Raw genomic sequence first — 114,199 nt, 5'->3', positions numbered from 1 at the left:
GGCCACCACATTGGTCAGCGCGGCCGGAGAGCCGAAGAACATGGTGGCCTTTCCCGCTGCGGCTGCCGCCGCCACTGCCTGTGCGGTGAGTGTGGCCGGTTTGGTCACGGTCATATCCGGTGTCACCGAGGTGGCTCCGATGGCAGGACCCAGCAGAGCGAACGGCGCGAATCCGGCAATCAACGAGGAACCGGGGGTGAGGCTGAAGGTGCGGCGCAGCAGTGCCACTAGCGCACCCAGCCGCCCATGGGTGTAGACCACGCCCTTGGCCGGGCCGGTCGATCCTGAGGTGAACAGCACTGCCGCATCAGCCTGCGCTGAGGGCATCGGCACCGTCTCCAGGGCGGTTGATCCGCCTCGGCGCAGCAGACGCTCCACCGAGGCCTCCACGCCGGCCAGGCGTGCTGCTCGTGGGGACAGTGCCTCCACGCTGATCCGGCGGCCGGGCCAGCCCAGTGCACTGGCCAGCGTCAGACCCGGGCGTTCACCGATCACCCATTCGGGCCAGGCGCTGCGCACAGCCCGGGTCATTCCCTTGATGCCCAGCCCGGCATCGGCGACCACCGCCACAGCTCCCAGCCGGAGGCAGGCGTAGAGGATTACGGTGAGCTGGTTGCCCGGCTGCACCAGCAGGCTCACCCGTTGCCCGGGCCGCATGCCTTGTGCGTAGAGTGCTGCGGCCAGAGCCTCGACTTGGGACTTCAGCTCCTCCCAGGTCATGGAGGCCGTTTCTTGGCCAGCCAGCTGGACTACGGCGGGGGAGTCCCGCCGCCAAGACAGTGCCATGTGGTCCAGCTGCTCGTGCAGTCCGAGGACGCCGTCGGCCGGCGGGGGAGACCACGGCGCGCTGCGGTGCTCTGGTCCAGCAGGTTGCCCGCCCAAGGTGTCAGCGAGCCAGGTGAAGAGGACCTCGGCCACGTCCCGGTCCTCGGCCACCAGGTGCCCTGCTCCTTCAAAGCGGTGCAGATCCGCATGGGGAAGCCGGTCAAGCAGATCCTGAAGATAGCGGTCCCGGAACACCGGGTCCTTGGGGCCCCAGATCAGCAGGGCGGGGGAGTCCCATTCCCGCAGCGCAGCCGAGGCCCTCTCCAGCGCCGGACGGGAAGGATGCTCTGCCAGCGCCGGAATATCGGCCACGAAGCCGCCGATGCCGCCGCGTCCTATCCGGGAGACATACGGGGCACGGTAGGCGGCCGCGACCTGCTCAGGGAGGTTATCCTCGGCCAGGGAAAGGGTCACGCGCAGAAAAGCATCAGTCAGCACTGTCGACGACGCCAGCACCCCCGGTGCCATGGCTGCGCGCAGCGCCTGTGGCACCGGCCTGTTCGCAGGATGGTCCACCGCGGTATTGAGCACAGCTGCGGCATCGACGATCTCACGGCGCCGGGCGGCCCATGCCAGGGAGATGATCCCACCCCAGTCGTGGCCCAGGGTCACCAGTGGTCTGCCGGTGTCGACGCCGAGCGCTTCGATGAGCCCGTCCACGTCGTCGAGCCGCTGCTCCAGGCGGCGGTAGCTGGTGGCCCCGGCTGCCGGCGGCTCAGGATGGGCCAACCGGTCGGAGAACCCCATGTCCAGCTGGTCGGCGGCGATCACCCGCCAGGCGCTTGTCGGTGTGGCGCGCTGGACCGAGGCTGCCAGCACGCCTCGCCACAGGTAGGCCCAGGTGGGATTGCCATGAAGGGCCAGGATGGTCCCCGTAGGGGTGATGCCGCGCGCCTGCAGCTGCGGGCCGGTGTCCAGCACATGAAAGGTGTGCGGCCCGTCGGAAGAACGCGCCTGCACCAGGTGCGACCACTGCGGATCAACCCCGGGCAGCGGGGTGTTGGTCAGCACGTCGAAGGGACGGCGCGCCGCATTGGCCGGGATCGGCCGCCACCAGCTCACCATTGCAGCTCCACCATTGCCGTGTTCAGCCCTGAACCGACACCCATGCAGAGAACCCTGGAACCGGAGATCAGGCTGGCGGCTTCACGGGCAAGGGTGATCGGCAAGGAAGCTGGCCCCACATTGCCCAGCTCCGGATAGGTCACCGGCACCTTCTTCTTGTCCAGCTTGGCGGCCTTGATGATGGACGAGGTGTGCAGCTGCGAGACCTGGTGGGTCACATAGGAATCCATCTGCTGCCAGTCGAAGTGCGCTTTGGCATCCTCCCAGGCATCCATGACCAGGTCGAGCCCGCCGTCCAGAAGTCCGCGGGCATCGGTGAACATGCCGCGGTGGTCGCCCACGCAGAGCTCATGGTGCTGGGTTGCGGCACGGGTGACCCCGCCGATGATCCGGTGGCCCTCCGGGTGCGCGTCGGCGGGTCCGATGACCGCGGCTGCGGCCCCGCAGCCCAGGGTCAGTGAGGCGAATTCACTCATAAAATCCTCGCGGGAGAGGCTCTGCTCCAGTGAGTTGATGCGCTCGACGGTGGCGTCCTGCACCTTGCGGGCGTCCTCGCCGTTGACGATCAGCACATAGCGGGCCTGACCTGCGTCGATGAGGCTGCTGGCCAGAGTCATGGCGTTGACGAATCCCAGGCAGGCATTGGTGATGTCAAAGTTCATCGCTGAGCTGGGCAGTCCCAGCTCATGATGCACCCCGACCGCCACCGAGGGCTCGAGGTGTTCCCGGGTCACCGAGGTGTTGATCATCATCGAGACCTCGGCCGGCTCGATTCCAGCCGCGCTCAGTGCCCTGCGCCCGGCCTCCACAGTCCCAGTGCGCACATCGCCGTCGGACCGCCAGTTCCGCCGGGACCGGACACCGGCAACCCGCTGGAGCAGCCCACTGGGCAGCCGCAGCCGCTTCAGAGCGTCGGAGAGCCGCCGGTCCAGATCCTTCGAGGTGAGGACATCAGGGGCTTCGACCTCAACCACAGAGAGCAGCGTGGCATTGCGGTGGTGGAATGTGGCATTTCCGTCGCCCTGGTTTTGCAGCACCGGTCCATTATCCAGAATCAGCAAGCCGCCCGCGAATCGGCCCGCAGTGTCTCGAAAATCTGCCGCCAGCACCGGGGATAACATGGTGAACTATGGGCACATCCACTCTCACCCTCAAAGAGGCCATCAACCGGGGCGGGTTCTACCCGACCCTGGTTCACCACACTGTGACTGATGCGCTGGACGGCCGGGAGGCAGAGCACCAGATCGTCCACGTGGACACGCACTTCGACTTCGAGGAAGTTCACCGGCACATCACCGTGCTGGTGCTGGCCGAAGACATCATGGTCGTTGCGCACCTGGACGACCACGATGCTGAGGAGGACAGCCCCATCCAGCATGAGGATTCGGCACCCTCCGCCTCCACCGAGGTCGTGGCCAGAATCTCCACCGAAGTCGTCCCGGTGGGCCGTATCCGTTCGCTGATTCTCTCCGAGGTGCACCGCAGTCCGGATAAGTTCAGAGCTGACCGGGGCCTGGCGGAGGTCTCCCTCAACATCAACTGGACCGGTGGCGCACGGTTCGACTCGATGCCCGCCGACTGCGGCAATCCTGAGTGCATGGCCGACCACGGTGATACCGGAACGGTGGTCCCGGAGGACATCACCCTGCGCATCGCTGCCACCGCTGAGGGCGACACCGCCGTGGATGAGGCCAGGAGTTTTGTCCGCGCACTGCGTCGAGCCACGATCAAGTATTTCCGCTGAGCCCCATGGGCCCGCTCCCGGCACCGCCGAACAGTCAGGCGCATCTGCAGCATGTGCTGACCTCAGCAGCATCAGCCCTGGGTCTGGAGGGCTTCACCAACCGGCTTCGGCTGCCTGAGGCAGAGATCGCCGTGGTCATTCTCGCCGATGGTCTGGGAGACAAGCAGCTGGCCGCTCATACCGGTCATGCGCGATTCCTCGCCTCAGCCTGGCGCAGCACCGCCGCAGCACAGGTGCTCGACAGCGGCGCCCCGACGACCACAGCATCCTCCCTGGCCAGCCTCGGCACAGGGCTCGCCGCCGGGCAGCACGGACTGGTGGGCTATGACGTTCTCTCCCCGGAGCTCAGCAGAGTGGTCAATATGCTCGGTCAGTGGGACAGCGACGTCGCCCCCAGGCAGTGGCAGCCTCATCGCACCGTGTTCGAGTCCGCAGAGCACGGCGGCGCGAAGGTGCTGACCTGCTCGCGTCCCAAGTTCCGCAGTTCCCCGCTGACCCAGGCTGTACTGCGCGGAGGGCAGTTCAGCGGAGCCGACACCATTGAACGGCGGTTCGACGCCGCCGCAGACTGGATCGGTGCACACCGGCCAGCAACCGGGACGCTGCACCGCGGACGACCGGCACCTGTGCTGGTGTACCTCTACGTCGATGAGCTGGATAAGACCGGGCACAGAACAGGGGTTGGGTCAGCCAGATGGCTCCAGATGCTTGAGACCCTCGACTCGGCTGCCCGGCGGCTGTGCCGGGGTCTCACCGAGTCCTACGGGAGTCTGGCCCGGGTTGTGCTGACTGCCGATCATGGCATGATCAACCTGGCTCAGGAGCAGCGAATCGACATCAGCGGCCGGCCGGACCTGCTGGCCGGCGTCGCGCACACTGGTGGAGAGCCCCGGTTCCTGCATCTGTACACCGAGGCTGCGGGCCAGGCGAAAGATGTCGCAGAGCGCTGGCACCAGGCTTATGGAGACCAGGCCTGGGTGCTGACTCGCGAAGAGGCGGTGGCTGAGGGCTGGTTCGGGACCGTGGAGGACCGGGTCCTGCCGCGGATCGGCGACGTACTGGTGGCAGCGCAGGCGGATATCGCCTTCTTCCACACCGAGCGCACCGGGAAGGACGTGCTGAAGATGGTCGGTCAGCACGGCTCACTGACCGAGGCTGAGCGCCGCGTACCCCTGCTGCAGCTAGCCTGACCGGCTCACTCTTTGCCGCCGAAGAGAATGTCATCCCAGCGCGGCATCGTCGGGCGGCGGGAGCCGCTTCGCTTCTTCGACTGCGGTGCCGGCTCCTGGGCGTCCTCGTCTGGTTCAGCTGAATCCTCACTGGACTCCTCGTAGCTGAACCCCCAAGCATCGGTCTGGCCCAGCGAGTCCGCCTCAGTCTCGTGCTCAGCCTCTTCCTCGGCCAGTTCCTCCCCTAACCCGGGAAGTGTGTCGGTAGTCTGCTCCTGGGCTGGACCAGGAGGCGGCTGCTCGTCGCGGGTCAGCAGGGTGGCAAGTTTGTCGTCGCCGGTCTCATCGGTCCCCAAACGCTGCCCCCTGCGGGCCCGCAGAATCTCCAGCAGATCCTCATGCCCGGATCCACTCTGTTCAGCCGGGGAGTCCGATTGCTCATCTACGTTGAAAGGTTCGTCCACCGCTGTCAGCCGCCGGCCAACGGTGCGGCTGGGCGCCGCCGGTAAGGAGCTCAAAGACTCAGCCCATTCGTTCTCCGCCTGCACCGAGCGTGCTCTGGAGTCGAAGGCCCACTCAGCAGGCGGCCGCTGCCCGATGCCGGCCGCATGGGTCGTGGAACTCGCGGCGTCGAAGTCACACGTCACCGCCCACAGCCCGTCCTCACGGCGCCAGGCGTCCCAGCTCAGGGAGTTGAGATCCACGCCGATGGTCCGCAGCCGGACCTTCACCATCGCCTCCAGAGTCGCCGGAGCATCGCCGAAGGCCAGGCGGTGCTGTTCGGCCGTCGAGGGTCTGGCCACCACGGTCTCCCGGGCACGCGCGGCGAAGAATGCCCGCTCATCGGCGACCGGCCCGGCATAGCGCAGCACATGGTCGCGGGTCAGACCGGAGTCGGCCACGACCTGTTCCACGGTGGCCCCGCTGCGAAGCCGTGCCTGAATATCGCGGGGAGAAAGCGGAGAGGCACTCTGGCTCTGCGCTGTCGAGGAGGTGGCACCGGCCACCGCTGAATGCAATGCTTGGTCCACAGGCAACGCGTACTCCGCACCGGATGAGTCGGAGAGCAGCAGCCGTGGAGCCGGTCCTTCAGCGTCGACCCCCACGATCCGCAGATCCTGCATCGGCAGTGTCCTCCGTGTGATCAGTCAGCAGTTGTCCTTTCCGGCAACTGTATCGCGGGGCACCGGCAGCGCGGAGGGCGCTCTCAACCCCTCCTAGAAGGATCAGTGCTGTAACCTATTGTCTCGGATTTGTCAGAAAGCACCTGATACGACACAATCTGTGCGACCTTGATTTCGTCTGCCCGGCCCGCACCGACCTGGGTGAAGACGCACGAAACCACCATTGGAGCACTGCCATGGCTACTGACTATGACGCCCCCCGGAAGAGTGACGATGACGTCAGCGAAGACTCCATTGAGGAGCTGAAGAACCGCTCGACCAACCGCCAGTCGGCTGTTGTCGACGAAGACGAGACGGAGGCCGCCGAAGGCTTCGAACTCCCCGGTGCCGATCTTTCCGACGAGGAGCTGCAGGTCCGGGTGCTCCCGGCCCAGTCCGACGAGTTCACCTGTACCTCCTGCTTCCTGGTCCGGCACCGTTCGCAGGCTGTGGAGGGACCCAGCGGACTGGTCTGCAAGGACTGCACAGACTAGTTCCGCCGGCGGGCAAAGCCCGCTCGGCTCTCGGCTGGCTTGCGCCAGCCTTCACGCCTGAAGGTTCCGCCGGCCGGGCAGACCCCGCTCGTGCCTCAAGCAGTGTGCAGACCACCTGCGGTGGGAAATCTGCGCCTGGCCTCAGTTCTCTGACATTGAGACTCCGCTGACACGCACCTGCTCCTGCGAGCCCAATGCGGCCAGGAGCCTCTCCGGGTGACGGGTAGAGATCAGCCAGTAAGGGGTGGCATCCCGCGGATCGGTGATCTCTGCGGTGAGCACTGGGCTGATCCAGCCCCTAACGCATTGATAGCTGCGAGCGTCGAAGCCCGGGCCCAGCTGCTCCCTGGCAGCGGCCCCGCGGTGGGCGACCACATGTCCGAGGTGCTCGCGCTCAATCTGAGCCCGGCCGGCCCTCAGCCACTGATCGGTGACTTCCACGCGCGGGGTGATCGCCATCAGCGCCACCACGGCGAGAACGGCGCCGACGATCAGCGCGATCACGCCGTAGGTGACCCCGATCGGGAAGAAGATCGTAGAGAACGAGCTGCCGATGATCACCACCGACAGCCAGATCCACCATGCCGGCCACAGTCTTTCGGCATACCGCACTGAATCATTCATGGTCTCTATGTTCGCACGTGAACCCGCCGTGGGGCTGGCCCGGTAGACTCGTCACCTGTGAACCGGATTCAGATTCCCCTCCAGCAGCTTGACCCGGAGCTGCCGCTGCCACGCTATGCCCATGACGACGACGCCGGGGCCGACCTGGTCACCGCAGAGGACTTCACACTCGCCCCTGGTGAGCGCCGGATGGTCCCCACAGGTACGGCCATCGCCATCCCTGAGGGCTGGGTCGGTCTGGTGCATCCACGCAGCGGTTTGGCCGCCAAGCACGGGGTGAGCATGGTCAATGCCCCGGGGACCGTGGACGCCGGGTATCGCGGGGAGCTTAAAGTCCTGCTGATCAACACCGATCTCGACGAACCGGTGAGCTTTCAGCGGGGGGACCGGATCGCCCAGATCATCTTCCAAGAAGTCGCCCAGGCCGTTTTCACGCCCGTTGCGGCACTGCCGGAAACCGTCCGCGGCGCTGGAGGGTTCGGCTCCAGCGGACTGACCACAAACGCCTGACTCACTACGCACAACAGCTTTAAGGAGTTGCATGCTCTTCGGCAAAAAGAAAAAGGAACAGGCTCAGAACCCCTCCACCATCAAGGAGGCCCTGGCCGCTGAGGTGGCCGGGGAATCCGACGAGGTCGAAATCACTGAGGCGGAGGTCTCCGAAGACGAGGGCGCAGTCGCCGATGATCAGGAGCCGGTGACCGAACCAGTGCCGGAGGAGGAGGCTGCCAGCACTCCTACACCGGCGGTGGGGCGCGGCCCAGGACCACGTGATGGGAAGGATGTGGAGTCCACCAAGGGCTACCTCGACTTCGGTGCGCTGCTGATCCCCGCCGCCAAGGGGCAGAAGATCCGTATGGACATCGACCAGAAGTCCAAGCGGGTGGTGTCCCTGACCATCACCATCGGGCAGGCCAGCATCCAGCTTCAGGCTTTTTCCGCTCCCAAATCTGGCGGCATCTGGGCCGACGTTCTCGAACAGATTCAGGAGTCGGTCACCAAGCAGAAAGGCCGGGTGCGGATTCTGGAGGGGCGCTTCGGCAAGGAGCTGCACGCCCGGGTGCCGACTGTCCTGAAGGACGGTCGGCAGGGCTGGCGGGCTGCCCGGTTCATCGGTTTCGAGGGCAACCGGTGGTTCCTGCGCGGCGTCGTCGGTGGTCGCGGAGCCATTGACCGGAAAGCCTCAGCAGGTGTGGAGGAGCTGTTCTCCCGCATCATTGTGGTCCGTGGGGACGATCCGCTGCCGCCGCGGGAACTGCTGAAGCTGAAGCCTCCGGCCGGTGCCAAGCGCGTTGTCGTGCCGAAGAACCAGACCAATGGAGTCCCCGACGCTGCCCAGCGAGGCGACTCAGACGACTCAAGCACCACTGGCTAGGGTCATGAGCTCAGCAGATCAATTCAGTCAGCAGCTTTCCGGGTCCGCAGCCAAGCGAATCTCCACCAAGGACGACGGATCCCTGGATGTCCTGGGCTCGGTGGGTGGCGTCCGGGGAATCGTGGAGGCGGCCCTTCCTGCCACAGTATTTCTTGCGACCTACCTGATCGCCGATGAGCTTGCTGTGGCCATTGGCGTGGCTGTTGCCATCGGAGCGCTCTTCACGGTGGTCCGGCTGGCCCAGCGCGGGCCGCTGGTGCAGTCCTTCTCAGGCCTGGCCGGTGTGCTGATCTGTGCGGGTTTCGCACATTTCTCCGGTGAGGCTCGCGGCTTCTACGTCCCGGGGTTCTTCGTCAATGCCGGCTATATCATCGCCCTGAGCGTGTCTGTGGCGGTGAAGTGGCCGGTGATGGGCATCCTCTTCGGCGTGATTCGCGGTCAGGGATTCGACTGGCGGCGTGACAGGATTCAGCGCCGTCGCTATGCGCTGGCCACCTGGATCATCACCGCGGTGCTGGCCTCCCGGCTCATCGTGCAGGTCCCGCTCTACTTCGCCGAGAATGAGACCGCTCTGGGGGTGACGCGCGTGGTGATGGGGGTCCCGCTCTACGCCTTCGCTCTCTGGCTGGGGTGGATGATCACCAGGGATCGTCAGCAGAGCACCTCGCCATGACTTCGGCCCACATGCTGACGCTGACGGTGGGACCGATGTCCCACGGCGGTCACTGTGTGGCGCGGCATGAAGGGCGAGTCATCTTCCTGCGGCATGCGATTCCGGGGGAAACGGTCCGCGCGGTGGTCACCGACGGCGGCAGCTCCTCGCGGTTCTGGCGGGCTGATGTGGTTGACGTCATCGACGCCTCCGACCACCGGCGCCGCCATCCCTGGAAGCAGGCTGATGCGCTGCGTGCCTACGATCACGAACAGATCCCGGTCGGCGGTGCCGACTACGGACACATCACCGATGCCCACCAGCGGCGGCTGAAGTCGCAGGTGTTCCGGGACACGATGCAGCGGATCGGCGGCATCGACGTTTCCACCTTGGACATTCCTGGCCAGGGACCCGACGGCGAGCTTCCGGTCGAGCAGCTTCCGGGGTCCGACGCCTCCGGCATGCATTGGCGCACCAGGGTCAGCTTCGGAGTCGCCGGCGGTTCGCTGGCGATGAAACCGAATCGGTCCCATGACCTCATCGCGCTGCGGTCTATGCCGCTGGCTGTCGAGGCAGTGGGTGCTTCCGGTATCTTCTCCTGGGACTTCAGCGGGGCAGAGACCGTCGATGTGGTCGCGCCCGCAGGCGAGGGGCCCATCACCCTGATGGTGCGGACAGCGGGTACAGAGAATGCCTCCGACCAGGCTCAGCTGCGGAAAAAGCTAGCTGACTACGCCGGATCCTCACCCGAGATAGGCGGTGTCATCATCGCCGCGACCACTGAGCGCAGGCGGCGGCGAGGCCGGCGGTACAGTCAGCTGCAGCCGACAACGGTGGACTATCAGGTAGTCACCGGGCAGCGCACGGTCCGCGAGCCCCTCCCGACTCCTGTGGCCGGACGGGACAGCGTGGCTCTTCCCGCTGAAGGCTTCTGGCAGATCCATCGCAGTGCGCCCCATGCGCTGGTGGACGCCGTCGACGTCATGGCATCACTGGAGCCGGGAGGCTCCGCCATTGACCTCTACGCCGGGGCCGGACTGTTCACCGCCTGGGCCGCGTCCCGGGTCGGTGCTGCCGGCCAGGTGCTCTCCGTGGAGGCAGCCGCCGGGACTTCTGCTGCGGCTCAGCGGCTCTTCGACGGCCTCGACGGTGTCGAGGTGGTCAACGCTCCGGCAGAGAAGGTCGCCTCCCGGCTGGAGGCCAGTGACGTCGTCCTGCTGGACCCGCCTCGTGCCGGTGCCGCAGAGCGTGTCCTGGCCGGGATCGGCGCTTCCGGCCCGCACAGGATCATCTATGTCTCCTGTGACCCCGCCTCTTTTGCCAGAGACGCCAGAGCGCTGGGGGAACTTGGCTGGGGGATTCAGGATCTGTCCCTACTGGACCTCTATCCGAATACCCATCACATGGAATCTGTCGCGCTGTTTGAACGCATATGAGCATGCGACCATCCGGTGAGTCTCACCTAAGCTGAGTGACTCAGCAGTATGAGTAGGATAGTTGGTGATGAGCGCGTACCCAAGCGCTGTGTCAGCCCGCCAACCAGACTAAGGAGTCTCAGCGTGAGCACAGTGGACAGTTTCGGATCACAAGGCGTTCTCAACGTCGATGGCGCCGACTACGAGATTTTCCGACTCAATGCGGTCGAGGGATACGACACCCTCCCGTACAGCCTCAAGGTCCTGCTGGAGAATCTCCTCCGCACCGAAGATGGCGAAAACGTCACCGCAGACCACATCAAGGCCCTCGGAGGCTGGGATGAGAACGCCCAGCCGAGCAAAGAGATTCAGTTCACCCCTGCTCGGGTGCTAATGCAGGACTTCACCGGGGTTCCCTGTGTAGTGGACCTCGCCACAATGCGTGAGGCAGTGGCCGAGCTGGGCGGAGATGCCGCCAAGATCAACCCGCTGGCACCAGCCGAGATGGTCATCGACCACTCGGTGCAGATCGACTCCTTCGGCAACTCCGATGCGATCGAGCGCAATATGGACATCGAGTACCAGCGCAACGGCGAGCGGTACCAGTTCCTGCGGTGGGGGCAGACCGCCTTTGATGATTTCAAGGTCGTTCCCCCGGGGATGGGCATCGTCCACCAGGTCAATATCGAGTCGTTGGCGCGGGTGGTGATGACCCGTGAGGTCGGTGGTGTGCTACGGGCTTACCCGGATACCTGTGTGGGCACTGATTCGCATACCACTATGGAAAATGGCCTGGGTGTGCTGGGCTGGGGTGTGGGCGGTATTGAGGCGGAGGCGGCAATGCTTGGCCAGCCGATCTCGATGCTGATCCCGCGTGTTGTCGGCTTCAAACTCTCTGGTGAGATCCCCGCCGGTGCTACCGCCACCGATGTGGTGCTGACCATCACTCAGATGCTGCGTGAGCACGGTGTGGTCGGCAAGTTCGTGGAGTTCTACGGTGAAGGCGTGGCAGAGGTGCCATTGGCCAACCGGGCGACCATCGGCAATATGTCCCCGGAGTTCGGCTCCACTGCGGCGATGTTCCCGATCGATGATGTCACCATTGAGTACCTGCGCCTGACCGGCCGCACTGAGGAGCAGCTTGCCCTGGTCGAGGCCTATGCCAAGGAGCAGGGCATGTGGCATGATCCCTCCCGGGAGCTGCGGTTCTCCGAGAACATTGAGCTGGACCTCTCCAGCGTGGTTCCCTCAATCGCCGGCCCGAAGCGGCCGCAGGACCGGATCGAGCTCACTGATGCCAAGGAGCAGTTCCGCAAGGACATCCACAACTACGTGGCCGAGGAGACTGCCGCGGTCAACGGCGCGGTCAACGGCAAGGCAGATGAGGCCTCCGCGGAGTCCTTCCCGAGTTCTGATGCCCCCGCCCACAGCGCTGCTGAGTCCCAGGATCCGGCTGATAAGCCGCGGACCATGGACCCGAATGCTGAGCCGGTGGTCGGTCGGCCCTCTAAGCCGGTGCCGGTGACGATGCCTGATGGTCGTGAGTTCAATCTGGACCACGGTGCGGTCTCGATCGCCTCGATCACCTCGTGCACCAACACCTCGAACCCGAATGTGATGCTGGCTGCTGGTGTGCTGGCCCGCAACGCGGTGGACAAGGGCCTGGTGCAGAAGCCCTGGGTGAAGACCTCGATCGCCCCGGGCTCGAAAGTGGTCACCGACTACTACGAGAAGTCCGGGCTCATTGAGTACCTGGAGAAGATCGGCTTCTTCGTGGTCGGCTACGGCTGCACCACCTGCATCGGCAACTCCGGGCCGTTGGAGGAGGAGATCTCCAAGACGGTCCTGGATCAGGATCTCGCGGTAACCTCGGTGCTCTCGGGGAATCGCAATTTCGAGGGCCGCATCAACCCGGATGTGAAGATGAACTATCTGGCCTCCCCACCGCTGGTGGTGGCCTACGCCTTGGCCGGGACCATGGACTTCGACTTCGAGAACGACCCGTTGGGCCAGGACTCGAAAGGTCATGATGTCTACCTTCGTGACATCTGGCCCGACCCGGTGGAGGTGGACAAGATCATCTCCGAGTCCATCGACACCAGCATGTTCACCTCCAAGTACGGCACCATCTTCGACGGCGACCACCGGTGGCAGTCTCTGGATACTCCCGAAGGGGCGACCTTCACCTGGGATGAGAGCTCCACCTATGTGCGCAAGGCCCCCTACTTTGAAGGGATGGATCTTGAGCCGGAGCCGGTCTCTGACATCGAGGGTGCCCGGGTGCTGCTGAAGCTGGGGGATTCGGTCACCACTGACCACATCTCCCCAGCGGGCTCCTTCAAGTCCGATACCCCGGCGGGCAAGTACCTGCTGGAAAACGGCGTGGAGCGTAAGGACTTCAACTCCTACGGCTCCCGCCGGGGCAACCACGAGGTGATGATCCGCGGCACCTTCGCCAATATCCGGATCAAGAACGAGCTGCTCGATGGCGTGGAGGGTGGGTTCACCCGCGACTTCACCAAGGATGGGGAGCAGGCCTACGTCTACGACGCCGCGGTGAACTACCAGCAGGCCGGCATCCCGCTGGTGGTGTTGGGCGGTAAGGAGTACGGCTCCGGCTCCTCACGGGACTGGGCGGCCAAAGGCACCAGTCTGCTGGGGGTTCGTGCAGTGATCACCGAGTCCTTCGAGCGCATCCACCGCTCCAACCTGATCGGCATGGGCGTGCTTCCCCTGCAGTTCCCCGAGGGCGAGTCGGCTCAGACTCTGGGCCTGACCGGCTTTGAGACCTTCAGCATCACCGGCATCACCGCTCTCAACGATGGCCAGATCCCTGAAACGGTGAAGGTCACCGCCACCGCCGAAGACGGCTCCACCACCGGGTTCGACGCCGTGGTCCGCATCGACACCCCCGGCGAGGCCAACTACTACCGCAACGGAGGCATCCTGCAATACGTCCTCCGCTCCCTGGTGAAGTAACCAGGATGAAGTAGTCAGCACAGCTGCTCAAGAGAAGTGGGCCGAGTCAAAGAGACCGGCCCACTTCTGCGTTTAACGAGAGACGTCGTCCATATCCCAGGCGCGGGTGGCCTGGACAGTCACTGCACGGGGGCCGGTGCGGCGGATGGTTCCCTCTGCCATGATCATCCTGGCAGTGAAGAGGATTTCACCGGTATTGGCCTGGCCCTCCTCGAAGAAGGAGAGGTCCACCAGGCCGGTACCATCGTCCAGCGAAATGAACACCACCCTTTTGCCGGAGACCATCGGTGGAGTCTGAGTGGCCACCCGGATGCCAGCCACCCTGACCAGCGCCCCACTGCGCTGCTGCAGCAGTTTTTCAGCATAAGTCAACCCCGCAGCATCCAGCTGCTCGCGGTAGAGGCTCATCACATGACCGGAGGAGTCAACTGTGGTCAGTGCCATCTCGGTGGAGATCACCTCGGTATCAGTGGGCCCGGGCAGTACGGCAGGAAGCTGACTGATCTCAGTGTCAGCCAGCGGCAGCGCGAGCTGCCCGTGCACCTGAGGGGGCGGTGGTTGTTTGGCGCGCAGTCGCCCGCTGCGTTCGATCCAGGCGTACAGATCATGACGGCGGTGACGGCCTGTGCCCTCGGGCAAGAAGGAGTCCAGCGCACCAACCTGGGCCAGTGCCTTCAGCGTAGAGCTGCGCGGTGTGGCCCGGTCCCGCACATCGGCCAGGGAGTCAAAAGGCTGCTCACGTTCGATCCGCCGGATCTCTGCAGCAGATATTTTTTTCAGAGTGGTCAGGGCCATACGGATCCCCCAAGCCGGTTGTCCCGCCTGAGGCGTCGTCGTCAACTCTTCCAGCCGGTAGTGACCGGTGGAGCGGTTGACGTCCATCGGCAGCACCGGGATACCCAGCCGGCGTGCCTCGGCCACCAGAAGACGCAGCGGGTACATTCCCGGATCATGCTCGAACAGACCGGCCATGAAAGCTGCAGGGTGGTGGGCCTTCAGCCACGCAGACTGATAGGTCGGCACCGCAAATGCCACCGCATGCGCTTTGCAGAAGCCGAAGGAGCCGAAGCTGACCAGCTGCCGCCAGATCTCATCGATCACCTCCTGGGAATAGCCGTGCTCGGCGGCTTCGGCACGGAAAAACCTCTCGATGCCGGCTATGCGGTCCCCTTCCGACAGACCCCGGCGAAGCCCATCGGCCTCATCGAGCCCGCAGCCGGTCATGGTGCAGAAGATCCGCAGCACCTGTTCGTGATAGATCACCACACCCAGGGTCTCCTCAAGGATGGGTGTGAGGCTGGGATGCAGGTACCGGACCGGTTCGAACTCATGCCGACGCTCCAAATAGGGGCGCACCATGCCCGCACCCATCGGGCCGGGGCGGAAGAGCGAGATGTCTACGATCAGGTCTTCAAAGGTCTGGGGCACCAGCTTGCCGACCAGCTCGCGTTGGCCGGGCGACTCGATCTGGAAGCACCCCAGGGTGTTGGTGGATCGGATGAGGTCGAAAGTGGGCTTGTCCTCATCGTCAATCGCATCTAAGTCAATACGCTGCCCGGTGGTGCGCTCGACCTCTTCGAGGCAGTGCGCGATGGCCGACTGCATCCGGACTCCGAGGATGTCCAGCTTGATGAATCCTGCAGGGTCCATGTCATCTTTGCCGAATTGGCTCATCGGCAGTCCGGTGACCCCGCTGGGCTGGACCGGGGTCAGGTTGAGCAGGTTCTTATCACCCAGGATCACTCCGCAGGGGTGGGTGGCGATGTGCCGGGGGAGCCGGTCGAGCCGTTCAGTGAGATCCACCAGCAGATCAAGCTGGGCGCGGCCGGAGAGGCGCTCAGCGTTGAGACGCTCCGCCAGCTGCTTGAGCTCAGGCTTGCTCTCCAGAGCCTGGCGAAATTCGCAGGCCGGGAAACGCCACATGATGTCAGCAAGCTGGTCGATTTCCTCGGCAGGCATCCCCAGCGCCATCCCGGCGTCGCGGAGCGCTCCGCGGATGCGGTAGGCATTCTGCATACTCATCAGAGTCACCCGCTGGGCACCGAAGCGTTCAAAGATCTTCCGGTAGATCTCGTGGCGGCGGGCTGACTCGACGTCAAGGTCGATATCCGGCAGAGTGGTCCGCTGCCGGGAGAGAAACCGCTCGAAGATCAGCCCATGGGCCAGCGGGTCGATGGGGCTGATCCCCAGTGCGTGCACCACCAGCGAGGACACCCCTGAACCACGGGCCGCGCAGCGTACGCCAAGCCCTGTGATCAGATCAGCGACTTCAGCGACAGTGAGGAAATACCCGGCGAAGCCCAGGTCAGCGATGATGGCCAGCTCATGTTCCAGCCGCCTGTGCACCTCAGGCTCCTCCAGCCTTTCGCCCAACCCCTGTTCACAGCGCAGGCGCAGCTCCGCCTCGGCCGAGCCCTGGACTCCGATCACGCTGGCCTCGGGGATCTTCGGTGATCCATAGCTCATATGCTGTGCCGGGTTCAGCCGGCATGCTGCGGCCAGTTCCGCGGTGGCGGTCAGGATCTGGGCAGCATTCGCTGAGGAGGTGCTGACCGCACTGATCTCCTCGGCGATACGCCTCATCTGATCAGGAGGTTTCAGCCACCCCTGGTCATTGGGCTGCAGCGGAGCCGAGTTCAGGTCGCTGAGCACTCGTACGGCGTCGAGCACATCCGCGGTGGCCGCCTGCTCCGCCGCGCACAGCCGTACGGCGTTGGTCAGCACTGAAGGTGTCCGGCAGGTCTCGGCCACCGAGAGCATCCGTGCGGCGTGAGCGGTGGACAGCCTCTCCCCGGGCGGGGCCAGATGGGTGACCAGCTCAACATACACCGCTTCTCCCAGTGCCTGCCGCCACTGTCTCAGTGCAGTGCGGGCAGCGCGGTAGCGGCGTGCCGCAGCGGCCAGACCGACGTCGGACTCAGGGCCCAGCAGGACAAACAGCCGGCAGGATGATGCCTGTGCGCCACGCACATACTGGGCGAGTGTCTCCCGGCTCAGCTGAGGATCGGGACTGGACCCGGTTGCCGAAGTGCCCCTATGGGCTGCCGACACTGCTCGGCAGAGCGCCGTGTAACCATCGGCGCTGCCGTGGGCCAGCACCGTGACCCGGCCATACCCGGCTACGGCGAGATCAGCGCCCAGGAGGGGAGTCACACCGTGCTCAGCGCAGGCGGCGACGTGCTGGATGGCTCCATAGAGCCCATCCCGGTCGGTCAACGCCAGTGCTTCTGCACCAGAGGCGGCGGCAGCCGCTGCAAGCTCGGCCGGAGTGGCAGTTCCGTAGTGGCTGGAGAAGCTGCTGGCCACATGCAGGTGGGTGAAGGTCACTCCACCTCCTCAGGCTCCGCCGGGACCTCATGAATGCGCAGCAGCCGCCAACGGTCAGCGGGAAGGCTTCGGCCCACATCCACAGTGCTGCGGGAGGCGGTCTGTGGATCCTGAATCTGAATCCGCCAGATCTCCTGGGCCACCAGTCCGGCTCGCCCACGTTCAGCGCGGGCCTCCTCTATCCACCAGCGGCGGCGGGCGAACCAGCGGACCGGTTCGGCCACGACGTCGTACCCCCGGTTCTGCCACCATAAGTGGACCGGGCAGCCGTGATCATCGGTGACCACCTCCACCGCTTCGGTCAGTCCTGCGGTCAAAGTCATCTCAGGCTCCTTGAATACATGGCGCGAACCTGATGGGAAGCTCACCCATCGTATTCGAACACAGTTTCGATATCAATACAGCCTAACTCTGGCTCCGGAGACGCTTCCAGCCGGCTGGGATCCGTTGGGGCAGTGTGCTCTGATGTTCAGCGAGTGTCCTGGAAAGTTCCAGCCCAATATGATCTGCTGAGAAGCACGCAAGGTTGAATGAGGTCTTTTGGAGGAATTGGTCGATATGCGTGTTGCCGTTGTTGGAGCCACTGGAAATATCGGAACCGCTCTGCTGAGAGAGCTGGCCTCCCGTGATGAGGTCAGCTCCGTGCTCGGGATCGCCCGTCGGGTGCCCGAGGCGGACGCCGAGCCTTATCGCCACGCTGACTGGGCCACTGCTGATGTGCAGTTCCCGGAGTCGGTCCAGACTCTGGCTGAGCATTTCGCCGGTGCAGACGCTGTCATCCACTTGGCCTGGCTCATCCAGCCCAATGACAAACGTGAGCTGCTGCGCAGAGTCAATGTCGATGGCACCAAGCATGTGCTCCAGGCCGCCGCTGAGGCCTCTGTGCCGCGAATCGCGGTGGCCTCCTCCGTAGGCGCCTATTCACCGGTGGACGACGACGCCGCCCGGGACGAGACCTGGGGGATCGACGGCATTGCCGGCTCCCACTACAGCCAGGACAAGTCCGCCCAGGAGCGGGTGATGGACGAATTCGAGGCGCTCCATCCGGAGATCAGCCTGGCCCGTCTGCGCCCGGGACTGATGTTCCAGTCCGATGCCGGCGCTGAGATCCAGCGCTACTTCGTCGGTTCACTGGCACCGGTGCAGTTGCTGGAAAAGATCCGCCCACCGGTGATTCCGGTGCCCCACGGACTCCGTCTTCAGGCGGTCCACTCCCTGGACGCCGCCGCTGCTTTCGCCGAGGCCGTTATTCGTGGTGCCCGCGGAGCTTTCAACATCGCCGCCGATGACCTGCTTACCGCAGAGGCAATCGCCCAGGTCGTCACTGGGCGTGACTCAGGCAAAACGTATGTGCCGGTTCCGTTCTCCCCGTTGAAGCCACTGGTCAAGGCTGCACACCGAGCGCATCTGCTGCCTATGGACGAAGGGTGGTTGGAGATGGCCCAGCATGCGCCGGTCATGGACACCACCCGGGCGAAGACAGAACTGGGATGGGAACCCCGTGTCACCGCTGCCGAGGCGCTGGAGGAGCTGATCAATGGCCTGAGCTCTGGCGCTGGGCGCAGCTCAGCACCTATGCGGCCACGCGGTGAACCCGGACACTGGTCCCACCGGCTGCCGGATGAGGACCACATGCTTGCCGATGATGTCGACTCCACGCTGTTGCGCGGATATATGGCTGACCACCTGGCTGGCGCCACCGCAGGCGTCGAGCGCATCTCCGCGATGGCTGAGGCGTTCGTGGACACTCCGGTCTACCCGCAGTTGGCCCAGGTGGCTGAGACCATCGGCTCAGAGCACCAGTGGCTCTCCGCACTCATGCAGCGCCAGGGGTTCCCGCGCCCGGCTGTGGCCGCTCCGCTGTTCTGGGTGGGGGAGAAGGTCGCCCGGCTGAAGCCCTACGCACGCCGGCCCTTGAAACGTTCCCCCTCAGCGCTGGTGCTGGAGGCAGAGCTCATGATCGCTGCGATCACCGCCAAACGCCAGGGGTGGGAGGTGCTCTCTGACTACGCAGAACAGCTGGGAGTACCCCGCGGAGTCTTTGATGAGCTCATCGACGCTGCCGATGAGCAGCGTGAGATCCTCCACGAGGTCCACACCTATGCCCGGCAGCGAGCATTCCGCACAGGCCAAGAGACCCTCACACCGCAGCTGTAGAGGAGTGAACGTGTCATACACCAACTGGTCCGGTTCGGTAAGTTTCACCCCTGGTGAGATAGCGAGGCCGAGGAACACCAGCCAGGTGGCCAGGCTGGTGAAAAAGGCTCGCGCCCGCGACAGTACTCTCCGCCCGGTAGGCTCCGGGCATTCCTCCATGCCGATTTTTGTCACTGACGGTACCGTGGTCTCCCTGGAGAGGATGTCCGGGCTGATGGCCGCCGATGCCGATGCCGGGTGGGCCAGAGTGCGGCCCGGCACGGGGCTGCGCGACCTGGGGGAGCAGTTGGCCCAGTATGGGCTCGCCATGGAGAATCTCGGCGACGTGGACTATCAGTCCATCGCCGGTGCGGTCTCCACCGGCACCCACGGATCGGGCATGACTCTGGGCAACCTTTCCTCCACAGTGATCGGCGGAACCCTGGTGAACGGACTGGGGGAGGAAGTGGCCTTCGGCGTCGATGCCAGTCAGGGAGAGCAGCATGATCTTCTTCGTGCCGCCCAGGTCTCGCTCGGCGCGCTGGGCATCTTTACCTCGCTGACCCTTCGGGTGGAGGAGGCCCACCACCTCCACAGGCAGAACTGGATCACCCATATCGACTGGGTGCTGGAGAACTATGCAGAGCTGGTGGAGTCCAACCGCAGTATGGACTTCTACTGGTATCCACGCAGTGACCTGGCTCAGATCCGTATGTTGAACAAGCCCGGGGAGGAACCCGTTCTCACCCCAGAAGGCCAGCCACACAGCCGTCTGAAGACAGAGACCGTTGGGCCGAACTACCAAATCATTCCCAATGACCGGCATCTGCCGTTCGAAGAGATGGAGTACATGCTCCCCTTCGACCAGGAGCTCACGGCCTTCCGACAGGTCCGTGAGCGGATCAAGGCCAAGCACCGCGCGCAGGTGGGCTGGCGGGTTCTGGTGCGCACTATCGCGCCGGATCAGGCCATGCTCTCCAACGCCCAGGGGCGGCCGACCATGACCATCGCACTGCTGCAGAACACTACGCTGCCGTATCAGGAGTATTTCGAGGACATCGAGCCGATCTACTGGGAGTTCGGCGGACGGCCCCACTGGGGCAAGAAGCACCGGCTGACAGCATACGAGCTTGCTAGGCTCTATCCCGACTGGGACGGCTTCCGGCGCATCCGCCGTCAGCTGGACCCCGATAGCATCTTCATGAACGACTACCTGCATGAGCTGCTGGGGGAGGAGAGCTGATGAGCATTTTTGGCAGGAACCACGACGGCTCCGGCCTGGGCCGCAGGACCTGGGTCTTCTCCGCCGGATTCGTTCCATCCGCGAGCACCGGACAGGAGCCGGATTTCACCAGCCGCAATACGCTGTGCCTGCTCAATACCTCAGGGCAAGGGGCATGCGCCAGACTGACGTTCTACTACGAAGACACTGACCCCGTGGGCCCCTATGAGGTGCTGGTAGAGCCACAGCGGGTCAAGCACCAGAGGATCAATGACCTGATCGACCCTCAGGCCCCTGCACTGGATAAGCCCTACGGACTGGTCGTCGAATCCGACGTGCCCGTAGTCGCCCAGCTGTACTACCTCGACTCCCGCAACGGCCAGCTCGCGGTCTCGCACCTGAATCCTGCTGGCGAATGACCAGGGAAACCCTGGAACGGCGCCAAGTATGGATCTATCTGCTGGCGCTGCTTCTGGGTCTGGCGGCCGGCAGCCTCTGGCCTGGAGCCGGGGAGAGCCTTGACGCGCTGGTCTGGCCCGCGCTGGCGCTGTTGCTCTATGCCACTTTTACTCAAGTGCGCATAAGAGCTGTTCCACAGGCATTCAAGGATGCCAGGCTTTTGCTCACAGCCCTGATCGGGAACTTCGCCGTCATGCCTGTGGTGGTATGGGGTCTGGTCCAGTTCGCCCCTGAGGACCAAGCGCTGCGGCTGGGCCTGCTGCTGGTTCTCCTGGTCCCGTGCACCGACTGGTTCATCACCTTCACCCAGCTAGGCAAGGGTGATGCCACCGGAGCAACGGTTCTGGCTCCGACGCTGTTGATTGTCCAATTCCTTCTGCTGCCCTTGTATCTCTGGCTCATGGCAGGGGAAGAATTGACCTCTGTCTTCACCCCCGCCGATATCTGGCCAGCTCTTGTGGTCGTGCTGCTGCCTCTGGGGCTGGCGGCGCTCAGTGAGCTTCTGCTCTCTCGAGGCCCTGGGTACCGGCAATTCACATCTGCCGTGAGCTGGTGGCCGGTCCCTCTGCTGGCGCTTGTTGTCTTCCTCGTGGCTGTCAGTCACGCAGGGCAGGCCTATGAGACGCTTCACCTGTTGCCTGTTGTCATAGCGGTTGCTGCCAGTTTTCTGGTCCTCAGCTTAATCATCGCCCGTGCATTGGCGGCAGTGGCCAGGCTCCCCATGGAGCAGGGACGAACTCTAGCCTTTACGCTCGGCACACGGAACTCCTTCATCGTGCTGCCCTTCGCGCTGTCCCTTCCGGCAGGGTGGGAGATCGCGGCCATCGTGATCGTGATGCAGTCCATGGTGGAACTGCTCGGGATGATCTGCTATCTCTGGTTCGTCCCGCGAGTGCTGTTTCCTGAGCCCAGAGCCGCTCAGTGATTGCGCAACAGGTCGATGAGTTCACTTTTGTTGAGGGCTGAGTATCCGGTGAGCTCCAGTTCCTTGGCACGGGTTTTGAGCTGATCGACAGTCCAGTCCTCGTACTGCGGAGATCCTCCGCCCTTCTTCCCCTGAGCCGACCTCCCTTCCTTGGCCGCAGCATTGGCGATCCGTGCCGCTTTCTCCTTGGAGTAGTCCTGCTCCTCACGGAGCTTCTCGTAGAGTTCTTCATCTTTCACACGTGACCGTGCCATTGCTGTGCTCCTTTTGAGGCCGTTGTGACTGCGTAGCAAGCATATTTTCCGCCGCCGGGACTAGCGCTTCAGGCGTGATGGCCGTGCTCTCGCGGCCGAGAGGCGAGCGGGGTCTCCCCGCCGCCGGGACCAGCTCAGAACGGTTTGCCGCCGGTGACCGGGAGGATGGCACCGGAGGTGTAGGAGGCCTCCTCAGAGGCGAGATACACATAGGCGCCTGCCAGTTCGGCAGGCTGGCCTGGGCGGTCCAGGGCGGTGTCGGCGCCGAACTGTTCGACCTTCTCCTCCGGGAAGTTCGTCGCAGGGATCAGCGGTGTCCAGATCGGCCCTGGTGCCACGGCATTGACCCTGATGCCCTTCGGCCCGAGCTCTTGAGCCAGAGCCTCGGTGAACGCCTTCTGGGCGGCTTTGGTCATCGCATAGTCCACCAGGGGAGGGGCGGGGGCTGTGGCCTGAATGGAGGTGGTAGTGATGATCGAGGCACCCTGTTTCAAATGCGGCACGGCTTCCCTGGTGATGATCACATGCGCCAGCAGATTGGTGTCGAAAACCCGCCTGACCTCCTCAGTGGGGATGCTGGCGATCCCGTCACGTTTGCGCTGGTAGGCGGCGTTGAGGATCAGTACGTCAATGCCGCCGAGGTCCTCGACGGTGCGTGCCACGACGTCCTTGGCGAAGGGTTCGTCACGGATATCACCGGCATAGACAGCCACATTCCGTCCAGCCTCGCGAACATAGTCTGTAGTGGTCGCCGCATCCTCGGCCTCCTCCGGGAGATGGACGAAGGCGATATCCGCGCCTTCACGGGCGTATGCGATGGCCACGGCTCTGCCAATGCCGGAGTCCCCTCCGGTGATCAGAGCCTTCTTGCCCTCCAGCCTTCCGTGACCGACGTAGGTCTCCTCCCCGTGGTCAGGCTCAGGAGTGGTCTCCCCGGTCAGACCAGGCTGATCCTGGACCTGATCCCCTGGGTATTGATCGTGCTTGTACTTGGTGCGTGGATCTGTCTGAGTCTCTTGTGTCATGCTTTTACTCCTGCGGGGTCAAGGACGACCTTGATGCAGCCGTCTTCCTTCTTCTGGAACATCTCATAGGCACCGGGTGCCTCGTCGAGCGGCAGTCGGTGGGTGACGAAGTCGTCAACGCCGAGCGGGTCGGAGGCATCCTCGACCAACGGTAAAATGTCCTCGACCCAGCGCTTCACGTTGGCCTGGCCCATGGTGACTTGGATCTGCTTGTCGAACAGGGTCAGCATCGGCAGGGGAGAGGCCTGGCCTCCGTAAACGCCGGAGAGGCTGAGAGTGCCGCCGCGGCGGACCAGGTCGATGCCGGTGTAGAGCGCCGCGAGACGGTCCATTCCGAGCTTGTCCATGACTGGCTGACCGAGCTTATCGGGCAGAAGCTGCACTGAGCGCTGGGCGAACCTGGCCAGGGCTGACTGATTGTCACCGTGGGCCTCCATGCCCACTGCGTCGATCACCGCATCGGGTCCGCGTCCCTGTGTAGCGTCTTTGATGGCGGCTACCGAATCATCGCCATGGTCGAAGACCAGCACGCCGTGCCGAGCAGCCATGGCACGCCGTTCCGGCACTGGGTCAATCGCATAGACCGTCATCCCCAGGTGCTTGGCGATCCGTGCGGAGAACTGCCCGATCGGTCCCAGCCCGAGAACCGCCACGGAATCACCGGGTGACCGGTTGGTGTAGGCCACCGCCTGCCATGCGGTTGGCAGTACGTCTGAGAGAAACAGGTACCGGTGGTCGGGAAGCTCATCAGCCACTGTGATCGGCCCGTAGTCGGCGTGCGGAACCCGAAGGTACTCAGCTTGTCCGCCAGGCACTGCGCCGTAGAGCGTTGAGTACCCGAACAGTGCGGCTCCGGATCCCTGATCGGTGACCTGGGTGGTTTCGCATTGGGTCTGCAATCCCTGATGGCAGAAGAAGCAGTCGCCGCAGGCGATCTGGAACGGCACCACCACACGGTCACCTTGGCTCAGATGTGTCTGGGGTCCGGCTTCGACCACTTGGCCCATTGACTCGTGCCCCACAATGTCGCCCGGGGTCATGAACGGCCCCATCACTTCGTAGAGATGCAGATCGGAGCCGCAGATGGCGGTGGAGGTAATCTCGATGATGGCGTCATTGGGTTGTTGGATGGTGGGGTCTGGGACGGTTTCCACGGATACCTTGCGCGGTCCCTGCCATGTCACTGCTTTCATGAGCGTCCTCCTGAACGGTGTATAGGTTGACGCATGAGTTTTCTTGTACCTCTTTTACCTACGGTACCGATGTGCAGCTGAGTTTCAGCTGGACATGACCCGGAGGTTGTATCCGAGTTTTGCGTTATGTTTCCGCAGGTCAGGAGGATATCTCGCAGCGCGAGGTCAGTGCGAGTCAGCTGGGAGCAGGAGCTTGGCGAGCAGGCGCCGGCCCAGCAGAAGAACAGTCAGGGATGCTGTGGCGACCAGGACGAAGGGGACTTCGACACCTCCATCGGTGAAGAAGTGCCGCATCATCATGCCCCAGGCAACGGTGAACAGCACCAGAAAAACACCAGAGGGCCAGAGCTGGTCCGGGGACCGCCAGGAGAAGGTGATCCACCAGCCCAGCACCACACCCAGGACAAAGGGCCAGGCAGTGGTCCAGATATCTGATGGCCCGAGCCCGGAGTCATGCGAGATGTTGCCCAGCACGGCGAACAGCACCACGAGCACAATGTCGGCAGCCAAACAGGCTGCCGATCGTTTCGGAGCCTTGGTGCGGTGAGAGATCTCGTGACTCATAGCCCCATTCCACCAGATCAGCGAGCGCCACGCTGGAGAACGCAGCAACTTTGAGCGCGACGACGCACTGATCTAACGCACTCTCATCACCACCGTTGTGCTGGGAGAGCTGTACCTCGGTGTTGAGATCGTCCAGAACTACGCCAGCAGCGTGGCAGAAATGCGCACTTCGGGCCGGAGCATCCCGGTCAACGATGCATATATCGCCGCGGCTTCCACCACGACCGGCGCAAAACTCTGCACACTATAATGTTCGCCATTTTGAGCATTATCCAGGGCTTGAGGTGATCAGCCCACTCTCATAGTCACTACCGCTGCAGGCACCCTTTGAGCCTTCAGAATGCTTGGCGGCGGTCAGGGGAGGTGGGCGGCAATCCACCTCGCGTAGACTTGAGCCGCACGACTGGCGCAGGGTGGACCACCACCGGGGAGTGCAAGGCAGAGCTGACATCGACCGCCTGGGTGTCCCTCGAATAATTCGAGAGGACGTTTATGGGCGCACAGGCTATCGATGGAGCAGCTGTCGCAGCAAAGCTGCAGGAACGAGTCTCAGAGGAGACGGCCCAGTTCTTCGATGAGCGTGGGCGTCGTCCCTGTCTGGCAACGGTACTTGTGGGCGAAGATCCTGCTTCCCATACCTATGTACGGATGAAACGTCGCCGTACCGCCAAGGTGGGCATGGAGTCACGACACATTGAGCTTCCAGCGGATACCACGACCACTGAGCTCCTGGCGACCATCGAAAAACTCTCGGCGGATCCGGGGATCGACGGAATTCTGCTGCAGCACCCGGTGCCACAACACATTGACGAGCGCGCAGCGTTCGAGGCGATCACGCCGAGTAAAGATGTCGACGGCGTCACGATGCGCAGTTTCGCTGCGATGGCTTTCGGCGAGCCTGGCTTCCACTCATGCACCCCTGGCGGAATTCTGCGGCTGCTGGACGCATACGAGGTAGAACTGGCCGGCAAGCACGCTGTCATTGTCGGCCGCAGCCCTATCCTGGGTAAACCAGTGGGTATGCTGCTGCTCAGCCGGGACGCCACCGTCACTTACTGTCACTCCCGCACAAGTGATCTGGCCGATCATGTGCGCAGAGCAGACGTGGTCGTGGCCGCCGCCGGATCTCCTGAGCTGGTTCGCGGGGAGTGGATCAAAGAAGGCGCAGTTGTCCTCGATGCAGGCTATAACCCTGGCAACGTCGGAGACGTCGACTACATCGGAGCTGCCGAGCGGGCCAGTCTGATCACCCCGGTGCCGGGCGGCGTCGGCCCGATGACGATTGCAGTGCTGCTTGAACAGACACTGGTTGCGGCCCGCCGGAGATAGCGGTTTTACCTTTGTGTAGGGGCAGGAGCAAGCCGTCTTCGGCCAGCGTCTCTATGAAATGCGCGTACAGTATTGTTGCAACAGGTGATCTTCTTCACAAAGGATCGATCTGGATGTCTGTTTGGAAAGGTAACTATGGCTAAAACTATCTTGACCGGCGTGGACAACAGCGAGACTGCCCTGAGGGCAGCAGAGCAGGCAGCAGCCCTGGCCTCGGCCTTTGGAGCCGAGCTGCATGTTTTGTCAGCTTTCAATATCAGCATGGGTGAAACGGTGAGAACCGTTCAGAGCGCAAGTGAGCCCTCGGGCAAGAGCGACGCCTACCGAGGCATCGTCGCCCAATACAGTCAGAACGCTGAGCGGACAGCGTCAACGGTGGTTGACGCTCTGCGCATCAATTTTCCGGATCTGGAGATTACTTCTAAGGTCCGTGAGGGGACGCCGGCTGCTGCGATCCTCGGCGAAGCCGGACAAATCGGAGCAGACATCATCGTGGTGGGCAACAAAAGGGTGCAAGGACCTGCCAGGTTTCTGGGGAGCATCGCGCGAACCGTTGCCAGTGAGGCAGAGTGCGACCTCTATATCGTGAATACTCACCATCCATCGGGGAGAACACAAAAGAACAAACCTGACATAATGTAGATTATCGGCTTTAGTGTGACCGAGCTCCTATGAACGGGCGCATGCGAGACTGATCGAATGCAGAGCCGCTTCACTATTGATGGACTTGCCAACGCCCGCGATCTCGGTGGACTAAACCGAGCAGACGGTTCGAGAACGCCGCCTGGCGTGTTCATCCGCGCCGAGACGCTCGACCGAGTGACTCCATCAGGATGGGAGCGCCTCTCGGCCTACGGGGTCCGCACCGTGATCGACCTGCGACGGCCGCACGAACGAACCGGTGAGATTCCAGATGACGTCCAGCACGTCAACGTAGACCTCGACGGCGACGACCAAGCGTTCTGGGCTCCCCTGGAGGCTGACGGCCGGTGGGGTACGCCGCTCTATTACCTGCCTCACCTTGATGAACTGCCACACCGCCTCACGGAGGTCTTGCGAGCAATCGCAGCCGCCGACGAGGGCGCCGTCCTCTTCCATTGTGGCGCAGGCTGGGATCGAACGGGCCTCGTGGCCGCTGTCCTGCTCCGCGCGCTGGATGTGACAGAAGACGCTGCGGTGGCCGACTACCTTGCGTCTTTCTCGAACGCGGAGGCCATGGCCACGCTTCACCAACGCTCCTTCGAGGCTGAGGAGCGGCGAGAGGTTCTCGCTCGTTTCGGCCATACCGCAGAGACGGCCTTCCGAGCCGCCTACCAGAACCTCGATCTGGATGAGTGGTTCGGCCGGACCGATATCGACCCCGCAACCCGCCTCGCTGTCACGACCTGGCGAGGATATGCCACTGCCAGTGCGTTGCGCTGAAAACGGTAGCCTGGAATGCGTGAATGCCTCTGCGTTTCTGATGACCGCCGTGCTGTTGCTGCTTGTCCTCATTGTTGTGGTGGCTGTGGTGAGGAGCATCAAACGTGTTCCCCATGGACGAGCTGCCGTCGTGGAGCGCCTGGGAAGGTTCCACCGAGTCGCCGACCGGCCGGGCACAATCCTGTTGCTGCCCCTTTTTGACCGCGTTGCGCACTGGGTGGATATGACCGAGCAGCAGATCGAGTATCCGCCAGCACCTGTGCCGACTAAAGACAAGCATGAGGTGGTCGTCTCCGGAACGGTCCGGCTACAGGTGGCGGACCCTCGTGCCGCCGTCTACGAGATTCTCGACTACCAGACCGCGGTCCAGCAGGTGACGCTGACGACCACGCATAACATCATCGGCGGAATGACCCGCCAGGATTCATTCTCCGCTCGTGGATCACTGTCCAGAGCCGTTGGTACAGAGCTCAACAAGCATGCGACCAGGTGGGGCCTGCGTGTCCTCGAGGTCCGCATTGAGGATATCTCCCCCACCTTATGAGTGCATGCAGTATGCGGCTCTCATGCTTTAAACTTCCCAGGGGTTAATCAGACGCAAGCCCAAGTCCGCGAAGTCCTTGGTGTTGCGCGTAGCGAGCTCGGCATCATAAGACATGGCAATAGCGGCGATCTGCGCATCGGCGGTCTCTATTGGCCGGCCTCCCGACCTTCGGGCGGCACGGATCTCACCGTAATATCGGCTGGCGCGATGGTCGAAGGAGAGAACGGCACCTCCAAAGTCATGCTCGATGATGGACTCGACCATCATCGAAGTCGCCTGGCGACGCCTGCCGTCGGGCATTTGGGCAACCCCGGCGCGCAGCTCAGCGGCCGTGATTGAGGTGATCGCGAGCTTTTGCCACATTTGCGCATCGAGCCAGACGATGACTGCTGCGGACGGATCTGGCCGAAATGTCTCCGAGACGATGTTCGTATCCAGGATGATCATGTCATCTCACCAAAGTCGACAGCGCGTGCTGGGCTGCCTTCTCTGGGTGGGACTTCAAACTCCGGAGAACCCGCTGCGAGAAAACGCTGATGAATCGTGGTGCCCAACCCGTATTTTGGCCTCTCCCCTGTCACTGAACGCTCAAGGATCTCCCGGGCCTCTGCCTCCATCGAGTGCCCCTTCTGTGCCGCGCGGACACGAATCCGCTCCTTGGCGTCGTCGTCAATTCCCCTGATCAGCATGTCCGCCATAAGATCACTCCTATTCCCCAACGATATCAATGATAGCGCATTGGCTTCACCGCGAAACGCCTCCGAACTGTAGTGTGAGTCCATGTTCTTGGAGAATCTGGTTTTCGATGCTGTGGATCCTCAGCGATTGGGTAAATTCTGGGAGGCTGTTGTCGGCGGCGAACGGCTCACTGATGACGACGGCATCTACGAGACACGGATGACTGTGGATGACGGCCCTGTGCTGGACCTGTGCTTCCAGCGTGTGCCCGAGCCGGCCTCGGAGCCGCTGCGTTTCCACCTCGATCTCCATGGAGGGGCACGCCAGGCCGAAGAGGTTGAGCGCCTGATCAGCTTAGGCGCCTCTCAGCTGGACATCGGCCAGGGCGATGTCCCCTGGGTTGTCCTGGCCGACCCGGAGGGCAATCCGTGCTGCGTGATGGAAGAGCGTGCCGTGTACACGGAGACCGGACCTATCGCGGCACTCCCCCTTGACTGCGCCGATCCGAACGTCTCGGCTGATTTCTGGGCCTGGCTCACCGGATGGGCAGAGGCACCGGGCATTGCGCCTCGGACACTTCGCCATCTCTCCGGACGGGGTCCGCTGCTTGAAATGTGTCCTGAAGTCCAGAGTAAGGGGCCAGGGAAGAACCGTCTTCACCTGGATGTTCGCCTGGAGCCCGGTGAGGATCCCGATGAGGTCGCGGCAGGAATAGCTGAGCGCGGGGGTCAGGAGCTGCATCCTGATTGGGGCGATATGCCATGGCGGACCTACGCCGATCCTTCGGGGAACGAATTCTGCATCCTCTCCGCACGAACAGCCACCTAGCTGGTCGCCTCGACGCAGTTACCAGGGCCGGATAGGGTTGAGAAGGACAGTTGGTGCAGGTCACCGCTGAGAAGGAGGTCAGCATGATTGAGTGGTTCGGTGAGAACCTCTGGGCCGCCTGGCTCGCTCTGACCTTTGTGCTGGCCGTGGTCGAGTCCTTTGTGCTGGACCTGATGTTCCTGATGCTCGCCGTCGGAGCTCTTGCCGCCATGACAGTGTCTCTGGCCGGCGGGGCGGCATGGATGCAGGTAGTGATCGGCTCAGTCACCGCCCTGCTGATGCTGGGCGCTGTACGGCCCATCGCGCTGAAGCACCTCAAGAAGGGTCCTGAGGATCAGTTGACCAATATTGACCGGATGCAGGGCATGGAGGCCCACACCATCGAGACCGTCACCGACTCTTCAGGGTTGGCAGAGGTAGACGGCGACACCTGGACCGCACGCGCAGCCGGTGATTACCAGATCGAACCCGGCGCAGCGGCGCTGGTGGAGTCGGTGGACGGGGCCACGGTGTACCTCAAGCCTTCTCCACGCATCGACTGGAACGATCCACAGGCGCGTGAAGCCTGACATGTACATCGCAATCGAACAGGACGGATAGCCGACATGCCTGAAATAGTCGTGATCGTGGTACTCCTGGCGTTGGTGGCCTTCGTGGTGGTGATGCTCGCCCAGAGCGTGCGCATCATCCCGCAGGCCCGCGCCGGCATCATTGAGCGCCTCGGCAAGTACCAGCGCACCCAAGGGCCCGGCCTGACCCTGCTGGTGCCTTTCATCGACCGGTTGCTGCCCAAGCTGGATATGCGCGAACAGGTCGTCTCCTTTCCGCCCCAGCCGGTCATCACCGAGGACAACCTGGTGGTCTCCATCGACACCGTCGTCTACTTCCAGATCACCGATCCCAAAGCCGCCACCTATGAGATCCAGAACTACATCGTCGCTGTCGAGCAGCTGACCACCACCACTCTGCGTAATGTGGTCGGCGGAATGAACCTTGAAGAGGCTCTGACCTCCCGGGACCAGATCAACTCCATGCTGCGCGGAGAGCTGGACAAGGTCACCGGACGTTGGGGCATCCGGGTGGCCCGGGTGGAGCTGAAGGCTATCGACCCGCCGCACAGCATCCAGGACTCCATGGAGCAGCAGATGCGCGCTGAGCGCAGTCGCCGTGCCGCGATCCTCACGGCCGAAGGCAATAAGCAGTCGGCGATCCTCAACGCCGAGGGCGAGCGGCAAGCCGCGATCCTGCAGGCTGAAGGTGAGGCCCAATCCAGGATTCTCTCCGCAAACGCCGAGGCCCAGGCCATCGAAACGGTGTTCAACGCCGTGCATGCCTCTGAGCCGAGCCCCGAACTGCTCTCTTACCAATACCTGCAGACCCTGCCGGAGATGGCCAAGTCCGAATCCAACACCATGTTCGTCATCCCCGGCGAATTCGGCGAAGCCCTCAAATCACTCTCTGGTGCTTTCGGCGGCGACGATGCCCGGGACGGCGGCCTGTCCTTCGAAGAGCGTGAGAAGGCGCTGGAAGCCCGTGCCGACCGGCTCAAGAGACGCCGGGAGGAAGAGGCACGCACCCAGGACATCAAGGGCAAACCCGGAATCTCCAGTGCGATCGCTGATCTGGCCGAATCAGCCCGCTCCACATCGGTCACCGATGAGAACTCGCACTACCTGAGCTCCAAAGAACTGGAGGAGGAGGCCCGTAAGGCGGAGCACGGAAACGCCTCCGCTGCCAGGTCGGCGCCCGGGCTCCACGAGGGCAGTGCCGAAACGCTCAAGCGAGTGGCCGAAACCGCTCCCCCGGAGGCCGACTCCCCTCTTGAGGGTGAGTCCGCGCCCACCGGCTGGGATGCGCCCTCCAACGCGGCGCAGGAGGCCATCAGCTCACCACCGGCTTGGAACGACAGTGGCGACGAGGATCCCCACTATGTCGAACCTGAGGAGCAGGATTCTGAGGGGCCGCGGAATAACTGAGCTGGCGGCATCGTTGCGCTACCGGAGAAGACTACGTTAAAGAGAGACTTTTAGTTAAGGAGCAGCGATGAGTGATCGCAGCCTGCGCGGTATGCGCCTGGGCGCACAGTCCATGGAGACTGAATCCGGTGTGGAGCCAGCCCCCCGGCAGAACGTTGAGTACGTCTGCGAAGACGGCGAGAAGATCACTGTCACCTTCGCAGCAGAGGCCGAGATCCCCGCGACGTGGACAGCCGTCTCCGGCAAGGTCGGGGTGCTCGCAGAGGGCGGAGCACCCGACGAAGAGCCGGAGAAACCGGTGCGTACCCACTGGGATATGCTTCTGGAACGGCGTGGTGAGGATGAGCTTGAGGACATCCTCAAAGACCGGCTGAAGATTCTGCGTGAAAAGCGCGGCGAGAAGGTCTAGACCAGACTCTCTCTGTGCTACCCGCTGAAGGCCCTGGCTCTTCTTGCCAGGGCCTTTGCGCGTGCGGTGAGGCCCCATTTGGTGACGTTAGCCACCGCTTCCACCACGATCCCGCCACTCATCTTCGACTCTCCCAGGGTGCGCTCCACAAAGGTGATCGGCACTTCTGTGATGGTCTTGCCCTGCCCGGCGACTCGGAAGGTCATATCCACCTGGAAGCCGTATCCGACAGATTCGATCGAACTGAGATCGATATCCTCCAAGGTGCTGCGGCGGAACACCCTGAACCCCGCAGTGATATCGCGGACCTTCAGTCCCAGCAGAGTCCGTGAGTAGAGGCTGCCGGCCCGGGAGATCAGCTCCCGGTGCAGCGGCCAGTTCACCACAGAGCCCCCAGAGACCCAGCGCGAGCCGATCACCAGGTCAGCTGTCTCAATGGCCGCCAACAGGTCCGGGAGCTGTTCAGGCTGATGGGAGCCATCGGCGTCGAGTTCCACAAAGGCGTCGTAGTCGCGTTCAAGACCCCAGGTGAAACCGGCGATATAAGCCCCGCCCAGACCGTCTTTCTTCGTCCGGTGGAGCACATGGATGTGATCATCAGCCGCGCTCATCTGTTCGGCCAGCTCACCGGTGCCGTCGGGGCTGTTGTCATCCACTATCAGCACATCAGTCTCGGGGACTGCGGCACGGAGCCGATCCACTGTGGTGGGCAGTGCCTCGATCTCGTTATAGGTGGGGATGATGGTCAGGGTCTTCATAGACTCCAATCTACCGCCCGCGGATGATGGTGCTGACCAGCCGCGGAAGTGTTTCTCCATCCAGATAGGGCAGCATTGGAGTACGTGCGCGGGTATCGGTGCTCCAGGCCGATACTGTCGAATTCGGCGTCTGCACCGCCACCGCCTCCACCTCCCATACCGCGTAGGTCGCCGCACTGCCCGGATTCAGCTGACCTGCGGAGACTGGAGCATCCGGCAGCGAACGGTAGGCGCCCCGGGTCTGGGCATTGAAGGCAGCCCGCGCCGAGACCGGGTCAGTGTGGTGATGAACATGGTGTGAGACCAACTCCCAGGGATTCTCCCCCTCCCCCGGTGCCGCGGAGGTCGGCACACCGACCGCCAGAGCTGTGGCCACATGGCCCGGCCCGGTCAGCAGCACGTGAACCCCAGTGTTGAGCAGCTGCTCCCACAAGCTTCTTTCCGCGGAGTCGAAGCCCACCAGGACCGTCGGCGTAGACGGTGAGGGTGTCTGCCTCAGCTCCCGCAGGTGCTTCTGCGATGTCACCACAGAATCGACGACGACGCCGGGTTCACAGCCGCGGCAGTCCAGCAGCAGCTGCCTGCCCGCTTCGGCAGACCAAGACCGCACGCCCAGCAGATTCGGCTGGATCTCAGTAAGGTCCAGCGCTACCGCCACCTCCCGCCCCTGAGCATCCAGCTCATCCAACAGGTCCAGCAGATCATTGACCGGAGCGATCGATGGCGCTCCCCCGTCTGCGGTCACACCCCGCAGCAGGACTGCCGGCCAGACATCCACCGGATGATCGGCGGCAACCTGCAGCACCTCGTAGAGATGCTGCACAGTGGAGGCCCTGGCCTCATCTGCGATGTCGGTGACCTCCAGCTCGGTGACCAGCCGAAGCGCCGAGTAGCCCAGCTGATGTGCCGCTGTATCGAGGATCTGAGCCACAGCACCGCCATCAAGCTCGGGCGCGGTGAGACTCACCATCCCCACAAAGGCCGGTGCCACCAGGGCCCGGTCCAGGTCATGGACGAAGAACCGCTCCTCGCGCAGCCGTTCAGCCGTCTCATCACTCCCCAACCAAGCCACCTGACCGTCCTCGACGACCATTGCCTCGGCGTAGGGCTCAGCGGTGGAGTGAATGGTGCCGTTGTACAGCAGGGCCGGCGGGTGGGTGGGCTGCTCAGAGGTCACTGGAGGCATCTGAATCGTAATCTTCCTCTGCGGACTGGTAGACGACTGATGAGTAGGAGACCACTCCCCTGGCGATGAGGTCCACAGCCTCCTGGCACCGGCTGGTGAACCGGGCGCTGGCAGTAGGCACCGCGGAGATCTGGTCGAGGGTGTCGATGCACTGCTTGGCCCAGCGCACAAAATCACCTGCTGCCAGCGGGGACTCCTCGAGCGCAGACTTCAGGCTCGTCCCGGTGGCCCAGGAGTACATCGGGAGGCTCAGGCCCAGCTCCGGAGCGTCAGTGGGCTCCAGGTGGTGACGCTTCTCCAGAGCCTCAAGCTCAGCGTGCACCTCAAGGGCCGAACGCACCGCGGCGGAGAGCTTCTTGGTGGGCATCTGCGGCATCGCTCCCTCGTCCTCACGCTTGGCCTGGTAGACCAGTAGCGTGGAGAAGGCGGCAAGCTCTTCGGCACCGAGCTGATCCAGCACTCCACGGTCCATGAGCAGCTCGGTGAACAGGTCCCGCTCACCGTAGATCCTGCGCAGCCGCTGGCCGCGGGCGGTGACCAGGAACTCCTCGGCGTTGAACTCTTCGTGCAGGGGTGCGCCAGTGGGGATCTTCTCCTCCTGGGCAGGCTGCAGATGCCCGAGTTCGAAGAGGACCCCACAGACCCGGTCGAAGGTCTTGGCGATGGACCCGGTCCGCCGGTCGATCTTCGCCTTGAGCTGGTCTGTCTCCCGGCGCAGCTTCCACCAACGCTCAGCCCACCGGGCGTGCTCCTCCCTGTCGGAACAGGAGTGGCAGGGGTGTTTGCGCAGCTGGGACTCAAGTTGCTCCACACTGGGATGCGAGCCGGCGTCGTCGTCGGTGAATCCGAATCCCGGCTGGGATGCGTTCTTCCGGGGCGGGGTGCGTTCTCGCAGAGCATTGCGCATGGCCGAGGCCAGGTCCCGCCTGATCTTGGGCACTTTGACCTGCGGTTTCCTCGGCAGGCGGATACTGGCGATGACCTCCGGCGGCTGTGCGAAATCTTCCACGGTCACATTGCGCAGCTTGCCGTCCTCAGTGATCACCCCGGGGCGCGGGTCATGTTCGGGCGCCGAGTGAACAACCAGGCAATCACCCAGACGACGGCGCCCACCGACCTCGATCACGTCCCCCGGCTCCAAAGCACTGAGCAGCCGGACGATCTCTGTCCTGCGCTGTCTGTTGCGGGCTTTGGCCTGGTCCTTCTGCTGCTCATTGAGCCGACGGCGCAGTTCGGCGTACTCGCCGAAGTCTCCCAGATGGCAGGCCATGGCGTCCTGGTACCCCTCCAGTGAGGACTCGCGTTTGGCCACATCGCGGGCCAGCCCGACCACTGCCCGGTCAGCCTGGAACTGGGCGAAGGAGGACTCCAGGATCGTGCGAGCCCGGCGGCGTCCGAACTGTGCGGTGAGGTTGACCGCCATGTTGTAGCTGGGTCGAAAACTCGAGTTCAGCGGATAGGTCCGTTTGGAGGCAAGACCCGCTACCTGACGCGGGTCCATCCCAGGCTGCCAGACCACTACGGCGTGACCCTCCACGTCGATCCCGCGGCGCCCCGCCCGCCCGGTGAGCTGCGTGTACTCACCGGGGGTGATGTCCTGGTGGCTCTCTCCGTTGAACTTGTCCAGCTTCTCCAGCACCACGGTTCGTGCCGGCATGTTGATCCCCAGGGCCAGGGTCTCAGTGGCGAACACCACCTTCAGCAGGCCTTCGGCGTAGAGGTTCTCCACCAGTTCCTTGAACGGGGGCAACATGCCTGCATGATGAGCGGCTATGCCGCTGATCAGAGCCTCACGGAAACTGTCGAAGCCCAGAACGGCAAGGTCCTCGGCCGGTAGTTCCCAGCCCATGGCCTCCACGCGAGAGGCGATCTCCTGAGCCTCCTGCTTCGTGGTCAGCTGGATGCCGTGGTGCAGACACTGCTCCACAGCGGCTTCGCAGCCTGCTCGGGAGAAGATGAAGTCGATGCAGGGCAGCAGGCCTTCCCGGTCCAGCGCTCTGATCGTCCGGGGGCGGCTCAGCCGTGGAGCACCCTTGGGAGTACCGGAGAGCCGGGAGACCTCTCCCCCGCCTCGTTGTGCTGAGCGGCTGAAGTCCCGGCGGTGGTCACGTCTGCCTCTGCCCCGGCCGCGGTGGCCCCCGGAGCGGCGTGAGGCAGGCGCCTGGGAATAGTGGGAGAGCCTCTGCAGCTCGGGGTTGACCAGTTGGGCTACGCCCTCGTTCCTCTCGGAGACGAACAGGTCGAGAAGCTGGTAGTCGACCAGCATGTGCTGCCACAGCGGCACCGGGCGGTGCTCGGAGACCACCACAGCAGTTTCACCACGAACGGTGTCCAGCCAGGCGCCGAACTCCTCGGCATTGGAGACTGTGGCTGAGAGCGCAGCCACCTGCACCGACTCCGGCAGATGGATGATGACTTCCTCCCACACCGCACCGCGGAAGCGATCAGCCAAATAGTGAACCTCGTCCATCACCACGAACCCCAGCTCCGCCAGCGTGCCGGAGTCCTGATAGAGCATGTTGCGCAACACCTCTGTGGTCATCACCACCACGGGAGCCTCGGAGTTGATGGAGGTGTCACCGGTGAGCAGGCCCACCCGATCTGAGCCGTATTGCTGGCGAAGCTCCTGGAACTTCTGGTTGCTCAGCGCTTTGATCGGAGTGGTGTAGAAGGTCTTCTTGCCCTGGACCAGTGCCAGGTGGACGGCGAACTCCCCCACAATCGTCTTGCCCGCTCCGGTCGGTGCTGCCACCAGAACCGCCCTACCGTCTTCGAGGTGGCGGCAGGATTCGCGCTGGAAGTCATCGAGGTCAAACGACTGATGGGCGGTGAAGACGCCGAGCTGGGTCTTTGCCTCAGCTGCGCGGCGCCGAGATTCAGCGTAGCGCTGGGCCGGTGAGGACATCGTTGGCTCGCTTCCCTCCTGGTGCTTCGCACGAGCCGGACACCCGGCTCGCTCACTGCTAACCCTACCGTGCGAGTAGAGTGTGGAGACGTGACCAAAGCCGCAGCTCAGCCCACCTTCCCCTTCAGGGACGTCGTGCTGGGGGCGCTCATCCCGGCGTTCATCTTCAGCACCGGAATCGGAGCGATGCTGCCGATCATCGCCCCCTACAGCGTGGAGCGCGGGGCGAGCCTGGCAATGGCCGGTGTGATCGCCGCCATGCTGCCGGTGGGCCAGATTCTGGCGGACCTTCCGGCCGGTCAGCTGGCCGCCAAGATCGGTGACCGTCCCGCCATGCTGGTGGCAGGTTCTGTGGCGGCCCTCGGCTTCCTCGCTGCTGCCCTGGCCCCCTCCGTGATCACCCTGGGTGCGGCTGTTCTGCTGGTCGGCGCATCCAACGCGGTCTTCCATCTGGCCCGGCATTCCTATCTCACTGAGGTGACACCGGCTTTTCATCGCGCCACGGTGCTCTCCACCCTCGGCGGGGTGCATCGGATCGGGCAGTTCGTCGGCCCCTTCCTGGGTGCAGCGGTGATCTACTTCTTCGACATGAGCACGGTGTTCTTCATCGCGGTGGTGACCGCCCTGGCGGCCACCGTCACTGTGTGGCTGGCACGCCCCACCAGGAAGAAGAAGGACGACGCCGCCGCAACTTCGGTCACTGAAGCACTCACCAAGCCGCGCTTCTGGACCGTCCTCAACGAGCAGCGCCGAATGCTGCTCACCCTGGGCACGGTAGGGATGCTGGTCGGCGCGATCCGGGGTGCCCGCCAGCAGGTCATCCCGCTGTGGGGCGAATACATCGAACTCGACCCCACCACCATCTCGCTGCTGTTCGGCCTGGCGGGCGGGATCGACATGCTGCTCTTCTACCCGGCGGGCAAGGTGATGGACAAGCTGGGCAGGCTCTGGGTCGGTGTCCCGGCGATGACCATGCTGGGGCTGGCGATGGCGTTGTTCCCCGTGACCTCCACAGCCACCGGGCTGGCCGTGGTGGCCATGCTGCTGGGCTTCGCCAACGGCTGCGGCTCAGGCATCATGATGACCATCGCCTCAGACATCTCTCCCCCGCAGGCCCGTCCGCAGTTCCTGGGCGCATGGCGGCTGCTGACCGATATCGGCCTGGGTTCAGGCCCGCTGATCCTTTCCGCTGGTGCCGCGCTGGGCTCACTGGCCGCTGGGGTGTGGGCGGCATCGTTCATCGGCCCGCTGGCCGCCGCCGGTATGCAGCGCTGGCTGCCCCGATACTCCGACCACGCCAACCGGAGCACCCGCCGCCGCGCCGGCCTCATCGATTAGGGCGAGCCGTCCACAGCCTGTGAAGGCGCTGCACTGGTGGACCGCACTACCAGCTCGAAGGGAAGCTCGACATCGCCGTTGCCTCGTCCCTCGACCCGGCCCAGAATATGCTCAGCGGCAGTCCGCCCTTGTCCCACAGGATGCTGGTCCACTGTGGTGAGACCGAACAGCTCACCCAGCTCATGACCGTCCACCCCCACCACCGAGACCTGATGCGGTACCTGGACGCCCAGATCTTTCGCCGCCAGCAGGGCACCGATCGCCATCTCATCGGAGGCAGCGACCAGGCCGGTCATCGCTGCGGCTGGCGAGCCGAACAGCTGTTTGGCCACTTGGTAGCCTCCGGCGATGGTGAAGTCGGCGGCCCGAGACAGCTGAACATGGGGTTCAACGCCGAAGTCCCGCAGAGCCTCGCTGAAGCCTTCTCGGCGCTGAGTAGGCACGTGGTAGTCCGCATCGAAGGCCTGATCGCCGCCGATGTATCCGATGTTCCGGTGCCCCAGTGAGAGCAGATGCTCAGCAGCCAGGCGGATCAGCCCCTGATCGTTGACAGACATGCTGGGCAGGTCCTGCAGCGCTCCACCGAGCACAATCACCGGAAGATCCAGCTGCTTCAGCTGCTCGGCCTCCCAGTCATCGAGCTCCAGAGCCAGCACAATGACCCCGTCCACACGGCGGCGCTGCAGAAAGGCTCGGAAGATCTCATGCCGCAGCTGAGGGTCGCTGGTGACGTTGTAGAGAGTGAGGTCGAAGCCGGCCCTGGTCAGTGTGTCCGATATTCCGGTCAGCACCGAGTTGAAGAACCACCGATGCAAATCGGGGGTCATCACCCCGATGCTGCGGCTGCGTCCTGAAGCCAGGCTCGATGCCGCAGAAGAGACCACGTAGCCCAGTTGCTCAGCGGCCTCCAGCACCCGATCCCGGGTGGCAGGCGAGACATGACCTCGGCCGCTGAGCGCGCGCGAGACGGTGGCAGAGGACACTCCTGCCGTGCGTGCGACCTCGTCCAGGCTGACCACAGAGCTCCCTCCTCTCAGTGAGAGTGATTCTGCCTCAACCATACTGTGGTGTCAGCGTGAATCTCCCTGCCGTCTAGCGGGCGGCTGGTCACCAGGACCTCCGCCCCAGACGGCAGATCCACCGGCTCACCGCTGATATTGGCAATCACGATAACCTCCCGATTCTGGAACGCCAGCACACCTTCGCCGTAGCCCTCGATCCATTCGATCTCACCTGTACCCAACCCCAGGTCGCGGCGCAGCCGCAGCAGCGCTCGGTACAGAGACAAGGTGGATCCTGGATCGGCCTGCTGCCGGTCACGGGCCAGTGATGCCCAGCGGGCGGGCTGAGGCAGCCAAGACTCTCCGGTGCGGTTGAACCCATAGGCAGGTTGATCAGCATCCCAGGGCAGCGGAACCCGGCACCCGTCGCGGCCGACCTTCTCGCCGTTGGTCCTGAACCAGGTGGGATCCTGCCGTGACTCCGCAGGCAGGTCGTGGACCTCATCGAGACCCAGCTCCTCGCCCTGATAGATATAGGCCGACCCGGGCAGGGCCAGCATCAGGGCTGTGGCGGCCTGGCCTCGGAGCACCGCGTCATCGTACTCGGGAATCCCGGGGAAGTCCGGGCCGATTCCGGTGCCCTGAGCAGGTTCGGAGGTCAGGGAGAGCCTGGTGGTGTGACGGATCACATCATGGTTGGACAGCACCCAGGTGCCAGGCGCGCCGACACCGCCGAAGGCACTCACCGATCGCTCGATGATCGAACGCAGCTCCGCTGCCTCCCACGGGGCAAGCAGGTACTCGAAGTTGAACGTCTGGTGCATCTCATCCGGCCGCACCCACAGGGCCATCGACTCCACCGAGGACGTCCACGCCTCACCGCAGAGTGCGCGGTCTCCGCTGTACTGATTGAGCAGCTTCCGCCAGTCCCGGTAGATCTCGTGCACACCGGGCTGTTCGAAGTAGGGAGCAGGGGTTTCCTCTCCCCCCATGGACGCCGCCTCTGGGTCCGGGGTGTAGTCGGCGAAGTCCTGGTCCTTGACCAGCCCATGGGCCACATCCACACGGAATCCGTCTACTCCTCGGTCCAGCCAGAACCGCAGAATGCGCCGAAACTCCTCCTTGACCTCCTCATTGGACCAGTCGAAGTCCGGCTGGCTGGAGTCGAACAGATGCAGATACCACTGACCGAGACTTCCGTCTGCCTCAGTGACTCGGGTCCAGGCCGGCCCCCCGAAGATCGACTGCCAGTTGTTCGGCGGCAGCTCTCCGTCCTCTCCCCGGCCATTACGGAAGATGTATCGCTTCCGCTCTGGGCTCTCCGGGCGCGCGGTGAGTGCCTGCTGAAACCAGATGTGCTGATCAGATGAGTGGTTCGGCACCAGGTCGACGATGATCCGGATCCCCCGAGCATGCGCTGCGGCAAGTAGGTCGTCGAAGTCGGCCAGGGTTCCGAAGAGCGGATCGACGTCACAGTAGTCCGCGACATCGTATCCGGCATCCTTCTGCGGCGAGGTCATGAAGGGACTGAGCCAGAGTGCATCAATGCCGAGGTCTTGCAGGTCGCCCATCCGGGCCGTGATCCCGGGAAGGTCGCCGATTCCATCACCATTGGCATCGGCGAATGAGCGTGGGTAGATCTGATAGATCACCGCACTGCGCCACCATTCCCGGCCGGCGTCCGCTGCGGGGGGGTGATGCGGATCATGATGTGGAGTCATAGTAGCACCCTACATGGAAGCGCTTGCATAAGCCATATCACAGCCGATGGTGCGGATAAATCGCAGTTTGACTGGAGGTAATGTGCCTTGCTTGCACCGCGAGCTACAGTTGCGTAGATCACATTATCTGGTCATACTGGAAGCGCTTGCACATCATCACTCGGGCCGCAAGCATTCCGACTCCACACAGAGAGGCACACCATGAGCACCAATGCCACAGGACTGAACCGCATCACCGCTGTGCTCGGCATCTCCGCACTGGCGCTGACCGCCTGCGGAGGCACTGGGGGCGAAGAAGCCGCTGAGACCGATGACACCGCCGAGAGCGCCGGCAACGGAGAGGACAGTGCTGAGCTTGAAGCCTCCGGTGAGCTGACGGTCTGGGTAGATGCTGACCGCGCCGATGTGCTCGCTGATGCAGCAGCTGACTTCGAGTCAGACACCGGGATCGCCGTCAACCTGGTGCAGCAGGACTTCGGTGAGATTCGTGATCAATTCGTCTCCCAGGTGCCCACCGGAGAAGGGCCGGACATCGCCGTCGGCGCCCACGACTGGCTGGGTGTGTTGGTGACCAATGGAGTGGCCGCACCGGTCGAGCTCGGCGACGCCCTGGGGGATTTCGAAGATGTGGCGGTCGAGGCGTGGTCCTACGACGGACAGGTCTACGGCGTGCCCTACTCGATCGAGAACATTGCCCTGCTGCGCAACGCCGACCTAGTCGACGAGGCTCCGGAGTCCTTCGACGAGATGATCCAGCTCGGTGAGGAATCCGGCGCCAGCTACCCGTTCGTGGTGGGCTTGGACCCGCAACAGGCAGACCCTTACCACCTCTACCCCTTCCAGATGTCTTTCGGCGCACCGGTCTTCGGCCAGAATGAGGACGGAAGCTACAACCCCGAGGAACTGCTCATCGGCAATGAGGGAGGAGCCGACTTCGCCCAGTGGTTGTCCGATCAGGGCGATGCGGGGGTGCTGAACACCAATATCGACGGCGATCTCGCCTCGGAGACCTTCGACGATGGCGACGCGGCCTTCCAGCTGACCGGTCCGTGGAATGTGCCCAGCGCACTGGAGGCCGGCATCAGTGTTGAAGTCGATGCCATCCCCAGCGCCGGTGACCAGGACGCACAGCCCTTCGCCGGGGTGCAGGGCTTCTTCCTCTCCGCGCAGAGCGAGAACACCCTGGCCGCGACGACTTTCTTGGTCGACTACATCGGCTCCGCCGAGGTCCAGACTGCTCTCTACGAGGTGGGCGGACGCGCTCCGGCATTATCGGAGTCCTTCGAATCCGCGCTCTCCGACGACGATATCGTGGCGGGCTTCGGCGAGGTGGGCGCTGAGGCCGTGCCCATGCCATCGGTCCCTGAGATGGGGGCTGTCTGGGACTTCTGGGGTGCGAGCCAAACTGCGATCATCAATGGTGAGGGTGATCCGGTGACGCTCTGGGAGCAGATGGCAGACGACATCGACGGAGCCATCGAGTAAGACATGACGGAGACGACCACCACCACCGGACCAAAGCCGGAGCAGTCCAAGAAGCTCACCCGCCGGCAGAAGCAGGCGGGCAGGATCATCGATGCCACCTCGATGGGATGGAAGCTGATCCTGTTCAAGATCGTCGTGCTGGGTCTTCTGTGCGCAACAGCGGTCTACGCATCCCTGGTGCTGTTCATGAACGAACGATGGCTTGTCGGCTCACTGGTGGTGGTCGGTGCCGCCGCACTGACCTGGATCTATCTGCAGCGAGGTGCGCTTCCGGCCAAATACCTGGCCCCAGGCCTGGTCTTTCTGCTGATTTTTCAGATCTTCGTGGTCCTCTACTCCGGATATGTGGCCTTCACCAACTACGGCACCGGTCACAACTCCACCAAGGAACATGCGGTGCACGCCATCATGCTCCAGACCCAGGACAGGGTGCCGGACTCTGCCACCTATCAGGTGTCGATCCTCGAAGAGTCAGGGGATCTGCTGAGCACCGATGAGCTCTACTTCGCTGTGACCAGCGCTGAGGGTGAGGTGTACATCGGTGCAGAGGAAGCTCCGCTGGAGCTCACCGATGAGGCCACAGTCGAGGACGGCAGGGTCGTGGCCGTCGAGGGCTACGAGATTCTGCCCTTCGCGGAACTGCTGAACCGGCAGCAGGAGATCACGAACCTGGTGGTCCCGATGAGTGAGGACCCGAATGCCGGATACCTGCGGACCCAGGACGGCCAGCGGGCATACGTCTACACCTCGAGGTACGAGTACAACGAGGCTCAGGGCACGATGACCAACTCGGAGACCGGAACGGTGTACGCCGACACCGGTGAGGGTGCCTTCATCAGTGAGGAGGGCGAAAAGCTCCTGCCTGGCTGGCGGATCCAAGTGGGGATGGACAACTTCATCCGAGCTGTCACCGAGGATTCCATCCGCGGTCCGCTGATCTATGTCACGATCTGGACCTTCGCGTTCGCTCTGCTTTCAGTGGTCACCACGTTCGTTCTGGGGCTCTTCCTGGCAGTGGTCTTCAACGACAAGCGCATGAAGTCCAGGAAGTACTACCGGCTGGTGATGATCCTGCCCTACGCCTTCCCGGGGTTCCTCTCGGCACTGGTCTGGGCCGGGATGATGAACCAAGAGTTCGGCTTCATCAACAATGTTCTCTTCGGTGGTGCGGCCATCCCCTGGCTCACTGATCCCTGGCTGGCGAAGATCAGCATCCTAATCGTGAACCTGTGGCTCGGCTTCCCGTACATGTTCCTGGTGTGCACCGGCGCCCTGCAGTCCATCCCCGAGGAACTGACAGAAGCCGCCCAGGTCGACGGTGCCAGACCCTTCCAAGCATTCCGCAGCATCAAACTGCCACTGCTGCTCACCGCTCTGGCACCTCTGCTGATCAGTGCCTTCGCCTTCAACTTCAACAACTTCAACCTGGTGTACATGCTCACGGGCGGCGGGCCCCGTGACGTCTCCGCCGGGGTCAACGTCGGTTCCACCGACATTCTGATCTCGATGGTCTACAAAGTGGCCTTCGTTGGATCACAGGCAGACTACGGCCTTGCCAGCGCCTTCTCGATCCTGATCTTCATCATCGTAGGAACCATCTCCGTGCTGGCCTTCCGCAAGACCAAAGCACTCGAGGAGCTGAACTGATATGGCCCTGGCAGCACAGGAGGCGAAGCTCAACCGCCGTCCGTTCACACGGTGGTGGCGGGAGACCGGCTGGCGGCATCTGGTGGGTCTGGGCGTCGTCGTCTTCGCCATGTTCCCGCTGGTCTACGTATTCTCCGCCTCCCTCAGTCCCGGCGGCACGCTGATCACCGCCAACAACCTGTTCAGCAACGTCAGCCTGGGCAGCTACATCGAGCTCTTCAACCGCCCCCAGCAGCCGTATGCTGCGTGGTTCGCCAACACCCTGTTCATCGGTCTCACGGCGTCGGCAGGTTCGGTCCTGCTCGGGGCACTGGCTGCGTATGCGTTCTCCAGGATGCGGTTCACCGGCCGCCGATTCGGTCTGATCACGCTGGTTCTGGTCCAGATGTTCCCCCAGCTGCTGGCCATGGTCGCCATCTTTTTGCTGATGCTCGGGATCGGTGAGATCTTCCCTGCCATCGGGCTGAACAGCCAGATCGGACTCATCATGGTCTACCTCGGCGGGGCCCTGGGCGTGAACACCTATCTGATGTACGGGTTCTTCAACACCGTCCCCACCTCGATCGATGAGGCAGCCCGCATCGACGGCGCCGGACATGCCCGGATCTTCTTCACCATCATCCTCCCGCTGGTCTCACCGATCCTGGCAGTCGTTGCCCTGCTCTCCCTGGTGGGCACGCTCAGCGAGTTCGTCATCGCCTCGGTGCTGCTCCGCGACCCCGAGCGGCAGACCCTCGCGGTGGGGCTCTACCAGTTCATCTCCCAGGAGACCTCACAGAACTGGTCGGTCTTCGCAGCGGGTGCGGTGCTGGCGGCCATCATCCCCGTGGCACTGTTCCTGCTGCTGCAGCGCTACATCGTCTCCGGTCTCGTCGCAGGGAGCGTCAAATGATTCCCCGTCCACTCCCCCACCACGACGGCTCACCGCTGCATGTGTCGACTCAGGCCCCTGGGCTCGGTGAGGCGGTCACGCTGCGTCTGCGAGTACCGGAAAGCTACCCCAGGCTCAAGCAGGTGACCGTCCGTTCCAATCCGGACCATGAACCGCATTGGGACACCGCACAGCACTGCGGAACCGCCGGCGGCTGGCACTGGTGGGAGGCCGAAGTCACCGTGGCCAATCCCCGGCACGGCTACCGCTGGCTGCTCATTCACGACGACGCGGCCGCATCACGCTCGGCACCGAGCGTGAAGTGGCTCAACCAGTCCGGAGCGCACCGAGGAGAGGTGCTCGACGCCGATGACTTCGCTCTGCTGGCCTACCCCGGTCCACCGGACTGGCTCAACCATTCGGTGATGTACCAGATCTTCCCGGACCGGTTCTCACGTTCAGCAGGCGCTGAAGCACGGAAGATCCCCCAGTGGGCTCAGCCCGCAGACTGGAGTGACCCGGTTGACCCGGTGATGCCGGCGCGGGTCTGTCAGTTCTACGGGGGTGATCTGGACGGAATCGCTGAGCGCCTCGACCATCTCGAGTCACTGGGTGTGGGGATCATCTATCTGACGCCCTTCTTCCCCGCCGCCTCGAACCATCGTTACGACGCCTCCAGCTTCGAGGCGGTGGACCCCCTGCTCGGTGGAGACGAAGCGCTGATTCGCCTGGTGGATGCTGCACATGCCCGAGGTATGAGAGTCATCGGTGATCTCACCACCAACCACTCCGGTGATCAGCACATCTGGTTCCAGCGGGCGCTGAAGGATCCCACTTCGCCGGAGCGCCGCTTCTACTACTTCGCCGATGGTCACAGCGGCTCCGACTATGAGTCCTGGTTGGGGACCGAGACCCTGCCCAAGTTCGACTGGACCTCCCCGGAACTGCGCAGAGCCTTCATCGAGGGCCCTGATTCGGTGGTCGCGAAATGGTTGAAGCCGCCCTACAACCTCGACGGTTGGCGGATTGACGTGGCGAATATGACCGGAAGGCTGCGCGAGGTGGACCTCAACGCGGAGGTGAGGCAGATCCTCCGCCGCACGATGGAACAGGTCAAACCTGACTCGATCCTGCTGGCCGAATCCACCAACGACGCCACCGGGGACCTCACCGGTGATTCCTGGCACGGGGCGATGACCTACCCCTCGTTCACCCGGCCGTTGTGGAGCTGGCTGGCAGAGCCCGACGGCGCCCCCTATCCGACAGCGGAGGGAGGGCAGCAGAGAGTTCCCTGGTTCTTCGGCCAACCGGTCGGCGGCATACCGCAGGGCACGGCACGGGATTTCGCCTGCGCGGTGGACCGGTTCAACGCTCCCGTCCCCTGGCGCATCCGACTGGGCAATATGCACCCCTTGGACACCCACGACACTGGCCGGTTCGCCACTCATGCCGGTCCGCAGACCATTGCTGTGGCAATCGGACTCCAGATGAGCCTGCCGGGGCTGCCCAGCGTCTTCGCAGGTGACGAGTTCGGCCTGACCGGCGCTGACGGCGAGCTCAGCCGGACTCCGATTCCCTGGGACAAAGCCCAGGATCAGGAATTCGCCAGCAGGATCCGCCTCTATCAAGAGCTGATCGGACTGCGCAGGCGCCACCCGGTGCTGACCGATGGCGGTATGCGCTGGCTCCACGCCGACGACCATGGCTTGGTCTTCGTCCGTGAGTCCGAAGCGGAGGCTCTGCTGGTTTTTGCCGCAGGTCCGGCTCAGACTCGGCACTACTCAGTGGAGCTCTCAGCAACGGTGTGTGCCGGCCTCAATGAGGCTCAGAAGCTCTGGGGTGAGGCAGTGCTGACCCATGATGGCTCAACAGTGAAGATCACGGCATCCGGTCCCAGCTTCTGCCTCTGGCGTCTGCCCGGAGTTGCGGTGCCTACCAGATAGGCGACACCTGAGCGGCTAGCATGATTTCCCGGAGTGCGAAAACCCCGCGACGAGAGGAATGGTGTGAGCCCCAGCGCCAAGCAGATCGACAAGGTCTTTCAGCAGGTCATCAGTCGAAATCCCGGAGAGCATGAGTTTCATCAGGCGGTCAGGGAGGTCTTCGATTCGCTGCCGACGGTGCTCTCGCGCCACCCCGAGTACGTTGAGGCCTCCATCCTGGAGCGTCTCTGCGAGCCGGAGCGGCAGATCATCTTCCGTATTCCCTGGACCGACGATGCCGGCACTGTGCACATCAGCCGCGGGTTCCGTGTCCAGTACAACTCAGCCCTGGGTCCGTACAAAGGGGGTCTGCGCTTTCATCCCAGCGTGCTGCTGGGCACGGTGAAGTTCCTCGGCTTCGAGCAGGTCTTCAAGAACGCACTGACCGGACTGCCCATCGGCGGTGGAAAGGGCGGCAGCGACTTCGATCCCAAGGACCGCAGTGATGCTGAGATCATGCGGTTCTGCCAGTCCTTCATGACCGAGGCGTACCGGCACCTGGGCGACCGGGTGGACGTTCCCGCCGGGGACATCGGGGTGGGCCGCCGCGAGATCGGGTATCTGTTCGGCCAGTACAAGCGCATCGCCAACCGCTATGAGTCCGGTGTGATCACTGGAAAGGGCGTGACCTGGGGCGGATCCCTGCTGCGGACCGAAGCCACCGGGTACGGCACCGTGTTCTTCGCCGAGCATATGCTCCGCGCGGCCGGAACGTCCTTCGACGGCACCACCGCATTGGTCTCGGGCTCCGGGAATGTGGCCATCTACGCCATTGAGAAGGTGCACGAGCTCGGCGGCACCGTGGTGGGTGCCTCTGACTCCTCCGGCAGCGTCTATGACCCAGACGGGATCGACCTGGATCTTCTGCGCGAGGTCAAAGAGGTCAGCCGCGCACGGATCAGCAGCTACGCCGAGCAGCGGCCGCAGGCCCAGTATCTTGAGGGCACACGAGTCTGGGCAGTAGCGCAGAAGAGCGCTGTGGACGTAGCCCTGCCCTGTGCCACCCAGAACGAGTTGGACGAGGACGACGCCGCGACCCTCATCTCCTCCGGGGTCACAGCAGTGGTGGAGGGTGCCAATATGCCCACCACCCCGGAGGCGATCCGCCGGCTGCGCGAGGCTGACGTGCTCTTCGGCCCAGGCAAAGCCGCCAACGCCGGTGGCGTGGCCACATCGGCACTGGAGATGCAGCAGAACGCCACCAGAGACTCCTGGTCAGCGGAGTACACCGAGCAGCGCCTTTCGGAGATTATGGAGAACGTGCATACCCGCTGCGCCTCAACCGCCGAGGAGTACGGCATTCCCGGGGACTATGTGGCCGGGGCCAACATCGCCGGTTTCACTCAGGTGGCTGACGCCATGCTCGCCCAGGGCGTCATCTGAGCAGGTGCGCTGCGCTCAGCCGGGCGAACCGTAGGTCACCGGCGTAAGGCTCTCCTGCTCCTCCTCGGTGAACAGCCGGGAGCGGACAATGAACCTGTTGCCGGTGGGGCCTTCGATGCTGAAGCCCGAGCCCCGGCCTGCGGTCACATCGATGGTGATGTGGGTATGGGACCAGTATTCGAACTGCGCCTTGGAGATCCACACCGGCACCGGTTCCGGAGTCCCCGGCTCCAGCTCCCCCAGCAGCACGTCCTGGGGTCCGGTCATAAAGGTGCCCTGGGTGTAGCACATGGGTGCTGAGCCGTCGCAGCATCCCCCAGATTGGTGGAACATCAGCGGCTGGCCGTGCTCGTCGCGGAGTTGACGCAGCAGGGCGGCAGCTTCATCTGTCACTGCGATGCGCTCAGCACCCATTGTTTGTCTCCCTTCTCTTCACATCACGTGAGCCGCAAGCGAAGCGATGCGGCGACTTCAGGCCCGATGGCCGCGGCAACGCCGCCGAGACTAACTCAGAAGAATCCGAGCTTATCCTCCGAGTAGCTGACCAGCAGATTCTTGGTCTGCTGATAGTGGGACAGCATCATCAGGTGGTTCTCCCGGCCGATGCCGGAGTTCTTGTACCCGCCGAATGCGGCGTGTGCTGGGTACTGGTGGTAGCAGTTGGTCCACACCCGGCCTGCCTGGATGTCCCTCCCGGCCTGGTAGGCCACATTCCCGTTCCGGGACCAGACGCCGGCACCGAGCCCATAGAGGGTGTCATTGGCGATGGAGATGGCGTCGTCGTAATCGGAGAACTCGGTCACCGAGACCACCGGGCCGAAGATCTCCTCCTGGAAGATCCGCATGGCGTTGTTGCCGCGGAAGATGGTCGGCTCCACGTAGTAGCCCTCTGCCAGGTCCCCCCCGAGGTCCACGCGGGATCCACCGGTGAGCACCTCGGCCCCCTCCTTCTGCCCGATGTCGAGGTAGCTGAGGATCTTCTCCAGCTGATCGTTGGAGGCCTGGGCGCCGACTTGGGTGTCGGTGTCCAGCGGATTGCCCTGTGTGACGGCCTTGGTGCGTTCCACCGCCGCCTCAAGGAAGCCGTCGATGATGCTGGACTGGATCAGTGCGCGGGAAGGGCAGGTGCAGACTTCGCCCTGGTTCAGCGCGAACATGGTGAAGCCTTCCAACGCTTTGTCGTAGAAGGCATCATCGGCCTGGGCGACGTCTTCGAAGAAGATGTTCGGCGACTTCCCGCCCAGTTCCAAAGTCACCGGAATCAGGTTCTGGCTGGCGTACTGCATGATCAGCCGTCCCGTGGTGGTCTCACCGGTGAAGGCGACCTTCCTGATCCTCGGGTTCGAGGCAAGGGGCGCGCCGGCCTCAGCACCGAAACCGTTGACCACGTTGACCACGCCGTCGGGAATCAGATCGCTGAGCAGTTCCATCAGCACCAGGATGGAGCTGGGAGTCTGCTCAGCGGGCTTGAGCACCACGGCATTTCCCGCGGCCAGGGCCGGGGCGAGTTTCCACACCGCCATCAGGATTGGGAAGTTCCACGGGATGATCTGGCCGACCACGCCCAGCGGCTCATGGTAGTGGTAGGCCACGGTAGTGGGGTCGATCTCACTGATACCACCCTCCTGGGCCCGGATCACGCCGGCGAAGTACCGGAAGTGGTCCACCGCCAGCGGAAGGTCGGCAGCCAGGGTCTCCCGCACCGGTTTGCCGTTCTCCCAGGTCTCAGCCACGGCCAGCAGCTCGAGGTTCTCTTCGATCCGGTCGGCGATTGTGTTCAGCAGCACTGCCCGTTCGGCCACCGTGGTCTTCCCCCAGGCAGGTGCCGCCTTGTGAGCGGCATCAAGGGCGAGCTCGATGTCCTCTGCAGTGGAGCGCGCCACCTCGGTGAACGTCTTGCCGTTCACCGGTGAGGGATTCTCGAAATACTGTCCCTTCACCGGGGCGACCCATTCGCCGCCGATGTAGTTCTCGTACCGGGGCTTGAAGCTGACAACGCTGCCTTCAGTGCCGGGCTGTGCGTAGACGGTCATGATGACTCCTTCATCTGTGAACCAAAGACTGTGACCTGCATCACGGTATCCATCATCCTATGTCCGCGCGGGTTGCAACAAGGTTGCACACCCCCGCGCCCCGATCTCGTCTAGACTGTGATAAGGCACACACTCTGAGAGCGGAAAGGAGTTGGGCATAAATGAAGGCAACCCCCGATGAACCGCAGACCTGGGCCGCGCTGAAGCCTGAGCTGCGTGATTCCTGGCAGCGCTCAGCTCAGTTCCTCCCTGATCCCGGTGCCGCGCTGGCACCTGTGGAGATGGCCGGAAACGACCTGCAGTCCTACCGAAGCACCCACCCGCTGTCCCTGGTCCTTCCCATCTTCCAGCGCCTGCTGATACAACCGGCCGCCGAGGCCGGGCTCATTGTGGCCATCGGTGACGCCGAGGGCCGCCTGCTCTGGGTGGACGGTGACCGCCACTCCATGCACCGGGCAGAATCATCGGCCTTCCAGGCCGGCGCCACATGGTCCGAAGAAGCCATCGGCACCTCAGCCCCCGGCCTCGCACTGGCCACCGGCCGCGGATCCCAGGTACGCCAGGAGGAGCATTTCGCCTATTCAGCACATCAGTTCTCCTGCTCGGCAGCACCTATCCGCAACCCCCACACCGGCCGCCTGCTCGGTGTGGTCGACCTCACGGGTGATGAGAAGGCGGTGGCAACCCATTCGCTTCCGCTGATCTATGCTGCGGTATCGGCGGCTGAGGCGGAGCTGAAGGTGCTTCCGGCGGACACCGGATTGCCGCAGCTGACCACCCTTGGCACCGTGCGGCCACAGCTGGGGGTGGCATCAGCCCGCGAGGCGCTGAGCCTGCGGCACGCCGAGATTCTGGTCCTGCTGGCCTGGCATGCCCACAACGGACAGAACGGACTCAGTGCCGGAGCCCTGGCCGAGTTCCTGTTCGGAGAACCTGGGCACGAGGTGGCGCTCCGGGCAGAGATCGTCCGGCTCAGGCGCGTGCTGCGCAACTCGCCTGCTGCCGCCGGATTGGACCTGCAGTCCAGACCCTACAGACTCTCATCAGCTATAGACCTGGATGCCCTGACGGTGCTCACAGCGGTCACCGCCGGGGACCGGGACACCGCACTGGATGTGTACGGCGGTGTTCTGCTGCCGGCCTCAGAATCACCGGGAATTCTGGAGCTGCGCAGTCAGCTCTCAGCGCTGGTGCGCGAATCGATCCTGGCCGATGGCACCGCTGAGCAGCTCTGCCGCTACCTCCAGCTTCCTGAAGCGGCGGCCGATGAACAGGCCGTCTACACCGCACTGCAGCTGCTGCCGGCAGAATCACCGCAAAGAGCCGCGCTCGTGGCACGCATGCAACGTTGACGCAACCTGAGCGTGACTAACATCACAAGTGACCATATTGAGCACTTGTGACAAAGGAGTTGCCATGTCCACCATGACAGCAGCAGTAGTTCAAGACTTCGGCAAGGAACTTGCCGTCACCGAGTATCCGCTGCCCGAGCCGGGGCCCGGCCAGGCCCTGGTGAAGCTGATCGCCTCGGGGGTGTGCCACACCGATCTGCACGCAGCAGAGGGTGACTGGCCGATCAAGCCCTCACCCCCTTTCGTTCCCGGTCACGAGGGAGTCGGCACCGTGGAGAAGGTCGGCAAGGGCGTCACCACCCTAGAGGTTGGTCAACTGGTGGGCAACGCCTGGCTGTGGAACGCCTGCGGAGTCTGTGAGCACTGCCGCACCGGATGGGAGACCCTGTGCGAGGAGCAGACCAACGGCGGATACTCCACAGACGGGTCCTTCGGGGAGTACATGCTGGTAGAGGCACGCTACGCCGCCGCCATTCCTGAGGGTTCTGATCCGCACGAGATTGCCCCGGTTCTGTGCGCCGGAGTCACCGTCTACAAGGGACTGAAGATGACCGGGGTGCGGCCCGGCCAGTGGGTGGTCATCTCCGGGATCGGCGGGCTGGGCCATATTGCCGTTCAGTACGCGGTGGCCATGGGCATGCGGGTCATTGCCGTCGACATCGCTGACGACAAGCTGGCGCTGGCCAAAAAGCACGGTGCCGAGATCGCGTTGAACGCCAACGGCGTGGATCCTGCCCATGAGATCCTAGAGCGGGTCGGTGGGGCCCACGGGGTGCTGGTCACTGCAGTGCACCCCAGTGCCTTCGGTCAGGCGATCAGTATGACCCGCCGCGGCGGCACGATCGTCTTCAACGGATTGCCCCCCGGAGACTTTCCCGCTCCGATCTTCGACATCGTGCTCAAGGGGCTCACGATTCGCGGGTCCATCGTCGGAACCCGCCAGGATATGGTCGAAGCCTTGGACTTCTACGCCCGTGGGCTGATCCACCCCACATACTCCAAGCGCCCGCTGGGTGACATCAACGCCGTGTTCGACGAGATGCACCACGGCAAAATCGATGGTCGGGTCGTCATCGACTACGGGGCATGACCTCAGGAGGTCATACCTGCTGCTGCCAGGCCATCTCCGTCTGCGCCCACTGAGCGCGTTGGGAGGTGCTGCCGAAGTCGGCGAGCAACTGGTTGGCGCGGTTGTCCAGCGAGGCCCGCCATCGGACCAGATGCTCGCCGGCCGAGGCAGGCAGCAGCGGCTGAGTGTAATGGCGCAACAGAGTGTCAACCTCCTCCCGGACTAACGCCTCTTCAACATCATGGACATCCGAGACGGTGCGCAAACCCTCAGCAAAGCGATACGGCTCAGAGCTGATGATCGGTCCCAGCCGCTTGCGAAGCCGGTGCATCTCTGAGCGAACTGTTCCTGGGCGCCCGTCGTCACCATAGAGCTCGGAGGCCAGCTCGGTGGAGGTGAACCCCCGGGCGCGGGAGCTCAGTACAGCCAGAATCTCTGCTGTACGCGGCGGCAGCTTCCGCCACGGCCCACCGCCTATTCGCACTGCTGGCTGAGCACCCAGCAGGCGCAGCCGCACCATCTCCGCTGGGTCCTGGACATCCGGGACGACGATTCTCAGCATTTCTTCAGCCAGCAACGCGGTCATCCGCACCATGCCGATGACATCCTGGCCCAGTTGGGCTCTTGGGCCGGAGACGTCCAGAACTCCCAGCAGATCTCCGCCGTTGGGGTGGTAGACCGGAGCCGCCATACAGGTCCAGTCGGCGTGCGAATACGCGAAGTGCCCCTCTCCCGAGACGTAGGCAGCCCCACTGAGCCGCAGTGCCTCAGAGATGGCATTGGTCCCCACGCTGGTCTCAGACCAGTCCGCGCCCTCGTCGAAACCGATGCGCTCTGCGGCCCCCAATGCTGCGGCGGTGCCGTGACGGGTGATGACGCTGCCCCGGGCATCGGTGAGGATCAGCACATGGTCGTGGCTGGTGGCGCGCACCAGTGCATCCCGGACGGGTGCGGCGACCGCGCTCAGTGGACTGCGGCGTCGTCGTTCCTCAATCTCTGATGCCGGACTGACGTGACGAGGTCCGGTGATCTCCCGGCTCAGCCCCGCCCTGCGGCACCGGTCCCAGGCGGCCGGATTCTCCGTGGCCTGCGCTGCAACGGTCATGCGACCCTCCTGCCCATAGCGTGGAGCTGCACGTGATCTTGATCACACCATACGCGCTGCACCGTGGTCTGAACAGTCACGGTGCCCGCCGGATCCTCAGCACTCACCACCGGAAGGAAGAACACCATGTCCACCGCAGATACCACCGCCCAGGAATGGCTCGCCAGCTTCAGCGCAGCGCTGGAGAACAACGACGCCGCAGAGGTCGCCGGCCTGTTCGAACCCGCTGGATTCTGGCGGGACTTCGTGGCTTTCACCTGGAACCTGCACACTGCAGAAGGAGCTGAGGCCATCCGGGAGCTGGTTGCACTCACCGCTCCGCACATCCAGCCACGCCACTGGCACCTCACTGAACCGGCGGAGCAGGACGAGGACGGCACTGTCACCGCATGGCTGGGCTTCGAGACTGCCACAGTCCGGGGCATCGGCTTGGTACGCATCAGGGACGGCAAGGCATGGACTCTGCTGACTGCTGCCGAAGAACTCCAGGGTTTCGAGGACGCGGTGGGGCCGCGCCGACCGCAGGGGGTACAGCACCACATCTACCGGGGGCGGAAGACCTGGTTGGAGCAACGGGCTGAGCAGCATGCGGCGATGGGTCGTAGCCAGCAGCCCTACGCGCTGATCGTCGGCGGCGGTCAGGGCGGGATCGGCCTCGCTGCCCGGCTGCACAATGTGGGGGTTCCAACCCTGGTGGTGGACCGGCATGAAGCCCCCGGCGATGCCTGGCGGAACCGCTACAAGTCCCTGCATCTGCACGACCCGGTCTGGTACGACCACCTCCCCTATCTGAACTTCCCCGACAACTGGCCGGTGTTTCCCGCCAAGGACAAGATCGCCGACTGGCTGAAGCACTACGTGGAGCTGATGGAGCTCAACTACTGGTCGCGCACCACCTGCACCGATGCCCAGTGGGACCAGACAGAGGGACACTGGCGGGTCCAGGTGGACCGCGACGGCGAAACGGTGACGCTGACCCCCACGCACCTGATCTTCGCACTTGGCGTCTCCGGATACCCGCGAACTCCACAATTGCCGGGCCAGGACAGCTTCTGCGGCGAGCAGCATCACTCTGCCGAGCATCGCGGCGGACCGCAATATCAGGGCAAACGCGCGGTGGTGATCGGTTCCAACAACTCCGCCCACGACATCTGTGCCTCACTCTGGGAGCAGGGAGCGGAAGTCACCATGGTGCAGCGCTCCTCCACGCATATTGTGCGCAGTGACTCTTTGATGGATGTGGTGCTGGGGCCACTGTACTCGGAGGAGGCAGTGGCTCGGGGAATCGATGCTCATCGGGCGGACCGCATCTTCGCCTCCTGGCCCTACCGGCTTCTCCCGGATGTCCAGCGCGAGGCGTTCAACGAGATTCGTGAGCGCGACGCCGGTTTCTACAGTGACCTGAAGAAGGCCGGGTTCGAACTGGACTTCGGTGAGGACGGCTCAGGGCTCTTCGTGAAGTACCTGCGCAGAGGGTCGGGATACTATATCGACGTGGGAGCCTCACAGCTGGTGATCGACGGCGAGATCAGCCTGGCCAGGGGGCAGGTCGACCGGCTCACGGAGAACTCCGTGATGCTGGAGGACGGCACTGAGCTGTCGGCCGACCTCGTGGTGTACGCCACCGGCTACGGGTCCATGAACCAGTGGCTGCGCGAGATCATCTCCCCAGAGGTAGCTGAGCAAGTGGGTAAGTGCTGGGGCTACGGTTCAGGCACCACGCGGGACCCCGGCCCATGGGAAGGGGAACTGCGCAACATGTGGAAGCCCACCAATGTGGCCAATCTCTGGTTCCACGGTGGAAATCTGCATCAGTCCAGGCACTATTCGAAGTACCTGGCCATTCAGATCAAGGCCAGGTACGAAGGAGCCGAGACCCCGGTGTATGGCCTGCAGCCCACATACCATCCGTACTGAAGCGAATTGATGTGAAGGAGACCAAACATGCGCGCAGCCCGCTACTACGACCGCAAGGACATTCGTATTGAGGAGATCGGACTGATAGATCCGCGTGCCTGAATGACCTCCTACACCGTCCTCACCGCCGGCGCTGAGGTCGTCGCCGAGCTTGAGCGGAAGAAGTCACGGTTCCTCACCGTGATGCGCCGTGCCGAGACTGCCGATGATGCCCATCAGTTGGTCGGTGAGCTGCGCAAGGAACACCACACCGCTCGCCACCACTGCTCGGCGTGGGTCCTCGGCCATGACCGCAGAATCCAGCGGGCCAACGACGACGGCGAGCCCTCAGGAACTGCCGGCGCCCCGCTGCTGGAAGCACTCACCAAAGCGGGGATGCCCACTGGTCCCCGAGACTTCAGCGACGTCGTGGTGGTGGTGGTCCGCTGGTTCGGCGGTACGCTTCTGGGCGCCGGCGGGTTGGTGAGCGCCTATTCGGACTCAGTGGTCGGCGTTGTCGGGCTGGCTCGTGCTCAGGGCGTCTTCCGCACCCGTCAGCGCATGCGCCGGTTCACCCTCGCCGCCCCGGTCGCTGTGGCCGGACGCTGGGAGAATGAGCTGCGCACCGCGGAGGTCACGGTCCTTGGCATCGATTACACCTTTGCACCGGACAGTGCCCTGCTCAGTCTGGCAGTGCCGGATCGAACCGACGACGTCGCCCGACTGACCACCTACGCGGCGACGATGAGTTCGGGAACCGCCTCTCTCACCCCGGACGGCGTCGACTGGGTCGATGCATGATTCTCAGTACGCGTCAGGGGTGTGTGCAGTGCCGCCGGCACCACCTGATGGAATCTGTGGGCTGTGGAGTCATCAGCCATGTCTGATCCGCGGTGACCGAGCGAAGAAGCGCTGACCTGTTCTGGCCCAACCCCACACCAGCGCTATCATGACCAACGCTCCCAGAACTGCCATCAGCGGGGCAAGCTCCCACGGGAGCACCACAGCGGCCAGCACTCCAGTCATGGCGAGAATGATGCCGTCACCAAGCCACACCAGAATCTTCACCGCGGAGAGATCCATTCCGCCAGGGATGACAGTAGGTGCCAGAAACTCCACCGGGACGTCCCGGTTGCGCATCGACTGGAAGAACCGAGCGGCCAGAACCACTGCTGCCAGCGACAACGACCATCCCACAGACTTCCATCCGACTCCTTCAGGACCAGAGAGCACGACGACGGCCACAGCACCTAAGACGGACAGAACGGCCGTACCCAGCACAGGCCACAGTAGGCGGCGGGCAAAGGCCGCAGAGGCCGACCACCCGAAGAGCGCGGCGGCGTCGAACTCGTTCTTCATCTGCCGCCAACCCTCCGTCAGACTTCCAGTGCCGAAGAACAGCAGAAGCGCTCCGAGTAGGCCCCCAGGGACAGAGACCAGGAGACGACTGTCTGCGAAACTCGCACTGATGGCCGGTGAGATCGCAGCCAGCAGGGCAGCACCGGAGGGGACCAGCACCACTGCCGATAGGGTGGAGACCGGGGACCGAACGGCGCCCACAAGATCCTGACGGAGTCCGCTCAGCAGTGCCGGGCCGGTTGTGACAGCCCTCCGGTGCAGGCGGTGACTCGGCCGGGCCCTGAAAAGCTCCACGGCGTCGTTGATGTTTCCCGTCGAGCTGAAGAGTCTCGCATCGGAGAAGCGGCGGCTCTGCCTCAGGACACGAGCCGCCGGCAGCCGCCCCAGAGCTGAGGGCTCTGCGACCAGAAGCACAAGTCCCGCCGCTGCCGTGAGCGCCAAGGCAGCGGCCAGCCAGGAAGATTCCCCCGTCCACAGCGCCGCAGCCCATCCGAACGGTGATGCAGCGAAACCTGCCGGAACAAGGAGCCCAAGGGCTCCGAAAAACAGGATGACAGCGCTGACAACCACCAACCACCCGGTCCCCAGCCGCTGACCCAAGAACGCCAGCAGTCCCAGGTGCAGTCCTCCCAGAAGGGCCGCCAGCACCAGCAGCCAGAACCTCTCCCAGCCCCAGACCCCGGCATGGGTCAAGGCGAAGAGGCCGACCGCGGCCACAGCGCACACCACCAGCGCGGCACCGGTGACAGCCGAAATGGTCGGGCGGACCAGGACGCGTCTCCTGCTGATCCCTGTGGCCAACAGGGTATGTGCCAGAAATGGCGTGAGAAACGCCGGCCCCTGCAGTCGGCCGCCCCACAGCGCACCGAGGCCGAGCAGTGCGAGCCCGGCGGTCGCGAAGGGAAGGGAGCCGCCCGAGGTGATGCCGAAGGCGAAGCCCTCATCCAGAAAATCACCGATCACGTAGGCCAGCGGGACAATGTAGAAGCCGGTGACAAAAGCGATGAGATACAGCGAGAACCAGCGGTCACCGGCCGTCGGGGCGCCCTCCCTGCCCAGGTAGACGCTGCGTGCCACCTTGAGCCGCTGAGACTCTGCATTCATTCCGGCTCCGAGGGTCGCTCCAAGTGAATGGTCTGTTCCGCGCGTTCGACGATCTCTGCCCGATGGGTCGCGGTGATGACCAGTGCCCCGGACTGTACCCGGCTCTCCAGGAGTCCCAGCAGCACCTGCACCCGGTCAGTGTCCAGATGCCGTTCAGGCTCATCGAGCAGCAGAAAGCCGAACGGGCGGCTGAGCGTCAGCGCTACGGCGAACAGCTGCAGCTGACCGGCCGAGAGCTCATAGGGGAACCTCTCCCCCAGTTCAGGGATGGTCAGTTGGTTGAGCAGATCTTCAGCGGCGCGGAAAGCGGTGCCCTCATCGGATCCCCAGGAGACCTGCACCAAGGCCAGCTGCTCCAGAAGAGTCATATCGCGGGCCATCGGAGGGGTGTCGATGAGTGAGGCAACTGAGGCGCGGAATGCCGGGGCGAACTCGTAAGGGGCTTCACCGTCTATGAGGCATTCGCCTGCGCTGGGCAGCTGACGCCCAGCAAGGGTCTTCAGCAGAGTGGTCTTACCGGTGCCGTTTGAACCGGTGAGTGCGATCAGCCCAGGGGCTGTGGCGGTGAAGGTGGTCTCTGGCAGGAGCAGAGAACCGTTCAGGGAAACAGCGAGCCTGCGGCACTCGACGGTGCTGGTCATCAGCCCATCAGCGGACTGCCGATGAAGGGGTCCAGGCACAGTCCGATGAACAGCAGGGTGAGGTAGAGGATCGACAGGTGAAAGAGCTTCATGGCCCGCCGGTCGGTCAGGGATTCATTCTGCGCCCTCCGGTACAGCACGTGCGATTCGTAGATGAACCACGCGCCTGCCACAGCGGCGAACCCCGTGTAGGTGATGCCGGCCCAGCCCAGCGGTATCAGCAGCAGTGAGCAGGCCACCGTGGCCCAGGCGTAGAGCACCACCTGCACCGAGACTGTCTTCGCGGTCGCGACAGCCCCCAGCATGGGCACATCGGCGTTCTGGTAGTCGGTGCGGTACTTCATGGACAACGGCCAGTAGTGCGGAGGCGTCCACAAGAAGATGATGAAGAACAGCACCAATGCCGGCCACTCGACCGTTTCACGCACCGCAGCCCAGCCGATCAGCACCGGGAAGCAGCCGGCAAGCCCTCCCCAGATGATGTTCTGCTCAGTGCGGCGCTTGAGAATCACCGTGTAGATGACCACGTAGAAGAACATGGCCAGCGCACCGAGCCCGGCCGCCAACGGATTGGCGCCGAACCAGAGGATGGCCAATGCGGCCGCACCCAGCACAGAGGCGAAGACCAAGGCCTCCCGCGGAGTCAGCTCCCCGGTGACCAGCGGGCGCTTCTTGGTGCGGTTCATCAGCCGGTCCATGTCCCGGTCGATAATGCAGTTGAAGGCCCCGGCGGAGCCGGCGGCGAAGGCACCACCGATCAGCGTGGCGAGACTGACCCAGATATTGGGGAACCCACCCTGGGCGAAGACCATAGTGGGATACGTCGAGACCAGCAGCAGTTCGATGACTCGCGGTTTGGTCAATGACAGATAGGCCGCAGCTTTGCGTTTGACACCGAGCCGGTCCCCCTCCTGTGTCGTCACCGATGCGTCAGCGTCAACGGAGGAGTGGGTGCTCAGATCAGTCACCATGTCAGTCTACCTTGTTCTACGGCTCGTAGAAGTTAGTTACGCGTCGATCTTTTCCCGGTTCAGGGCGGCCGCGCCTTCAATGATGAACTCCTTGCGCGGAGCCACCACCGAACCCATCAGCAGATCGAAGACCCGTTCGGCCGCCTCGGCGTCCTCCACCCGGATCCTGCGCAGGGAACGGTGTGCTGGATCCATCGTGGTCTCCGAGAGCTGGTCGGCATCCATCTCTCCCAGACCTTTATAGCGTTGGATCGGCTCCTTATACCGCAGTCCGTCCTTCTCCAGGTCAGCCAGCAGCTTGACCAGCTCGGCCTCCGAATAGGTGTAACGAACGTCATTGGGCTTCTTGCCCGAGTGAACGACCTCCACCCGGTGCAGAGGCGGAACCGCGGCAAAGACCCTGCCGGCCTCGATCATCGGGCGCATATACCGGAAGAACAGGGTCAGCAGCAGTGTGCGGATATGGGCGCCGTCCACGTCCGCATCGGTCATCAGCACCACTTTGCCGTACCGTGCAGCCTCCAGGTCGAAGCTGCGCCCGGAGCCGGCACCGATCACCTGCAGCAATGCGGCACATTCGGTGTTGGAGAGCATGTCCGAGACCGAGGCCTTCTGCACGTTGAGAATCTTTCCCCTGATCGGAAGCAGCGCCTGGAAATCAGAGGAGCGGGCCAGTTTGGCGGTGCCGAGAGCGGAGTCGCCCTCCACGATGAACAGCTCAGAGGACTCCACGTCCTTGTTCCGGCACTCCACCAGCTTGGCGGGCATCGTGGAGTTCTCCAGGGCGTTCTTCCGGCGCTGGGTCTCCTTGTGCTGCCGGGCAGAGATCCGTGATTTCATCTCCGCCACCACCTTTTCCAGCACCGCGGCGGCCTCCTGCTTCTCACCTCGCTTGGTCGAGCTCAGGCGTTGCTCCAACTGCTCGGAAACCACCTTGTTGACGATCTGTTTGGCCGCTGGGGTGCCGAGCACCTCTTTGGTCTGACCTTCGAACTGCGGTTCGGCAATCCGGACTGTGACCACCGCGGTCAGTCCGGCCAGCACATCGTCCTTCTCGAGCTTGTCCTTGCCGGCCTTCAGCCGGCGGGCATTGGCCTCGACCACCTTGCGGAAGATCTTCACCATCGCCTGCTCGAATCCGGTCAGATGGGTGCCCCCCTTCGGGGTGGCGATGATGTTGACGAAGGACTTCACTGTGGTGTCATATCCGACTCCCCAGCGCAGCGCGATATCGACCTCGCAGTCACGCTCCACATCGGTCATCTCACCGTTGACTGAAATCCGTTCGCTGAATCCCCCGTGACCTTGTATACGCCAAACATCAGTCACCGGGGAGTCCGTGGAGAGATGGTCGACGAATTCGCCGATGCCCCCGTCGTACTGAAAGACCTGCTCCTGGGGTTCGGCACCCCGCTGGTCGTGGATGCTGATGCGCAGTCCCGGGACCAAGAAAGCGGTCTGTCTGGCTCGGTTGACCAGCTCATCCTCTAAGAATGATGAGCCCGGGGTGAAGATCTCACGGTCCGCCCAGTAGCGCACTGTGGTGCCGGTGACCCCACGCTTGGCCCTGCCCACCGCCTCCAATGGAGAGCCTTCCTCAGCGGGGGTGAAGGTGTCCGTCGGCTTGTCCCCGGAGAACGTCCCCGGCTCTCCGCGCCGGAAGCTCATCTGGTGGACCTTTCCGCCGCGGGTGACCTGGGCATCCAGCCGGGCGGAGAGAGCGTTCACCACAGAAGCGCCCACACCGTGCAATCCGCCGACCGCGTTGTAGGAGCCGCCGCCGAACTTCCCACCGGCGTGCAGCTTGGTGAACACGACCTCCAGGCCGGAGAGCCCGGTGCGCGGCTCCACGTCCACTGGGATGCCGCGGCCGTCATCAGAGACCTCCACCGAATCGTCGGAGTGCAGCGTGATGGTGATACTGGAGGCATAGCCGGCCAGCGCCTCATCGACGGAGTTGTCGATGATCTCCCACAGGCAGTGCATCAGGCCGCGCGAATCCGTGGAGCCGATATACATGCCAGGGCGCTTCCGCACGGCTTCAAGTCCCTCGAGGACCGAAAGGTGGCGGGCGCTGTACTCGTCACGCTGGGCCAAAAGATGCCTCCGAACAATTGATGGTCAAGACTGCTCAACAGGTTACTGCGAGGATTCGCCGGTGGCGAAAGGCGCGCCTGTGAAGTCGAAATCGCGAATGGATCAGCGGCTGGCGTGGTTGTATTGGGAGATCAACACGCAACGCTGAGGAGGCGAGAGCATGACAGCAACTACCGGCACCATAGAGGCCCCGACCACGCTGACTGCCCTGGACCGCTGCGACCGCTGCGGGGCTCAGGCCTACATTCGCGCCGTGCTCACCTCCGGTGGAGCACTTCTGTTCTGCAACCACCATGGACGAGATGTGGAGCCTAAACTCCGCCCGATGACTGCTGAGTGGGTCGACGAGTCGGACCGGATCTCCTAGGCACCCACGACGACGGCGCCCCCGCCGGCGATCCTGCCAAGGTTTCGTCAGCGGGGGCGTCTTTGTGTCCATACAGTATTGAGTTTTCCGGGCTTATTCAGCCGGTGAGAATTGTCGGGTGCCAACCGACCTGCTCACCACGACCATGGGGTCCTCAGTCGAGGTAGTCGCGCAGCACCTGAGAGCGGCTCGGGTGGCGCAGCTTCGACATGGTCTTGGACTCGATCTGCCTTATACGCTCACGAGTCACCCCATAGACCTTTCCGATTTCGTCTAAAGTCTTCGGCTGTCCGTCGGTGAGGCCGAACCTCATGGCCACGACACCGGCTTCACGCTCGGCCAGGGTGTCCAGCACCGAGTGCAGCTGTTCCTGCAGCAGGGTGAAGCTCACCGCGTCAGAGGGAACCACGGCCTCGGAGTCCTCGATGAGGTCTCCGAACTCGGAGTCGCCGTCCTCACCCAGCGGGGTGTGCAGCGAAATGGGCTCCCGGCCGTACTTCTGGACCTCGACGACCTTCTCCGGGGTCATGTCCAGCTCGGCGGCCAGCTCCTCGGGAGTGGGCTCGCGGCCCAAGTCCTGGAGCATCTGGCGCTGCACCCGGGCCAGCTTGTTGATGACTTCGACCATGTGCACCGGGATACGGATAGTGCGGGCCTGATCAGCCATGGCGCGGGTGATCGCCTGGCGGATCCACCAGGTGGCGTAGGTGGAGAACTTGAATCCCTTGGTGTAGTCGAACTTCTCCACCGCACGGATCAGACCCAGGTTTCCCTCCTGGATCAGGTCCAGGAACAGCATGCCACGGCCGGTGTAGCGCTTGGCCAGTGAAACCACCAGGCGCAGGTTGGCCTCCAGCAGGTGATTCTTCGCCTTCTTGCCATCGGCCACCACCAGCTCAAGGTCACGCTTGAGCCGCTTGTCCTTGGTGGTTCCGCTCTTTAGCTTGTGTTCGGCGAACAGACCTGCCTCGATGCGCAGTGCCAGGTCGACCTCCTGCTCGGCGTTCAGCAGAGCGACCTTTCCGATCTGCTTGAGGTAATCCTTGACCGGATCCGCCGTGGCCCCTGCGGAGACCACCTGAACGGCGGGGGCGTCATCGTCATCGGCATTGGAGATGACGAATCCCCTCCCGGAGGCAGACTCATCCTCTTGGTTGTCGCCGGACTTGGGCTCCAGGATCTCTTCGGCGTCCTCACCCCGGTCCTCGGCCTGAGCGACTGCGGACTCCAGCGCCTCGGTGGGTGAGGGTGAGTCCTCACTGTCCTCGGCCAGGATCTCGTCGACCGCGTCCGGTGCTTTCTTCCGGCCGCCGGCCTTCTTCGCGGCGGGCTTGGCCGCGCTCTTCTTGGCATCAGGTGCGGATGATGTGGACTTCTTCGGGCTCGATGAGGATGACTGCGGGCTTCCGCCTGCTTTCGAAGCCGTCTTCTTGGCCGATGTCCTGGTGGACGACGGTCGAGTGGGCTTCTTGGCGGCGGACTTTTCAGCGTCCTCAGCGGCGGCAGTCTCTGTGGTGGACTTCGACGCAGTAGTGGGCACGATGACCTTCCGTCTCGTTTACTCAGGTGCAGGCGCTCAACACGCCTATGACCCTGTCAAGTCCCGGTTCGGAGCAAAATCCTCCCGGCTTGCAGGGTCTTACGGCTGGTCCAACACTGTGATCTCCTGGTCCATTCCCGGATCCGCAAGAAAAAAATCTACCTGTTGCCGGACCACCAGGAATAGCTGGACTGCTTGACCTGGGCCCAGGGACAGACCCCGAGCCTGTTGATGCACTGGAGCACTGTCCGGGCCAGTGGAGGGTCACTCTGGGAGTCCCACCTTTCGGGGTCCAGCTCCCGGGCCATCTCAGCAATGGCCGTCGCATTGCTTCCACGGCCGCGGATCCATTCGGTCCAGGCCTTCAGGCCCAGTATCTGCTCAAGCTGGCAACCCTCTGCGAAGGGGACCAGCTGATGAAGAAGACTGTCCAGGGCATCCACCCGCTCCCACCGCGGTGGCACCTCAGAGGTTCCCCAGACAGTGTGACCCAGCTCCGCAGCATTCCCATCGCTGAGCAGCCTGCGGGCCGCCGTCGTCTCGATTCCTGATGTTGTCAGCGCCATCAGCAGTCCAGTGTGCGCCGGGCTGTCAAGGGTGCCCAACAACGCCGACATGCGCGCCGGTGAGGATTGGATCCATCCACAGTCGGCCCGACCCGCACCTCCGGCCTCCCGAATGCCGCGGCAGAGTGCAGCGTCCCAGATGGTCAGCACCGCTTCGGGCAGCTCGGGGGCCGGTGCGGAATGGCGCCTGACTCTGCCGATCTGCTCCTCAGTGATCAGCGGGCTGACGGAGAGGAAGGCCTCCACACACTCCTCGGGGCTGAAGGCTCGCGTTCTAGCCAACGCCGGAACCCGCCGCTGCGCCCCGGCCAAAGTGCTCTGGACATCCTGTCCCGGGTACGGGCAGCAGTCGGCGTCGCAGCAGTCATAGTCTCGGATGCTGCCTTCACCGCAGTGCCACACCTTAATCAGCCGGGCCTCTGCTTGGGTCAGAAGACCCTCGGCGAGGGCAGAGAGCAGCACATCGTGTCTGTCCGGAGCATCTGGGTCGGGCGCTTGGGTGTCGAAGATCACGGCAAGCACAGCTTCCGGAACCGGTGAGGCGTCGGGCCCGGCGATCCACGAAGCGCAGCGCTCTCCGGTCCAGTGCGGCTTGTCCAGTGCCGGAGACAGGTCCACACGCAGATGTCCGCCTGTGGTGCCGTTCATCAGCCCGATCAGGACCAGCGAGTCCTCCGGAACATAGCCGAAGGTGTGTTGGACCAGTGCCAGCACATCACCAGGTTCTTCGATGCTCAATGGGTCAGCGGCGTTCAGCGCCGGTTCCGGATTCTGGGGTGTGGGTGTTGAAGTCATATCCCCAGCCTCTGCCGTGGAGCGTGTCATCCAAGAGAGAAACCAGTGTTCTGTGGATTGCCCGGCGTGGCGGGACGACACCGATTGTGCCTGGGGAAAACCCTAATCCTCTGGCTGGCTGCGCAGAAACTCCTCAACCGCAGCGCCGAGCTCCTCAGCGTCGGGGACTGATTCGCCTTCCCTGAGCAGGAGGGAGCGCTGTGCCGGAGATGCGTGCTGATCAAAATTGGACTCGAGCTGTTTGACCAGCTGAGCGATCTCCGGGGCCTGTTCCACCTGCCGGGAGACGTCTGCCTCCACAGTGCGGGCAGCCTCACGCAGTTCGTCGCTGGGCAGCATCATCTCGCAGGCCGCCCCGGCGTACTCCAGAGCGGCCACTGCGACCTGGGGATACCGGCCCCCTGCCAGGTAGTGCGGGACGTGCAAGGTGTAGCCGACGACGTCGCGGCCGGCTTCGTCTGCCCGGAGCTCCAGCATCTGCGAGAGCCCAGCCTCGATCTGGGCGCTTGGTGCCCAGGTGGAGATGCCGTCGATCAGATCCTTGCGGTTGCCGTGTGCAGTGACACCCACAGGACGGGTATGCGGGGTGGGCAGACCCAGCGAGTCCACCGTCACCAAGAGCTTGACATCGAGCTCCTCGATGAGCTGCAGCACGGTTCGCGAGACACGCTCCCACTGGAAGTCCGGCTCATCTCCGGTCAGCAGCAGGAAGGGGCGGTCCATGGCGTCACGAACCTCGAAGAGGTCAAGCTTGGGACCCCGGTAGTCGGAGAACCGATTCTCGGTGAAGGTCACCTGGGGACGCCGTGACCGGTAGTCGAAGAGCTCATCGATGTCGAAGCTGGCCACCTGCCTGTGGGGAAGGCTGCCGAGCAGCGAATCTGCCAGCTGCTCGGAGAGTGATCCTGCATCGGTGTGCCCGGCCACTGAGACCAGCATGGGCATACGGGGACCGCCGCTGCTGCCGCCTTCGGCAGTCAGAGGACTCACCACCACCTCGGTGCCTGAGGCCTCCTCGGCCGATTCCCACTCGGAGTCCTCAGGGTGAATATGCAGCAGGTCGAACCTGGACGGATCGTGCATAGCCTCTGGTGCCTCCTTCGTTGTGCGGCGCGTGATGGGCACATCAGTGAACCGACATGCTCACCACGTAACAGTCTTCTCTATGATCGCATTCCCGCACGCAATGACAACCTGGTGGAGGTATGTGGATAGGATCGGAGATGTGATGAGTGATTTTTCCCCCACAGTGACCGCCGTATCCTCCGCAGTTCAGAAGGTCGACGCCGACGCCCTGGTGCTCGGTGTGGCCAAGGGCCCCGACGGCCCGGTGCTGCTGCCCAATCCGCTGGCCGAGAAAGCTGCCAAGGGGGTGTCGGACTCGCTGAGCGCTTTGGGCGCCACCGGGGCTGCGGACCAGCTGCTGCGGCTGCCAGGCGTTGAAGGCTTCAAGACCGAGACCCTGGTGCTGGTCGGCGTCGGAAAGCTCACCGGTGAGCCCGACGGCGGGGTCTCCCTCGAGTCGCTGCGCCGCGCGGCCGGCTCCGCTGTCCGGCAGCTCTCCTCCGCGAAGTCCGTGGCGCTGGCGCTGCCCGCCGCCACTGTGGAACAGGTCGCCGCCGTCGCCGAGGGTGCTGCCCTGGGCGCCTACAACTTCCCGCACTTCAAGAGCTCCCAGAAGGCGAGGTCCAAGACCCCGGTCGCCGAAATCACCGTCCTGACCGAGCTGAAGGACAAGAACACCGCACCTGCTGTTGCCCGGGCTTCCGCTGTGGGTGCCGCAGTGCGCGCCGTTCGTGACCTGGTCAATACCCCGCCGAGCCACCTCTACCCCGAATCCTTCGCCGAAGAGGTCAAGACTCAGGCCAAGGGCACCAAGCTGAAAGTCAAGGTGTGGGACCATAAGGACCTGGAGAAAGAGGGCTTCGGCGGACTGCTGGGCGTGGGCAACGGCTCATCCCGCAAGCCCCGTCTGGTGCGCCTGGAGCACTCCCCGGCCAAGCCGGCCGCTCATATTGCCCTGGTGGGCAAGGGGATCACCTTCGACACCGGCGGTCTCTCCCTGAAGCCCTCCAATGCGATGACCACCATGAAACTGGACATGGCAGGTGCGGCGACTGTCGCGGCAGTGGTCGCAGCCGCAGCCGAGCTTGATCTCCCCGTCAAGGTCACCGGCTGGCTATGTCTGGCTGAGAACATGCCCTCCTCCACCGCGCAGCGCCCGGAGGACGTCATCACCATCTACGGCGGCAAGACCGTCGAGGTGCTCAACACCGACGCCGAGGGACGCCTGGTGCTGGCCGACGGCATCGTCGCCGCCGGCGAGGAGAACCCGGATGCGATCATCGACGTCGCCACCCTCACCGGAGCCCAGATGATCGCTCTGGGGCTGCGCACGGTGGGAGTGATGGGTCATGAGAATCTCCGCGAGGACATTGTGGGCGCCTCCGAGAACGCCGGGGAGAACCACTGGGCCATGCCGATTCCGGAGGAGGCCATCACAGGGTTCGAATCCACTGTGGCTGACCTCAGCAACCTTGGCGCCCGTGAGGGCGGCATGCTCAACGCTGCGGCTTTCCTGCGTGAGTTCGTCCCGGACCGCGCTGATGCTGACCAGACTGCCCTGGACCCTGAGGAGAAACGTATCCCCTGGGCACATATCGACATCGCTGGCCCGGCCTTCAACGAGAAGGGCGCCTACGGCTACGTCCACAAGGGCGGGACCGGGGTGACCGTTCGCACTCTGATCAGCTATCTCGAGGGTCTGACCCGCTGATAGTCTGACAGGCAAGCACACAAGTGAAAACGACTCACCACAAAGGAGCCTGACTCGTGGCCGATGAATTTGACGTACTGGTCCTCGGTGGCGGCAGCGCCGGTTATGCCGCAGCTCTGCGCAGCGTCCAGCATGGCTTCTCCGTCGCGCTGGTGGAGAAGGGAAAACTCGGCGGAACCTGTCTGCACACCGGGTGCATCCCCACCAAGGCGTACCTGCATGCGGCCGAACTCGCCGATGAGGCCAAGGAGTCTGAGAAGTACGGCGTCAATGTCGACTTCAACGGTGTGGACATGGCCAAGGTCAAGGAGTACAAGGACGGCATCGTCGCCGGCAAGTACAAGGGACTCACCGGTCTGCTGAAAATGCGCAAGGTCCAGGTCATCGAAGGCGAGGGCAAGCTGGTCTCGCAGAACGAGGTCGAGGTCGCCGGCACCACCTACAGGGCCAAGAACATCGTGCTGGCCACCGGTTCGACCTCCAAGACCTTCGGCCTGCCGCTCTCGGAGAAGATCATCACCTCCACCGAAGCCCTGGAGCTGGACTACACGCCGAAATCCGCCATCGTCCTCGGCGGCGGTGTGATCGGTTCCGAGTTCGCCTCCGCCTGGAACTCATACGGCGTCGACGTCACCATCATCGAGGGGCTGCCCCACCTGGTGCCCAATGAGGACCCGTCGATCATCAAGGTGCTGGAGCGCTCCTTCAAGAAGCGCGGCATCACCTCCAACCTCGGCACGTTCTTCAAGGAGGTCGAAGAGACCGCCGACGGCGTGAAGGTCACCCTGGAGGACGGCAAGACCTTCGAGGCTGAGATCTGCCTGGTGGCCGTGGGGCGCGGCCCGGTCACCGAAGGGTTCGGCTTCGAGGAGCAGGGCATCACCTTAGACCGCGGCTTCGTCATCACCGATGAGCGCTTGCACACCGGTGTGGGCAATATCTACGCTGTGGGCGACATCGTCCCCGGCCTGCAGCTGGCTCACCGCGGGTACCAGCAGGGCATCTTCGTGGCCGAGGAGATCGCCGGCAACAGCCCGATGATCGTCGAAGACATCAATATCCCCAAGGTCACCTTCTCTGAACCGGAGATCATGTCTGTGGGCTACACCCAGCCCAAGGCCGAGGAGCAGTTCGGCAAGGATCAGATCGAGATCACCGAGTACAATCTGGCCGGCAACGGGAAGTCCTCCATCCTGGGTACCGGCGGCATCATCAAGATGGTCGGCGTCAAGGGCGGTCCCATCGTCGGCGTTCACGGAATCGGCAGCCGGATCGGCGAGCAGATCGGTGAGGCCCAGCTCATCGTGAACTGGGAAGCGTACCCGGAGGACGTCGCCACCCTCGTTCACGCCCACCCCACCCAGAACGAAGCTCTCGGAGAGGCCGCGATGGCCCTCTTCGGCCACCCCCTCCACGGCTGAGAAGCACCCACAAGAATTCACGACTAGGAGCCGGACCAATGTCTGAGACCGTCAACCTTCCCGCACTCGGTGAGTCTGTCACCGAAGGCACTGTCACCCGCTGGCTCGTCGAGGTCGGAGAGGAGGTCGAGGTCGACCAGCCCATCGTGGAAGTCTCCACCGACAAGGTCGACACCGAGGTTCCCTCACCCATCGCCGGGACTATCGAGGAGCTGCTGGTCTCCGAGGACGAGACCGTCGAGGTGGATGCGCCACTGGTGAAGATCGGCGACGGCTCCGGCGGTGGTGCCGACGATTCCTCGCAGGGGGATGAGGACGAATCCGCTGAGGACGACGGCGCCGCTGCCGAGGAAGAGGCCGCCGCCGAGGCTGAACAGCCCGAAGAGACCCAGGCAGCCGCTGAGGAGGAGGCACCGACTCCGGCCGCCGGTGAGTCCGGCGGTGCTGAGGCAACGCCCGAGGAGGACAGCCCCACCCCAGAGACCGGTGGGGACTCCGAGGAGGTGACCCTGCCTGCTCTGGGCGAGTCGGTGACTGAGGGCACGGTGACCCGCTGGCTGGTGGAGGTCGGCGACGAGGTCGAAGTCGACCAGCCATTGCTGGAGGTCTCCACCGACAAAGTGGACACCGAGGTCCCCTCCCCCATCGCCGGCACCGTCCAAGAGCTGAAAGTCTCCGAGGACGAGACGGTGGAGGTCGGCGCGGTGCTGGCCCTCATCGGTTCCGGCTCAGCGCCTGCGGCGGAGTCTGAAGAGCCCACTCCCGAGGCGGAGGATGCCTCTGACGAACAGCCTGCTCCGGCCGAGGAGCCGGAACAGAAGGATGAGCCGGAGCAGAAAGAAGAACCTCCCCGGGATGAGACTCCCCAGGAGCCCCCGAAGAAGGACAAACAGGACAATGGCGAGGGCTCAGCCGAGGGCTATGTCACTCCCCTGGTGCGTCGTCTGGCCAAGCAGGAGGGCGTCGACCTCTCCAGTGTCAAGGGCACCGGCGTGGGCGGCCGCATCCGCAAACAGGACGTGATCGAGGCCGCCGAAGCCAAGAAGTCGGAGAAGCCGGCTGAGACTCCAGCCGCACCAGCACCCGAGGTTGAGGTCGACACCACCAAGCGCGGCACCTCGGAGAAGGCCCCCCGTATCCGCCAGGTCATCGCCCAGCGCATGAACGAGTCTCTGGACATCTCCGCTCAGCTGACCCAGGTGCACGAGGTGGACCTGACACGCATCGTGAACCTTCGGCAGAAGGCCAAGCAAGCCTTCAAGGAGCAGAACGGCGCGAACCTCACCTACTTGGCGTTCATCGCCGTGGCGGTCACTGAGGCGCTCAAGCAGCATCCGGTGCTCAATGCCCAGTACGACCAGGAGAGCCAGCAGATCACCTACCACGACGCCGAGCACCTGAGCCTCGCGGTGGATACGGAGAAGGGGCTGATGGTTCCGGTGATCGCAGACGCTGGTGACCTTTCGCTGGCGGGAGTCGCCAAGAAGATCGCTGATGTGGCCAAGCGGACCCGGGAGAACAAGATCGGCCCCGAGGAGCTCTCCGGGGGCACCTTCACCATCACCAACCTGGGGTCCTTCGGCGCACTGTTCGACACCCCGATCATCAACCAGCCGCAGGTGGCCATTCTGGGCCCGGGCACGATCGTGAAGCGCCCGGCGGTGATCACCGATGCCGAGGGCAACGACAGCATCGGCATCCGGCACATGATGTACCTTTCGCTGACCTACGATCACCGGATTGTGGACGGTGCCGACGCCGGCCGTTTCCTGCAGACGCTGAAGAAGCGCCTCGAGGAGGGCAACTTCGAGGCTCAGCTGGGCCTGTAAGCTCCGCGGAGCCTTGCCAGAAGCCCGGTCCACCAACGCTGTGGACCGGGCTTCCGCGTCGCCGGCAGACATGTGGGCACCTCAGCGAGAGCCTCGTCGTCCACATGCCGGAGCAGGTTCAGCGGTTCGGGCTCCGCAGCGCAGTAGAGCTCCGAGGCGAACTCCCCCGCCAGGGGCCGCTCCCCGGCGTGCGGACTCAGCGCTGACTCCAGCAGCTCAACCAGTTGGTCCGGAATATCGGGTCTCAACGACTGCAGCGGAACTCTCAACGAGACCTCCTCGGGCTCTCTTCCGGTCAAGCATCGCCAGGTCACCGCGGCAAGCGCGGCCACGTCCTGCTGCGAGCTTCCATGGGCAGAGTCCATGCCCAGCAGCACAGCATCTCCCAGATCGGCCAGAGCGGGCCTTCCCTCCGGAGTGAGCAGGACATTGGCGGCGGTGACATCGCCGTGGGCGGCACCGCAGGCATGGACATGGGCCAACGCTTGGGCCACCGGGGTCAGTGCGGTCACGGTCTCACCCACGCTGAGCGTGCCGGTGGCACGCAGCAGCTGAGCCAATGAGCCAGCAGTGTAGGGCTCCAGAAGCAGGGCCGCGGTGCCTTCCGGGGTCCGGAGCACGCCCCAGGGCCGGACCACATGTTCATGAGCCAGTGGCAGCATAGCCTCAAGCTCCTCCCGGGCAGCCCGCAGCGCAGGGGTGCTGCGCACGGCACCCAGTGGGAGCTTCAGTGCCAGTGTGGAGGGCGGAGCGGAGCCGGCCCAGCTGATGGTGTGCTCTGCCGCAGGAGTTCTGCGCACCAGCCAGACAGCGCTGCGTCCGCCGACTCCCAACAGGCGCAGCGGTTCCAATCCGGGGACTCTGGGAGTAGATGCCATAACCTCAGCATGCCCCGAATTCGAAAACACTGCAGAAGTTTTCCACAACCTGTAGGGCGGGCGTAGGGTAGAGCCATGTCCGTTCTGCACACCCGTTACCTGGGCTTCGATCCGGAATTGGTCGACTATTTACAGGCATGGGAGTATCAGCGCCAGCTGCACGAACAAATTCTGGACGGGCGAGCCGAGTCCACGCTGCTGATGCTGGAGCATGCTGACGTGTACACCGCCGGCAGAAGAACAGAGCCACAGGACCGGCCCAAAGACGGCACCGATGTGGTGGACGTCGACCGCGGCGGTAAACTCACCTGGCACGGACGGGGCCAGCTGGTGGGCTACCCAATCCTGCACCTTCGGGACCGCAGCCTGGTCAAGGACTACGTCTGTACGTTGGAGAACGTCATCATCACCGTGCTGGCCGCCGACTACGGCATCCATGGCCAGCGGGTGGAGGGGCGTTCCGGGGTGTGGCTCACCGGCGGTCCAGTGGACAAGAAGATCGCCGCCATCGGGATCCGGATCCACCGCTCGGTGACCATGCACGGGTTCGCACTGAACTGTTCCAATGATCTCGCCCCGTTCGGAAATATCATTCCCTGCGGTATCAGCGGGGTAGGAACCACCTCCATCAGCGCCGAGCTTGGCAGGGTGATCACTCCTGAACAGGTGGGCGGGCGGATTGCCGAGGAATTGCAGGCCGCACTGCCGCGTTACCTCAACAGCACAGTGCCAGCGCCGACAGAAGAGGTCTCACAGTGAGCGGATGCGCTCCCACCGCAGCAGGAACTGGAACTATCGCCCCGGAAGGCCGCAGGATGCTCAGGGTCGAGGCGAAGAACGCCGCAGTCCCTGTCGAACGGAAACCCGAGTGGATGCGCACCAAGGTCAAAATCGGGCCTGAGTTCACGGAGATGAAGAAGCGGGTCGGGGGCAAAGGCCTGCACACCGTGTGCGAGGAGGCGGGGTGCCCCAATATCTTCGAATGCTGGGAGGACCGCGAAGCGACGTTTCTGATCGGTGGCTCCGCCTGCACCCGGCGCTGCGACTTCTGCGAGATCGACACCGGGCGCCCCGCCCCGGTGGACGCGGCAGAGCCGCTGCAGGTCGCCGAATCGGTCCGTGAGATGCAGCTGCGCTACGCCACCGTCACCGGTGTCGCACGTGACGATCTGCCCGATGAGGGCGTCTGGCTCTACGCCGAGACCATCCGCAAGATCCATGAGCTCAACCCCGGCACCGGTGTGGAGATCCTCATCCCGGACTTCTCCGGCAAGGAAGAGAACATCGCCGGGATCTGCGAGTCCAAGCCTGAGGTCTTCGCCCACAACGTCGAGACCGTGCCGCGCATCTTCCGCCGGATCCGCCCGGCATTCCGCTACGAGCGTTCCCTGGACGTGCTCACTCAGGGCCGCGACCACGGAATGATCACCAAGTCGAATCTGATCCTGGGCATGGGCGAGACCCGTGAGGAGATCACCGAGGCACTGCAGGACCTGCACGACGCCGGCTGCGACCTGATCACCATCACCCAGTACCTGCGCCCCACCCCCCGCCACCTCCCGGTGGACCGCTGGGTGAAGCCCCAGGAGTTCATGGAGATCTCACAGGAGGCCGAGGAGATCGGATTCCTCGGAGTGATGTCCGGACCGTTGGTGCGCTCCTCCTACCGGGCAGGTTCCCTGTGGGCCAAGGCCATGCAGCGCAAAGGGTGGCCGATTCCGGAGGAGCTGTCCCATATTGAACCCTCCGGCCAGACCAAACAGGAAGCCGCAACGCTGGTGGCCGCTGGGTTCTGAGCTGGTTCCGCCGGCGGGCAGAACCCGCTCGGCTCTCGGCCAGCTCACGCTGGCCATCACACCTGAAGCTGGTTCCGCGGCCGGGCGGAGCCCGTCACGCTCTCGGCCGCGTTGCCGCGGCCATCACACCTGAAGCCCCCGCATCGCTACGCCTGCGGCTCACCGGGTAGAATGTGTCCCATCATGGCAGATTCCACGTTGACGAAGCAGCAGGCCAAGGCCGAGCTGAAGAAGCTGCGCCAGCAGCAGAAGGCTCAGAAGCAGCAGGCCAAGGCCAATAAGAAGGCGAAGAAGGCCGCGGGCGAAGGGATCTTCTCCCGCCTCAAACAGGTCTTCAGCATGACCCGCACCTACGACCCGAACATCCCGTGGTGGATGCTGCTGGCCGCTGTGCTGACCTTCGCGGTCGTCTTCATCCTCACCCAGTTCCTCTTCCACTGGATCATCGCCCTGCTGATGGGCCTGCCCTTCGCACTGCTGGCAGCCATGATCGTGATGAACCGCCGTGCGGAGAAGGCCGCCTTCGCCCGCATCGAGGGGCGTCCCGGCGCTGCAGCTGCCGCGCTGAACACACTGCGCCGCGGCTGGGTGGTCTCCGAGGAGCCCATTCAGATGGACGGCAAGACCCAGGACGCAGTGTTCCGCGCCATCGGCAAACCAGGGGTCGTGCTGGTCACCGAGGGGCCCCCTGGCCGGGCGCACAAACTGGTCGGCAAGGCCCAGAAGCGCCTGCGCCCGGTGCTGCGAGATGAGGTGCCCATTCACGTCGTCCAGACCGGCAACGGCAAGGACCAGGTCCCGCTGGCCAAACTGACCAAGCACATCAAGAAGCTGAACAAATCGCTCAATAAGCATGAGGTTCACGAGGTCGAACGCAGGCTCTCCACTCTGCCGATCAGCCGTCCGCCCATCCCCAAGGGCGTCGACCCATGGCGGGCGCGGCCGGACCGGAAAGCGCTTCGTGGTTAAAAAGCCTTGCGGTTGATCTGGTAGGCTAGGAAGCTGTCTGGCAGGCAGAAGCGTATCTTCTTGCCGTAGTCACCGAGCAACCGGCAGCTCGGACTCTCCATGGGATTCCTCCGGAGGCCAGGTCCTGTCATGCCACTGCCGTGACAGCGAATAAACACCTGCCGAAAGCAGAAAGAAGTATTCATGCCTAAGACCCCTTTGCGTGCGCGCCGCACCGTCAAGGCCTCGCGTGCCCTGGGCATTGCGCTGACCCCCAAAGCCCAGAAGTACCTGGACCGCCGTCCCTACGGTCCCGGCCAGCATGGGCGTACCCGCCGCCGCACCGATTCCGACTACGCCGTTCGTCTGCGCGAGAAGCAGAAGCTGCGCGCCCAGTACGGCATCCGTGAGGCTCAGCTGACCCGCTACTACGAGGAAGCCAAGCGGATGAGCGAGGGCCTCACCGGTGAGAACCTCATTGAGCTTCTGGAGTCCCGCCTGGACGCCCTGGTGCTGCGTGCCGGCTTTGCCCGCACCATCGCCCAGGCCCGCCAGTTCGTGGTGCACCGGCACATCCTGGTCAACGGCAAACGTGTCGATCGCCCCTCCTTCCGGGTCAAGCCCGGCCAGATGATCCACGTGCACGAGCGCAGCGAGTCCTTCGAGCCCTTCCAGATCGCCGCGGCCGGTGCCCACCAGGAGGTTTTGCCGGATGTTCCCGGTTACCTGAGCGTCGACCTTGAGAAGCTGCAGGCCACCCTGGTCCGCAAGCCCGAGCGCGCAGAGGTGCCGATCACCTGCGAAGAGCAGCTCGTGGTCGAGTACTACGCGCGCTGATCCTCGGATCAGCCGCTGATGCCCGCTGTATCCCACTGGGGTACGGCGGGCATTGTGCTTTCCCCGTAAGATTGACCGGTCGGTATTCAGAACTGCAGGAGAGAACACCCACAATGAAGTCTCAGGACATCACCCGCACCTGGTATGACTACTTCACGGCCAAGGGCCACACCAAGGTGCCGTCCGCCTCGCTGGTCTCCCCTGAGCCCTCCCTGCTGTTCACTATCGCGGGCATGGTTCCCTTCATCCCCTACTTCACCGGAGTGGAGACCCCGCCCTACCCACGCGCAGTCTCGGTCCAGAAGTGCATCCGCACCGAGGACATCGAGGAGGTCGGCAAAACCGCGCGACACGGAACCTTCTTCCAGATGTGCGGCAACTTCAGCTTCGGTGACTATTTCAAGGAGACGGCCATCCCGATGGCCTGGGAGCTGCTGACCACTCCCGCAGAGGGAGATCCGAAGACCGGGCTACGCGGGTACGGACTGGACCCGGAGCGGCTCTGGGTGACGGTGTATGAGCACGACGACGAGGCTCACCACATCTGGAAAGACGTCGTGGGGGTGCCCGAGAAGCGTATTCAGCGGTTCGGACCCGAGGACAACTACTGGACCACCGGGCAGCCAGGACCGGGGGGGCCCTGCTCTGAGATCTACTACGATCGCGGCCCCGCCTACGGTGATGAGGGTGGTCCGGCTGCCGATGAGCACCGCTACGTCGAGATCTGGAACCTGGTCTTCATGCAGTACCGCCTCTCCGCTGTTCACTCGAAGTCGGACTTCGAGGTGGCCGGCCCGCTGGAGAACAAGAACATCGACACCGGCCTCGGCCTGGAACGCCTGGCGATGATCCTGCAGGGCGTGGAGAACATGTACGAGACCGACCAGGTTCGCCCTGTGCTGGACTGCGCGGCGGAACTGGCCGGAGTCACCTACACCTCCACCGAGGACCCTGCTGACCCGCACCACACCACTGATGTGCGCCTGCGGATGATCGCCGACCACACCCGCAGCGCCCTGATGCTGATCACCGACGGTGTGCGGCCCGGCAATGAGGGCGGCGGCTATATCCTGCGCCGGCTGATCCGCAGAGTGATCCTGGGGATGCGTCTGCTGCGCTCTGGACAAGCCAGCGTGGAGAAGCCGGTCTTCGGCGATCTGATCACTGTGTCCAAAGACGCCATGACGGGCGTCTACCCGGAGGTCGAAGAGCGTTTTGAGACCATCCACGCCGCTGCGGTGAAGGAGGAACAGGCCTTCCTGCGCACCATCACCGCCGGCACCTCTCGCCTGGAAGGCGCGGTCGCCGCTGCCCGCTCTTCCGGCACTCCCCTGGCCGGCGACGACGCTTTCGCACTGCACGATACCTACGGCTTCCCCATCGACCTGACCTTGGAGCTGGCCGAGGAGGCCGGAGTCAGCGTGGACCAGGAGACCTTCCGCCAGCTGATGGCCGCCCAGCGCGAACGCGCTCAGGCCGATGCACGGGCCAAGAAGTCCGGCCATGCCGACACCGAGCTCTACCGGCAGCTGCTGGGTGATTCGCCCACCCACTTCACCGGATACACCGAGCACACCACGGAATCCCGCATCCGCGGCATCCTCGCCGACGGTCAGGCCCGCACCAGCGCACAGGCCGGCGAGGAGATCGAGGTCATCCTGGACGCCACCCCCTTCTACGCCGAGGCCGGCGGCCAGGCCGCTGATACCGGCCGAATCACCGGAGACGGATTCGTCATCGAGGTCAAGGACGTCCAGTCCCCGGTCACCGGTCTCTCCGTGCACAAGGCAAAAGTGGTGGAGGGTGAGGTGGCACTGGGCGCTGAGGTGCTCGGAGCCATCGATCTCCGGCGCAGGCTCGATGCCCAGAAGGCGCATTCGGCCACCCACATCATCCACGCCGCCCTGCACGATGTGCTGGGCCCTGAGGCGGTGCAGGCAGGTTCCTTCAACAAAGAGGGCTATCTGCGCTTCGACTTCACCCACGACGACGCCCTCTCCCCCGGTGCCCGCCAGGAGCTGGAGGAGATCTCCAACCTGGCTGTCCGGGACAACTACACCGTGCAGACCAAAACCATGTCCCTGGATGAGGCCCAGGCGCTGGGAGCCATGATGCTGTTCGGCGAGAAGTACGGCAATCAGGTCCGGGTGGTGGAGATGAACGGTCCCTGGTCCCGGGAGCTCTGCGGCGGCACCCATGTGGAGAAAACCGCAGAGATCGGCACGGTGGCTCTGCTCTCCGAAGCGTCTGTGGGCTCGGGCAACCGCCGCGTCGAAGCCCTGGTGGGACTCGACGCCTTTAAGCACTTCGCGGCCGAACGCACCCTGGTCAACCAGCTCACCGACATGCTCAAGGTGCCCAGTGATCAGGTTCCGGACAGGGTGGCCGCCACCCTACAAAAGCTCAAGGAGACGGAACGTACTCTGGAACGGCTCAGGGCGGAGCAGCTGCGCTCCCAGGCCGGCAGACTGCTGGATCAGACCGTCGATGCCGGCGGAGTCGCTGTGCTGACTCACCACGCGGGCCAAGCGGCAGGCGATGACCTTCGCCAACTGGTGATGGACCTGCGCGGACGCTTGGAGGACCGGGCGGCTGTGGTCGCGGCGGCCGGAGAGTCCAAGGGCCGCCCCGTGGTAGTGATCGGAACGACTGAGGCAGCCCGTGCTGAAGGTATCGCTGCCGGCGACCTGGTCAAACGTGCCTGTTCAGTCCTCGGCGGTGGCGGGGGCGGAAAGCCCGACCTCGCCCAGGGCGGTGGACAGGATCCTGCCAAGGCGGCAGAAGCCTTGGACGCTGTCGTCTCAGCAGTCCAGAACCGGTGAGCAGGTCAGAGTGAGCGCCGCACCTCGGGCCGGTGTCCGGCTGGCCGTCGACGTCGGTGAGGCCCGGGTGGGGCTTGCCGTCTCAGACCCTGATGCGCTGGTGGCCACACCGCTGATGACGCTGCGCAGGGACCACAACAAGGCATCAGACCTGCGCATGCTGACCAGGATTGCCGCAGACCGGGCTGCCGCTGTGATCTACGTGGGCCTTCCGCTGTCCCTGGCCGGACATGAGACGGCCTCCACCCAGAAAGCCCGGGACTATGCCTCGGCACTGGTCCAGCAGCTGGCCGGCTCAGGGGTGGGCGTCGAGGTGCGGCTGATCGATGAACGGCTCTCCACCGTCTCTGCGGCGGGGAAGATGCGGGCCTCAGGTGTTCAGGCCCGTGACCAGCGTGAGGCCATCGACCAGGCCGCTGCGGTGGAGATTCTCAGCCATGCCTTGGAGATGCGCTCTTCGCTGGGCACCGAACCGGGAACAGCGGTTTTCCACAGGTAGCGGCGGGGTCTTGTTCCTGGATGACGGCGGCTCCATGCTGGAGAGATGGAACCAACAGGCATGTACCGCGCCGGATACCCCTTCACCTCTGTGGAGCTGCAGTCGATGGTCCACCACGGCGCACTCCGGCACATGATGGCCGATGTCTACGTGGAGGCGCAGTTGACGCAGACCGCCGAGCTTCGGGCTGCCGCCGCCTACGCCCTGCTCAACAGCACGCTGCGCCGGCGCGGAGTACTCTGCGGGGAAACCGCAGCCTGGGTGCATCTGGGGACAGCACCGCCTGACCGCGTCACCGTCATCGCCCAGGGAACGGCCCTTCGCCAGATCGCCTCTGCCGGCCGGTGGCAGCTGCATCAGATCACTGTGGACGATGAGCACGTTGAAGACGTTGGCACGATGCGTACCACCACCGCACTGCGCACGGCAGCGGACCTCTTCTGCGGGTTCGGCGTACGGGGATTCCGGCAGGCTCTGGACCGGATCACCGCAGTGTCACCGGGATGGAGCCGCACCGAAGAGATGCTGCAGCACTGGCCGACGGTCAAACTGCCGTTGCGCGGCCGCGATGAGGACATCTCTGCCATCGGCGCCGAGGACCAGCAGTTCATCCAGCGGCGCTGGCACCTGATCGCCCAGCTGAGCAGGAGATTCCGGCTCGATGCCGACGAGCTGGCCGATACGGTGCTGGGCACCCTCTCCCGGACCAGCTGGGACGCTCGCCGTCGGGACCGAGTGCGCCAGCTGCTGGATCAGTGCGTCTCCCGGCGCTTGCCCACTGTGCGGTAGACGTCGTACACCCCGTCGATCCTGCGCACCGAGTTCAGCACGTGGTTCAGATACCGGGGATCTCCCATCTCGAAGCTGAACCGGGAGATCGCGACTCGGTCCCGGGAGGTCTGGACGGTGGCCGAGAGGATGTTCACCTGTGATTCGGCCAGCGTGCGGGTGACGTCGGAGAGCAGTGATTTGCGGTCCAGTGCCTCGACCTGGATCTCGACCAGGAAGACCGAGGACTTGGTGGGCGCCCATCCCACCTCGACGAGCCTGCCCGGCTGCTCGCGCAGCTGCTGGACATTGCGGCAGTCCACCCGGTGCACCGAGACGCCTTGGCCACGGGTGACAAAGCCCTCGATCTCGTCCGGCGGGACGGGTGTGCAGCACCGGGCTAGTTTGGCCAGCACGTTCCCCGCCCCTTTGACGATCACCCCGGCATCGGAGTACTCCGCTGGCCGGGTGCTCGGTGAGGTGATCGGGGTGGTGTCGTGCTCCTCGGATTCCTCCTCCTCGGTGTCGAAGAGGGCGTTGAGATGCTCGATGACGTTCTGAGTGGAGACGTGCTCCTCACCGACTCCCGCATAGAGTCCGGCGATATCGGTGTAGTGCAGCTGCTCGGCGACAGTGAGCAGCACATCCGGGTTCATCACCTTCTGCAGCGGCAGGCTCGACTTGCGGATCGCTTTGGTGAGCATGTCCTTGCCGCGCTCGATCGATTCCTCGCGGCGCTCCTTGGAGAACCAGTGCCGGATCTTATTGCGTGCTCGTGCCGATTTCACGAACATCATCCAGTCATTGGACGGACCTGCGCCTTCGGCCTTGGAGGTGAAGATCTCCACCCAGTCGCCGTGGTTGAGCTCAGAGCTCAGCGGCACCAGCTTGCCGTTGACCCGGGCACCGATGGTCTTATGGCCCACATCGGTGTGGATCGCATAGGCGAAGTCCACCGGGGTCGCTCCGGCCGGAAGCGAGATGACCTCTCCTTTGGGGGTGTAGACGAACACCTCCCGGGTGTTGATCTCATAGCGCAGCGACTCCAAGAACTCATCCGGATCGGTGGTCTCGGACTGCCAGTCGACCAGGGATCTCAGCCAGCCGACGTCCTCGGCGGCCTGGGATTGCTGAGTCGCTCCGCGCGCGGACTGCAGTTCGGCGTCGTCGTTCTGCGGTGCTTCCTGCGCTGCGCGCCGATGCTGCTTGTACTTCCAGTGGGCGGCCACACCGTACTCCGCCCGGCGGTGCATCTCATGGGTGCGGATCTGCACTTCCACCGGTTTGCCCGCCGGCCCCAGCACAGTGGTGTGCAGCGACTGGTACATGTTGAACTTGGGCATGGCGATGTAGTCCTTGAACCTGCCCGGAAGCGGAGTCCACCGTGCGTGCAGTGCCCCCAGCGCCGCATAGCAGTCGCGCACCGAGTCCACCAGCACCCGCACACCCATCAGGTCGTGAATATCGTCGAACTCTTTGCCGCGGACGATCATCTTCTGATAGATCGAATAGTAGTGCTTGGGCCGGCCGGTGATCGTGGCCGCGATGCTGGCCTCATTGAGATCGTCGGCGATGATCCCTCTCACCTCAGACAGGAACTTCTCACGCTGCGGAGTCCGGTCCCCGACCAGCCGGACGATCTCCTCGTAGACCTTGGGATACAGAGCGGCGAAGGAGAGGTCCTCCAGCTCCCATTTGAGGGTGTTCATCCCCAGCCGGTGGGCCAGCGGGGAGAAGATCTCCAGAGTCTCCTTGGCCTTCTTCGCGCTCTTCTCCGGCGCCACGTAGCGCCAGGTGCGGGCATTGTGCAGGCGGTCGGCCAGCTTGATCATCAGCACCCGGATGTCCTTGGCCATGGCCAAGACCATCTTCCGCACGGTCTCCGCCTGTGCGGCGTCGCCGAACTTCAGCTTGTCCAGCTTAGTGACCCCGTCCACCAACAGGCTGATCTCCTCACCGAATTCGGCGGTGAGCTCCTCCAGGCTGTAGTCGGTGTCCTCCACGGTGTCATGCAGCAGCGCGGCAGCCAGGGTCGACCCGTGTAAGCCCAGCTCGGCCAGAATAGTCGCCACTGCCACCGGGTGGGTGATATACGGTTCGCCAGACTTACGCCGCTGCCCCTGATGATGGTGCTCCGCGACGTCGAAGGCCCGCCTGATCAGCGGGAGGTCTTCTTCGAAGCGGTTGGCCCGAATGGCACGCAGCAGGGGCTCCAACAGGGGCGACTCTTCCGGCTCCAGTGACCCCACAGCCCGTGACCGGCGCGCAGGCGGCGTCCCATTGGCCGTGGCGGCCGTGCTGAGATCCTGTGCGCCGCTGTTGTTCACGATCGTTGTGCCTGCTCCCTCATGACCGGGTAACTGAAATGTGGGGAACAGTCTAACGCTGATCTTCGCCCGAAGATTCCGGCGTGTCTCCGCTGAGCACCACGTCCCAGTCGAGGATCTCCACCTCCTGCTCCTCATCCTCCTCCTCAGGTTCGGGCAGCGGAGGAAAGGCCACTGGCCTGCCGTGAGCATCCAGCGGCGTACCAGAGGCGGTGACCTGTGCAATGCCTGCTTCCTGGAGGCGGTCGGGCCGCAGCTGCAGAACATCCTCGGTGTGCTCCCTGATGTCAGCATCACCGCGGCGCATCCGGGCATAGAGCGGTGCCTGCACAAAGATCGTGGCGATAGTGCCAACGATGATCCCGGTGAACAGGGCCAGAGCGATGTCGCGCAGGGTTCCTGCTCCCAGTAGCCAGGCCCCGATGAACAAGATCGAACCGACCGGGAGGATGCCCACCACCGAGGTGTTGATCGAGCGGACGAGCGTCTGGTTGATGGCCAGGTTCACCCGTTCGGTGAATGTCTGATCCCTCTGCTCATGCAGTGGGGTGAGATTCTCTCTGATCTTGTCGAAGACCACCATCGTGTCGTACAAAGCGTAGGAGAGGATGGTGAGGAACCCGATGATGGCGCTGGGCGTGACTTCGAATCCGGTGGCCGAGTAGATGCCGACAGTCACCACCACCACGAAAGCGAGGCCGGCCAGGGCCGCCGCAGACATTTTCCAGGTGCGGAAGTACAGCGCCATGTACAGGGCCACCAGCACCAGGAACACCGCCAGGCCGATCAGCATCTGCTGGGAGACGTGTTCGCCCCACACCGGGCCGATGAAGGTGGATGAGACCTGGTCCGCACCCACGCCGTAGCCTTCCTGCAGGCCGCGTCCGACCTCCAGGGTCTCCTCCTCGTCCAGCTGCTCAGTCTGGACCCGGATGGTGGTCTCGGCGATATGGGTGACCGTGGCCTCCTGCCCGGAGATGTCCTGGACCACGTCCTCGCCGATGCTGATGTCGGTGTTCTCCGTCTGCGAGACGGTGAACTCGCTGCCGCCGGTGAATTCGATGCCGAAGTTGAATCCGCCGCGCAGGAACGGGAGAGCGATGGCGGCCACCACCAGGACTGCGGCGATCAGGAACCACAGGTTGGAGCGCTGCACGAAGGGATAGGAGCGCTCACCGGTGTAGAGCTGGTTGCCTGCTTTGGCGAATCCTGCTGCCATCAGCGGTCCCCTCCTTCTTGGGTCGGCGAGGGTGACGAGGCCGCCGTCACCGACTCCTGCGCTGATTGCTCATCTTCATCGCCCTCGGCTGATCTGCGGCGCTGCTCACGGGCTTTGCGGCGCTCGGCGATAGTCATCTTCGCCCATTCCTCCTCCGGGATGTCCGGAACGTCCTGAGCCCTGCTGACTGCTGCGGGCTCGGGCCCCGGCTGCGCTGCCGCGGCAACCCCGGGATCTGGGTGCATGATGTGCCGCCGGGCAAACCGGCCGGCGCCCTTGTAGAGCACATCGACGCCCAGTTCCTTGGCGCTGAGACCGGAGAACGTTCTTCCGGAGGCGAAGAACCTGCGCCGGGCCAGCACCTGCATCAGCGGGTGGGTGAAGAGGAAGACCAGGATCACATCGATCAGCGCGGTGAGCCCCAGGGTGAAGGCGAAGCCGCGGACATTGCCCACTGCCACCATGTAGAGCACCACCGCGGCGATGATGTTGACCGCCTTGGAGGCAAGGATGGTGCGCCGGGCGCGCTGCCAGCCGGCCTCCACCGCACCTGCCAGCGACCGTCCTTCGCGCAGTTCATCCTTGACGCGTTCGAAGTAGACCACGAAGGAGTCCGCGGTCAGACCGATTGAGAGGATCAGCCCGGCGATGCCGGCCAGGGAAAGCCGGTAGCCGTCCGTCCACCCCAGCAGCGAGATCGCCCACCAGGTGATCAGCGCATTGACCACCAGCGAGGGGATGGTGACCATAAGCGCCAGTGAACGGTACTGGAAGACGGCATAGCCGGCGGTCAGGATCAGTCCGATGATGCCGGCCAGCAGTCCCATCCTCAGCTGGTCTGCGCCGAGAGTGGCGGAGATCTGCTGCTCAGACTCGATCTGGAAGGAGATCGGCAGTGAGCCGTAGCGCAGCTGCTCCGCGAGGTTGCGGGCCTCATCGTCGGTGTAGTCGCCGGTAATGCGAGGGTTGCCGTCGGTGATCGGCGCCAGCATATTGGGGGCCACGATCACCTGGCCGTCCAGCACGATGCCGAACCGGTTCTGCGGGCTGCCCTGCTCATATCCGTAGAGCCGGGTGGAGGACTCCCGGAACAGCTCGGTGCCGGTGGAGTCGAACTGGATCCTGGTCTCGTAGGCACCAGTGGGAGTCCCGTCCTGCCGGGTCTCGGTGCCCCAGCTGGCATCATCGATGTAGTCACCGTCAACATCCACCGGGCCCAGCAGCAGCACATCACCGGTCTCCGGATTGCAGGTGATCAGCGGTGCCTCAGGGTCCTGGGCCTCACGCTCCTCCAAGGCCAGTTCGCGGGTGCACTGGTAGTTGTGAAAATCCGCTGCCAGTTCGGGTGTGATCCAGTTCAGGTCCGAATTGTGCTCGGGCTCCCCGGCCGGTTCGTCGAAGTCCTCGGGGAGGGCCTCCTCGTCCTCGTCGAACTCCTCATCCTCCTGCATCGCTTCTATCTGCTCTTCGATGAGCTCCCGGTCCTCATCAGTGAGATCGGGATCCTCGGCCAGATCTTGCATCATGATCTGCTCGGCGTAGGCGGCGTCCTGCCTCACCTCCAGCACCGGCCGGAACTCCATGGCCGCGCTGGCCTGGATCAGCTGCCGGGTCTCCTCGTCCGGTACACCGGGCAGACCGACGACGACGTTCTCCGCCCCTTGGACGGCGATCTCTGCCTCGGCCACACCGGTGCCGTCCACGCGCTGGCGGATGATCTCCACGGCTTGATTGAGCTGATCGTCGTCGATCTGCTCATCTGTCTCCACCTGTGGAGACAGCACCATCTGGGTGCCGCCCTCCAGGTCGAGGGCGAGCAGCGGCGCCCACTGGGCCTGGCCCTGCTGCACGCCGTAGGCGAGTCCTCCGCCCATGCCGATGAGCAGAAGGAACAGGACGATGAGTGCGGCCCGGGCCCTCCGTACGGGTGTGGATGCGGCCATAGAAGGTGCTTAGCGTGAATCGGTGTCGTCAGCTGCGGTGGGGTCGGCGTCCGGCTGGTCGGTATCCAACTGATCGACGTCCGGCTCCTGCTCCACAGGCTCAATGATCTGTTGGACAGCCTGCAGCAGGAAGTCAGCACGGTCTCCGTTGGAGAATTCCAGGGTGAGACGCTGCCGTTCATCGTCGCGGTGGACCACACGGCCGACGATACCGCCGGCGGTGACCACTTCGGCGCCGAGAACTGCACCTTCGTTGGCTTTGCGGACGTCTTCGCGCATTTTGCGGCTGCGGCGCCAGGTGGCAAAGATGAACAGCGCCAGCAGGCCGAACATCAGGATCATGAAGATGGGGGTACCTTCGCCACCGGCAGCGTCACCGCCGGCGAGGACGGTGAGGGCTGGATGAGGGGTAAGAAGCGCAGTATCAATCACAACCGGATAGCCTAACAGCTCAAGCTGAACCTTCACTCATCCCAGAGTGCAGGTGAGTCCTGTCGATCCGGGGCCGGAGGGGTGAGGCCCAGATGCCTCCAAGCGGACTCTGTGGCGATGCGCCCCCGTGGGGTGCGGGCCAGCAGGCCCTCGCGCACCAGATAGGGCTCGGCCACCGTTTCCACCGTCTCGGTCTCCTCCCCCACCAGGATTGCCAATGTGGACAGACCTACCGGCCCACCGCCGAATTTGGTGCACAGCGCCTCCAGCACAGAGCGGTCCAACCGGTCCAGGCCCAGGGCGTCGACCTCGTAGGTGTCCAGCGCCTTCGAGGCGGCGGCTTTGTCCACCTGATCCACGCCGTGCACCAGTGCCCAGTCGCGGACCCTGCGCAGCAGCCGGTTGGCGATGCGCGGTGTGCCTCTGGAGCGGGAGGATATCTCCACGAACCCCTCAGCAGTGACTTTGATGTCCAGCATCCCGGCTGAGCGGCGCAGGACTCTCTGCAGCTCCTCCGCGCTGTAGTACTCCAGATGCCCGGTGAAGCCGAAGCGGTCGCGCAGCGGCCCTGGGAGCAGCCCGGCCCGGGTGGTGGCCCCGACCAGGGTGAACGGCGGCAGCTCCAGGGGGATGGAGGTGGCGCCGGCGCCCTTTCCGACGATGATGTCCACCCGGAAGTCCTCCATGGCCATGTACAGCATCTCTTCGGCCGGCCGGGACATCCGGTGGATCTCGTCGATGAACAGCACTTCGCCCTCGGTCAGCGAGGAGAGGATCGCGGCCAGATCACCGGCGTGCTGGATTGCGGGCCCAGAGGTGATCCGCAGTGCGGCATTCATCTCCGCAGCGATGATCATCGACAAGGTGGTCTTGCCCAGTCCGGGAGGCCCGGAGAGCAGGACGTGGTCGGCCGCAGCCTGGCGCATGCGGGAGGACTGCAGCACCAGGGAGAGCTGGGCGCGCACCGTGGACTGGCCGACGAAGTCCTCCAGCGCCTTGGGCCGCAGTGCGGCCTCCAGGGCCTTCTCCTCGGCGGCCGGGGCGGTGTTGACCAGCTCACGGCCGTCCGGTTCGAGGGGGTCTGTGGTCATCAGGCGGCGCCTGCCTTCGCCGTCCCCATCGAACGCAGCACAGCGCGCAGAACAGTGGCGGTGTCAGCCTCTGTCAGGTCCGGATCGGTGGCCAAGGCGTCACCGAGGGCCTTGCCCGCATCCTTCTCGGTCCAGCCCAGCGAGGTGAGCGCGGCACGGACCTCAGCTTTGGTGGTCTCGGCCGAGGAGGGCGTCGTCGCACTCTTCGGTCCCGGCTCCTCCGGGTCGATGACCAGTTTTCCGGCGAGCTCCAGCAGGATGCGCTGGGCGGTCTTCTTACCGATCCCCGGAACTTTGGTGAAGGCCGCGGTATCGGAGTCGCGGATGGCCAGGCGCACCGCATCCGGAGTGTGCACGCTGAGTACGGCCAGCGCCAGGCGCGGGCCGACTCCGGAGATCCCCAGCAGCGTGGTGAAGATCTCGCGCTCATCGGTCTCGGCGAAGCCAAAGAGCAGCGGGGCCTCATCTTGCCTGGGCACGAAGCTGGTGTGCAGAAAGGCCGGCTGCCCGGTCCGCAGCGCCCCAAGGGTCTTCGGGGTGGCCTGGACGGTGAGCCCGAAGCCGGAGACCTCGACCACAGCCTCGCTGAGTCCCAGGTGCAGCACCTCGCCGCGGATGCTGGAGATCATCGGATACCTTTCCTGTGCTAGTTTCCCGCTGTTAGTACATATCTTCGATCAGCATAGTCGCCCGCGCGGAGTCCAGAGCCCACCGGAGGCAGCGTGTCTGGACCCATCCATTCCTCGTGGGGTTTTCAGCGAAAGCCCCACGACCTACCGCCTCGGGGCCCTGGGCCCAGCCCGCCGCGCGGCCTCCTGCCAGGCCCGCTGCGCCGGGGTGAGGCCCCCGGCCTGGGCTTCAGCGGCCTTCTGCAGGGCGGTGCGGGCGCCCTGATGAGTCTGGGTGGAGGCGGTCATGCTGAACTTGGCACCCACCCCGGAGCGCCAGCCGTGACAGATCGCCACCGCATAGGCATCGGTGGCGTCCACCGGTGTGGGAAGTCCAGGGAGGTCCAGAATGCGCTGAACCATGCGGGCCACCGCATCCTTGCCCGCCCTCCCGTCGTCGGTCACCGCAGCCTTGACCTCCGAGGGGGTGTGCCAGGCCACCGGGATTCCGCGGGCGGCCGCGGCGGCGATCACCACGCCCGAGGCCTGTGCGGTGGCGATGGCTGTGGGCGCATTGGAGGAGGAGAACACCCGCTCGATGGCCAGCACGTCCGGGGCGAAGCGGTCCAGCAGGTGCTCAGCCGCCCGCTGGATCGCCAGGATCCGCTCCGCCAGATCCTCTCCGCTGCTGGTGCCCTTGACCTCCACATGGAGCGAGCTTCCGCTGCGATTGGGCTGCATCTCCACCACGGCGAAGCCGCAGCGGGTCAGACCGGGATCGACCCCCATGATGCGCTGAGCCACCTGTGAGGTGCCAGCGGTGGAGGCCACGCGGCGCACAGCGATCTTTGTACTCCTAACCCTCTGCCTCGAGAGCGGCCAGGGTATCGGCGCTCAAGTCAGCATTGGTGTGGATGTTCTGCACATCGTCCAGGTCGTCCAAGGCGTCGTGGAGCCGCAGGAACTTCTTGGCGTCGTCGAGCTCCAAGTCGATCTTCATATCGGAGACGAAGGCGACCTCATCGGAGTCATAGGCGATCCCGGCTTCCTCCAGCCCCTGGAGCACCTCCTGCAGATCACTGGGCTCGGAGTGCACCTCAAAGCTCTCCTCGCGCTCCACGACCTCCTCCACCCCAGCCTCCAGGACCGCTCCGAGCACATCGTCCTCGGTCACACCTCCGGTCGTGGGTACAGTCACCACGCCCTTGCGCTGGAACATATAGGCCACCGAGCCGGGATCGGCCACAGTGCCTCCGGAACGGGTCACCGCGGTGCGCACCTCAGCGGCAGCCCGGTTGCGGTTGTCGGTCAGGCATTCCACCAGCAGGGCGGAGCCGGCCGGACCACGGACCTCGTAGGTGATCTCCTCGTACTCGACGGTGTCACCGGTCAGGCCACCACCACGCTTGATCGCCCGGTCGATATTGTCATTGGGCACCGACTCCTTCTTCGCCTTCTGCACGGCCAGGGCCAGAGCGGGGTTGCCGTCGGGGTCCGGCCCGCCATTGCGCGCTGCCACCTCAATCTGCTTGATGTAGCGCGCGTTGATCTTAGCCTTCTTGGCGTCCACAGCGGCTTTGCGGTGCTTGGTATTGGCCCATTTGGAGTGACCGGCCATAGCTCTCCTTATGCATTTGGTTGCAATAGGCAACGGTTAGGTAGTCTGTCTCCAGACTACTCGCAACTAAGGAGATGCCTTGGCAGATTCCCCGCTCGTGGACACACCATGGACACGGACCCTGGATTACGACTATCCGGAGATGACAACAGTCGACGACGACGCCTGGGCACCTGCCCGCCAGCAGGCCTTGGCAGCCCAACGCACCCGAGTGGAAGAGATCGCTGCCAGTACCGAACCCGCAACAGTGCACAATGTGCTGCACCCCTTGGCCCTCTCCGGGGCCGAGCTGGACCGGTTGCAGCGAGCCTTCGGTGTGGTGGCCGCGGCTGACGGCACCGACCAGCGCCAGGCGGTCCGGGCTGAGGCGGCACCGGAGATCGCCGCACACACTGACTGGCTGAGGCTGCACCCAGGCCTGTTCTCCCGCCTGGGCCAGCTTAAGGACCGCATCGCCTCCGGCCAGGTCCGAGCCAGCGATGAGCAGCAGTGGTTTCTGCAGCAGCTGATCCTCACAGCTGAGGTGGCCGGCGCCGGGCTGGATCAGCGCCGGCAGGAACGGCTGAAGGAGATCAACCGGCAGCTGGCCGCCGAGGAGTCCGCGTACTCGCAGCTGCAGGTGCGTGAAGCTAAGGAGTCCGCTGTGCTCTTCGGATCCTCCCTTGAGCTTGCCGGGCTGAGCGAGACCCGGATCGCTTCCGCCCGGGCCGCGGCGGAGCAGGCAGGACATCCTGAAGGCTATCTGCTGACGCTGACCATGCCGGCCCAGCAGGCGGTGCTCGGCTCATTGACCGACCGCGAGACCAGGCGCAGACTTCACACTGCCTCGGTGGAGCGCGGCACGCTGACCGGTGATGATGGCCGCACCACCCGGCAGATCGGGGCGGGGATCGCTGTGCTTCGTGCGCAGAAGGCTCAGCTGCTGGGGCATGAGAACTATCTGGAATCGGTGCTTCCGCTGCGCACCGCTCCCAGCAGGGACGCCATTGAGTCGATGCTGCGCCAGATTGCGGCCGGGGCGGCGGTGCGGGCCCGGGATGAGTCTGAGCGGATCGCCGAGCATCTGGGCTTTGCACCCGAATCCTGGGACCTGACCTTTGGAATCGAGCAGGTTCGCAGGACGCTCAGCGAGGATTCGGGAGGCTCTGATATCTCCTTGGACGAGGCACTGCACCGACTCTTCGATGCCGCCCGACGGGTCTATGGGATCACCGTGGTGGAGCGCGGCGACCTGCCCGGCTATGTCCCGGGGGCTCGCAGCTTCGAGGTGTTCGACGGCGAGCCGGGTCAGCGGCCCCGAGAATCAGGTGCCGGTCTGGGACTGTTCCTGCTGGATCTCTACACCCGCCCCACCAAATCAGGCGGGGCGTGGATGAACGGGTTCTCGGTGCCGTCGTCGTTGGTGGGATCCAAGGCGGTGGTCACCAACAACCTGAATGTGACAGCTCCTGCCGAAGGCGAAGCGGCGGTGCTGACCGAGCGCGAGCAGCGCACCCTGTTCCACGAGTTCGGCCATGCCCTGCACGCCCTGCTGGCCGAGGCCGAGTTTCCCCAGCTTTCCGGCACTGCGGTGCCGCGCGACAATGTCGAGTTCCCCTCCCAGGTCAACGAGGTCTTCCAGGAGCTGTACCAGGAACCCACTCCTCCGGGTGCTGCGCCGTCAGAGAATCAGCTCTGGGGCAAGGGGGCCTCTACGGTGGAGCATGTGGCGGCGGTGGTCATCGATCTGGCCTGGCATACGCTGACCCCCGACCAAGCTCAGGAGGCCGCCTCGGACCCGCAGGCCTTCGAGCAGCAGGTGCTGACCGACTGGGGGCTCGACCTTCCGCTGGTTCCGCCGCGGTATCACGGCGGGTTCTTCAAGCACATCTTCGCCAGCGCCGGCTACGCCGCCGGGTATTACTCCTACCTATGGGCCGAGGTGCTGGCCGAGGACGCTGGCGAGTGGTTCCGGGAGGTTCTCACCGACGACGGCGCCCTGGCTGCCCGGGGTGCCCAGTTCCGCACTGAGCTGCTGGCCCGCGGCAATACGCGCGATCCGCTGGAGTCCTTCCGCGACGCTCTCGGTCACGACCCGGACCCGAAGCATCTGCTGCGTTCACTGGGCCTTGAGTGAGGGATGGGGCTGGGCGGACGGCGTCTTGACACCAGCTGTGCATCAGGTGCACAGAGACTCACAGTTAGGCGTTTTCCCTTTTTGTGCGCCAGGCGTGGCCAGTAGCCTGCGTTAACAGGTCAGGAGGTGCACAATGAATCAGCCAGGTGTATGGATATGGGGAGCTATAGCCGTGGGATCCCCGTGGATCGTCCTGTTGGTGGTGCAAGGTTCCCATATGTGGGCTCTGCTCGGTGTGATGTCCTTTATCGCTCTGTTCCACACAGTTCGGGGGGTCTTGAGGCCATCCTTGAAACAGTGGCGGCCCGCTAAGACCGGGCAGGCAGTGTCGGGCATGAGCGCCAGCCTGCTGATGGCGGCACCTTTTGCCTTGGTGGTCGGCTTCTATGAGGGTTCAGAGGTCACAGTCCTCCTCGGGGCACTGCTGCTTTCGACTGGAGCCACGGCAAGAGCATGCGTCTTGCCACTCCAAGCGAAAGAACGAGAACTGCAAGCCGCGGAACAGGTTGCCGAACCAGTCTGATTCCTCCTCAATGGACGTTTCGTGCCCTGCCGGACATGTATGAGGTAGAAGGCAGCTCTCATACCCGCAAGGAGCACAGCATGGCACCCTCGCCCATTCCCGAACGCCAGCCAGCCGAGTCACCCGCCCCGTTGGACGAACGTCTGGTTCGTTCTGCCTCACCTGGCACACCGGTTACACCGAGACTTCAGGAGGAGCTGAGCAGGCTTTCCACCCGAACCCGGAATGAGGTTGCCGGACGGCGTCGTACTGGTCGGTTCCGTGTATCACGCGGTGCGGCGGTCGGACTTGCTGCTTTGGTCTTTCTCGGCGGCGGTGCTGCTGCGGTGGCTGTGGTGGAGATTCGCAGCTACTGGGCGGCAATCGATGCCGAGCCCCACGCGCACTACAGCTTCGAACTGCCCAGTGGTGCCGAGTGCGAGTTCGAGCTCCGAATGATGAGTCTGGGTCCGCCGGGGGTTGAAAATGTCGGGGACTTCTCCATGACCGATGAGCAGGAGGAATTCGCCCGGGAGATGTACTCCGATGCCCAGGAGAGGGTCGATGACTTTGTCACTACTGATGAATTCCAGGAGGAGGTTGCTCACCAGGCAGAAGTCTCAGGTCATGAAGAGTTGAGCGAAGACGCCATCTATTTCCATGCCGTTGTCTCTATGCTCGATCACCAGCTGCATGACGATTACCGAGACGCCATGCAGGAGATCCGCGTGGGCGGGGCCGCCATGGGCCACTCCTGCCCCGGGGCAGACTTCGAGGGCAGTGGACTCGACGTATACGGCGATATGGATGCCCATGAGGCCGAACATGAGGATTCGGGCGGATGAGCGCCTCTCAGGACTCCTCTTTGGAAGCGGTGCTGAAGGCTAACTCGGTGGACCTGCTGCACTACTTCGAGCGCCGGACTGACCGTGATGCGGCGGCGGACCTCCTGGCGGAGACCATGCTGATCGCCTGGCAGCGGGAGCCAGACTCTCCCGAAGGAGGCCAGGCGGCTCGGATGTGGTTGTTCGGCATCGCCCGCAATGTGCTGAAGAACTCCAAGCGGGGGCAGCGCCGTCGGCATCGCCTGACCAGCAAGCTGAAGGTGATGCTGCGCCCTGACGACTCATCACAGGCAGCTGACGACGGCGCTGAAGTCCGCGACGCAGTCCGCAGACTGGAGCCTGAACTTGGGGAGCTGGTCAGGCTGGTGCACTGGGACGGGTTCAGCATCGCCGATGCCGGACAGATCCTGGACCTACCGTCCTCGACTGCACGGGGGCGCTATCAACGGGCCAAGGATCTGCTCCGTGGGGCTCTCCAGGAGGACAGCTCACCCGAGCAGCAACACTGCCCGGCCACACTCCCCCAGGTGAGCCGCAGCGTCTTTCCCACTTCCGAAGCATGACGGCGCTTTCTGCCCTGGAAGGGCGGGGTACTACTGAGAGCAGCGGCATGCTGAAGTATTTCGAGAACCGATGTTTACGGATCAGCGGGTCTGAGGACGGTATCCCGATCAGTCTTTGCCCAGTCTCGTCACCATCTCACCAGCTGGTTCTTCTCCGCGTACTGGACTCGGTCACGCAGTGACGCGATGTCGTCGCCTGGCAGTACCGGAACCCTGGTTTGAACGAGGATGGGCCCTTCGTCATAGTTTTCGGTCACCAGATGGATTGTCGCTCCGCTTTCTGCGGGTTGATCACGCAGTACAGCTGCATGAACCCTGTCACCGTACATACCGGTCGATCCGTATGCTGGCAGTAAAGCAGGGTGGGTATTGATCATCCGACCGGCGTAGGCATTCAGCACTCGCGGACCGACTTTCTTCAGATAGCCTGCCAGCACTACTACATCGATCTCTGCTTCTTGAAGTGCAGCAAGCATTGCCGTATCACGGTCGCCCTCCTCTGGATGAGTCACAGAACTCAGATGAAGACTCGGAACGCCGAACCGGTCAGTGCTACCCGTTTCGCCGCGTTCATCAATGAACAATATCCAGTAAGGCATAGTCACTTTGTATCAATCACTCACTATTACATACTGGAACGATGAGTCCATCCGAGACAGGAAGCGCCAGGGAGACGTTCGATGCTCTGTTGTCGGCCACTAACACACATGACTTCGACAACGTGACGGATCTGCTCCACGAAGGCGTCAGCTACTTCTTCAACGATGCGACGCTGACCGGTCACAAGTTAGTTCGCAGGTACTTTGAAGATACCTGGGAGGCAATCCAGGACGAGGAGTATTGGGCTGAGGAGCCCCAATGGCTGGTCGAGAACACCAACACAGCTGTAGTGGTCTACAGATATCGCTGGAAGGGCATCATCGACGGAAAACCGTCTCAGGGGTCCGGCCGGGCCACCAACGTCTTTGTACGCAATGAAGACGGAAAATGGCAGATGGCCCACGAACATCTCAGCGGAGAACCCTAGTCTCATTGGCTCCAAGTTGAGCGTCTGTGGCCCAATTGCCCATTGTGAGGCACCAGTACCGCATCGAATGGCGCTCCCTGGCTATTAGTCCAGCATGGGGCCATGGGAATGCCTTGATGCCAGCGAAGTCGGACTTCTCGGCTAGGGCGTCGCTGGGCTGTCCTCACGATGCATGAACCAGTCGCAGCGGCTCCAGCCCCGAACAGAGGGTATTCGGTGCTTTGATGATGTGGTCGACCCGGTTTTGGCTGATCCCCCACCTTCGATGTGCCTGATCGGCCGAGTTATCAGCCTATAGCGAGCCCCTATGCGATCATCCTGTGGTGTCGATCGAGGTTGTGCCTTACTCAAATGACTGGCCCGCGCAGTTTGCCGATGTGGCCAGAGAGTTGAACCGCGTGCTCGCAGACGTTCCTCTGGTGTCAATCGAGCATGTCGGTTCAACGGCGGTGCCGGGTCTCGCGGCTAAGCCCATTCTCGACATCGACATCGTCGTGAAGCGCCAGTACCTCCCTGCCGCCATCTCGGCTCTGATTCAGGGTGGTTATGTCCACCAAGGCGACCTCGGCGTAGTGGATCGCGAGGCGATGGACGCCATTTTCACTCTGAACACGCGTCGCTGAGGCACGATTTTCTTAGTTTCTGGGGTGAGTGAATCGCCCGTTCAAACTGCTCTTAATTCGAACAAATGTTCCTAAATTGCTTGATCCGCGTCATATTCGAAGATATAATCGAACTATGACCACCGTCCACAGCACCAACGAGCACGCGTCGACCGGGCGACTGCGCTCTGCCGGATCCAGCACCGGCTCTAGGTCGCGCGCTGAGTCTGGTGGTGTTGCCGATATCGCCTGTGGGGCAGATTCTGCAGCGGCTCAGACCACCGCTGAGGCTGAGCGCACCGGTGCCCCTCCCGTGCTGCGGGAACCGCGCACCACCCGGGTGTGGGAGATGGAACGGGAATTGCGTCGGGCCAAGTCCGCGCAACTGGGGTGGATGCTGGGTTTCCATGATGACAACGTGGCTCAGGCCCGGGTTCCTTATGTGGAGGACTATGAGTCTGCTCGTGCCCGTGAGGCCTCCGCAGAGGTGCTGCGCGGGCTGGGGCGGCAGGTGGTCTTCGCTGAGCAGGAGGCCGGGCGGGCAGCGATCATGTTCATCGCCGAGGCGGTAGGCCGCTCCGAATATGTAGTCACCACCGAATACCTCACCGCGGCCCGCGCTAAGCGGCAGCTGCCCCGGGTGTGGGAAGCCTTTCAGCAGGGTCGTATCTGTGACTTCCGGCTGCGGAAGATCACCACCACCGCTGAGAAACTCACCACCGAGTCTGCGGTGGCTGACCTGGATCAGCAGGCACCGGGCTACGCTGAGTCCCACCGGGTCGGGGAGCTGAACAACTGGCTCAAAGAGTTCGAACACACCGCAGAACCCGCACAGGCCTCCCAGCGTTTCACCCAAGCCGCCCGCACCCGCCGGGTCACTGTGACCGACATCGAGGACGGGATGAGCGTCCTCACCGCCATCATCCCCACCCTGACCGCCCACGCTATCCAGCGCCGGCTCGATGCCACCACCCGCTCAGCCACCCACCCGGTGCCGCATAACCCGCTGATCGCTGAGCACACCATGGAACTCCAACAACAAGAAGGCTTCGCCCGGCTGATCCCCCACACCAAAGGGTCGAAGAAGAGTCCCGTTAACGATTTCACTGAGGACCTGCCCGTTGAGCGACCAGCTGAGCTACCAGCTGAGTTCCAGAACAACCCATGCATCACACCTGGATACAGCCTCGGCGACGGGCCCTGGGGCACCAATGCTGCCCCCACCCTGCACATCACCGATGGGACACACCCAGCAGAGGGCACCCAAGACCACCCACCCCAAAACCAGGGCAGAGACCAGCACCACCGCCAGGGTGAAGGTCTCCCATCCCAAGGCCCGAAACAAAACCAGCACCAGGGTCAGCACCGGGACCAGGGTTCTGCTCAGGGAGCCCACTGGGGTTCTGCCCGTTTCAGCATCAACGAGCTGCCCACCACCAGGGAGAACGGGGACCCCCGCATCCTGGACCAGAGGGCCGCGGACGTCTTCTGTGCATGGATGCTGAACACCCAGACCCCAGAGGGCATCGAGATCGACGCCCAGATCGGCATCATCGTCCACGAAGAAGCTTTCACTGGACGATCTCAGCAACCCGGCATCACCCGGGACCGGAAAGTCCCCATCCCCGCACGGAATCTCCACGACCTGCTCGAACACCAGATCAACCGACTCGAATGGTACCAACTACTCCACGGTGCCGAGGATGACCTGCTGGCCATCCGGTCCTCTGGCCGCTACCCACCACCACGACTCCGAACTGCCCTGTGGTTCCGAGACCGCACCTGCCAGACCCAGGGGTGTACTGTGCCTGCAGAACGCTGCGACACCGACCACATCACCCCCTACGACACCGGCGGGCCCACCACCGCAGAGAACCTCCAACTACTCTGCCGACGCCACCACCGGTTGAAATCCTGGAACTACCCCCTCCGCGCAGACCTACTCCACACAGACATCACCCACGCCGCATAGCAAGGATCCCTATGCCCGAGAAGATTGACTTGAAGAAGACCCTCGATTCCTATCGAGCGAAACGTGACGAGTTTCGGGTTCTGAATCTTCCAGAATCGCGGTACCTCATGATCGACGGACATGGCGATCCGAACACCTCATCGGCCTACGCTGATGCACTCAAGACCCTTTACCCGGTGGCCTATAAGCTCAAGTTCGCCAGCAAACGTACCCTGGGGCGCGACTATGTGGTCCCGCCCCTGGAAGGCCTGTGGTGGGCCGAGAACATGGACTCCTACACTTCGGCCCGGGACAAATCCCAGTGGAACTGGACCATGATGCTGATGACGCCGGGCTGGATAGACCAGCAGATGGTTCATACTGCGATCGAAGAAGTCAGCGCGAAGGATTCCCCTCTCCGTCTGGCCGATATTCGCTGGGAGTCGCTGTCCGAGGGTCGCTGCGTCCAAACCCTCCATATAGGCCCATACGACGACGAGGCTGCCGTCCTGGCTCACCTCCACCACGAGTTCATACCGAAGAACGGCCTGCGCACGGTCGGCAAGCACCACGAGATCTATCTCAGCGATCCACGGCGGACGGCGCCAGAGAAACTGCGCACCATCCTCCGCCAGCCTGTCAGTTCCGGGTAGCCTGCCGAACCACTGTGATGATGCGTTGAACAACCGTGATCAACGACCCTGTGGCGAGCAGAGCCAGCACGACCAGCAGGACGCTCTGCGGCATGCCCAGCCCCACGAAACCGGTGAACACCAAGGTGAGCACCATACGCTCGGGACGCTCAGCGATACCGGTATTGGCATCAAAGCCCTCTGACTCTGCACGGGCCCGCACATAGGAGACCAACAGACCGAGGATCATGCACACTGCCGCGCTCACACCGATCCAGTAGTCATCCCCCGGACCGAAGAACCAGAGCATCAAACCCAGGAACACCGCACAGTCCTGGACTCGGTCAGAGATCGAATCCAGGAACCCGCCGAGCACGCTGCGCTGATCCGCCAACCGGGCCATCAGTCCATCAATCAGATCGCTGAAGACGAACAGCGTGATCACCACGGTCCCCCAGAACAGCTGACCCAGCGGGTAGAACACCAGCGCCCCGAGGCTGACCCCGAGGGTCCCGAGCACTGTGACCGCATTGGGCGTCAGTCCAATGCGCAGTAGGAACCTAGCAATCGGGGTGAAAACGGCAGAGAAGAACCGGCGGGCATGCTTGAGCATCAGTCCGCCTCACCCCAAGCCTGAGAGACCTGCTTTCGGACCTCCCCCAAAGTGACTGACAGTGACTTGGTTCCGGCAATGATCGGCAGGAAGTTCGTGTCCCCGCCCCACCGCGGAATCACATGCTGGTGCAGATGCGCAGCAATTCCGGCCCCACCCACCTTGCCCTGATTGATGCCCAGGTTGAATCCGGAGGGTTTGGCCACCTCACGCAGCACCGCCATCCCCCGCTGGGTCAGGGCCATGAACTCATGAGCCTCCGCAGAGGTCAGATCAGTCAGATCCGGCACATGCCGATAGGGACAGACCAGCAGATGCCCTGGGTTATAGGGGTACAGATTCAGCAGCACAAAACAGCTTTCGCCCCTGGCCACGATGAGCGAATCCTCATCACTGCGGTGTGCGGCTACGCAGAACGGGCAGTCGCCCTCACCGGTGACCTGGTCCTGGCCCTTGGCCTGGTACGCCTGCCGGTGCGGAGTCCACAAGCGCTGGAACGCATCAGGAACCCCGGGCAGCACAAAGTCATCGCTGTCCCAGGTCGGCTCGGACATCAGGACTCGCGGTCCTTAATGGCCCTGACGATTCGCTCCACAGCCTCATTGACCGGGACCTGGTTGTCCTGACTGCCGTCCCGGAAACGGAAGGACACCGAGCCAGCCTCAGCATCCTCGCCACCGACGATCAGCACAAACGGGATCTTGTCCTTGGACGCGGTGCGGATCTTCTTGGGGAACCGGTCGCTGCCGTCGTCCAGCTCCGCCCGCACACCGCGAGCTTTGAGCTTATCGATGACCTCACCGAGGTAGTCGTTGAACGGCTCAGCCACCGGAACACCACGCACCTGAACCGGAGCCAGCCAGGCCGGGAATGCCCCGGCGTAGTGCTCAGTGAGCACACCCAGGAACCGTTCGATGGAACCGAACTTGGCAGAGTGGATCATCACCGGCTCCTGGCGGCTGCCGTCGGCGGCGGTGTACTCCAGACCGAAGCGCGCCGGCTGGTTGAAGTCGAGCTGAACGGTAGACATCTGCCAAGTCCGGCCGATGGCGTCGCGGGCCTGGACGGAAATCTTGGGGCCGTAGTAGGCCGCTCCGCCGGGGTCGGGCACTAGCTCCAGACCGGTCTGACGGGCAACATCCTCCAGAACGGAGGTGGCGTCCTCCCACTGCTCGCGGGTGCCGATGAACTTATCCGATTCCTCATCGCGCGTGGACAACTCCAGGTAAAAATCGTGCAGGCCGAAGTCCCTCAGCAGTGAGAGCACGAAGTTCAGCAGATGCGCGATCTCCGCTGGAGCCTGCTCCTTGGCCACGTAGGAGTGCGAGTCATCCTGGGTCATGCCACGAACACGGGTCAGGCCGTGCACCACCCCGGACTTCTCATAGCGGTAGACCGAGCCGAACTCGAAGAGCCGTAGCGGAAGCTCCCGGTAGGAACGTCCGCGTGACCGGTAGATGAGATTGTGCATGGGGCAGTTCATCGCCTTGAGACGGTATTCTTGACCCTGCTTGGTGATGTTGCCGCCGTCGTCGCGCTCCTCGTCCACCACCAACGGGGGAAACATGTCCTCGGCGTAGTAGGGCAGATGGCCAGAGGTGTGGAAGAGCCCGTCCTTGGAGATGTGCGGAGTGCCGACATACTCGAAGCCCTCCTCAATGTGGCGGCGCCGGACGTAGTCCTCCATCTCGCGCTTCACCACGCCGCCCTTGGGATGGAAGACAGGCAGACCCGAACCCAATTCGTCCGGGAAGCTGAAAAGGTCCAGCTCGGCGCCGAGTTTGCGATGGTCACGGCGCTCCGCCTCCGCCAGCCGGTCCTTATAGGCCTTGAGATCATCCTTTGTGGGCCAGGCTGTCCCGTAAAGCCGCTGCAGCTGCGGATTGGTCTCCTTGCCACGCCAATAGGCACCGGCTGCGCGCATCACCGAATAGGCATTGGCAATCAGCTTGGTCGTAGGAAGGTGCGGCCCGCGGCAGAGATCTGACCAGACCCGCTCACCCTTGCGGTCCACATTGTGGTAGATGGTGATCTCGCTCCCGCCGACTTCTACGGAGGCACCTTCAGCCGCGCTGTCACCGGTGCCCAACAGCTCCAGCTTGTACGGTTCATCGGCCATCTGCCGCTTGGCCTCCTCCAGGTCCACCACCTCACGCTCGAAGGTCTGGGCCTGGTTGATGATCTTTTGCATCGACTTCTCGATCTTCTTCAGATCCTCAGGGGTGAAAGGGTTCTCCACATCGAAATCGAAGTAGAAGCCATCTGTGATGTAGGGCCCAATGCCCAGCTTGGACCCGGGAAACAGCTGCTGGACGGCCTGCGCCATGACATGGGCGCAGGAGTGCCGCAGCACGTTGAGCCCGTCCTCATCGGCGATGTCCACCGGCTGCACCTGAGCACCGTCGGGAAGCTGGCGGGAAAGGTCCCAGAGCTCGCCGTCCACGCGCATCACCACAGTGGTCGCGGAGTCTTCGAAGACCGTTGTGCCTGTTGTGCCCGCCTCAAGGGTGGTCGGTGCGCCGTTGAGGGTGATGCTGATCTGCTCGGACACGAGTCTTCGGATCTCCTGAGTCGGGGAAAATGCTGACCCCCGTGATTCTACGCGCGATTGAGCCGAGAGAAGACCGGAGCCTGCTCCGAGTCTTCCGAGGCGATTGAGCAGCGTGAGCCACGCGACGCGCGATTGAGCCAAGGAAAGACCGGAGCGGCTAGTGAGTCTGGCATCCTGGACACCAGTACAGGCGCCGACCCTGAAGCTCCCTCATGCGGATCGTCTCTCCGCACTTCAAGCACGGGGTGCCCTGGTGCTTGTATACCCAGTGACGGCGCACCGCCGAGCGCACATCAGCCCCGCGCAGCCCCAAATGCGGGTCATCGGCGCGCAGGGTGCGAATGGTGCCCTCACTGACTCCATCGCGCAGCTGCCCGGTGATGGTGGCCCACAGCGAGGAGACCTGAGACCCGGAGAGTTCCTGGGAGGGCGTATCGGGGCTGAGGCCCTCGGTAAACAACGACTCTGCCCGGTATATGTTTCCCACCCCGGCGATCACCGCCTGGTCCATCAGCGCGGCGGCGATGCTGATGCGCCGGCGGCGCAGATTGTCCTGAAACTGGCCCAGCAAAGCCTCATCGAGGGACCCTTCGGGCTGCCGCAACGGATCCGGTCCCAGCCTGGCGATGACCGCCTCATACTGCATGGGGTTGAGCACCGCACACCGCGAGGGTCCACGGAGGTCGGCCCAGCCGTGGGGTACATGGATCCGGGCACGCGCAGTGGCCCGCGGCGGTTCCGGCAGGATCCATCCGGTGTCGTCGTACTCGGGAGTGTGCTGTGTGCCGACAGTGCGCGGGGCACCCAGGGACGCCGCACCGGCGAAGCTCTCGTCCCCGCGAAAGCTGAACGCCCCGTAGAGTCCCAGGTGCACCTGCCAGATATCGGCGCCCAGGTGCACGAAGAGCTGCTTGCCCCAGGCCTCGGCACGCTCAGGGACCCGCCCGTGAAGTCTGGCCGCACCGGCGTCGAACCGCCCCTGCGGGGAGCTGACCCGCCAGCTGCGGCCCACGAAGAGCCGCTGAACCTGGGATGCCAGCCGGTGGAGAGTATGACCTTCGGGCATTCAGTCCAGGATCTCGCCGGTGGTCTCGTAATGGGCGATCTTCCCGATGCGCCGGCTGTGCCGCTCCTCGCCGGACCACTCGGCGCTCAGAAACGCCTCCACAATCTCAGTGGCCTCCCCAAGGCTGTGCTGCCGTCCGCCCAGACCCACCACATTGGCGTTGTTGTGCTCCCGGGCCAGCCGGGCGGTGTCCAGATTCCAGGCCAGGGCCGCACGAATGCCGGCGACCTTATTGGCCGCGATCTGCTCACCGTTGCCGGAGCCGCCCAGCACAATGCCGAGAGACTGCTGACCGGCGGCGAACTCCTCAGCCACCGCCTCAGCCGCACGCAGGCAGAATCCGGGGTAGTCGTCCTGGGCGTCGTACTCTTCGGGACCGTGGTCGACCACCTCATACCCCTTGGCGCTGAGATGGGTGACCAGATGAGCCGAGAGCTCCATCCCGGCATGGTCGGTGGCGATGTGGACGCGCATAGACAACCTCTCTCACACTTCAGGAACAAGCGGTGACCATCCTATGCTGAACGAACTATGACCAACGAGCAGCACGACGACCCAGCCCGCCAACAGCCCACGCTGCCGGAGTTCTCCCGCCGGCTGGGCGCCCCGATCGCGACCGTCCGGCCTGCGGGGAAGCCGCCCTCGCAGGTCACCGGCCGGCCCAGTGGGGAGGCCCATGAGCCTCCGCCACAGCGGCAGAGTTCTGCCGACCTCGGCGTACTGCCCGGACCTGATGGTCAGCCCGTTGTTCCGGAGGAGGACCCCGGCTCGGTGGACCCCCACAGCTTCTACGCACAAGTGGGCGGGCGCCCGACCTTCGAGAAGATCGTGGAGGTCTTCTACGGCCAGGTGGCCGAGGATCCAGAATTCCGGGCCATGTACCCCGAGGAGGATCTCGGCCCGGCCAAGGAGCGGCTGCTGATGTTCCTGGAGCAGTACTGGGGCGGCCCACGCACCTATCAGGCACAGCGCGGGCACCCTCGGCTGCGCATGCGGCATATGCCCTTCCGGGTCGATGCGCAGGCCCGAGACACCTGGCTGAGGTACATGCGCACTGCCGTGGAGGCCGCCCAGCTCTCGCCGATGCACGAGGCCGAGCTCTGGGGCTATCTAGAACGTGCCGCGCACTCCATGGTCAACAGCTGACGGTAGGATGGACTGTCGGATCGTACGCGGTCCATGCCCGAGTAGCTCAGGGGATAGAGCAGCGGCCTTCTAATCCGCCGGTCGGGGGTTCGAATCCCTCCTCGGGCGCAGTGCTGGTCCAGGCAGCGGGGAGACCCGTCGCCCCCATGCCAGCATGGCGCGAAAAACGCCGCCTCAGCTGTCTCATCACGTCCAGAAAGTGCTCTATGACCACCCACCCGGAGACCGGCGCAGCAGCGCGGATCGACCGGGTAGTGATGCTCAGCCTGCACACCTCCCCCTTGGCGCAGGCCGGCACCGGGGATGCCGGGGGGCTGAACGTCTATGTCAACGCGCTCTCCCATGCTCTGGCGGCCGGCGGCACCTCAGTGGACATCGTCACCACCGATCTCGACGAGATCCACGACGCCTCCGGCACCCCTGAGGGGACCACCGGGGACTATGTACGCACCCTCCACCCGGGGCTGCGGGTGCACGTGCTGCGAGTCTGCCAGCGATGCCGTGAGGACAAGTCACGGCTCATCGAGTGCCTGGAGGACCTGGCCGAGCGAGCGGTGAACAGCATTCGCCAAGCCGACCCTGCCCCGGCACAGGTGGTGCATTCCCACTACTGGATCTCCGGGCTGGCCGGACTCACGGTCGCGGCAGACCTGGGCGCCCAGCTGGTGCACACCATGCACACCATCGGTGCGGTGAAGCTCGAGCGCGACCCCGCTTCCGCTGAGGACCCGCGACGCCACCACGCCGAGCAGCAGATCGTGACCACGGCCGCCGTCCTCACCGCGAACACCGGGCGCGAGGCCGCAGACCTGCAGCGGATCTTCAGCATCCCGGAAGAGCGCATCGCCATGGTCCATCCCGGCACCGACCTGGACACGTTCTACCCCCCGGTGGAGGCCGATCCCCGCTGGGACCCACCGCAGCGCCGGGTGCTGCGGCTGACCTTCGCCGGCCGGCTGCAGCCGCATAAGGGCCCGCAGGTGGCGCTGGCCGCTGTGGGCCGGCTGTGCAGGCTGATGCCGGAGGTGGCCGTGCAGCTGACCGTGGCCGGCAGGCAGTCAGGATCCGACGGCGTCGATATCCCGGCCCTTGCCGCCGAAGAGGGAATCTCCGAGGTCGTCGTGCTGAAGAGACCGTTGCCGCACCGGGAGCTGGCGGAGCTGTTCCGGGCATCGGACGCGGTGCTGGTGCCCTCCTACAGTGAGTCCTTCGGGCTGGTCGCTTTGGAGGCGAAGGCCTGCGGCACACCGGTGCTGGCGCACAATGTGGGCGGCCTGGCGGAGCTGGTGGACCACGGGGCCACCGGAGTACTGGTGGACAGCCTGGACCCGGAGCAGTGGGCCCGTGCTCTGCAGCAGCTGATTCTCCACTGGGAGCAGTGGAAGATCTACAGCGCAGCAGCTGCTCAGCTGGCCCGGCGGTATTCCTGGGACGCCACGGCTGCGCAGGCGCTGGAGGCCTATCGGCAGGCTCGGCGGTCTACGGATCAACGCATGTAGCGTGAGCGCCAAGCAGTCTTGTACTTCTGGTTGAGCTCCCTCTGCGTACCGCCGGCAGCCACCGCCCGCTTCTGCACCCTCTCCCGCAACAGAGACTTCAGGCCCTGCGGAGGGCGGATCATGCCCTCCTGCGCCACGGTGGCCACCAGTTCGCCGCTGCGGGTGTAGATGGAGCCGGTGCCCAGACCCCGCGAGCTCTGCGCCGAGGGGCTCTCCTTGATATAGAGCAGCCACTGGTCAGCACGTGCCTGACGGTGCCACCACATGGCGTGATCCAGGGAGGCGATCTTCATCCCCGGCTTGGCCCAGTAATAGCCGTGCTGCCGCAGAACCGGCTCCAGCAGTGTGTAGTCGGAGGCGTAGAGGATCGCCGCCCGGTGCACATTGGGATCATCAGGTAGAGGGGCCTTGGTCTTCATCCACACCGCCGATGTGGGCCGCCTCTCTCGGTCTGCCTCCAGGTAGAGGGGCCTATCGATGTGCCGCAGCTCGAAGGGCCGGCCACGGCCCCATTCGCGCATGATCGGATGGTCCACATGACCCAGCAGCTCCTCCGGCGCCGGGAGCTCCTCGGGAGCCGGAATCGAGGAGGGCATGGGATCCTGATGGGCCAGACCTCCTGATGGTTTCTGGAAACTGGCGATCATCGACAGAATCGGTGTGCCGTCTTGATGGGCCTGGGACCTCCGCGCGGAGAATGAGCCGCCGTCGCGCAGCCGCTCAACCCGTACCTCGATGGGCTTGGTGGCGTCCCCGGGCCGCAGAAAATACCCGTGCACCGAATGCACAGCACGCTCCGGAGCCACCGTGCGCATGGCTGCGGTGGTCGCCTGAGCCAGCACCTGCCCGCCGAAAACACGCCAGAACGCCTGCTCGAACACCGGTGCCAGGAACCGGTCCTCAGAACCGCCGTCGTCCGGGAGCGCTTCCAGGTCCAGCATCCCGACCAGACGGGCGACCGCCTCATCAGGGGTGGGGGTCCGGTACTGGCCTTCGGTCATCGAGGGCTCCTTCTGGGGTGAACTGCATGACACAATGAATATCCTATGACCCAGTACCTGCACTTTGCCGAAGCGGCAACCCTTCAGGACCTTCGCACCTACATCCGACGCGGTCAACGCGTCAATGAACACGGCATCCGGCTTCAGGCCGCCGGGATGGTGCTGGCCGCCTGGCTGCCGGTGATGACACCCTCCACACTGACCTCCCGCATCCCCGCGGTGCTGGGGCTGCGCACCATGGCGCTGGCCGAGCCCTCTGAAGCCGATGCCACCGTGGAGCTGGCCTCCATCACCGAAAGGCTGGCCCGGATGAACCCGGCCGAGGTGCATCTGCCGCTGCCACCCAGCCGGATCAATGTGCCGTGGGCTGCGGTGACTCCCCCGCGCACCGGCTGGGAGCTGGCAGGCGATGTGCCGGACTCGGTGCTGCGCGAAGCTGCTGAGACAGGCATCGCAGAGGTGGCCGAAGCAGTCCCTCAGTCTGCGGGCGCCCATGTGGTGGAGCAGGTGCGTGAACGGGTGTGGAGCCGGCCCATGGATCACAATGTGCCGGCCGGTGCGGCCTTCGGTGCGCTGTCCCTGGGGTTTCTGGCACAGCACGACGACGCCGTCACTAATGTGCACATCCACGGCAACTGGGTGCGGCTGAGCTCTGTGGGCGGATTCATCCTCACCAGGGCTCTCTAGCTGGGCTCGGAGACACTTCTGCTTTACGGTGGCCTGCATTCTGTCGGTCGGGCCAGTCCCAGAGTTTTCCCCAGGGCCGCGCGGCTGATGAAAACACGCCGGGCTCTTCACAGGTTCCCGAACAGGTGGTGCACCCCGCTGCGCGGGCCGGCAGACTCTTCTGTATGAGCTGCGGACTCCGACCACGGCCGGTCTGCAGCCCCCTAATCTGAGTCCGGCCGTGGAACAAGGAGCAATGGCCATCATGACTGAATCCATCACCGTGCGCGGCTTTGCAGGCACCACCCCAGAACTGAAGATCGCAGGATCTGGAACCCAGGTCACCACCTTCCGGCTGGCCTCCACCCCGCGCTGGCGCAACAGCACTACCGGAGAATGGGCCTCCGGTGAGACCAACTGGTACACCGTGGCAGCCTTCGGACCCTTCGCCGAGAACGTCGCGCAGTCCATCAGCAAGGGCGACGCCGTGGTGGTCCTCGGCCGTCCGAAGATCCGCCACTGGGAGAACTCGGAGAAAGCGACCTCGGGAACAGAGGTGGAAATCAGTGCCCAATCAGTGGGTCATGACCTCAAATTCGGACTCAGCCGGTTCGCCAAGGTCAACCGTCACGAGGCAGAATCCGGGGAGCAGGCCTCCGCCGAGCAGACTGAGGAGGCCTCCGACGACGGTACCGCACCTGTGCCGGACCATCCCGCCACCGCATCCGTTGGCGGAGGATGGGACGGTGATCCTGCGCTGCAAAACGCCCCGTGATCAGTCGCGGGTCAGCCTGCGGTGGGTCACCCGGCTGGGCCGAGCGGCGTCGGGGCCCAGCCGCTCCACCTTGTTCTTCTCGTAGGATTCGAAGTTACCCTCGAACCAGTACCAGGTGGCCGGGTTCTCCTCGGTGCCCTCCCACGCAAGGATATGGGTCACCACGCGGTCCAGGAACCACCGGTCGTGGGAGATGACCACGGCGCAGCCTGGGAACTCCAGCAGGGCGTTCTCCAGTGATCCCAGGGTCTCGACGTCGAGGTCGTTGGTGGGCTCATCGAGCAGCAGCAGGTTGCCCCCCTGCTTGAGCGTCAGGGCCAGGTTGAGCCGGTTGCGCTCACCGCCGGAGAGCACGCCGGCCTTCTTCTGCTGGTCAGGCCCTTTGAATCCGAAAGCGGAGACATAGGCGCGGGATGACATCTCCACAGCACCGACCTTGATGAAGTCCAGCCCGTCGGAGACGACCTCCCAGAGGCTCTTCTCCGGATCGATCCCGGCCCGGGACTGATCGACGTAGGAGATCTGCACTGAATCCCCGATGGTCAGCTGGCCGCCGTCAAGCTGTTCGAGCCCGACGATGGACTTGAACAGCGTGGTCTTCCCCACACCGTTGGGCCCGATCACCCCGACAATGCCGTTGCGCGGCAGGGAGAAGGAGAGACCGTCGATCAGTGTGCGCTCTCCGAAGCTCTTCTGCAGGTTCTCGGCCTCGATCACCTGGGTGCCCAGCCGCGGCCCGGGCGGGATCTGGATCTCATCCAGGTCGAGCTTCTTGGTGCGTTCAGCCTCAGCCGCCATCTCCTCGTAGCGGGCCAGACGGGCCTTGGACTTGGCCTGACGACCCTTGGTGTTGGAGCGGACCCATTCGAGCTCGTCGGCCAGGCGCTTGGCCAGCTTGGCGTCCTTCTTGCCCTGGATCTCCAGCCTGGAGCGCTTCTTCTCCAGATAGGTCGAGTAGTTGCCCTCATAGGGGTAGAGCCGGCCGCGGTCGACCTCGCAGATCCATTCGGCCACATGGTCCAGGAAGTAGCGGTCGTGGGTCACCGCCAACACCGCGCCCTCGTAGGAGGCCAGGTGCTGTTCGAGCCAGAGCACAGATTCGGCGTCGAGGTGGTTGGTGGGCTCATCCAGCAGCAGCAGGTCGGGCTTGGACAGCAGCAGCTTGCACAACGCCACCCGGCGGCGCTCACCGCCGGAGAGATGGGTGACCGGTTCTTCACCGGGCGGGCAGCGCAGCGCATCCATGGCCTGTTCCAGCTGAGAGTCGATGTCCCAGGCGTTGGCGGCGTCGATCTCCTCCTGAAGCGTGCCCATCTCCTCCATGAGCGCCTCGAAGTCCGCCTCCGGGTTGGCCATCTCGTCACTGATCTCGTTGTAGCGCACCACTTTGGAGTAGATCTCCCCCACACCCTCCTGGACATTGCCCAGGACGGTCTTCTCCTCGTTCAGCGGCGGCTCCTGCTGGAGAATGCCTACGGAATATCCGGGGCTGAGCCGGGCTTCCCCGTTGGAGGGTTCGTCGAGTCCCGCCATGATCTTCAGGATCGTGGACTTACCTGCCCCGTTGGGACCGACCACGCCGATCTTCGCACCCGGGTAGAAGGACATTGTCACGTCATCCAGGATGACCTTGTCGCCCACCTTCTTGCGGGCCTTGACCATTGTGTAGATAAATTCAGCCATGATTCTCCACACTATCGCAGCGCAGGTCAGCGCACGTGCACCCGGCAGGCGAAGCCCGACCCTGGGGCGTCAGGGCCGAGCAGAGACCGATGACAGGCGACCGGACACGCGCGCAGCGCCGGGGCTGACATAGAGCCAGCTGGTCCAGGGGCGCGCCCAGACCATCAGCACCGTCAGCGCCAGCGAAACCACCGTCATCAGCAGCACGTAGACTCCGCTGGTGACCTCGATGTGAGCAAAGACACGGTCACGCAGCAGAATGATGATCGGGAAGTGGACCACATAGACCACCACCGAGGAGCGTCCGCACCACTCCACGAAACGCACCGCGAGGCCGCGGGGCAGTCTGGGAGCCAGCCACAGGATGACCGCGATTCCCAGCACGGAGATACCTGCGGCGGCGAGGGAACCCACACGCAGACTGCGGTCGGCGACTCCCATATTCGCCAACACGGCAGTGAGCACCAGCAGCGGCAGCACCAGCAGCCACGGCACATTAACCCACCGCTGAACATGGGGGAAGGCCCACGCGCCGAGGAAGAAGAAAGCTCCATACCAGAAGGTGCTGCCGATCAGTCCGCCGTGCACTGCGGCGGTGGAGACATAGGTGCCGATCATGGCGGCGAACACCAGCAGATAACCCCAGTGGTGTCCAGCGGGGAACCGGGTGATCAGCGGCTTGAACGACAGAGCGGCCGTGTAGCACAGCAGCAGGCTCATCAGGAACCACAGGTAGTCCCCGGTGAGCACATACCCGATGATGTTCTCCGGGACACCGAGCCCACCGCGCACAAAGGCCCCGTAGAGGAACATCCACACCACCAGCGGCCAGGCGATGGCAGCGATCTTTCCCCAGATATAGATCGGCAGCGGCTTGGCCAAGGAGCGGTGCAGCAGCATCCCGGACATGAACATCAGCAGCGGCATCCGGAACGGAGTCAGATGGCGGTTGACCTCGGACCACCATTCCACACTGGCTCCGGCGATGTTGTGGGTGTTAGCGTGCAGCACAACAACCAGCAGCACGGAGAGCCCGCGCAGGAAGTCCATCCACTGCATCCGGGGGGCTTGGGATTTCACGGAGGACAAGACTACTCCAGATGCTCAGTGCACACCGCACCGTTGGACGTGTCACGGTGCAGAACCCACAGTCCGTCATCGTCAGCGCTGATGGTCTCAAAACCCAGCCGCTCGGCCCGGTCAAAGGCTTGCTCCGGGCTCAGCGGATCCGAACCGCCCAGCTCCTGAGCCTCGGCATCGATGATCATCCAGTCCACTCGGACCTCGTCGAGTGTGCCGGCCAGCCCCACATGGGCTCGGTGAGTCAGATGCGGCGCAGCGGTGTCAGCAGCCTCCACGCAGGCTCCGTCCGGGATCAGATCAACAGCCCGCTGGTGAGCTTCGGCACGTTCTGGCAGCTGCCAGTTCTGCCCCGTGTAGGTCCAGTGCAGCGGGAAGATCTGGTGCTCACGCTCGGCAGCGAGCTGAAAGACGACCCCGCCCAGCACGGAGAGCAGGATCATGCCTGCCGGGAGGATCACGGCGGGGCGGTACTCTGCGCGGCCGCGGCTTCTGCGACCGCGCATCCGGCGCAGAGTGTCGAAGGCCGCCAGCAGCAGGATCAGCCCCAGGGCTGCGTCGTAGTGGTAGACCAACCCCCAGACGGTCAGCCGGTCGTTGAGCAGCCGGGAGAGCAGCATCGGCAGGCCGATCAGCGTATAGGGCGAGAGCAGCGGCAACAGCCACAGAGGCAGCAGGTGTGCGCTCAGCAGCGCGATCTTCAGCGGATGGTCCACCAGCAGCGGCAGTGCGCTCCACGGCTGGGTCAGCAGGAAGACCGCTGCGGCCGAGGCCGTGGGCCCCAACGCCGTGTAGTCCCAGTAGCTGAATTCTCCGTCAGGTGCGAAATGCGGGATGATCACAGCGACAGCCAGCCAGAGCCCCGCCGCCCCAGCGGCTGCCAGGACTGCGGCTGGAGCCCAGTACCGCTTGACCAGCAGCACAGCGGCGATGGCCACGCATGTAGCGCCCATATCCTCCCGCACCAGCAGCAGCACTGAGGACAGCACCACCGCAGTCCACGGGCGCTCACGCTCAATACACCAGATGACCCAGCCGATGATCGGCACCGCAAAGGCGATCTCGTGGAAGTCCCAGTTGATGAACGCCTGAAACGGCCACCAGACCAGCAGCGCCACAGCCGCCAGCAGCCCGACCCGATGGCTGAACCAGCCGCGCACCACCAGGTACACCGGAACAGCTGCCGAGACCAGCAGCATGACCAAGGCGATGTTGAGCATCCGGGGGTCATCCCAGATCCAGTACAACGGAGCCAGCACCGCGATGACCGGGTGGAAGTGATCACCGAGCAGGTGGAAGTCCTCTCCCTTGATCGGTGAGAGGGGAGCCTGGAACTCCGAGTAGGCGCGTACCGCCTGGTCGAAGATCCCCAGATCGTAGCCGCGGGCTTCAAAGTTCCGGAACCGGAGGAACGAATGGGCCAGGTAGAGCGCTGCGGCTGCAGACATGACCACTGCCAGCACCAGCCAGTGCCTGGCAGGGACACCATTCGTGGCAGCGCGCTTCACCGCCGCACCTCCTGCTCCGCATCGGTGGCCGGCAGTGCCCCGGTGTGCAGCTGTTCGGCCGTCTGGGGCGCCGTCGTCGTCTGTGTGCCTCCGCTGGGAGTCGAGGTCAGTCTGATCCGGTCGAAGGTGTGCAGCATGTAGGTCCGGCCCAGCCCGGGCAGACGCAGGTAGATGGGCGCGGCGAACCACCCGCCGGCCCAGACCCAGCGCGAGGAGGGCAGCAGCGCGATGAGGGTCATGCACAGCACCGAGGTCACCAGTGACAGCTGCAGCATCTGCTCATCCAGATCCAGGAACTCCCAGACCGAGAGCTGGTCCTGGGCGCCGTAGCAGAGGAAGAACGCGACGGTGAACACCACCCATTTGGTCTGCCAGTCATTGCGGATGCCGTTGATGGCGAACAGTGGAAGCAGCCAGAGCAGGTACCAGGGGTGGATGATCGGGGAGAGCACCACCAGCGCGGTGAAGGCCAGGGTCATCCGGGACATGATCTGCCTGTCACGCCCGAAGAACATCAATACCAGCACGATCAGCACGCTGGCGAGCCGGCCGATCACTCGCAGGGTGTCCAGCGTCCAGCTGGCGTCCTGGCCCAGTGCGTGGAGAGTGTTGGTGAGCGCATCGTCGGCGATCCCCAACGGTGACCAGAAGGACTTCCCGGTGTCTCCGGTGCCGGCGAGCACCATTAGCCAGCGCAGCCCGTAGCCGTTGATCCATCCCACCACCAACAGAATGGCCCCGGCGATGCTCGCGGTGGCGAACCAGGCGGCGAACCGCCAGATCCAGGGGTTAAGCTGCGGACGCGCGGCGATCAGATGCGCGGCCCAGAGCAGCCCGATGAAGGGCAGCAGGACCAAGGAGATGATCTTCATGCCCACCGAGACGGTGACCAGCACCGCGGCCAGCACACCGCGGGACCAGTGCCGGTCCGCGGTGGCTGCGGCGTAGATCCCGGCCAGTGCGAAGCCCATCATCAGCGCGTCGTTGTGAGCACTGGAGATGAAGCTGATGATGAACAGCGGATTGGCGCAGGCCAGCCATTGGGCCCTGCCGCCGTGCACCCCGTAGTGCCGGGCCAGTTTGGGCACGTAGATCATGATCAGCACCACGCCTGCCACACACGCCAGCCGGAACAGGAAGACCGCTGCCTCGACATGGTTGTTGGTCACCCACATCACCGCAGCCTCGATCCAGAGGAACATCGGCCCATAGGGGGTTTCGGATTGAGCCCACATGGGGTCGGTGCCGAAGTGGAACCAGTTGTCCAGCTGGGAGACCCCCTCCTGGTAGGGGTCCCTGCCCGCCAGGACCAACCGGCCCTGGTTGAGATAGGCGTAGACGTCCCGGGAGAAGATCGGCAGGCAGAACACGTGGGGCACTGACCAGACCGCAGTGGCGATATTGACGATCCGCAGACTGCCGGGCCGCCACGCCTTCCGGTCTGCTTCGCGCAGGGCCCGGCCCAGCAGCAGCCAGGCGTGGAACATCACCCAGCAGCCCAGGGTCAGTGCCACTGTGGTGAGGCTGACGCCCCAGGGTTCGGTCCGCAGCGGAATGATCCAGGACCACCGGTTGATGTCGGCGGCATTGGCCAGCCAGCCGACTCCGAAGGAGCCGAAGAGCACCAGAGATGAGCCGAGGAACCCCTGGATGAGGGCACGCCGGACTCCCGGCGACCTCAGGTGGAGCTTCTCAGCGTCGCTCTCAGCGGTGGCGAGACTGGGCACCACTTGAAACTACCACCGCGGGAGTCAGATCCGCGGATACTTCATCGGCTCGGACTGGGCAATGTGCTCCAGTACCCGCACCACCTGGGCCGAGTACCCGTATTCGTTGTCATACCAGACGTAGAGGATGGCCTGCCTGCCGTTGACGATGGTCGCGAGTCCGTCGACCACTCCGGCCGCTGTGGAGCCGACGAAATCGGTGGAGACCACCTCCGCAGAGTCGATGTAGTCCACCTGGGAGTGCAGCGATCCTTCCAGGGACTCGCGCCGCAGGAAGGTGTTGAGCGCCTCCTTGGTGGTCTCGCGCTCCAGCTCCAGGTTCAGGATTGCCATGGAGACATCCGGGGTGGGGACACGGATCGCATTCCCGGAGAGCTTTCCAGCCAGCTCCGGAAGCGCCTTGGCCACCGCCTTGGCCGCACCGGTTTCGGTCAACACCATGTTCAGGGCTGCCGAGCGCCCGCGCCGCTCGCCCTTGTGGAAGTTGTCGATGAGATTCTGATCATTGGTGTAGGAGTGCACAGTCTCCACATGCCCATGGTCGATCCCGTACTCGTCCTGCATCAGCTTGGCCACCGGTGTGATGGCGTTGGTGGTGCAGCTGGCTGCTGAGAGCAGCTTGTCCTCGGCGGTGATCCCGGTGTGGTTGACCCCGTAGACGATATTCTTAATGTCGCCCTTGCCCGGGGCGGTCAGCAGCACCCGGGAAGTGCCCGTGGAGCTCAGGTGCTTGCCCAAACCTTCTTCATCGCGCCACATGCCGGTGTTGTCCACCACCACCGCGTCTTCGATGCCGTGGGCGGTGTAGTCGACCTCCTCCGGTCCGCTGGCGTAAATGACTTTGATGTAAGTGCCGTTGGCGATGATCGCGCTGTTCTGCTGGTCCACCCGGATGGAGCCGGCGAAAGGTCCGTGCACGGAGTCCCGGCGCAGCAGGGATGCGCGCTTGGCCAGATCCTTGTGCCGGTCACTGTCCTTGGACCCGGCTGGTCGCACCACAATCGCCCGCAGCCTCAGCCCGGTGGCCGAGGAGGCATGGCCGACCATGATGCGTGCCAGCAGACGACCGATGCGCCCGAAGCCGTAAAGCACCACGTCCTGCGGCTCGGCGCGCCCCTGGCCCTTCTTCCCGACGACGTCGGCAAGCTCTTCACGCAGGAATGCCTCAACGTCAGTGCTTCCGGAGGCTTTGAAACGGCTGTTGAGCCGGGCGATGTCAATGCTGGCCGCCCCCAGGTCCAAGGTGTTCAGCGCCTGGACCAGCGGCAGGGTCTCCGAGATGGGCAGCTCCACCTCATCGATCTGACGGGCGAAGCGGTGGGCCTTGAGGATGTCGATGGCCGACTGATTGACCAGCTGGCGGCCGTAGATCCCGGTGACGACGTTGTTCTCCCGGTACAGCTGGCCGACCAGAGGAATCATCGCCTCGGCCTGGGCTTCACGGTCGATCCATTCATTGAGGTGCTTGCTCACTGCGGACATGGAATGCTGAGGTCCTTATCTCTTCAGACGACGTTGTCTGCGGATGGGCTGCACCCACCCCCAGCAGCCTTCAATCGCCTCGCAAGAGAAATGCGGACATTCCTCTTCACTCGGCTCAATCGGCCTACTTGACATACCTACTCTATCCAAGCTGACGGGACGGGCCGGCCGGTAAGCCGGGTTCTGTCGCGGACCATCATCCATCTGGGTGACGCGTTGCCGCATCACCTCAAGCGGTCAACCCGGATGCTTGGGCGGGCAGCCCTCCAACGCACCCTGCTCGACCTTGCTCCGGATGGGGTTTACCAAGCCGCCTCAGTCACCTGAGGCGCTGGTGGGCTCTTACCCCACCGTTTCACCCTTACCCTTAGCGGGCGGTCTGTT

Annotated in this window: 100 protein-coding genes, 1 tRNA gene, 1 other RNA gene and 1 riboswitch (2 of these 103 cut by a window edge); of the genes, 53 read left to right on the top strand and 49 right to left on the bottom strand. The window is 64.0% G+C overall.

Features of this window, described 5'->3' with window-relative positions; all coding sequences use genetic code 11:
- Both DVO78_RS13240 and DVO78_RS13235 read right to left on the bottom strand, forming a co-directional pair.
- Positions 1-1,890, bottom strand: the 5' portion of a protein-coding gene (locus DVO78_RS13240) for an alpha/beta fold hydrolase (RefSeq protein WP_120005341.1). Its footprint begins 855 nt before the window's first position; 1,890 of the gene's 2,745 nt are visible here — the first part of the coding sequence; it begins with the start codon at positions 1,888-1,890; its stop codon lies off the left edge, out of view.
- On the bottom strand, positions 1,884-2,927 hold the full coding sequence (locus DVO78_RS13235) for a 3-oxoacyl-ACP synthase III (protein ID WP_238385293.1): 1,044 nt from the start codon (positions 2,925-2,927) through the stop codon (positions 1,884-1,886). Before DVO78_RS13235 ends, DVO78_RS13240 begins: the two co-directional genes overlap by 7 nt.
- A gap of 92 nt (positions 2,928-3,019) precedes the next feature.
- On the opposite strand from DVO78_RS13235, the gene DVO78_RS13230 reads away from it, so the two are divergent.
- Together DVO78_RS13230 and DVO78_RS13225 are read left to right on the top strand one after the other, a co-directional pair.
- A complete protein-coding gene (locus tag DVO78_RS13230; protein WP_120005339.1) occupies positions 3,020-3,634 on the top strand; it encodes a DUF5998 family protein in 615 nt (204 codons plus the stop codon).
- Positions 3,635-3,639: 5 nt separating this feature from the next.
- Positions 3,640-4,824 carry an alkaline phosphatase family protein gene (locus DVO78_RS13225; protein WP_120005338.1) on the top strand — a complete coding sequence of 395 codons (1,185 nt, stop codon included), beginning with the start codon at positions 3,640-3,642 and terminating at the stop codon, positions 4,822-4,824.
- Positions 4,825-4,829: 5 nt separating this feature from the next.
- Here DVO78_RS13225 and sepH read toward each other — a convergent pair whose 3' ends face one another.
- Positions 4,830-5,927: a septation protein SepH gene (gene sepH / locus DVO78_RS13220; protein WP_120005337.1), complete on the bottom strand. Its 1,098-nt coding sequence runs from the start codon at positions 5,925-5,927 to the stop codon at positions 4,830-4,832.
- 236 nt (positions 5,928-6,163) lie between these two features.
- Between sepH and DVO78_RS13215 the strand changes: the two genes are divergently transcribed.
- On the top strand, positions 6,164-6,460 hold the full coding sequence (locus DVO78_RS13215; RefSeq protein WP_120005336.1) for a DUF4193 domain-containing protein: 297 nt from the start codon (positions 6,164-6,166) through the stop codon (positions 6,458-6,460).
- Positions 6,461-6,601: 141 nt separating this feature from the next.
- Here the strand turns inward: DVO78_RS13215 and DVO78_RS13210 are convergent, their stop codons facing one another.
- Positions 6,602-7,084, bottom strand: a complete 483-nt coding sequence (locus DVO78_RS13210) for a DUF3093 domain-containing protein (RefSeq protein WP_120005335.1) — start codon at positions 7,082-7,084, stop codon at positions 6,602-6,604.
- Positions 7,085-7,141: 57 nt separating this feature from the next.
- Between DVO78_RS13210 and dut the strand changes: the two genes are divergently transcribed.
- The 5 genes from dut (at position 7,142) to DVO78_RS13185 (ending at position 13,505) form a co-directional block, all read left to right on the top strand.
- Positions 7,142-7,594, top strand: a complete 453-nt coding sequence (gene dut, locus DVO78_RS13205; protein WP_120005334.1) for a dUTP diphosphatase — start codon at positions 7,142-7,144, stop codon at positions 7,592-7,594.
- A gap of 31 nt (positions 7,595-7,625) precedes the next feature.
- Positions 7,626-8,459, top strand: a complete 834-nt coding sequence (locus DVO78_RS13200) for a DUF3710 domain-containing protein (RefSeq protein ID WP_120005333.1) — start codon at positions 7,626-7,628, stop codon at positions 8,457-8,459.
- Between the two features lie 4 nt (positions 8,460-8,463).
- Entirely contained in the window at positions 8,464-9,132 is a 669-nt protein-coding gene (locus DVO78_RS13195) for a DUF3159 domain-containing protein (RefSeq protein WP_157984037.1), read from the top strand.
- Complete coding sequence (locus tag DVO78_RS13190; protein ID WP_120005331.1) at positions 9,129-10,547, top strand: class I SAM-dependent RNA methyltransferase; 1,419 nt, start codon at positions 9,129-9,131, stop codon at positions 10,545-10,547. Before DVO78_RS13195 ends, DVO78_RS13190 begins: the two co-directional genes overlap by 4 nt.
- 123 nt (positions 10,548-10,670) lie before the next feature.
- Complete coding sequence (locus tag DVO78_RS13185) at positions 10,671-13,505, top strand: aconitate hydratase (protein ID WP_120005330.1); 2,835 nt, start codon at positions 10,671-10,673, stop codon at positions 13,503-13,505.
- Between the two features lie 72 nt (positions 13,506-13,577).
- On the opposite strand, the gene DVO78_RS13180 is transcribed toward DVO78_RS13185, so the two are convergent.
- Complete coding sequence (locus tag DVO78_RS13180; RefSeq protein WP_120005329.1) at positions 13,578-16,832, bottom strand: DNA polymerase III subunit alpha; 3,255 nt, start codon at positions 16,830-16,832, stop codon at positions 13,578-13,580.
- Positions 16,829-17,155, bottom strand: coding sequence for a hypothetical protein (locus DVO78_RS13175; RefSeq protein ID WP_120005328.1), 327 nt, complete (start codon positions 17,153-17,155; stop codon positions 16,829-16,831). Before DVO78_RS13175 ends, DVO78_RS13180 begins: the two co-directional genes overlap by 4 nt.
- Before the next feature lie 235 nt (positions 17,156-17,390).
- On the opposite strand from DVO78_RS13175, the gene DVO78_RS13170 reads away from it, so the two are divergent.
- Genes DVO78_RS13170 through DVO78_RS13155 form a run of 4 tightly spaced genes read left to right on the top strand, consistent with a single transcriptional unit; the run spans position 17,391 to position 21,574 of the window.
- Positions 17,391-18,989: an NAD-dependent epimerase/dehydratase family protein gene (locus DVO78_RS13170; RefSeq protein ID WP_120005402.1), complete on the top strand. Its 1,599-nt coding sequence runs from the start codon at positions 17,391-17,393 to the stop codon at positions 18,987-18,989.
- A gap of 10 nt (positions 18,990-18,999) precedes the next feature.
- Positions 19,000-20,211, top strand: coding sequence for a D-arabinono-1,4-lactone oxidase (locus tag DVO78_RS13165; RefSeq protein ID WP_202912185.1), 1,212 nt, complete (start codon positions 19,000-19,002; stop codon positions 20,209-20,211).
- A complete protein-coding gene (locus DVO78_RS13160) occupies positions 20,211-20,609 on the top strand; it encodes a sensory rhodopsin transducer (RefSeq protein WP_120005326.1) in 399 nt (132 codons plus the stop codon). Before DVO78_RS13165 ends, DVO78_RS13160 begins: the two co-directional genes overlap by 1 nt.
- The gene (locus tag DVO78_RS13155) at positions 20,606-21,574 is read left to right on the top strand and encodes an arsenic resistance protein (protein ID WP_120005325.1); all 969 of its coding nucleotides are present in this window, start codon (positions 20,606-20,608) and stop codon (positions 21,572-21,574) included. The genes DVO78_RS13160 and DVO78_RS13155 overlap by 4 nt, the downstream gene beginning before the upstream one ends.
- Here the strand turns inward: DVO78_RS13155 and DVO78_RS13150 are convergent.
- From DVO78_RS13150 to DVO78_RS13135, 4 genes are all read right to left on the bottom strand, one after another.
- Positions 21,568-21,828: a DUF7218 family protein gene (locus DVO78_RS13150; RefSeq protein ID WP_120005324.1), complete on the bottom strand. Its 261-nt coding sequence runs from the start codon at positions 21,826-21,828 to the stop codon at positions 21,568-21,570. The genes DVO78_RS13155 and DVO78_RS13150 overlap by 7 nt on opposite strands.
- Before the next feature lie 134 nt (positions 21,829-21,962).
- On the bottom strand, positions 21,963-22,853 hold the full coding sequence (locus tag DVO78_RS13145; RefSeq protein ID WP_120005323.1) for an SDR family oxidoreductase: 891 nt from the start codon (positions 22,851-22,853) through the stop codon (positions 21,963-21,965).
- Entirely contained in the window at positions 22,850-24,046 is a 1,197-nt protein-coding gene (locus DVO78_RS13140; protein ID WP_120005322.1) for an alcohol dehydrogenase catalytic domain-containing protein, read from the bottom strand. Before DVO78_RS13140 ends, DVO78_RS13145 begins: the two co-directional genes overlap by 4 nt.
- Positions 24,047-24,211: 165 nt before the next feature.
- Positions 24,212-24,610, bottom strand: a complete 399-nt coding sequence (locus DVO78_RS13135) for a DUF3054 domain-containing protein (protein WP_120005321.1) — start codon at positions 24,608-24,610, stop codon at positions 24,212-24,214.
- Positions 24,611-24,999: 389 nt separating this feature from the next.
- A riboswitch (ZMP/ZTP riboswitch) is annotated at positions 25,000-25,081 on the top strand.
- Positions 25,082-25,102: 21 nt separating this feature from the next.
- On the opposite strand from DVO78_RS13135, the gene DVO78_RS13130 reads away from it, so the two are divergent.
- From DVO78_RS13130 to DVO78_RS13115, 4 genes are all read left to right on the top strand, one after another.
- Positions 25,103-25,939 carry a bifunctional 5,10-methylenetetrahydrofolate dehydrogenase/5,10-methenyltetrahydrofolate cyclohydrolase gene (locus tag DVO78_RS13130; RefSeq protein WP_120005320.1) on the top strand — a complete coding sequence of 279 codons (837 nt, stop codon included), beginning with the start codon at positions 25,103-25,105 and terminating at the stop codon, positions 25,937-25,939.
- Between the two features lie 135 nt (positions 25,940-26,074).
- Entirely contained in the window at positions 26,075-26,581 is a 507-nt protein-coding gene (locus DVO78_RS13125) for a universal stress protein (protein ID WP_120005319.1), read from the top strand.
- A gap of 57 nt (positions 26,582-26,638) precedes the next feature.
- Positions 26,639-27,361 carry a tyrosine-protein phosphatase gene (locus DVO78_RS13120; RefSeq protein WP_120005318.1) on the top strand — a complete coding sequence of 241 codons (723 nt, stop codon included), beginning with the start codon at positions 26,639-26,641 and terminating at the stop codon, positions 27,359-27,361.
- A gap of 19 nt (positions 27,362-27,380) precedes the next feature.
- On the top strand, positions 27,381-27,905 hold the full coding sequence (locus DVO78_RS13115; RefSeq protein ID WP_157984036.1) for an SPFH domain-containing protein: 525 nt from the start codon (positions 27,381-27,383) through the stop codon (positions 27,903-27,905).
- A gap of 27 nt (positions 27,906-27,932) precedes the next feature.
- Here DVO78_RS13115 and DVO78_RS13110 read toward each other — a convergent pair whose 3' ends face one another.
- Together DVO78_RS13110 and DVO78_RS13105 are read right to left on the bottom strand one after the other, a co-directional pair.
- Positions 27,933-28,352, bottom strand: a complete 420-nt coding sequence (locus DVO78_RS13110; RefSeq protein WP_120005316.1) for a type II toxin-antitoxin system VapC family toxin — start codon at positions 28,350-28,352, stop codon at positions 27,933-27,935.
- Positions 28,349-28,603, bottom strand: coding sequence for a FitA-like ribbon-helix-helix domain-containing protein (locus DVO78_RS13105; RefSeq protein ID WP_120005315.1), 255 nt, complete (start codon positions 28,601-28,603; stop codon positions 28,349-28,351). Before DVO78_RS13105 ends, DVO78_RS13110 begins: the two co-directional genes overlap by 4 nt.
- Before the next feature lie 82 nt (positions 28,604-28,685).
- Between DVO78_RS13105 and DVO78_RS13100 the strand changes: the two genes are divergently transcribed.
- From DVO78_RS13100 to DVO78_RS13085, 4 genes are all read left to right on the top strand, one after another.
- Positions 28,686-29,411, top strand: a complete 726-nt coding sequence (locus DVO78_RS13100; protein ID WP_120005314.1) for a VOC family protein — start codon at positions 28,686-28,688, stop codon at positions 29,409-29,411.
- A gap of 83 nt (positions 29,412-29,494) precedes the next feature.
- A complete protein-coding gene (locus DVO78_RS13095; RefSeq protein WP_120005401.1) occupies positions 29,495-29,980 on the top strand; it encodes an NfeD family protein in 486 nt (161 codons plus the stop codon).
- A gap of 36 nt (positions 29,981-30,016) precedes the next feature.
- On the top strand, positions 30,017-31,387 hold the full coding sequence (locus tag DVO78_RS13090) for an SPFH domain-containing protein (RefSeq protein WP_120005313.1): 1,371 nt from the start codon (positions 30,017-30,019) through the stop codon (positions 31,385-31,387).
- 67 nt (positions 31,388-31,454) lie between these two features.
- Positions 31,455-31,796 (top strand): RNA polymerase-binding protein RbpA, encoded by a 342-nt coding sequence (locus DVO78_RS13085; protein ID WP_120005312.1) that lies wholly within the window; start codon positions 31,455-31,457, stop codon positions 31,794-31,796.
- Between the two features lie 17 nt (positions 31,797-31,813).
- Here the strand turns inward: DVO78_RS13085 and DVO78_RS13080 are convergent, their stop codons facing one another.
- Genes DVO78_RS13080 through DVO78_RS13070 form a run of 3 tightly spaced genes read right to left on the bottom strand, consistent with a single transcriptional unit; the run spans position 31,814 to position 36,645 of the window.
- Positions 31,814-32,554 (bottom strand): polyprenol monophosphomannose synthase, encoded by a 741-nt coding sequence (locus DVO78_RS13080; RefSeq protein ID WP_120005311.1) that lies wholly within the window; start codon positions 32,552-32,554, stop codon positions 31,814-31,816.
- Positions 32,555-32,564: 10 nt separating this feature from the next.
- On the bottom strand, positions 32,565-33,740 hold the full coding sequence (locus DVO78_RS13075; RefSeq protein ID WP_157984035.1) for a hypothetical protein: 1,176 nt from the start codon (positions 33,738-33,740) through the stop codon (positions 32,565-32,567).
- The gene (locus DVO78_RS13070) at positions 33,721-36,645 is read right to left on the bottom strand and encodes a DEAD/DEAH box helicase (protein ID WP_120005309.1); all 2,925 of its coding nucleotides are present in this window, start codon (positions 36,643-36,645) and stop codon (positions 33,721-33,723) included. The genes DVO78_RS13075 and DVO78_RS13070 overlap by 20 nt, the downstream gene beginning before the upstream one ends.
- A 90-nt stretch (positions 36,646-36,735) precedes the next feature.
- Between DVO78_RS13070 and DVO78_RS13065 the strand changes: the two genes are divergently transcribed.
- A complete protein-coding gene (locus tag DVO78_RS13065; RefSeq protein ID WP_238385292.1) occupies positions 36,736-37,983 on the top strand; it encodes an MFS transporter in 1,248 nt (415 codons plus the stop codon).
- Here DVO78_RS13065 and DVO78_RS13060 read toward each other — a convergent pair.
- Both DVO78_RS13060 and DVO78_RS13055 read right to left on the bottom strand, forming a co-directional pair.
- Positions 37,980-39,002, bottom strand: a complete 1,023-nt coding sequence (locus DVO78_RS13060) for a LacI family DNA-binding transcriptional regulator (protein WP_120005308.1) — start codon at positions 39,000-39,002, stop codon at positions 37,980-37,982. The two genes, DVO78_RS13065 and DVO78_RS13060, sit on opposite strands and share 4 nt — an antisense overlap.
- 14 nt (positions 39,003-39,016) lie before the next feature.
- Positions 39,017-40,705: a glycoside hydrolase family 13 protein gene (locus tag DVO78_RS13055; protein ID WP_120005307.1), complete on the bottom strand. Its 1,689-nt coding sequence runs from the start codon at positions 40,703-40,705 to the stop codon at positions 39,017-39,019.
- Positions 40,706-40,906: 201 nt separating this feature from the next.
- Here DVO78_RS13055 and DVO78_RS13050 point away from each other — a divergent pair, with 201 nt between their 5' ends.
- The 5 genes from DVO78_RS13050 (at position 40,907) to gdhA (ending at position 48,073) form a co-directional block, all read left to right on the top strand.
- Positions 40,907-42,190, top strand: a complete 1,284-nt coding sequence (locus tag DVO78_RS13050) for a sugar ABC transporter substrate-binding protein (RefSeq protein WP_120005306.1) — start codon at positions 40,907-40,909, stop codon at positions 42,188-42,190.
- 3 nt (positions 42,191-42,193) lie between these two features.
- Positions 42,194-43,837, top strand: a complete 1,644-nt coding sequence (locus tag DVO78_RS13045; RefSeq protein WP_120005305.1) for an ABC transporter permease subunit — start codon at positions 42,194-42,196, stop codon at positions 43,835-43,837.
- A 1-nt stretch (position 43,838) separates the two neighbouring features.
- The gene (locus DVO78_RS13040; RefSeq protein WP_120005304.1) at positions 43,839-44,729 is read left to right on the top strand and encodes a sugar ABC transporter permease; all 891 of its coding nucleotides are present in this window, start codon (positions 43,839-43,841) and stop codon (positions 44,727-44,729) included.
- Positions 44,726-46,651, top strand: a complete 1,926-nt coding sequence (locus tag DVO78_RS13035) for a glycoside hydrolase family 13 protein (protein WP_238385291.1) — start codon at positions 44,726-44,728, stop codon at positions 46,649-46,651. Before DVO78_RS13040 ends, DVO78_RS13035 begins: the two co-directional genes overlap by 4 nt.
- A gap of 63 nt (positions 46,652-46,714) precedes the next feature.
- Complete coding sequence (gene gdhA / locus DVO78_RS13030; protein ID WP_120005303.1) at positions 46,715-48,073, top strand: NADP-specific glutamate dehydrogenase; 1,359 nt, start codon at positions 46,715-46,717, stop codon at positions 48,071-48,073.
- A gap of 15 nt (positions 48,074-48,088) precedes the next feature.
- Here gdhA and DVO78_RS13025 read toward each other — a convergent pair whose 3' ends face one another.
- Positions 48,089-48,487, bottom strand: a complete 399-nt coding sequence (locus DVO78_RS13025) for a DUF779 domain-containing protein (RefSeq protein ID WP_120005302.1) — start codon at positions 48,485-48,487, stop codon at positions 48,089-48,091.
- Positions 48,488-48,582: 95 nt separating this feature from the next.
- Positions 48,583-50,106, bottom strand: a complete 1,524-nt coding sequence (exaC, locus tag DVO78_RS13020; protein ID WP_120005301.1) for an acetaldehyde dehydrogenase ExaC — start codon at positions 50,104-50,106, stop codon at positions 48,583-48,585.
- 161 nt (positions 50,107-50,267) lie between these two features.
- Between exaC and DVO78_RS13015 the strand changes: the two genes are divergently transcribed.
- A complete protein-coding gene (locus DVO78_RS13015) occupies positions 50,268-51,458 on the top strand; it encodes a sigma-54-dependent transcriptional regulator family protein (protein ID WP_120005300.1) in 1,191 nt (396 codons plus the stop codon).
- Positions 51,459-51,522: 64 nt separating this feature from the next.
- Positions 51,523-52,548, top strand: a complete 1,026-nt coding sequence (adhP, locus tag DVO78_RS13010; RefSeq protein WP_120005299.1) for an alcohol dehydrogenase AdhP — start codon at positions 51,523-51,525, stop codon at positions 52,546-52,548.
- Between the two features lie 10 nt (positions 52,549-52,558).
- Here the strand turns inward: adhP and DVO78_RS13005 are convergent, their stop codons facing one another.
- Positions 52,559-53,632, bottom strand: a complete 1,074-nt coding sequence (locus DVO78_RS13005) for a helix-turn-helix domain-containing protein (RefSeq protein ID WP_120005298.1) — start codon at positions 53,630-53,632, stop codon at positions 52,559-52,561.
- A 126-nt stretch (positions 53,633-53,758) separates the two neighbouring features.
- Between DVO78_RS13005 and DVO78_RS13000 the strand changes: the two genes are divergently transcribed.
- Positions 53,759-55,549, top strand: a complete 1,791-nt coding sequence (locus tag DVO78_RS13000) for an NAD(P)/FAD-dependent oxidoreductase (protein ID WP_120005297.1) — start codon at positions 53,759-53,761, stop codon at positions 55,547-55,549.
- 102 nt (positions 55,550-55,651) lie between these two features.
- Positions 55,652-56,329: an IMPACT family protein gene (locus DVO78_RS12995; protein WP_120005296.1), complete on the top strand. Its 678-nt coding sequence runs from the start codon at positions 55,652-55,654 to the stop codon at positions 56,327-56,329.
- 72 nt (positions 56,330-56,401) lie between these two features.
- On the opposite strand, the gene DVO78_RS12990 is transcribed toward DVO78_RS12995, so the two are convergent.
- The 4 genes from DVO78_RS12990 to DVO78_RS12975 all read right to left on the bottom strand — a co-directional run bounded on the left by DVO78_RS12990 (position 56,402) and on the right by DVO78_RS12975 (position 61,700).
- Complete coding sequence (locus DVO78_RS12990; RefSeq protein WP_120005295.1) at positions 56,402-57,991, bottom strand: hypothetical protein; 1,590 nt, start codon at positions 57,989-57,991, stop codon at positions 56,402-56,404.
- Entirely contained in the window at positions 57,988-58,632 is a 645-nt protein-coding gene (locus tag DVO78_RS12985; protein WP_120005294.1) for an ABC transporter ATP-binding protein, read from the bottom strand. The genes DVO78_RS12990 and DVO78_RS12985 overlap by 4 nt, the downstream gene beginning before the upstream one ends.
- Complete coding sequence (locus tag DVO78_RS12980) at positions 58,632-59,555, bottom strand: heme o synthase (RefSeq protein ID WP_238385304.1); 924 nt, start codon at positions 59,553-59,555, stop codon at positions 58,632-58,634. The genes DVO78_RS12985 and DVO78_RS12980 overlap by 1 nt, the downstream gene beginning before the upstream one ends.
- 84 nt (positions 59,556-59,639) lie before the next feature.
- Positions 59,640-61,700: a DNA gyrase/topoisomerase IV subunit B gene (locus DVO78_RS12975; RefSeq protein ID WP_120005292.1), complete on the bottom strand. Its 2,061-nt coding sequence runs from the start codon at positions 61,698-61,700 to the stop codon at positions 59,640-59,642.
- Positions 61,701-61,860: 160 nt separating this feature from the next.
- On the opposite strand from DVO78_RS12975, the gene DVO78_RS12970 reads away from it, so the two are divergent.
- The gene (locus tag DVO78_RS12970; RefSeq protein WP_120005291.1) at positions 61,861-62,067 is read left to right on the top strand and encodes a DUF7455 domain-containing protein; all 207 of its coding nucleotides are present in this window, start codon (positions 61,861-61,863) and stop codon (positions 62,065-62,067) included.
- A 154-nt stretch (positions 62,068-62,221) separates the two neighbouring features.
- Here the strand turns inward: DVO78_RS12970 and DVO78_RS12965 are convergent, their stop codons facing one another.
- From DVO78_RS12965 to DVO78_RS12955, 3 genes are all read right to left on the bottom strand, one after another.
- The gene (locus tag DVO78_RS12965) at positions 62,222-63,610 is read right to left on the bottom strand and encodes an RNA polymerase sigma factor (protein WP_420799092.1); all 1,389 of its coding nucleotides are present in this window, start codon (positions 63,608-63,610) and stop codon (positions 62,222-62,224) included.
- Positions 63,611-63,765: 155 nt separating this feature from the next.
- A complete protein-coding gene (locus DVO78_RS12960) occupies positions 63,766-64,968 on the bottom strand; it encodes a DUF4192 family protein (protein WP_157984034.1) in 1,203 nt (400 codons plus the stop codon).
- 102 nt (positions 64,969-65,070) lie between these two features.
- On the bottom strand, positions 65,071-66,051 hold the full coding sequence (locus DVO78_RS12955) for a PAC2 family protein (protein ID WP_120005288.1): 981 nt from the start codon (positions 66,049-66,051) through the stop codon (positions 65,071-65,073).
- Positions 66,052-66,196: 145 nt separating this feature from the next.
- On the opposite strand from DVO78_RS12955, the gene DVO78_RS12950 reads away from it, so the two are divergent.
- The 3 genes from DVO78_RS12950 to sucB are packed head-to-tail and all read left to right on the top strand — an operon-like array spanning position 66,197 to position 70,994.
- Positions 66,197-67,744 (top strand): leucyl aminopeptidase, encoded by a 1,548-nt coding sequence (locus DVO78_RS12950; RefSeq protein WP_120005398.1) that lies wholly within the window; start codon positions 66,197-66,199, stop codon positions 67,742-67,744.
- Positions 67,745-67,800: 56 nt separating this feature from the next.
- On the top strand, positions 67,801-69,165 hold the full coding sequence (lpdA, locus tag DVO78_RS12945) for a dihydrolipoyl dehydrogenase (protein WP_120005287.1): 1,365 nt from the start codon (positions 67,801-67,803) through the stop codon (positions 69,163-69,165).
- 38 nt (positions 69,166-69,203) lie between these two features.
- The gene (gene sucB / locus DVO78_RS12940) at positions 69,204-70,994 is read left to right on the top strand and encodes a 2-oxoglutarate dehydrogenase, E2 component, dihydrolipoamide succinyltransferase (protein WP_120005286.1); all 1,791 of its coding nucleotides are present in this window, start codon (positions 69,204-69,206) and stop codon (positions 70,992-70,994) included.
- Here sucB and DVO78_RS12935 read toward each other — a convergent pair.
- Positions 70,979-71,872, bottom strand: a complete 894-nt coding sequence (locus DVO78_RS12935; RefSeq protein ID WP_120005285.1) for a protein kinase domain-containing protein — start codon at positions 71,870-71,872, stop codon at positions 70,979-70,981. The two genes, sucB and DVO78_RS12935, sit on opposite strands and share 16 nt — an antisense overlap.
- 75 nt (positions 71,873-71,947) lie before the next feature.
- Here DVO78_RS12935 and lipB point away from each other — a divergent pair, with 75 nt between their 5' ends.
- The 7 genes from lipB to DVO78_RS12900 all read left to right on the top strand — a co-directional run bounded on the left by lipB (position 71,948) and on the right by DVO78_RS12900 (position 79,563).
- The gene (gene lipB, locus DVO78_RS12930) at positions 71,948-72,631 is read left to right on the top strand and encodes a lipoyl(octanoyl) transferase LipB (protein ID WP_120005284.1); all 684 of its coding nucleotides are present in this window, start codon (positions 71,948-71,950) and stop codon (positions 72,629-72,631) included.
- Between the two features lie 56 nt (positions 72,632-72,687).
- A complete protein-coding gene (lipA, locus tag DVO78_RS12925; RefSeq protein WP_120005283.1) occupies positions 72,688-73,668 on the top strand; it encodes a lipoyl synthase in 981 nt (326 codons plus the stop codon).
- A gap of 183 nt (positions 73,669-73,851) precedes the next feature.
- A complete protein-coding gene (locus DVO78_RS12920) occupies positions 73,852-74,637 on the top strand; it encodes a DUF4191 domain-containing protein (protein ID WP_120005282.1) in 786 nt (261 codons plus the stop codon).
- Positions 74,638-74,820: 183 nt separating this feature from the next.
- Positions 74,821-75,453, top strand: a complete 633-nt coding sequence (rpsD, locus tag DVO78_RS12915; protein WP_120005281.1) for a 30S ribosomal protein S4 — start codon at positions 74,821-74,823, stop codon at positions 75,451-75,453.
- Between the two features lie 113 nt (positions 75,454-75,566).
- Positions 75,567-78,275, top strand: coding sequence for an alanine--tRNA ligase (alaS, locus tag DVO78_RS12910; protein WP_120005280.1), 2,709 nt, complete (start codon positions 75,567-75,569; stop codon positions 78,273-78,275).
- A gap of 10 nt (positions 78,276-78,285) precedes the next feature.
- Positions 78,286-78,774, top strand: a complete 489-nt coding sequence (gene ruvX, locus DVO78_RS12905; RefSeq protein ID WP_120005279.1) for a Holliday junction resolvase RuvX — start codon at positions 78,286-78,288, stop codon at positions 78,772-78,774.
- A 45-nt stretch (positions 78,775-78,819) separates the two neighbouring features.
- Entirely contained in the window at positions 78,820-79,563 is a 744-nt protein-coding gene (locus DVO78_RS12900; protein WP_157984033.1) for a hypothetical protein, read from the top strand.
- Here DVO78_RS12900 and DVO78_RS12895 read toward each other — a convergent pair.
- The 8 genes from DVO78_RS12895 to DVO78_RS12860 all read right to left on the bottom strand — a co-directional run bounded on the left by DVO78_RS12895 (position 79,527) and on the right by DVO78_RS12860 (position 88,780).
- Positions 79,527-81,791, bottom strand: a complete 2,265-nt coding sequence (locus DVO78_RS12895) for a RelA/SpoT family protein (RefSeq protein ID WP_238385303.1) — start codon at positions 81,789-81,791, stop codon at positions 79,527-79,529. The genes DVO78_RS12900 and DVO78_RS12895 overlap by 37 nt on opposite strands.
- A gap of 130 nt (positions 81,792-81,921) precedes the next feature.
- Positions 81,922-83,088: a protein translocase subunit SecF gene (gene secF, locus DVO78_RS12890; protein WP_120005276.1), complete on the bottom strand. Its 1,167-nt coding sequence runs from the start codon at positions 83,086-83,088 to the stop codon at positions 81,922-81,924.
- Positions 83,088-85,031, bottom strand: a complete 1,944-nt coding sequence (gene secD, locus DVO78_RS12885; RefSeq protein WP_120005275.1) for a protein translocase subunit SecD — start codon at positions 85,029-85,031, stop codon at positions 83,088-83,090. The genes secF and secD overlap by 1 nt, the downstream gene beginning before the upstream one ends.
- Before the next feature lie 9 nt (positions 85,032-85,040).
- On the bottom strand, positions 85,041-85,463 hold the full coding sequence (locus DVO78_RS12880) for a preprotein translocase subunit YajC (protein WP_157984032.1): 423 nt from the start codon (positions 85,461-85,463) through the stop codon (positions 85,041-85,043).
- Positions 85,464-85,495: 32 nt separating this feature from the next.
- Positions 85,496-86,554, bottom strand: coding sequence for a Holliday junction branch migration DNA helicase RuvB (ruvB, locus tag DVO78_RS12875; protein WP_120005273.1), 1,059 nt, complete (start codon positions 86,552-86,554; stop codon positions 85,496-85,498).
- Positions 86,554-87,183 (bottom strand): Holliday junction branch migration protein RuvA, encoded by a 630-nt coding sequence (ruvA, locus tag DVO78_RS12870; protein WP_120005272.1) that lies wholly within the window; start codon positions 87,181-87,183, stop codon positions 86,554-86,556. The genes ruvB and ruvA overlap by 1 nt, the downstream gene beginning before the upstream one ends.
- A gap of 144 nt (positions 87,184-87,327) precedes the next feature.
- Positions 87,328-88,002, bottom strand: coding sequence for a crossover junction endodeoxyribonuclease RuvC (gene ruvC / locus DVO78_RS12865; RefSeq protein ID WP_238385290.1), 675 nt, complete (start codon positions 88,000-88,002; stop codon positions 87,328-87,330).
- 16 nt (positions 88,003-88,018) lie between these two features.
- Positions 88,019-88,780, bottom strand: coding sequence for a YebC/PmpR family DNA-binding transcriptional regulator (locus DVO78_RS12860; RefSeq protein ID WP_120005271.1), 762 nt, complete (start codon positions 88,778-88,780; stop codon positions 88,019-88,021).
- A gap of 79 nt (positions 88,781-88,859) precedes the next feature.
- Here DVO78_RS12860 and DVO78_RS12855 point away from each other — a divergent pair, with 79 nt between their 5' ends.
- The 3 genes from DVO78_RS12855 to DVO78_RS12840 all read left to right on the top strand — a co-directional run bounded on the left by DVO78_RS12855 (position 88,860) and on the right by DVO78_RS12840 (position 92,806).
- On the top strand, positions 88,860-90,896 hold the full coding sequence (locus DVO78_RS12855) for a M3 family metallopeptidase (RefSeq protein WP_120005270.1): 2,037 nt from the start codon (positions 88,860-88,862) through the stop codon (positions 90,894-90,896).
- 603 nt (positions 90,897-91,499) lie between these two features.
- Positions 91,500-92,243, top strand: coding sequence for a hypothetical protein (locus DVO78_RS12845; protein ID WP_120005268.1), 744 nt, complete (start codon positions 91,500-91,502; stop codon positions 92,241-92,243).
- A complete protein-coding gene (locus DVO78_RS12840; RefSeq protein WP_120005267.1) occupies positions 92,240-92,806 on the top strand; it encodes an RNA polymerase sigma factor in 567 nt (188 codons plus the stop codon). The genes DVO78_RS12845 and DVO78_RS12840 overlap by 4 nt, the downstream gene beginning before the upstream one ends.
- A gap of 128 nt (positions 92,807-92,934) precedes the next feature.
- Here the strand turns inward: DVO78_RS12840 and DVO78_RS12835 are convergent, their stop codons facing one another.
- Positions 92,935-93,405, bottom strand: a complete 471-nt coding sequence (locus tag DVO78_RS12835) for a formyltransferase family protein (RefSeq protein ID WP_120005266.1) — start codon at positions 93,403-93,405, stop codon at positions 92,935-92,937.
- Between the two features lie 41 nt (positions 93,406-93,446).
- On the opposite strand from DVO78_RS12835, the gene DVO78_RS12830 reads away from it, so the two are divergent.
- From DVO78_RS12830 to DVO78_RS12815, 4 genes are all read left to right on the top strand, one after another.
- Positions 93,447-93,833, top strand: coding sequence for a YybH family protein (locus DVO78_RS12830; protein WP_120005265.1), 387 nt, complete (start codon positions 93,447-93,449; stop codon positions 93,831-93,833).
- Positions 93,834-94,156: 323 nt separating this feature from the next.
- The gene (locus DVO78_RS18035) at positions 94,157-94,456 is read left to right on the top strand and encodes a GrpB family protein (protein WP_238385289.1); all 300 of its coding nucleotides are present in this window, start codon (positions 94,157-94,159) and stop codon (positions 94,454-94,456) included.
- Positions 94,457-94,571: 115 nt separating this feature from the next.
- Positions 94,572-96,407 carry an HNH endonuclease gene (locus tag DVO78_RS12820; protein WP_120005263.1) on the top strand — a complete coding sequence of 612 codons (1,836 nt, stop codon included), beginning with the start codon at positions 94,572-94,574 and terminating at the stop codon, positions 96,405-96,407.
- An 11-nt stretch (positions 96,408-96,418) separates the two neighbouring features.
- Entirely contained in the window at positions 96,419-97,039 is a 621-nt protein-coding gene (locus tag DVO78_RS12815) for a GyrI-like domain-containing protein (RefSeq protein WP_120005262.1), read from the top strand.
- Here DVO78_RS12815 and pgsA read toward each other — a convergent pair.
- The 5 genes from pgsA to DVO78_RS12790 form a co-directional block, all read right to left on the bottom strand.
- Positions 97,026-97,634, bottom strand: coding sequence for a phosphatidylinositol phosphate synthase (gene pgsA / locus DVO78_RS12810; RefSeq protein ID WP_120005261.1), 609 nt, complete (start codon positions 97,632-97,634; stop codon positions 97,026-97,028). The two genes, DVO78_RS12815 and pgsA, sit on opposite strands and share 14 nt — an antisense overlap.
- The gene (locus DVO78_RS12805) at positions 97,631-98,185 is read right to left on the bottom strand and encodes an HIT family protein (protein ID WP_120005260.1); all 555 of its coding nucleotides are present in this window, start codon (positions 98,183-98,185) and stop codon (positions 97,631-97,633) included. Before DVO78_RS12805 ends, pgsA begins: the two co-directional genes overlap by 4 nt.
- A complete protein-coding gene (gene thrS / locus DVO78_RS12800) occupies positions 98,185-100,182 on the bottom strand; it encodes a threonine--tRNA ligase (RefSeq protein WP_120005259.1) in 1,998 nt (665 codons plus the stop codon). Before thrS ends, DVO78_RS12805 begins: the two co-directional genes overlap by 1 nt.
- Before the next feature lie 157 nt (positions 100,183-100,339).
- Complete coding sequence (locus DVO78_RS12795; RefSeq protein WP_120005258.1) at positions 100,340-101,248, bottom strand: Fpg/Nei family DNA glycosylase; 909 nt, start codon at positions 101,246-101,248, stop codon at positions 100,340-100,342.
- Positions 101,249-101,722 (bottom strand): ribose-5-phosphate isomerase, encoded by a 474-nt coding sequence (locus DVO78_RS12790; protein ID WP_120005257.1) that lies wholly within the window; start codon positions 101,720-101,722, stop codon positions 101,249-101,251.
- 297 nt (positions 101,723-102,019) lie between these two features.
- Here DVO78_RS12790 and DVO78_RS18030 point away from each other — a divergent pair, with 297 nt between their 5' ends.
- The 3 genes from DVO78_RS18030 (at position 102,020) to DVO78_RS12775 (ending at position 103,893) form a co-directional block, all read left to right on the top strand.
- Positions 102,020-102,394, top strand: coding sequence for a globin (locus DVO78_RS18030; protein WP_238385302.1), 375 nt, complete (start codon positions 102,020-102,022; stop codon positions 102,392-102,394).
- A 35-nt stretch (positions 102,395-102,429) separates the two neighbouring features.
- Positions 102,430-102,502 (top strand) — tRNA-Arg (locus tag DVO78_RS12780).
- A 98-nt stretch (positions 102,503-102,600) separates the two neighbouring features.
- Complete coding sequence (locus DVO78_RS12775; RefSeq protein WP_162301593.1) at positions 102,601-103,893, top strand: glycosyltransferase; 1,293 nt, start codon at positions 102,601-102,603, stop codon at positions 103,891-103,893.
- On the opposite strand, the gene DVO78_RS12770 is transcribed toward DVO78_RS12775, so the two are convergent.
- Positions 103,881-104,894 carry an acyl-CoA thioesterase gene (locus DVO78_RS12770; RefSeq protein ID WP_120005254.1) on the bottom strand — a complete coding sequence of 338 codons (1,014 nt, stop codon included), beginning with the start codon at positions 104,892-104,894 and terminating at the stop codon, positions 103,881-103,883. The two genes, DVO78_RS12775 and DVO78_RS12770, sit on opposite strands and share 13 nt — an antisense overlap.
- 45 nt (positions 104,895-104,939) lie before the next feature.
- Here DVO78_RS12770 and DVO78_RS12765 point away from each other — a divergent pair, with 45 nt between their 5' ends.
- Together DVO78_RS12765 and DVO78_RS12760 are read left to right on the top strand one after the other, a co-directional pair.
- A complete protein-coding gene (locus DVO78_RS12765; protein ID WP_120005253.1) occupies positions 104,940-105,581 on the top strand; it encodes a DUF8185 domain-containing protein in 642 nt (213 codons plus the stop codon).
- A 244-nt stretch (positions 105,582-105,825) separates the two neighbouring features.
- On the top strand, positions 105,826-106,335 hold the full coding sequence (locus tag DVO78_RS12760; protein WP_120005396.1) for a single-stranded DNA-binding protein: 510 nt from the start codon (positions 105,826-105,828) through the stop codon (positions 106,333-106,335).
- Here DVO78_RS12760 and ettA read toward each other — a convergent pair whose 3' ends face one another.
- From ettA to rnpB, 6 genes are all read right to left on the bottom strand, one after another.
- Positions 106,336-108,018, bottom strand: coding sequence for an energy-dependent translational throttle protein EttA (ettA, locus tag DVO78_RS12755; RefSeq protein ID WP_120005252.1), 1,683 nt, complete (start codon positions 108,016-108,018; stop codon positions 106,336-106,338).
- Between the two features lie 69 nt (positions 108,019-108,087).
- Positions 108,088-109,098, bottom strand: coding sequence for an acyltransferase family protein (locus DVO78_RS12750; RefSeq protein ID WP_157984031.1), 1,011 nt, complete (start codon positions 109,096-109,098; stop codon positions 108,088-108,090).
- Positions 109,099-109,109: 11 nt separating this feature from the next.
- Positions 109,110-110,606, bottom strand: a complete 1,497-nt coding sequence (locus DVO78_RS12745; RefSeq protein WP_238385288.1) for a DUF2079 domain-containing protein — start codon at positions 110,604-110,606, stop codon at positions 109,110-109,112.
- Positions 110,603-112,333 (bottom strand): polyprenol phosphomannose-dependent alpha 1,6 mannosyltransferase MptB, encoded by a 1,731-nt coding sequence (gene mptB / locus DVO78_RS12740; protein WP_157984030.1) that lies wholly within the window; start codon positions 112,331-112,333, stop codon positions 110,603-110,605. The genes DVO78_RS12745 and mptB overlap by 4 nt, the downstream gene beginning before the upstream one ends.
- A 24-nt stretch (positions 112,334-112,357) precedes the next feature.
- Complete coding sequence (locus tag DVO78_RS12735) at positions 112,358-113,815, bottom strand: glyceraldehyde-3-phosphate dehydrogenase (protein WP_120005249.1); 1,458 nt, start codon at positions 113,813-113,815, stop codon at positions 112,358-112,360.
- A gap of 156 nt (positions 113,816-113,971) precedes the next feature.
- Positions 113,972-114,199, bottom strand: an RNA gene (gene rnpB / locus DVO78_RS12730) — RNase P RNA component class A (it continues 111 nt past the right edge of the window).

It is taken from the genome of Nesterenkonia muleiensis (assembly GCF_003600155.1).
GTDB classification, from domain to species: domain Bacteria; phylum Actinomycetota; class Actinomycetes; order Actinomycetales; family Micrococcaceae; genus Nesterenkonia; species Nesterenkonia muleiensis.
This window is presented reverse-complemented; position numbering and strand designations above follow the sequence as displayed.

What these genes read in the sequence shown, in the direction of transcription:
- DVO78_RS13230 (WP_120005339.1), top strand. Translation starts at nt 3,020, where the DNA reads ATGGGCACATCCACTCTCACCCTCAAAGAGGCCATCAACCGGGGCGGG.
- DVO78_RS13225 (WP_120005338.1), top strand. Translation starts at nt 3,640, where the DNA reads ATGGGCCCGCTCCCGGCACCGCCGAACAGTCAGGCGCATCTGCAGCAT.
- sepH (WP_120005337.1), bottom strand. Translation starts at nt 5,927, where the DNA reads ATGCAGGATCTGCGGATCGTGGGGGTCGACGCTGAAGGACCGGCTCCA.
- DVO78_RS13215 (WP_120005336.1), top strand. Translation starts at nt 6,164, where the DNA reads ATGGCTACTGACTATGACGCCCCCCGGAAGAGTGACGATGACGTCAGC.
- DVO78_RS13210 (WP_120005335.1), bottom strand. Translation starts at nt 7,084, where the DNA reads ATGAATGATTCAGTGCGGTATGCCGAAAGACTGTGGCCGGCATGGTGG.
- DVO78_RS13200 (WP_120005333.1), top strand. Translation starts at nt 7,626, where the DNA reads ATGCTCTTCGGCAAAAAGAAAAAGGAACAGGCTCAGAACCCCTCCACC.
- DVO78_RS13195 (WP_157984037.1), top strand. Translation starts at nt 8,464, where the DNA reads ATGAGCTCAGCAGATCAATTCAGTCAGCAGCTTTCCGGGTCCGCAGCC.
- DVO78_RS13190 (WP_120005331.1), top strand. Translation starts at nt 9,129, where the DNA reads ATGACTTCGGCCCACATGCTGACGCTGACGGTGGGACCGATGTCCCAC.
- DVO78_RS13175 (WP_120005328.1), bottom strand. Translation starts at nt 17,155, where the DNA reads ATGACTTTGACCGCAGGACTGACCGAAGCGGTGGAGGTGGTCACCGAT.
- DVO78_RS13170 (WP_120005402.1), top strand. Translation starts at nt 17,391, where the DNA reads ATGCGTGTTGCCGTTGTTGGAGCCACTGGAAATATCGGAACCGCTCTG.
- DVO78_RS13160 (WP_120005326.1), top strand. Translation starts at nt 20,211, where the DNA reads ATGAGCATTTTTGGCAGGAACCACGACGGCTCCGGCCTGGGCCGCAGG.
- DVO78_RS13155 (WP_120005325.1), top strand. Translation starts at nt 20,606, where the DNA reads ATGACCAGGGAAACCCTGGAACGGCGCCAAGTATGGATCTATCTGCTG.
- DVO78_RS13150 (WP_120005324.1), bottom strand. Translation starts at nt 21,828, where the DNA reads ATGGCACGGTCACGTGTGAAAGATGAAGAACTCTACGAGAAGCTCCGT.
- DVO78_RS13145 (WP_120005323.1), bottom strand. Translation starts at nt 22,853, where the DNA reads ATGACACAAGAGACTCAGACAGATCCACGCACCAAGTACAAGCACGAT.
- DVO78_RS13140 (WP_120005322.1), bottom strand. Translation starts at nt 24,046, where the DNA reads ATGAAAGCAGTGACATGGCAGGGACCGCGCAAGGTATCCGTGGAAACC.
- DVO78_RS13135 (WP_120005321.1), bottom strand. Translation starts at nt 24,610, where the DNA reads ATGAGTCACGAGATCTCTCACCGCACCAAGGCTCCGAAACGATCGGCA.
- DVO78_RS13130 (WP_120005320.1), top strand. Translation starts at nt 25,103, where the DNA reads ATGGGCGCACAGGCTATCGATGGAGCAGCTGTCGCAGCAAAGCTGCAG.
- DVO78_RS13125 (WP_120005319.1), top strand. Translation starts at nt 26,075, where the DNA reads ATGGCTAAAACTATCTTGACCGGCGTGGACAACAGCGAGACTGCCCTG.
- DVO78_RS13120 (WP_120005318.1), top strand. Translation starts at nt 26,639, where the DNA reads ATGCAGAGCCGCTTCACTATTGATGGACTTGCCAACGCCCGCGATCTC.
- DVO78_RS13110 (WP_120005316.1), bottom strand. Translation starts at nt 28,352, where the DNA reads ATGATCATCCTGGATACGAACATCGTCTCGGAGACATTTCGGCCAGAT.
- DVO78_RS13105 (WP_120005315.1), bottom strand. Translation starts at nt 28,603, where the DNA reads ATGGCGGACATGCTGATCAGGGGAATTGACGACGACGCCAAGGAGCGG.
- DVO78_RS13100 (WP_120005314.1), top strand. Translation starts at nt 28,686, where the DNA reads ATGTTCTTGGAGAATCTGGTTTTCGATGCTGTGGATCCTCAGCGATTG.
- DVO78_RS13095 (WP_120005401.1), top strand. Translation starts at nt 29,495, where the DNA reads ATGATTGAGTGGTTCGGTGAGAACCTCTGGGCCGCCTGGCTCGCTCTG.
- DVO78_RS13090 (WP_120005313.1), top strand. Translation starts at nt 30,017, where the DNA reads ATGCCTGAAATAGTCGTGATCGTGGTACTCCTGGCGTTGGTGGCCTTC.
- DVO78_RS13085 (WP_120005312.1), top strand. Translation starts at nt 31,455, where the DNA reads ATGAGTGATCGCAGCCTGCGCGGTATGCGCCTGGGCGCACAGTCCATG.
- DVO78_RS13080 (WP_120005311.1), bottom strand. Translation starts at nt 32,554, where the DNA reads ATGAAGACCCTGACCATCATCCCCACCTATAACGAGATCGAGGCACTG.
- DVO78_RS13075 (WP_157984035.1), bottom strand. Translation starts at nt 33,740, where the DNA reads ATGCCTCCAGTGACCTCTGAGCAGCCCACCCACCCGCCGGCCCTGCTG.
- DVO78_RS13070 (WP_120005309.1), bottom strand. Translation starts at nt 36,645, where the DNA reads ATGTCCTCACCGGCCCAGCGCTACGCTGAATCTCGGCGCCGCGCAGCT.
- DVO78_RS13055 (WP_120005307.1), bottom strand. Translation starts at nt 40,705, where the DNA reads ATGACTCCACATCATGATCCGCATCACCCCCCCGCAGCGGACGCCGGC.
- DVO78_RS13050 (WP_120005306.1), top strand. Translation starts at nt 40,907, where the DNA reads ATGAGCACCAATGCCACAGGACTGAACCGCATCACCGCTGTGCTCGGC.
- DVO78_RS13045 (WP_120005305.1), top strand. Translation starts at nt 42,194, where the DNA reads ATGACGGAGACGACCACCACCACCGGACCAAAGCCGGAGCAGTCCAAG.
- DVO78_RS13040 (WP_120005304.1), top strand. Translation starts at nt 43,839, where the DNA reads ATGGCCCTGGCAGCACAGGAGGCGAAGCTCAACCGCCGTCCGTTCACA.
- DVO78_RS13035 (WP_238385291.1), top strand. Translation starts at nt 44,726, where the DNA reads ATGATTCCCCGTCCACTCCCCCACCACGACGGCTCACCGCTGCATGTG.
- DVO78_RS13025 (WP_120005302.1), bottom strand. Translation starts at nt 48,487, where the DNA reads ATGGGTGCTGAGCGCATCGCAGTGACAGATGAAGCTGCCGCCCTGCTG.
- exaC (WP_120005301.1), bottom strand. Translation starts at nt 50,106, where the DNA reads ATGACCGTCTACGCACAGCCCGGCACTGAAGGCAGCGTTGTCAGCTTC.
- DVO78_RS13015 (WP_120005300.1), top strand. Translation starts at nt 50,268, where the DNA reads ATGAAGGCAACCCCCGATGAACCGCAGACCTGGGCCGCGCTGAAGCCT.
- adhP (WP_120005299.1), top strand. Translation starts at nt 51,523, where the DNA reads ATGTCCACCATGACAGCAGCAGTAGTTCAAGACTTCGGCAAGGAACTT.
- DVO78_RS13005 (WP_120005298.1), bottom strand. Translation starts at nt 53,632, where the DNA reads ATGACCGTTGCAGCGCAGGCCACGGAGAATCCGGCCGCCTGGGACCGG.
- DVO78_RS13000 (WP_120005297.1), top strand. Translation starts at nt 53,759, where the DNA reads ATGTCCACCGCAGATACCACCGCCCAGGAATGGCTCGCCAGCTTCAGC.
- DVO78_RS12995 (WP_120005296.1), top strand. Translation starts at nt 55,652, where the DNA reads ATGACCTCCTACACCGTCCTCACCGCCGGCGCTGAGGTCGTCGCCGAG.
- DVO78_RS12990 (WP_120005295.1), bottom strand. Translation starts at nt 57,991, where the DNA reads ATGAATGCAGAGTCTCAGCGGCTCAAGGTGGCACGCAGCGTCTACCTG.
- DVO78_RS12985 (WP_120005294.1), bottom strand. Translation starts at nt 58,632, where the DNA reads ATGACCAGCACCGTCGAGTGCCGCAGGCTCGCTGTTTCCCTGAACGGT.
- DVO78_RS12970 (WP_120005291.1), top strand. Translation starts at nt 61,861, where the DNA reads ATGACAGCAACTACCGGCACCATAGAGGCCCCGACCACGCTGACTGCC.
- DVO78_RS12960 (WP_157984034.1), bottom strand. Translation starts at nt 64,968, where the DNA reads ATGACTTCAACACCCACACCCCAGAATCCGGAACCGGCGCTGAACGCC.
- DVO78_RS12955 (WP_120005288.1), bottom strand. Translation starts at nt 66,051, where the DNA reads ATGCACGATCCGTCCAGGTTCGACCTGCTGCATATTCACCCTGAGGAC.
- DVO78_RS12950 (WP_120005398.1), top strand. Translation starts at nt 66,197, where the DNA reads ATGAGTGATTTTTCCCCCACAGTGACCGCCGTATCCTCCGCAGTTCAG.
- sucB (WP_120005286.1), top strand. Translation starts at nt 69,204, where the DNA reads ATGTCTGAGACCGTCAACCTTCCCGCACTCGGTGAGTCTGTCACCGAA.
- DVO78_RS12935 (WP_120005285.1), bottom strand. Translation starts at nt 71,872, where the DNA reads ATGGCATCTACTCCCAGAGTCCCCGGATTGGAACCGCTGCGCCTGTTG.
- lipB (WP_120005284.1), top strand. Translation starts at nt 71,948, where the DNA reads ATGTCCGTTCTGCACACCCGTTACCTGGGCTTCGATCCGGAATTGGTC.
- lipA (WP_120005283.1), top strand. Translation starts at nt 72,688, where the DNA reads ATGCTCAGGGTCGAGGCGAAGAACGCCGCAGTCCCTGTCGAACGGAAA.
- DVO78_RS12920 (WP_120005282.1), top strand. Translation starts at nt 73,852, where the DNA reads ATGGCAGATTCCACGTTGACGAAGCAGCAGGCCAAGGCCGAGCTGAAG.
- rpsD (WP_120005281.1), top strand. Translation starts at nt 74,821, where the DNA reads ATGCCTAAGACCCCTTTGCGTGCGCGCCGCACCGTCAAGGCCTCGCGT.
- alaS (WP_120005280.1), top strand. Translation starts at nt 75,567, where the DNA reads ATGAAGTCTCAGGACATCACCCGCACCTGGTATGACTACTTCACGGCC.
- DVO78_RS12900 (WP_157984033.1), top strand. Translation starts at nt 78,820, where the DNA reads ATGGAACCAACAGGCATGTACCGCGCCGGATACCCCTTCACCTCTGTG.
- secF (WP_120005276.1), bottom strand. Translation starts at nt 83,088, where the DNA reads ATGGCAGCAGGATTCGCCAAAGCAGGCAACCAGCTCTACACCGGTGAG.
- secD (WP_120005275.1), bottom strand. Translation starts at nt 85,031, where the DNA reads ATGGCCGCATCCACACCCGTACGGAGGGCCCGGGCCGCACTCATCGTC.
- ruvB (WP_120005273.1), bottom strand. Translation starts at nt 86,554, where the DNA reads ATGACCACAGACCCCCTCGAACCGGACGGCCGTGAGCTGGTCAACACC.
- ruvA (WP_120005272.1), bottom strand. Translation starts at nt 87,183, where the DNA reads ATGATCTCCAGCATCCGCGGCGAGGTGCTGCACCTGGGACTCAGCGAG.
- DVO78_RS12860 (WP_120005271.1), bottom strand. Translation starts at nt 88,780, where the DNA reads ATGGCCGGTCACTCCAAATGGGCCAATACCAAGCACCGCAAAGCCGCT.
- DVO78_RS12845 (WP_120005268.1), top strand. Translation starts at nt 91,500, where the DNA reads ATGGCACCCTCGCCCATTCCCGAACGCCAGCCAGCCGAGTCACCCGCC.
- DVO78_RS12840 (WP_120005267.1), top strand. Translation starts at nt 92,240, where the DNA reads ATGAGCGCCTCTCAGGACTCCTCTTTGGAAGCGGTGCTGAAGGCTAAC.
- DVO78_RS12835 (WP_120005266.1), bottom strand. Translation starts at nt 93,405, where the DNA reads ATGCCTTACTGGATATTGTTCATTGATGAACGCGGCGAAACGGGTAGC.
- DVO78_RS12830 (WP_120005265.1), top strand. Translation starts at nt 93,447, where the DNA reads ATGAGTCCATCCGAGACAGGAAGCGCCAGGGAGACGTTCGATGCTCTG.
- DVO78_RS12820 (WP_120005263.1), top strand. Translation starts at nt 94,572, where the DNA reads ATGACCACCGTCCACAGCACCAACGAGCACGCGTCGACCGGGCGACTG.
- DVO78_RS12815 (WP_120005262.1), top strand. Translation starts at nt 96,419, where the DNA reads ATGCCCGAGAAGATTGACTTGAAGAAGACCCTCGATTCCTATCGAGCG.
- DVO78_RS12805 (WP_120005260.1), bottom strand. Translation starts at nt 98,185, where the DNA reads ATGTCCGAGCCGACCTGGGACAGCGATGACTTTGTGCTGCCCGGGGTT.
- DVO78_RS12795 (WP_120005258.1), bottom strand. Translation starts at nt 101,248, where the DNA reads ATGCCCGAAGGTCATACTCTCCACCGGCTGGCATCCCAGGTTCAGCGG.
- DVO78_RS12790 (WP_120005257.1), bottom strand. Translation starts at nt 101,722, where the DNA reads ATGCGCGTCCACATCGCCACCGACCATGCCGGGATGGAGCTCTCGGCT.
- DVO78_RS12775 (WP_162301593.1), top strand. Translation starts at nt 102,601, where the DNA reads ATGACCACCCACCCGGAGACCGGCGCAGCAGCGCGGATCGACCGGGTA.
- DVO78_RS12770 (WP_120005254.1), bottom strand. Translation starts at nt 104,894, where the DNA reads ATGACCGAAGGCCAGTACCGGACCCCCACCCCTGATGAGGCGGTCGCC.
- DVO78_RS12765 (WP_120005253.1), top strand. Translation starts at nt 104,940, where the DNA reads ATGACCCAGTACCTGCACTTTGCCGAAGCGGCAACCCTTCAGGACCTT.
- DVO78_RS12760 (WP_120005396.1), top strand. Translation starts at nt 105,826, where the DNA reads ATGACTGAATCCATCACCGTGCGCGGCTTTGCAGGCACCACCCCAGAA.
- ettA (WP_120005252.1), bottom strand. Translation starts at nt 108,018, where the DNA reads ATGGCTGAATTTATCTACACAATGGTCAAGGCCCGCAAGAAGGTGGGC.
- DVO78_RS12735 (WP_120005249.1), bottom strand. Translation starts at nt 113,815, where the DNA reads ATGTCCGCAGTGAGCAAGCACCTCAATGAATGGATCGACCGTGAAGCC.